The organism is Ruegeria sp. CK1 (assembly GCF_056536545.1).
In genome coordinates, this window is the sequence record NZ_JBQFPX010000001.1 from 1 (window position 1) to 113,811 (window position 113,811).

At 55.5% G+C, this 113,811-nt stretch carries 109 protein-coding genes and 1 tRNA gene (1 of these 110 only partly in view); 59 read left to right on the forward strand and 51 right to left on the reverse strand.

Features of this window, described 5'->3' with window-relative positions; genetic code table 11:
- Window positions 1-224: 224 nt before the first annotated feature.
- Window positions 225-668, reverse strand: coding sequence for an ester cyclase (locus ACR0L3_RS00005; protein WP_480742672.1), 444 nt, complete (start codon window positions 666-668; stop codon window positions 225-227).
- Window positions 669-748: 80 nt separating this feature from the next.
- A complete protein-coding gene (locus ACR0L3_RS00010; protein WP_480742674.1) occupies window positions 749-1,336 on the reverse strand; it encodes an amino acid synthesis family protein in 588 nt (195 codons plus the stop codon).
- 432 nt (window positions 1,337-1,768) lie between these two features.
- Between ACR0L3_RS00010 and ACR0L3_RS00015 the strand changes: the two genes are divergently transcribed.
- Window positions 1,769-2,707 (forward strand): helix-turn-helix domain-containing protein, encoded by a 939-nt coding sequence (locus ACR0L3_RS00015; protein WP_480742676.1) that lies wholly within the window; start codon window positions 1,769-1,771, stop codon window positions 2,705-2,707.
- 139 nt (window positions 2,708-2,846) lie between these two features.
- Here the strand turns inward: ACR0L3_RS00015 and ACR0L3_RS00020 are convergent, their stop codons facing one another.
- The gene (locus tag ACR0L3_RS00020) at window positions 2,847-3,332 is read right to left on the reverse strand and encodes a GNAT family N-acetyltransferase (RefSeq protein ID WP_480742678.1); all 486 of its coding nucleotides are present in this window, start codon (window positions 3,330-3,332) and stop codon (window positions 2,847-2,849) included.
- Window positions 3,333-3,576: 244 nt separating this feature from the next.
- Here ACR0L3_RS00020 and ACR0L3_RS00025 point away from each other — a divergent pair, with 244 nt between their 5' ends.
- Together ACR0L3_RS00025 and ACR0L3_RS00030 are read left to right on the forward strand one after the other, a co-directional pair.
- Window positions 3,577-3,933, forward strand: a complete 357-nt coding sequence (locus ACR0L3_RS00025) for a YybH family protein (protein ID WP_480742679.1) — start codon at window positions 3,577-3,579, stop codon at window positions 3,931-3,933.
- A 249-nt stretch (window positions 3,934-4,182) separates the two neighbouring features.
- Window positions 4,183-5,925, forward strand: coding sequence for an adenylate/guanylate cyclase domain-containing protein (locus ACR0L3_RS00030; protein ID WP_480742680.1), 1,743 nt, complete (start codon window positions 4,183-4,185; stop codon window positions 5,923-5,925).
- Window positions 5,926-6,054: 129 nt separating this feature from the next.
- On the opposite strand, the gene ACR0L3_RS00035 is transcribed toward ACR0L3_RS00030, so the two are convergent.
- From ACR0L3_RS00035 to ACR0L3_RS00050, 4 genes are all read right to left on the reverse strand, one after another.
- Window positions 6,055-7,734 carry an adenylate/guanylate cyclase domain-containing protein gene (locus ACR0L3_RS00035; RefSeq protein WP_480742682.1) on the reverse strand — a complete coding sequence of 560 codons (1,680 nt, stop codon included), beginning with the start codon at window positions 7,732-7,734 and terminating at the stop codon, window positions 6,055-6,057.
- A gap of 272 nt (window positions 7,735-8,006) precedes the next feature.
- Window positions 8,007-8,930 carry an alpha/beta hydrolase gene (locus ACR0L3_RS00040; protein WP_480742683.1) on the reverse strand — a complete coding sequence of 308 codons (924 nt, stop codon included), beginning with the start codon at window positions 8,928-8,930 and terminating at the stop codon, window positions 8,007-8,009.
- Between the two features lie 325 nt (window positions 8,931-9,255).
- A complete protein-coding gene (locus ACR0L3_RS00045) occupies window positions 9,256-10,341 on the reverse strand; it encodes an ABC transporter substrate-binding protein (protein WP_480742684.1) in 1,086 nt (361 codons plus the stop codon).
- Window positions 10,342-10,452: 111 nt separating this feature from the next.
- Window positions 10,453-11,355: a LysR family transcriptional regulator gene (locus ACR0L3_RS00050; RefSeq protein ID WP_480742686.1), complete on the reverse strand. Its 903-nt coding sequence runs from the start codon at window positions 11,353-11,355 to the stop codon at window positions 10,453-10,455.
- Window positions 11,356-11,438: 83 nt separating this feature from the next.
- On the opposite strand from ACR0L3_RS00050, the gene ACR0L3_RS00055 reads away from it, so the two are divergent.
- Window positions 11,439-11,921, forward strand: a complete 483-nt coding sequence (locus ACR0L3_RS00055; protein WP_480742688.1) for a luciferase domain-containing protein — start codon at window positions 11,439-11,441, stop codon at window positions 11,919-11,921.
- Between the two features lie 157 nt (window positions 11,922-12,078).
- On the opposite strand, the gene ACR0L3_RS00060 is transcribed toward ACR0L3_RS00055, so the two are convergent.
- Complete coding sequence (locus ACR0L3_RS00060) at window positions 12,079-12,807, reverse strand: hypothetical protein (protein WP_480742689.1); 729 nt, start codon at window positions 12,805-12,807, stop codon at window positions 12,079-12,081.
- 612 nt (window positions 12,808-13,419) lie between these two features.
- Here ACR0L3_RS00060 and ACR0L3_RS00065 point away from each other — a divergent pair.
- The 4 genes from ACR0L3_RS00065 to ACR0L3_RS00080 all read left to right on the forward strand — a co-directional run bounded on the left by ACR0L3_RS00065 (window position 13,420) and on the right by ACR0L3_RS00080 (window position 15,405).
- On the forward strand, window positions 13,420-14,208 hold the full coding sequence (locus ACR0L3_RS00065; protein ID WP_480742691.1) for a hypothetical protein: 789 nt from the start codon (window positions 13,420-13,422) through the stop codon (window positions 14,206-14,208).
- Window positions 14,209-14,255: 47 nt separating this feature from the next.
- Complete coding sequence (locus tag ACR0L3_RS00070) at window positions 14,256-14,393, forward strand: hypothetical protein (protein WP_170567617.1); 138 nt, start codon at window positions 14,256-14,258, stop codon at window positions 14,391-14,393.
- Window positions 14,393-15,082: a hypothetical protein gene (locus tag ACR0L3_RS00075; RefSeq protein WP_480742693.1), complete on the forward strand. Its 690-nt coding sequence runs from the start codon at window positions 14,393-14,395 to the stop codon at window positions 15,080-15,082. The genes ACR0L3_RS00070 and ACR0L3_RS00075 overlap by 1 nt, the downstream gene beginning before the upstream one ends.
- A 74-nt stretch (window positions 15,083-15,156) precedes the next feature.
- The gene (locus ACR0L3_RS00080; RefSeq protein ID WP_039524390.1) at window positions 15,157-15,405 is read left to right on the forward strand and encodes a ParB N-terminal domain-containing protein; all 249 of its coding nucleotides are present in this window, start codon (window positions 15,157-15,159) and stop codon (window positions 15,403-15,405) included.
- Here the strand turns inward: ACR0L3_RS00080 and ACR0L3_RS00085 are convergent.
- The 3 genes from ACR0L3_RS00085 to ACR0L3_RS00095 all read right to left on the reverse strand — a co-directional run bounded on the left by ACR0L3_RS00085 (window position 15,397) and on the right by ACR0L3_RS00095 (window position 18,253).
- Entirely contained in the window at window positions 15,397-16,368 is a 972-nt protein-coding gene (locus ACR0L3_RS00085) for a fatty acid desaturase (protein ID WP_480742694.1), read from the reverse strand. The genes ACR0L3_RS00080 and ACR0L3_RS00085 overlap by 9 nt on opposite strands.
- Window positions 16,369-16,482: 114 nt before the next feature.
- On the reverse strand, window positions 16,483-16,689 hold the full coding sequence (locus tag ACR0L3_RS00090; protein WP_480742695.1) for a cold-shock protein: 207 nt from the start codon (window positions 16,687-16,689) through the stop codon (window positions 16,483-16,485).
- Window positions 16,690-17,230: 541 nt separating this feature from the next.
- Window positions 17,231-18,253: a helix-turn-helix domain-containing protein gene (locus ACR0L3_RS00095; RefSeq protein WP_170469388.1), complete on the reverse strand. Its 1,023-nt coding sequence runs from the start codon at window positions 18,251-18,253 to the stop codon at window positions 17,231-17,233.
- A gap of 132 nt (window positions 18,254-18,385) precedes the next feature.
- On the opposite strand from ACR0L3_RS00095, the gene ACR0L3_RS00100 reads away from it, so the two are divergent.
- Window positions 18,386-19,861 (forward strand): DUF1214 domain-containing protein, encoded by a 1,476-nt coding sequence (locus ACR0L3_RS00100; RefSeq protein WP_170469594.1) that lies wholly within the window; start codon window positions 18,386-18,388, stop codon window positions 19,859-19,861.
- A gap of 34 nt (window positions 19,862-19,895) precedes the next feature.
- Complete coding sequence (locus tag ACR0L3_RS00105; RefSeq protein ID WP_170380003.1) at window positions 19,896-21,389, forward strand: DUF1254 domain-containing protein; 1,494 nt, start codon at window positions 19,896-19,898, stop codon at window positions 21,387-21,389.
- A gap of 138 nt (window positions 21,390-21,527) precedes the next feature.
- On the opposite strand, the gene ACR0L3_RS00110 is transcribed toward ACR0L3_RS00105, so the two are convergent.
- Genes ACR0L3_RS00110 through ACR0L3_RS00120 form a run of 3 tightly spaced genes read right to left on the reverse strand, consistent with a single transcriptional unit; the run spans window position 21,528 to window position 23,491 of the window.
- Window positions 21,528-21,830, reverse strand: a complete 303-nt coding sequence (locus tag ACR0L3_RS00110; protein WP_480742697.1) for a hypothetical protein — start codon at window positions 21,828-21,830, stop codon at window positions 21,528-21,530.
- A 60-nt stretch (window positions 21,831-21,890) separates the two neighbouring features.
- Window positions 21,891-22,661, reverse strand: coding sequence for a nuclear transport factor 2 family protein (locus ACR0L3_RS00115; RefSeq protein WP_170380001.1), 771 nt, complete (start codon window positions 22,659-22,661; stop codon window positions 21,891-21,893).
- Window positions 22,662-22,696: 35 nt separating this feature from the next.
- Window positions 22,697-23,491, reverse strand: coding sequence for a VOC family protein (locus ACR0L3_RS00120; protein WP_170380000.1), 795 nt, complete (start codon window positions 23,489-23,491; stop codon window positions 22,697-22,699).
- Between the two features lie 104 nt (window positions 23,492-23,595).
- Here ACR0L3_RS00120 and ACR0L3_RS00125 point away from each other — a divergent pair, with 104 nt between their 5' ends.
- Window positions 23,596-24,477 (forward strand): LysR family transcriptional regulator, encoded by an 882-nt coding sequence (locus tag ACR0L3_RS00125; RefSeq protein ID WP_170379999.1) that lies wholly within the window; start codon window positions 23,596-23,598, stop codon window positions 24,475-24,477.
- A 258-nt stretch (window positions 24,478-24,735) separates the two neighbouring features.
- Window positions 24,736-25,611: an aminotransferase class IV gene (locus tag ACR0L3_RS00130; RefSeq protein WP_480742699.1), complete on the forward strand. Its 876-nt coding sequence runs from the start codon at window positions 24,736-24,738 to the stop codon at window positions 25,609-25,611.
- Window positions 25,612-25,835: 224 nt separating this feature from the next.
- Here ACR0L3_RS00130 and ACR0L3_RS00135 read toward each other — a convergent pair whose 3' ends face one another.
- Window positions 25,836-27,047 carry an HlyD family secretion protein gene (locus tag ACR0L3_RS00135; RefSeq protein WP_480742701.1) on the reverse strand — a complete coding sequence of 404 codons (1,212 nt, stop codon included), beginning with the start codon at window positions 27,045-27,047 and terminating at the stop codon, window positions 25,836-25,838.
- Between the two features lie 285 nt (window positions 27,048-27,332).
- Between ACR0L3_RS00135 and ACR0L3_RS00140 the strand changes: the two genes are divergently transcribed.
- From ACR0L3_RS00140 to ACR0L3_RS00150, 3 genes are read left to right on the forward strand one after another with little or no spacing between them, the layout of a single operon-like run.
- The gene (locus tag ACR0L3_RS00140) at window positions 27,333-27,596 is read left to right on the forward strand and encodes a DUF3489 domain-containing protein (protein ID WP_480742703.1); all 264 of its coding nucleotides are present in this window, start codon (window positions 27,333-27,335) and stop codon (window positions 27,594-27,596) included.
- Window positions 27,593-28,006, forward strand: coding sequence for a DUF2924 domain-containing protein (locus ACR0L3_RS00145; protein ID WP_480742705.1), 414 nt, complete (start codon window positions 27,593-27,595; stop codon window positions 28,004-28,006). The genes ACR0L3_RS00140 and ACR0L3_RS00145 overlap by 4 nt, the downstream gene beginning before the upstream one ends.
- Window positions 28,006-29,634 carry a recombinase family protein gene (locus ACR0L3_RS00150; protein WP_480742707.1) on the forward strand — a complete coding sequence of 543 codons (1,629 nt, stop codon included), beginning with the start codon at window positions 28,006-28,008 and terminating at the stop codon, window positions 29,632-29,634. The genes ACR0L3_RS00145 and ACR0L3_RS00150 overlap by 1 nt, the downstream gene beginning before the upstream one ends.
- 182 nt (window positions 29,635-29,816) lie before the next feature.
- On the opposite strand, the gene ACR0L3_RS00155 is transcribed toward ACR0L3_RS00150, so the two are convergent.
- Window positions 29,817-29,891 (reverse strand) — tRNA-Gln (locus ACR0L3_RS00155).
- 341 nt (window positions 29,892-30,232) lie between these two features.
- Complete coding sequence (locus ACR0L3_RS00160; protein ID WP_480744619.1) at window positions 30,233-30,721, reverse strand: SH3 domain-containing protein; 489 nt, start codon at window positions 30,719-30,721, stop codon at window positions 30,233-30,235.
- A gap of 171 nt (window positions 30,722-30,892) precedes the next feature.
- Here ACR0L3_RS00160 and ACR0L3_RS00165 point away from each other — a divergent pair, with 171 nt between their 5' ends.
- From ACR0L3_RS00165 to ACR0L3_RS00185, 5 genes are all read left to right on the forward strand, one after another.
- Window positions 30,893-31,879 carry a 2-hydroxyacid dehydrogenase gene (locus ACR0L3_RS00165; RefSeq protein ID WP_480742709.1) on the forward strand — a complete coding sequence of 329 codons (987 nt, stop codon included), beginning with the start codon at window positions 30,893-30,895 and terminating at the stop codon, window positions 31,877-31,879.
- 38 nt (window positions 31,880-31,917) lie between these two features.
- On the forward strand, window positions 31,918-33,711 hold the full coding sequence (gene ggt, locus ACR0L3_RS00170; RefSeq protein WP_480742710.1) for a gamma-glutamyltransferase: 1,794 nt from the start codon (window positions 31,918-31,920) through the stop codon (window positions 33,709-33,711).
- Between the two features lie 12 nt (window positions 33,712-33,723).
- Entirely contained in the window at window positions 33,724-35,136 is a 1,413-nt protein-coding gene (locus ACR0L3_RS00175) for an FAD-binding oxidoreductase (protein ID WP_480742712.1), read from the forward strand.
- Between the two features lie 93 nt (window positions 35,137-35,229).
- Complete coding sequence (locus ACR0L3_RS00180; RefSeq protein WP_480742714.1) at window positions 35,230-36,507, forward strand: hypothetical protein; 1,278 nt, start codon at window positions 35,230-35,232, stop codon at window positions 36,505-36,507.
- A gap of 136 nt (window positions 36,508-36,643) precedes the next feature.
- Entirely contained in the window at window positions 36,644-39,151 is a 2,508-nt protein-coding gene (locus ACR0L3_RS00185; RefSeq protein ID WP_480742715.1) for a GcvT family protein, read from the forward strand.
- A 38-nt stretch (window positions 39,152-39,189) separates the two neighbouring features.
- On the opposite strand, the gene ACR0L3_RS00190 is transcribed toward ACR0L3_RS00185, so the two are convergent.
- Together ACR0L3_RS00190 and ACR0L3_RS00195 are read right to left on the reverse strand one after the other, a co-directional pair.
- Window positions 39,190-39,843, reverse strand: coding sequence for a DUF938 domain-containing protein (locus tag ACR0L3_RS00190; RefSeq protein WP_480742716.1), 654 nt, complete (start codon window positions 39,841-39,843; stop codon window positions 39,190-39,192).
- On the reverse strand, window positions 39,840-40,907 hold the full coding sequence (locus ACR0L3_RS00195) for an NAD(P)/FAD-dependent oxidoreductase (protein WP_480742718.1): 1,068 nt from the start codon (window positions 40,905-40,907) through the stop codon (window positions 39,840-39,842). The genes ACR0L3_RS00190 and ACR0L3_RS00195 overlap by 4 nt, the downstream gene beginning before the upstream one ends.
- A gap of 126 nt (window positions 40,908-41,033) precedes the next feature.
- Between ACR0L3_RS00195 and ACR0L3_RS00200 the strand changes: the two genes are divergently transcribed.
- On the forward strand, window positions 41,034-41,438 hold the full coding sequence (locus ACR0L3_RS00200) for a hypothetical protein (RefSeq protein ID WP_480742720.1): 405 nt from the start codon (window positions 41,034-41,036) through the stop codon (window positions 41,436-41,438).
- A 3-nt stretch (window positions 41,439-41,441) separates the two neighbouring features.
- On the forward strand, window positions 41,442-42,674 hold the full coding sequence (locus ACR0L3_RS00205; protein WP_480742721.1) for an HlyD family secretion protein: 1,233 nt from the start codon (window positions 41,442-41,444) through the stop codon (window positions 42,672-42,674).
- A 21-nt stretch (window positions 42,675-42,695) separates the two neighbouring features.
- On the opposite strand, the gene ACR0L3_RS00210 is transcribed toward ACR0L3_RS00205, so the two are convergent.
- The 8 genes from ACR0L3_RS00210 to xdhA all read right to left on the reverse strand — a co-directional run bounded on the left by ACR0L3_RS00210 (window position 42,696) and on the right by xdhA (window position 53,559).
- A complete protein-coding gene (locus ACR0L3_RS00210) occupies window positions 42,696-44,063 on the reverse strand; it encodes an MFS transporter (protein WP_480742722.1) in 1,368 nt (455 codons plus the stop codon).
- Between the two features lie 141 nt (window positions 44,064-44,204).
- Entirely contained in the window at window positions 44,205-45,278 is a 1,074-nt protein-coding gene (locus ACR0L3_RS00215; RefSeq protein WP_480742723.1) for a BMP family ABC transporter substrate-binding protein, read from the reverse strand.
- A gap of 31 nt (window positions 45,279-45,309) precedes the next feature.
- Window positions 45,310-46,230: an ABC transporter permease gene (locus tag ACR0L3_RS00220; RefSeq protein ID WP_480742725.1), complete on the reverse strand. Its 921-nt coding sequence runs from the start codon at window positions 46,228-46,230 to the stop codon at window positions 45,310-45,312.
- A 1-nt stretch (window position 46,231) separates the two neighbouring features.
- A complete protein-coding gene (locus ACR0L3_RS00225) occupies window positions 46,232-47,314 on the reverse strand; it encodes an ABC transporter permease (RefSeq protein ID WP_480742727.1) in 1,083 nt (360 codons plus the stop codon).
- Between the two features lie 35 nt (window positions 47,315-47,349).
- Window positions 47,350-48,867 carry an ABC transporter ATP-binding protein gene (locus tag ACR0L3_RS00230; protein WP_480742728.1) on the reverse strand — a complete coding sequence of 506 codons (1,518 nt, stop codon included), beginning with the start codon at window positions 48,865-48,867 and terminating at the stop codon, window positions 47,350-47,352.
- A complete protein-coding gene (xdhC, locus tag ACR0L3_RS00235) occupies window positions 48,864-49,799 on the reverse strand; it encodes a xanthine dehydrogenase accessory protein XdhC (RefSeq protein WP_480742730.1) in 936 nt (311 codons plus the stop codon). The genes ACR0L3_RS00230 and xdhC overlap by 4 nt, the downstream gene beginning before the upstream one ends.
- Window positions 49,799-52,201 (reverse strand): xanthine dehydrogenase molybdopterin binding subunit, encoded by a 2,403-nt coding sequence (gene xdhB, locus ACR0L3_RS00240; protein WP_480742732.1) that lies wholly within the window; start codon window positions 52,199-52,201, stop codon window positions 49,799-49,801. The genes xdhC and xdhB overlap by 1 nt, the downstream gene beginning before the upstream one ends.
- Window positions 52,198-53,559 carry a xanthine dehydrogenase small subunit gene (xdhA, locus tag ACR0L3_RS00245; RefSeq protein WP_480742733.1) on the reverse strand — a complete coding sequence of 454 codons (1,362 nt, stop codon included), beginning with the start codon at window positions 53,557-53,559 and terminating at the stop codon, window positions 52,198-52,200. The genes xdhB and xdhA overlap by 4 nt, the downstream gene beginning before the upstream one ends.
- Before the next feature lie 343 nt (window positions 53,560-53,902).
- Here xdhA and dnaE point away from each other — a divergent pair, with 343 nt between their 5' ends.
- From dnaE to ACR0L3_RS00260, 3 genes are all read left to right on the forward strand, one after another.
- On the forward strand, window positions 53,903-57,403 hold the full coding sequence (gene dnaE, locus ACR0L3_RS00250) for a DNA polymerase III subunit alpha (RefSeq protein WP_480742735.1): 3,501 nt from the start codon (window positions 53,903-53,905) through the stop codon (window positions 57,401-57,403).
- Between the two features lie 85 nt (window positions 57,404-57,488).
- Window positions 57,489-57,707, forward strand: coding sequence for a YMGG-like glycine zipper-containing protein (locus tag ACR0L3_RS00255; RefSeq protein ID WP_480742737.1), 219 nt, complete (start codon window positions 57,489-57,491; stop codon window positions 57,705-57,707).
- Between the two features lie 5 nt (window positions 57,708-57,712).
- Window positions 57,713-58,081: a hypothetical protein gene (locus tag ACR0L3_RS00260; RefSeq protein WP_480744620.1), complete on the forward strand. Its 369-nt coding sequence runs from the start codon at window positions 57,713-57,715 to the stop codon at window positions 58,079-58,081.
- Window positions 58,082-58,131: 50 nt separating this feature from the next.
- Here ACR0L3_RS00260 and ACR0L3_RS00265 read toward each other — a convergent pair whose 3' ends face one another.
- A complete protein-coding gene (locus ACR0L3_RS00265) occupies window positions 58,132-58,890 on the reverse strand; it encodes an SDR family NAD(P)-dependent oxidoreductase (RefSeq protein ID WP_480742739.1) in 759 nt (252 codons plus the stop codon).
- Between the two features lie 114 nt (window positions 58,891-59,004).
- On the reverse strand, window positions 59,005-59,199 hold the full coding sequence (locus tag ACR0L3_RS00270) for a SlyX family protein (protein WP_480744622.1): 195 nt from the start codon (window positions 59,197-59,199) through the stop codon (window positions 59,005-59,007).
- A 127-nt stretch (window positions 59,200-59,326) separates the two neighbouring features.
- Between ACR0L3_RS00270 and hisS the strand changes: the two genes are divergently transcribed.
- The 3 genes from hisS to hisG are packed head-to-tail and all read left to right on the forward strand — an operon-like array spanning window position 59,327 to window position 62,592.
- Window positions 59,327-60,814, forward strand: coding sequence for a histidine--tRNA ligase (gene hisS / locus ACR0L3_RS00275; RefSeq protein WP_480742741.1), 1,488 nt, complete (start codon window positions 59,327-59,329; stop codon window positions 60,812-60,814).
- A 3-nt stretch (window positions 60,815-60,817) separates the two neighbouring features.
- Window positions 60,818-61,906, forward strand: coding sequence for an ATP phosphoribosyltransferase regulatory subunit (locus ACR0L3_RS00280; protein WP_480742743.1), 1,089 nt, complete (start codon window positions 60,818-60,820; stop codon window positions 61,904-61,906).
- The gene (gene hisG, locus ACR0L3_RS00285; RefSeq protein ID WP_480742745.1) at window positions 61,903-62,592 is read left to right on the forward strand and encodes an ATP phosphoribosyltransferase; all 690 of its coding nucleotides are present in this window, start codon (window positions 61,903-61,905) and stop codon (window positions 62,590-62,592) included. The genes ACR0L3_RS00280 and hisG overlap by 4 nt, the downstream gene beginning before the upstream one ends.
- Here hisG and ACR0L3_RS00290 read toward each other — a convergent pair whose 3' ends face one another.
- On the reverse strand, window positions 62,593-63,024 hold the full coding sequence (locus ACR0L3_RS00290; protein ID WP_480742746.1) for a DUF1489 family protein: 432 nt from the start codon (window positions 63,022-63,024) through the stop codon (window positions 62,593-62,595).
- A 128-nt stretch (window positions 63,025-63,152) separates the two neighbouring features.
- Between ACR0L3_RS00290 and ACR0L3_RS00295 the strand changes: the two genes are divergently transcribed.
- Window positions 63,153-65,435 (forward strand): adenosylcobalamin-dependent ribonucleoside-diphosphate reductase, encoded by a 2,283-nt coding sequence (locus tag ACR0L3_RS00295; protein ID WP_480742748.1) that lies wholly within the window; start codon window positions 63,153-63,155, stop codon window positions 65,433-65,435.
- 389 nt (window positions 65,436-65,824) lie between these two features.
- On the opposite strand, the gene ACR0L3_RS00300 is transcribed toward ACR0L3_RS00295, so the two are convergent.
- Complete coding sequence (locus ACR0L3_RS00300; protein ID WP_480742749.1) at window positions 65,825-67,201, reverse strand: aminotransferase-like domain-containing protein; 1,377 nt, start codon at window positions 67,199-67,201, stop codon at window positions 65,825-65,827.
- 153 nt (window positions 67,202-67,354) lie between these two features.
- Between ACR0L3_RS00300 and ACR0L3_RS00305 the strand changes: the two genes are divergently transcribed.
- Complete coding sequence (locus ACR0L3_RS00305; RefSeq protein ID WP_480742750.1) at window positions 67,355-67,744, forward strand: DUF983 domain-containing protein; 390 nt, start codon at window positions 67,355-67,357, stop codon at window positions 67,742-67,744.
- A 133-nt stretch (window positions 67,745-67,877) separates the two neighbouring features.
- On the opposite strand, the gene ACR0L3_RS00310 is transcribed toward ACR0L3_RS00305, so the two are convergent.
- Entirely contained in the window at window positions 67,878-68,627 is a 750-nt protein-coding gene (locus ACR0L3_RS00310) for an SDR family oxidoreductase (RefSeq protein ID WP_480742752.1), read from the reverse strand.
- Window positions 68,628-68,722: 95 nt separating this feature from the next.
- Between ACR0L3_RS00310 and ACR0L3_RS00315 the strand changes: the two genes are divergently transcribed.
- On the forward strand, window positions 68,723-69,637 hold the full coding sequence (locus tag ACR0L3_RS00315; protein ID WP_480742754.1) for an AraC family transcriptional regulator: 915 nt from the start codon (window positions 68,723-68,725) through the stop codon (window positions 69,635-69,637).
- A 32-nt stretch (window positions 69,638-69,669) separates the two neighbouring features.
- On the opposite strand, the gene ACR0L3_RS00320 is transcribed toward ACR0L3_RS00315, so the two are convergent.
- A complete protein-coding gene (locus ACR0L3_RS00320) occupies window positions 69,670-70,407 on the reverse strand; it encodes an SDR family oxidoreductase (RefSeq protein WP_480742756.1) in 738 nt (245 codons plus the stop codon).
- A gap of 92 nt (window positions 70,408-70,499) precedes the next feature.
- Here ACR0L3_RS00320 and ACR0L3_RS00325 point away from each other — a divergent pair, with 92 nt between their 5' ends.
- The 4 genes from ACR0L3_RS00325 to rpsD all read left to right on the forward strand — a co-directional run bounded on the left by ACR0L3_RS00325 (window position 70,500) and on the right by rpsD (window position 73,262).
- Window positions 70,500-71,396, forward strand: coding sequence for a LysR family transcriptional regulator (locus ACR0L3_RS00325; protein ID WP_480742758.1), 897 nt, complete (start codon window positions 70,500-70,502; stop codon window positions 71,394-71,396).
- A gap of 63 nt (window positions 71,397-71,459) precedes the next feature.
- Window positions 71,460-71,786: a hypothetical protein gene (locus tag ACR0L3_RS00330; RefSeq protein WP_480742759.1), complete on the forward strand. Its 327-nt coding sequence runs from the start codon at window positions 71,460-71,462 to the stop codon at window positions 71,784-71,786.
- 148 nt (window positions 71,787-71,934) lie between these two features.
- Window positions 71,935-72,435, forward strand: a complete 501-nt coding sequence (locus tag ACR0L3_RS00335; protein ID WP_480742761.1) for a hypothetical protein — start codon at window positions 71,935-71,937, stop codon at window positions 72,433-72,435.
- Window positions 72,436-72,641: 206 nt separating this feature from the next.
- Window positions 72,642-73,262 (forward strand): 30S ribosomal protein S4, encoded by a 621-nt coding sequence (rpsD, locus tag ACR0L3_RS00340; RefSeq protein WP_480742762.1) that lies wholly within the window; start codon window positions 72,642-72,644, stop codon window positions 73,260-73,262.
- Window positions 73,263-73,345: 83 nt separating this feature from the next.
- Here rpsD and ACR0L3_RS00345 read toward each other — a convergent pair whose 3' ends face one another.
- Together ACR0L3_RS00345 and ACR0L3_RS00350 are read right to left on the reverse strand one after the other, a co-directional pair.
- Window positions 73,346-74,245, reverse strand: coding sequence for a hypothetical protein (locus ACR0L3_RS00345; protein ID WP_480742763.1), 900 nt, complete (start codon window positions 74,243-74,245; stop codon window positions 73,346-73,348).
- A gap of 355 nt (window positions 74,246-74,600) precedes the next feature.
- Window positions 74,601-75,062, reverse strand: coding sequence for an Lrp/AsnC family transcriptional regulator (locus tag ACR0L3_RS00350; protein WP_480742765.1), 462 nt, complete (start codon window positions 75,060-75,062; stop codon window positions 74,601-74,603).
- A 102-nt stretch (window positions 75,063-75,164) separates the two neighbouring features.
- Here ACR0L3_RS00350 and ACR0L3_RS00355 point away from each other — a divergent pair, with 102 nt between their 5' ends.
- From ACR0L3_RS00355 to ACR0L3_RS00370, 4 genes are all read left to right on the forward strand, one after another.
- Window positions 75,165-76,580, forward strand: coding sequence for an aminotransferase class V-fold PLP-dependent enzyme (locus tag ACR0L3_RS00355; RefSeq protein ID WP_480742766.1), 1,416 nt, complete (start codon window positions 75,165-75,167; stop codon window positions 76,578-76,580).
- 65 nt (window positions 76,581-76,645) lie between these two features.
- On the forward strand, window positions 76,646-77,731 hold the full coding sequence (hisC, locus tag ACR0L3_RS00360; protein WP_480742768.1) for a histidinol-phosphate transaminase: 1,086 nt from the start codon (window positions 76,646-76,648) through the stop codon (window positions 77,729-77,731).
- A complete protein-coding gene (locus tag ACR0L3_RS00365) occupies window positions 77,728-78,648 on the forward strand; it encodes a prephenate/arogenate dehydrogenase family protein (RefSeq protein ID WP_480742770.1) in 921 nt (306 codons plus the stop codon). Before hisC ends, ACR0L3_RS00365 begins: the two co-directional genes overlap by 4 nt.
- Complete coding sequence (locus ACR0L3_RS00370) at window positions 78,645-79,475, forward strand: extensin-like domain-containing protein (protein ID WP_480742771.1); 831 nt, start codon at window positions 78,645-78,647, stop codon at window positions 79,473-79,475. Before ACR0L3_RS00365 ends, ACR0L3_RS00370 begins: the two co-directional genes overlap by 4 nt.
- Here ACR0L3_RS00370 and ACR0L3_RS00375 read toward each other — a convergent pair.
- Complete coding sequence (locus tag ACR0L3_RS00375; RefSeq protein WP_480742773.1) at window positions 79,472-80,473, reverse strand: DUF2125 domain-containing protein; 1,002 nt, start codon at window positions 80,471-80,473, stop codon at window positions 79,472-79,474. The two genes, ACR0L3_RS00370 and ACR0L3_RS00375, sit on opposite strands and share 4 nt — an antisense overlap.
- A 67-nt stretch (window positions 80,474-80,540) precedes the next feature.
- Between ACR0L3_RS00375 and ACR0L3_RS00380 the strand changes: the two genes are divergently transcribed.
- The 4 genes from ACR0L3_RS00380 (at window position 80,541) to ACR0L3_RS00395 (ending at window position 84,726) form a co-directional block, all read left to right on the forward strand.
- Window positions 80,541-81,071 carry a gamma-glutamylcyclotransferase gene (locus ACR0L3_RS00380; RefSeq protein WP_480742774.1) on the forward strand — a complete coding sequence of 177 codons (531 nt, stop codon included), beginning with the start codon at window positions 80,541-80,543 and terminating at the stop codon, window positions 81,069-81,071.
- 69 nt (window positions 81,072-81,140) lie between these two features.
- Window positions 81,141-82,319, forward strand: coding sequence for a biopolymer transporter ExbB (locus ACR0L3_RS00385; RefSeq protein WP_480742775.1), 1,179 nt, complete (start codon window positions 81,141-81,143; stop codon window positions 82,317-82,319).
- A 3-nt stretch (window positions 82,320-82,322) separates the two neighbouring features.
- The gene (locus tag ACR0L3_RS00390) at window positions 82,323-83,960 is read left to right on the forward strand and encodes a peptidoglycan -binding protein (protein ID WP_480742777.1); all 1,638 of its coding nucleotides are present in this window, start codon (window positions 82,323-82,325) and stop codon (window positions 83,958-83,960) included.
- Between the two features lie 118 nt (window positions 83,961-84,078).
- On the forward strand, window positions 84,079-84,726 hold the full coding sequence (locus tag ACR0L3_RS00395) for a BUD32 family EKC/KEOPS complex subunit (protein ID WP_480742779.1): 648 nt from the start codon (window positions 84,079-84,081) through the stop codon (window positions 84,724-84,726).
- Window positions 84,727-84,817: 91 nt separating this feature from the next.
- On the opposite strand, the gene clpA is transcribed toward ACR0L3_RS00395, so the two are convergent.
- Together clpA and gloB are read right to left on the reverse strand one after the other, a co-directional pair.
- On the reverse strand, window positions 84,818-87,142 hold the full coding sequence (gene clpA / locus ACR0L3_RS00400; RefSeq protein ID WP_480742780.1) for an ATP-dependent Clp protease ATP-binding subunit ClpA: 2,325 nt from the start codon (window positions 87,140-87,142) through the stop codon (window positions 84,818-84,820).
- A 165-nt stretch (window positions 87,143-87,307) separates the two neighbouring features.
- Complete coding sequence (gene gloB / locus ACR0L3_RS00405) at window positions 87,308-88,075, reverse strand: hydroxyacylglutathione hydrolase (protein ID WP_480742782.1); 768 nt, start codon at window positions 88,073-88,075, stop codon at window positions 87,308-87,310.
- A gap of 61 nt (window positions 88,076-88,136) precedes the next feature.
- Here gloB and ACR0L3_RS00410 point away from each other — a divergent pair, with 61 nt between their 5' ends.
- From ACR0L3_RS00410 to ACR0L3_RS00440, 7 genes are all read left to right on the forward strand, one after another.
- On the forward strand, window positions 88,137-88,871 hold the full coding sequence (locus ACR0L3_RS00410; protein ID WP_480742784.1) for a methyltransferase domain-containing protein: 735 nt from the start codon (window positions 88,137-88,139) through the stop codon (window positions 88,869-88,871).
- A 313-nt stretch (window positions 88,872-89,184) separates the two neighbouring features.
- Window positions 89,185-89,745, forward strand: a complete 561-nt coding sequence (locus ACR0L3_RS00415; RefSeq protein WP_480742785.1) for a F0F1 ATP synthase subunit delta — start codon at window positions 89,185-89,187, stop codon at window positions 89,743-89,745.
- The gene (gene atpA / locus ACR0L3_RS00420) at window positions 89,746-91,284 is read left to right on the forward strand and encodes a F0F1 ATP synthase subunit alpha (RefSeq protein WP_480742787.1); all 1,539 of its coding nucleotides are present in this window, start codon (window positions 89,746-89,748) and stop codon (window positions 91,282-91,284) included.
- A 15-nt stretch (window positions 91,285-91,299) separates the two neighbouring features.
- Complete coding sequence (locus ACR0L3_RS00425; RefSeq protein WP_480742788.1) at window positions 91,300-92,175, forward strand: F0F1 ATP synthase subunit gamma; 876 nt, start codon at window positions 91,300-91,302, stop codon at window positions 92,173-92,175.
- Window positions 92,176-92,195: 20 nt separating this feature from the next.
- Window positions 92,196-93,620, forward strand: coding sequence for a F0F1 ATP synthase subunit beta (gene atpD / locus ACR0L3_RS00430; RefSeq protein WP_480742789.1), 1,425 nt, complete (start codon window positions 92,196-92,198; stop codon window positions 93,618-93,620).
- A gap of 12 nt (window positions 93,621-93,632) precedes the next feature.
- A complete protein-coding gene (locus tag ACR0L3_RS00435) occupies window positions 93,633-94,043 on the forward strand; it encodes a F0F1 ATP synthase subunit epsilon (RefSeq protein WP_480578714.1) in 411 nt (136 codons plus the stop codon).
- A gap of 116 nt (window positions 94,044-94,159) precedes the next feature.
- Complete coding sequence (locus ACR0L3_RS00440; RefSeq protein WP_480742791.1) at window positions 94,160-94,510, forward strand: H-type lectin domain-containing protein; 351 nt, start codon at window positions 94,160-94,162, stop codon at window positions 94,508-94,510.
- A 28-nt stretch (window positions 94,511-94,538) separates the two neighbouring features.
- Here ACR0L3_RS00440 and rpiB read toward each other — a convergent pair whose 3' ends face one another.
- Together rpiB and ACR0L3_RS00450 are read right to left on the reverse strand one after the other, a co-directional pair.
- Window positions 94,539-94,988 (reverse strand): ribose 5-phosphate isomerase B, encoded by a 450-nt coding sequence (gene rpiB, locus ACR0L3_RS00445; RefSeq protein WP_480742793.1) that lies wholly within the window; start codon window positions 94,986-94,988, stop codon window positions 94,539-94,541.
- A 64-nt stretch (window positions 94,989-95,052) separates the two neighbouring features.
- Window positions 95,053-96,072, reverse strand: coding sequence for a ribose-phosphate pyrophosphokinase (locus ACR0L3_RS00450; protein WP_480742794.1), 1,020 nt, complete (start codon window positions 96,070-96,072; stop codon window positions 95,053-95,055).
- A 108-nt stretch (window positions 96,073-96,180) separates the two neighbouring features.
- On the opposite strand from ACR0L3_RS00450, the gene ACR0L3_RS00455 reads away from it, so the two are divergent.
- Window positions 96,181-96,786, forward strand: a complete 606-nt coding sequence (locus tag ACR0L3_RS00455; protein WP_480742795.1) for a DsbA family protein — start codon at window positions 96,181-96,183, stop codon at window positions 96,784-96,786.
- On the opposite strand, the gene ACR0L3_RS00460 is transcribed toward ACR0L3_RS00455, so the two are convergent.
- The 8 genes from ACR0L3_RS00460 to ACR0L3_RS00495 form a co-directional block, all read right to left on the reverse strand.
- Entirely contained in the window at window positions 96,783-97,817 is a 1,035-nt protein-coding gene (locus tag ACR0L3_RS00460; RefSeq protein WP_480742796.1) for a threonine aldolase family protein, read from the reverse strand. The genes ACR0L3_RS00455 and ACR0L3_RS00460 overlap by 4 nt on opposite strands.
- Window positions 97,817-98,290, reverse strand: coding sequence for a YcgN family cysteine cluster protein (locus ACR0L3_RS00465; RefSeq protein ID WP_480742797.1), 474 nt, complete (start codon window positions 98,288-98,290; stop codon window positions 97,817-97,819). The genes ACR0L3_RS00460 and ACR0L3_RS00465 overlap by 1 nt, the downstream gene beginning before the upstream one ends.
- On the reverse strand, window positions 98,287-99,219 hold the full coding sequence (locus ACR0L3_RS00470) for a bifunctional riboflavin kinase/FAD synthetase (RefSeq protein WP_480742799.1): 933 nt from the start codon (window positions 99,217-99,219) through the stop codon (window positions 98,287-98,289). Before ACR0L3_RS00470 ends, ACR0L3_RS00465 begins: the two co-directional genes overlap by 4 nt.
- A gap of 298 nt (window positions 99,220-99,517) precedes the next feature.
- Window positions 99,518-99,961 (reverse strand): MaoC family dehydratase, encoded by a 444-nt coding sequence (locus ACR0L3_RS00475; RefSeq protein ID WP_058275996.1) that lies wholly within the window; start codon window positions 99,959-99,961, stop codon window positions 99,518-99,520.
- Window positions 99,962-100,060: 99 nt separating this feature from the next.
- Window positions 100,061-100,936, reverse strand: a complete 876-nt coding sequence (locus ACR0L3_RS00480) for a TIGR01459 family HAD-type hydrolase (protein WP_480742800.1) — start codon at window positions 100,934-100,936, stop codon at window positions 100,061-100,063.
- Window positions 100,937-101,039: 103 nt separating this feature from the next.
- On the reverse strand, window positions 101,040-102,116 hold the full coding sequence (locus ACR0L3_RS00485) for a DUF389 domain-containing protein (RefSeq protein ID WP_480742802.1): 1,077 nt from the start codon (window positions 102,114-102,116) through the stop codon (window positions 101,040-101,042).
- A 127-nt stretch (window positions 102,117-102,243) separates the two neighbouring features.
- Window positions 102,244-103,164: a manganese-dependent inorganic pyrophosphatase gene (locus tag ACR0L3_RS00490; protein ID WP_480742804.1), complete on the reverse strand. Its 921-nt coding sequence runs from the start codon at window positions 103,162-103,164 to the stop codon at window positions 102,244-102,246.
- 110 nt (window positions 103,165-103,274) lie between these two features.
- The gene (locus ACR0L3_RS00495; RefSeq protein WP_480742805.1) at window positions 103,275-104,255 is read right to left on the reverse strand and encodes a TraB/GumN family protein; all 981 of its coding nucleotides are present in this window, start codon (window positions 104,253-104,255) and stop codon (window positions 103,275-103,277) included.
- Window positions 104,256-104,388: 133 nt separating this feature from the next.
- Here ACR0L3_RS00495 and ACR0L3_RS00500 point away from each other — a divergent pair, with 133 nt between their 5' ends.
- From ACR0L3_RS00500 to ACR0L3_RS00525, 6 genes are all read left to right on the forward strand, one after another.
- Window positions 104,389-105,063 carry a DUF2161 domain-containing phosphodiesterase gene (locus ACR0L3_RS00500; protein WP_480742807.1) on the forward strand — a complete coding sequence of 225 codons (675 nt, stop codon included), beginning with the start codon at window positions 104,389-104,391 and terminating at the stop codon, window positions 105,061-105,063.
- A gap of 152 nt (window positions 105,064-105,215) precedes the next feature.
- Window positions 105,216-105,503 carry a co-chaperone GroES gene (groES, locus tag ACR0L3_RS00505; protein ID WP_170347836.1) on the forward strand — a complete coding sequence of 96 codons (288 nt, stop codon included), beginning with the start codon at window positions 105,216-105,218 and terminating at the stop codon, window positions 105,501-105,503.
- 54 nt (window positions 105,504-105,557) lie between these two features.
- Entirely contained in the window at window positions 105,558-107,201 is a 1,644-nt protein-coding gene (gene groL, locus ACR0L3_RS00510; RefSeq protein ID WP_480742809.1) for a chaperonin GroEL, read from the forward strand.
- Window positions 107,202-107,388: 187 nt separating this feature from the next.
- The gene (locus ACR0L3_RS00515) at window positions 107,389-108,231 is read left to right on the forward strand and encodes a DMT family transporter (RefSeq protein ID WP_480742810.1); all 843 of its coding nucleotides are present in this window, start codon (window positions 107,389-107,391) and stop codon (window positions 108,229-108,231) included.
- A gap of 38 nt (window positions 108,232-108,269) precedes the next feature.
- Window positions 108,270-109,043 (forward strand): alpha/beta fold hydrolase, encoded by a 774-nt coding sequence (locus tag ACR0L3_RS00520; RefSeq protein ID WP_480742812.1) that lies wholly within the window; start codon window positions 108,270-108,272, stop codon window positions 109,041-109,043.
- Window positions 109,040-110,191 (forward strand): alpha-D-ribose 1-methylphosphonate 5-triphosphate diphosphatase, encoded by a 1,152-nt coding sequence (locus ACR0L3_RS00525; protein WP_480742813.1) that lies wholly within the window; start codon window positions 109,040-109,042, stop codon window positions 110,189-110,191. Before ACR0L3_RS00520 ends, ACR0L3_RS00525 begins: the two co-directional genes overlap by 4 nt.
- A gap of 1 nt (window position 110,192) precedes the next feature.
- Here ACR0L3_RS00525 and ACR0L3_RS00530 read toward each other — a convergent pair whose 3' ends face one another.
- Window positions 110,193-111,260 carry a 5-(carboxyamino)imidazole ribonucleotide synthase gene (locus ACR0L3_RS00530; protein ID WP_480742815.1) on the reverse strand — a complete coding sequence of 356 codons (1,068 nt, stop codon included), beginning with the start codon at window positions 111,258-111,260 and terminating at the stop codon, window positions 110,193-110,195.
- Window positions 111,253-111,741, reverse strand: a complete 489-nt coding sequence (gene purE / locus ACR0L3_RS00535; protein WP_480742817.1) for a 5-(carboxyamino)imidazole ribonucleotide mutase — start codon at window positions 111,739-111,741, stop codon at window positions 111,253-111,255. Before purE ends, ACR0L3_RS00530 begins: the two co-directional genes overlap by 8 nt.
- 159 nt (window positions 111,742-111,900) lie before the next feature.
- Between purE and ACR0L3_RS00540 the strand changes: the two genes are divergently transcribed.
- A complete protein-coding gene (locus ACR0L3_RS00540; protein ID WP_480742819.1) occupies window positions 111,901-113,286 on the forward strand; it encodes an FAD-binding oxidoreductase in 1,386 nt (461 codons plus the stop codon).
- 87 nt (window positions 113,287-113,373) lie between these two features.
- On the opposite strand, the gene ACR0L3_RS00545 is transcribed toward ACR0L3_RS00540, so the two are convergent.
- Window positions 113,374-113,598, reverse strand: coding sequence for a YdcH family protein (locus ACR0L3_RS00545; RefSeq protein WP_170325931.1), 225 nt, complete (start codon window positions 113,596-113,598; stop codon window positions 113,374-113,376).
- Between the two features lie 163 nt (window positions 113,599-113,761).
- Between ACR0L3_RS00545 and ACR0L3_RS00550 the strand changes: the two genes are divergently transcribed.
- Window positions 113,762-113,811, forward strand: partial view of an Hsp20 family protein gene (locus tag ACR0L3_RS00550; protein WP_058275530.1) — the start only. The gene runs 364 nt beyond the window's last position; 50 of the gene's 414 nt are visible here — the first part of the coding sequence; its start codon is at window positions 113,762-113,764; its stop codon lies off the right edge, out of view.

Genomic DNA, 113,811 nt, shown 5'->3' on the forward strand with positions numbered 1-113,811 from the left:
ACCGCAATGCGGCGAGTTGGTTTGTGTGTCATAGTCGAAACCTAGTCGAGTACCCGCGCATCGTCTACGGCACTGTTGAAATGCCCGCTTTGATGCCGTCACGACGGCTACAGGGAAACTCGAACCTTAGGCTCAGACGCGCCAAGTTCTGCAACGCGGACGAAGCTGCCATCCGAGAAAAGAGACCTTTGAATTTGGCTTTAACCGAAGCTCGACTTAGCGTCCTATTCGACCAGTCCAAGTTGTCGCACAATGGTGGCGCTGTCATAGTAGTCACGTCCCTCAACCACCTTCCCGTCCTTAACACGCATCACCGAGCAGTAGCGGACTTCGGCCCGCCTTCCAGTTGGTGGGAAATCTCCGAGGTTTGAGCGTAGTGTACCGGTGTGCGTGCCCGTGTTTCGGAACTCGACAGTAGCCCATTCGCCGCATTGGCTGACCACGACATTCTCAACCTTGCACAGCCCATCTGGGAAAGCCTCGCGCCAGCGGCGGTAGTCTGCTTTGTATGCTTCCTTTCCGGGAAGTTTCTCGCCACGCGCGATGTCCTCAAAGTCGCAATCCTCAGCAATTACAGCTGCGCCTCGGTCGGGGTCACGCATATCCCATGACTCGTGAAACTGCCGAACTATTTTCTCCGTGGGGTGCATTGCTTTGATACCTCTCATTTAAGTGTGGGCAGTGTGCACACGCACTTAAACCGACCATTCGAAGACCACTCATGGGAAGAGAATGGCAAAAGAAACTTCTATGTTTTAATGGGTCCACTTCCGCATCTCGGGATGGGACGACCGCGATCAGCATATGCCAAAAACATGACTATTTCTTCGGGACGCGGCCCATCCGGTACACAAAGCGTCATTGTATCGAAATGATCAAAGGACCAGGGGTTGTCCTTGTGGCCAAGCGGCAAATCGATAGAAGTTCCAGCCGTTCCAATTTTTACGTTGGATGGAATTACGGCGTCGCCCCCATTAGCAGCGGCTCGCATAGGAGCGCCGAGTCTGGGATGTATGACTGCGCCACCGTGCTCCATATCTCCAGAAACCCCAACAATCGCGGCCTTCCCATAAGATACCGGCGCTCCTTTAAGCTGCGAAACGGCTTGTTCAGCGAGTTGTTGTCCAAGTTCAGCCCCGATCTCAAAAAGCGATGCTAGGTCAGCTTCGAAACGGCCTGCCATCGGGTTTCGAAAAACTGCGGCAGCCGCAACGCGGCACACTTCCTCACATGGCTCACCGAAAGCATCAGACGTCACATGCTCCCGCACTATGATGGTTTTGCGTGCCTCGACCATGATTTCCCCCATTTCTTCGTCGAGGTATACTGCTGACAAATCGACCGTGCGTCGACTTCGAATTTTGCTCTTTGTACATCGAGTGATAAGTTCCCGAAGTCTGCCTCCGGGGTATTTTGGGGCCGTTCGCTCAACAGCGAAGGATGTCTTTTCTGCGGACAAAGCGGTTCAAAAGAGCATTGCAAGCTGACCGATTTTGTTGAGTCCCGATCTCATGATCGACTTCCATAAAACTCTATTTTCTTGCCACTTTTGCTCGTCGCCCACGACCTTTTCGACCACGCGGTCCCGAAAAACATAGCATTTCAAAGAGCGACGCAAAGGGTATCGTCCAGTAGGGCATGGTCTTTCTCCAAAACAAAGTTCGATAAATCACAAGCTGCCCGAGCCCGTGGCTGAAACCCACTGACCACAATCGTAAAGACCTGTAAGAAACCCGTAAGTAGCTTGGGTAAGGCGTGGAATTTTGGCATGCTGGCGCTGTTGAACCCAACAGTTCCCAAGACCAAAATGAAAAATTGGACGTCTCTTTTTGCTCAGAAACTACGCTCCCATCGAATTGGCAGCGGTCGCCATGGCCGTATGACTCAAGAAGAATTGGCGGTGAAGCTCAACGTAAGTGTTGACGCCATTAGCAAATATGAGCGCTCGCTGTCGTATATCCGTGGTGACCTTGAGTACCAGCTGCAAGAAAAGCTCGGTTGGAGCTTGGAGGATGTGGTCGCTTGCCGAGAGGATTGGGAGGTCGGGCGAGCGCAACATTCAGGGTCTGCCTATCGTTTGTTAAACAATCAGGAAGTAATCGACGAATTCGGTGGCTCCTCATCGGCGGTAACACAAGCCGTGGCATGCATGGAGGTGGATGATGGAGATGGTTTGCCCGGTGGCTTTTCGGCCGCTGACACGGTGTGGCGTGATATACAAAAATCGGGCCTTTTGTCAGGGCCCTATGTAATGCTTGGGTCGAAAATTGTTGGACACGTTGGATTGATTTTTCCAAAGTCTGATCCCGAAAAGAGTTTCTATGAACTTCTGTTTGATGAAGCGGAGCTTACGCCGGATCTTCTAAAACGTCCTTTGCTACCAGGGGACTACTTTGCATATTGTCCAGCGATTTATGTTGCGCGTGGTCATGAGAATGCAACTCGCTTGCTCCTATCAGGTTTTGTTGCAGAGTTGGAAGAGCTTCTCGAAAGGGAGATCTTTGTACGTGAGATTGGGGCAATCTCAGTGAACGGTCTTGGAACTCAATTGTGCGAGGACCTCGGCCTCGAGTTTCTTGGAGCTCATAAGCGATACGCAGGTTTCGGGGTCTGGACTTTAAATTGCTCGGATATCGCCAACTCAATTGTTGGACGTCGAAGTGCAAAACTTCGAGATGCCTATCTAAGTACACTCCCGCAAAGTTGACACTGAAAATTTCCAGTTTCGCTTTGTGATCGGTGCCGCCATTCGCTGCATACGGCGTGAATAACTGCAATGCGGACGAAGCTGCAGTTCGGTGTATGATGGCGGATGCCCGCTAACCGTGGCTCAAACAGCCAACGTTTTAAAGTTTCATGGACATTTCGTGCCAAGTCATTCCACCATGATCAGAGATTGATGGATGAAGATAGTTGTACCCAAATCTCTGATAAAGCGGGACGTGATGCTCTTTGCACATAAGGTAGATCGCGGATTTGCCCATTTTTCTCATGCGGTCGACGAATTCAGTCATCAATACCCGAGATAGGCCTTTCCCCTGATGCGCCGGATCTAGGACGACAGACATAATAACGACATTTGGCGCGTCGGGATCATGCCCCAGAAGCTCTTTGAAATCCTCATCAGACAGTTCGACATCGTACGCACATCCGCAATTCACAAAGCCAACAATTTCGCCTTCGACCTCAAGAACGAGGAAACCATTGGGATAGACCTCAATTCTCTTTGCTATCTTTTCGAAGGTAGCCGCTTCGTCGCCTTCATAGGCATCAGTCTCGATCTCAAAGCATCGAACTGCATCAGAGGGTTGTGCGCTTCGAAATCTACTCATGCAATTACACTATGAACGATGGGGTAGGTTGTATAGCCACCGTTGGTTCTTCTCGCAACAGTGCTCAAACTGGCCTCGATACACACGTTCGCCGAAGTTTTGCGAATGATCGTTATGCGGCTCGTTGTAAAAGGCCATTGGTATGGCAGCCTAACCCTCATTGTGCTGTATTGGCGAGACGGAAAAAGTCCAAAATCATTCGCTTATGTTTTGCAGAAAAGGAACCTCCATGGATATGAGGCAAATGCTCGAAGACTTTGATGAATCCTACAACCAAGCCTTCAATCGAGGTGACGCTGCCGGCTGCGCCGCATTTTTTACGGAAGACGTTATGCTTCTAGCACCAGGCGAACCGATGCTGCGTGGCCGAGAGGCATTCATCAAATCTTATCAATCTCGCATAAAACAAAATACTGGCGGAACGCATACTAATGAACTGATCGATTTTGGCGTCGATGGCGATACGGCGTATCAGGTGGGGTCTTTTGCCATTTCGGATTCCGACCCGCCAGAGAAGGGCAAGTTTGTCAATGTTCTGAAACGTCAAACGGATGGGAATTGGAAAGTCTACATTTCCATCTTCAACAGCGATCAACCCTAATATAGCCGACCAAACCGTAAGGTTCACTTGGCACTAACGCTTAACATTTTCTAGTTTGCGTGATGGCAGCCTGAAGGTGGCCATTAACTCGAGATTTAGCATGTGACGCATAGGGTTCGATATGGGCGGTCGGTGAATTTCGCTCACTGTATGCATCGCGGACAAAGCCAACCTTCGGTCCGATCCTAACTTTTCAGTTTCGGATAGCCCAATCCCTCCACACAAGGTATGCAGAGTAAGGAGGAACTCGTGGAGCGAAAGCTGGCAGCAATTCTGGTGGCTGACATGGTCGGCTACACCAGTCGAATGGAACAAGACGAAGCTGGTACGCTTGCCAAATTGTCTTCCCACATAGATGAAGTCGTTTCGCCTTTGATTAATCGGCACCGAGGGCGGCTTGTCAAACTTATGGGCGATGGCCTGTTGGCCAGTTTCGATAGTGCCGCGGACGCGGTGTCCTTTGCCGTTGACTGGCAACAGAAGCCCTCGGAAGACCCAGTCCCCCTGATTTTTCGCATCGGTATCAATCTCGGTGATATCATCATGCAAGAGGGCGACGTTTTTGGAACAGGTGTTAATCTTGCCTCGCGCCTGCAGCAACTTGCCCCTCCCGGAGGCGTTCTTGTTTCCGATGCCACCTATCGCGTGGTTGGCAACCGTGTTCCGGTCGATTGGGAGGACGCAGGTACGCATTCTATTAAGAATATTGTTGAGCCAGTCCGCGCGTGGCGCATAGCAGGAGTAAACCACGCGATCGCTGAACCTAAGCAACAAGAAGTGCAGCGCAAAGCCACCATTGCAGTTTTACCTTTACACAGCATGAGCGAAGACCCTGAGCAGACTTTCTTCAGCGACGGTATCGCAGAAGACATCATTACCGGTCTGTCCCGCTTTCGCACGCTTCAGGTTGTTTCCAGAAACGCCTCATTCCGTTTTAGAGGTCAGCACACTGATCCGGGGGTAATTGCAACCGCATTGGGCGCCGATTACCTTGTTGAGGGCAGTGTTCGAAAAGCGGGTAGTAGGGTAAGGGTCTCCGTGCAGCTCGCGGATGCTGTTTCAGGCTCGCAGCTGTGGTCGGAACGATATGACCGCGAACTGGAAGATATTCTGTCCGTTCAAGACGAGATAGCCCGCAACATCGTGGCCGTTCTTCCGGGGCGGGTGCAACATGACGTAGTTGACCGATCAGCGCAGAAACCGGCAGACGAAATGAAGGCCTATGAGTTGATGCTTAGAAGTAAAGCTCTGCGGGATGGTCTGAATGCTAGAGACACGGCCAAAGCGCGCGTTTTGTTGGAACGGGCGATCGCCCTCGATCCGTCTATCGCTCGATCTTACATGTACCTTGCCGACACCTATGTTATTGATCTTTGGCTGGGTTTGGCTGAGCCCGACGCAGCTGAACACACCTTACATATTGCCCGAAAGGGCGCTGCGTTGGATAATCGGGACGTCTATATACAAGATCAACTGGGTTTTGCTTATCTTTGCGCAGGGCTTTGGGCAGAAGCCGACGCTCAATTTGAAAAAACACTTTCGCAGATAGAAAATGAAGCTGAATCTATGGCTTGGTGCGGTTATGCTTTTCTTTTGTTGGGGCGGCACGAGAAAGCAAGGGAAGTCGTATCGGAAGCGATGCGATTGGATCCGTTACACCCTCCTGCCATCGATTGGATTATGGGACAAATCGAGTTCTTCTGCGGAAACTTCGAAGCAGCTGTCGGCTTGTTGATGGGAGAGGCGCGGCTCAACTCATTGGCTGCAGCGTTCGTGACAGCATCTTATGCGCATTTGGATCGGCAACTGGAGGCGGCGGCGGCCCTTCAGGAATTTATTGCTGAACGCCGTGATGAATTTGGAAGCCGGGGTATCGAGTTGACGGAGGAAAACATTTCCACTCTGGCACGCGGTTTCAAACACATGTGGCGGCAACCGGGCGATTTTGAAGCTCTGGCCAACGGCCTTCGTAAAGCCGGTTTGTTTGCTTGACACACTCCGCAGACAATTCGTTGCGCTACTCACCAAAACATCGTTGAATACTTTGGGTTGCAAGTGGAGATTCGCCGAACCACGATCGAATGTCCGTGGTAAGGAAAAAATTGAACGGGTACTTCTACGCTAAAACTCCGCCTTTGAGAGCGCCGAGCGCAGTCGCTTCCTGTTTCGCTCACTCTTCAACCCAAAGGATGACACTAATGTGTTGACCGAGAATTTACTGTCCCGTGCCTTTGCGATACTGGCCACTGCTTTTGCCGCTTCAACGGCGCCGCTTTCCACATTGCAGACAGCCAGCAAGGGGCGACCTGCATAGAAATCCGGTTGGCGCGCCACGATGGCTTCTGCTTCTTCGCGGGCGCTAGAAACTTCGCCGGTAAACAGTAAGCTGAGAATTTTAATCATGGAAAACCAACCCGGATAATTCTCGATCTCCGATGTTGCTTTACGAATCTCAGTCAGAGCCTCTTCACTGCGATCCGCCATAAATAACGCATAGGCCACTGTCGCTCGCGTTGCCGGGTTCGACGGTTCACGCGCCAGACCTTCGTTGGCCGCCGCGACTGCGCCGTCGTGATCGTTCCTAGCGATACGGATTGCCCGAAGCAAAGAATACGGTCTGCTATCATCTTCTTCAGAAGCTGCTAGAGCGATAGCGAAATCGTCTTCGGCCGCTGCAATGAGTTGCTCAGCGCGTTCCGGTGACCAGAGTGCAATGCGCGCTCGGCAATAAGACCTCGCGATGCGCGGTGTCGGAAACTCGGGATCACGTTCCAGTGCCTCCGTCCAGATACGAATACATTTTTCCATCGCATCCGGGGAGTATTTTTGGAATTCAGTAAACGCTCTTGCACTAAGGCGCCAAGCTTCGAAATTGTGAGTGCCCTGTTGCCAACGGTTCGTATAGCTGCCAGCGCCAAGGGTTGTATGCACGTCGATAACAATTTTTTGCGCGAGATCATCCTGGAGTTCGAACAAGTCTCTCCCAGATCGATCATAGCGCTGCGCCCAGACCTGCACGCCAGAAAACTGATCGACTAGCATGCATTGGACCCGCACGCGCGCTCCCGCGGAGCGGATACTACCACTCAGCCGATAACGTGGCGGCTCCAAACTGCGGCTCTCGTCAACCACGATAAGCTGTGCAACCGTACCAATTGCTATTGCGATGTCCTCGCCCAGACCGCTGGACAGCTCTTCCATCCCATTCTGGATGGAGCCATGTCGAAACGGAGTGATCGCAATGGTTGGCTTCACCTCCAATGCACGCATATCAACACTGCTATCGCTTCTGGTCCGCCACCGATACACTCTAATAGGCTTTTCTATATTCCTAACCTTGTACGGACCACTATCGGCAAACTCATGTGCTCGCTTCGGACCTAGGCCCTCATAAGCCAGCGCAGAAATGCACAAGCCATCAGGGTCCGCCAGCCCTTCCAGTCGCGCAGCAATATTGACACCCTCTCCATGAACGTCACCATCTTGCACGATAACATCCCCAAGGTTCACACCTACTCGCAGGTGTATACGCTGCGCTTCGGGCAACATCTCTTCCTGTTCCCTGTTCAGACGCAATATGTCTGTCGCAGCCTGAACCGCATTCACCACCGACGGAAACTCGGCCAATGCACCATCGCCAAGGTACTTGACGACACGCCCCTCACGCGCCGCCACGTTGGGAGCGATGATCTTGTCCTGCAACGACATAATTCGCTCATGCATACCTTCTTCATCGGCAGCCGTCAGCTCGGCTGAACCGACAATATCAAGAACGAGCACAGCAGCTAGGCGACGTTTCAAGTGATACCTCCTGATTCTTTCAATGCTAACTTGGAAAATCTGCAATGTCTCATGCGGCATATGTGCGGTACGCACATCTGCTAGCACTGGCAAAACTAAACTTCTGCATTGGGCTCGAAGCAGACCTTCGCTGCAACTTGATTGAACGTCTACTTTGAGGACGAAGCAGACATTCGCGTCTTACAACCCAATGACTGCTGTTGTGCCTTCCTCGCATTTATCTCGAGCTTCGGCTTGAAACGAAGAGCATCAATTCAAGGAAACCGAACGTTCTAGACCTTCTGGCTGGCAACCTGTTTCCTAATGAAAGCACCAATCTCCTCTACAGAGTCGTCTGCCTCGGGGCATCGTCCAACGTTCAAGTGCCAAACGTGGGTTCGTCCTTTGAACTTCGGGACTTCAGTTGTGACGCCTTGATCTCGTAGACGATTGGCAAGGGCCTTCGAGTCGTCAACCAGTATTTCGGTTTCGTCCACATGAAGCAGGCAGGGTGGTGCACCGACGAAGGTGCCAAGCACAGGCGAAACTTCGGGGTCGCTTGGATCGTGTCCGCCAAGATAGGCATCTTTGCCTCGAACAATCCAGCGCTTCGGGACCAAATGGTCGGAGCCCACATTCGTCTTGAGCGATGCATTGGTCAGCCGCAGGTCAGAGATTGGTGCAATTGCGGCAACTGCAACGGGTTTTCGCAATCCGCGGCTACAAATGCGATGCAACAAGGCGAACACCAAGTTGCCACCTGCGCTGTCACCGACAAGGCTGATAGGACCTGCATCGGGAGCAGCGCACAGCGCTTCATAAGCGAAAGTGGCTTGGTCAAGGGCTGTTGGAAAGCGATGTTCTGGGGCGAGCCCATAGTGAAGAAAATGCGCTCTTTGGTTTGCTGCTTTTCCAAGCTCAGAAACCAGATGCCGATAACCGCGTAAGTTGCCGATCATGAAAGCACCGCCGTGTAGATACAGCATACTACCGCCACTCGGTGTCGGGCCAACCTGACAAACTGTTGTGCGAACCGAGTCAGTACCAAGACCCAAATGACTCTCCGTCAGTCTTAAATCGCCGGGTGTCCTCAATGTGATTGCCGCGCTTAAATCAGCAATACGGCGCACCGTTGGCTGATGCGCGATCAAGGCGATTACTGGTTTTTGAACAAACCGTGCGTAGCCGTTCCAGAATTTCTGTTGACTTGAAAGCATAAGTCTTGGTCGCGCTAAAATTTACCGCTGTCAACAATCTCGCTGCTGGCGCTCATTCTGGCAGAAGACACTTGCTAGGTATGCAAATACGTCGAAATGGGCTCAAAGCAGTCTTTCGCTGCTTAGTGCATCAATGACCGCTGTGCGGACAGAGCCGCCATCTACTCAGCACAAGACAATTACCGCTCTCAGCCCGAACCGGACATTCGCAACTGGACTTTGCTATTTACAGAATGTGCAACGAAGCTGCAATTTTGGCTTTACGAAGTATCGAACTGACTGAAGGTGTGGGACCTCGTGATCGGTCCCACGCAATTTGAAATAGTCACTCTGGTTTGATGGTGTAGTCCAAATCAACCGCCTCAGGCCCATGTGCTGGTCCGATCAGCTGGCGCATTTGATCGCGGAACCGCTCGACCATCGGGCGTTTAAGCATCCAGCGGTGGAAGTCGCCTGGTGACGTGTTGTGACGAAGAACCGAACCATATTCACCTGGGGCCTCGACATCCATCCGCACGGGGAATTGCAGCCAGGTGCCCTGGAAGTTTTCTGATAACATCCAGTTCAGATAGAGCTTTGCTGCTGCTTTGTTCTTGGCTTGAACGGGAATGCCTGCGGTTTGGAACCAGGTCAGGAAATAGTCCTCTTCCGGCAGCATGAATTCGGTGTTGAGACCGGGGAAGTTCTCAAACGCCCAAAAGGTTGTGAAGCTTGCCGCATACCAACCATTGTTGACGGCGTGGTAAGGCATCGCGGTGCCGCGCGTCCAAACAGGCTCCTGTGCCACAAGTTTCTCAAGATAGTCCCAGCCATACGCTTCTTTGAGGTTCCAGAACTGATAGAGCACCGCGTCATCGTCATGCGGATAGGTCAGAATGATCTGCCCCTTGAGGCTTGGGTCAAGGTAATCCAGGGCATCCCGCGGCGGATTTTCAGAATCCACCATTTCGAGGTTCACGTAGTTGCTGAAGGTAACCCCATAAAGACCGATCCAGCGACCATGTGGGTCTTTGTGATCGGGATACACCTTGTCCCAATTTGCGGGTTTGTAGGAGTCCAGAAGCCCTCGCTCCATATAGTAATTGAAATCATGCAGGGTTTGGAACTGGATGACATCAGGGATTTTCTCTGCACCGCCAGCAGCGCGTGCATTATCGAAACGAGGCGCATGATTGATGCTGACATCCACGCTATGTGTCACCTTAAGGTCCGGGAACCGCTCCTTGAAGCGATCAAGATAGTAGTCGATTTGATTGGGCTCATCGCCGCCTGCGCGCAAGACGAACTCGCCACCTTCGGCCAACGCTTCTGCATAGAGCTGATCGAGCGTTTTGGTTTCGATATCCAGAGCATGTGCAGAGCTGCCAAACAGGCCGAGACTCAGCACCATTGCTGTCCTTACCATAGACATTGAGGTCCTCCATTTTGAACACTGTCAAAAAGGTGGGTTGCCGTGATGCACAGAAAATTGCCAAAGACTGCAAGTCAGCTTTGCAAAATAGCACAGATGGAAATGCGGCTTCTATGGCTTGCCTAAGATCTCATCGGTGATGTGCTTCGTGGCGAAGTCATAAAACGCATTCACCCGTGCACTTCGCCGCACATCCGGATGGGCCAAAAGCCACAGATGCCAGTTCGCGGTGTCATCGGGGTCGTGTACGCGCACAAGGCTCTCATGTTTTTCGCCGAGGTAGCAAGGCATGGCAGCAATACCGAAGCCAGCGTTCACCATGTCAAACACGCTCATCATCGTATTGAGCACTGTGGCTTTGGCCCGCTCATGCTTGCAGCGCAGGGTGATTTTGCTCATCGGCGATTGGTTAAGATCGTCGCCTAGCATAACCCAGTGATAGGTGTCGGGATCATTGTCTCGAATAATCTGCCAATAATCACGATGTGCATAAGTACCAAAAGACAACGCTGACAACTCCCGTCCAATCCAGTGCTCAGGAGGTGTGTTTGTTGGCCTAAGCGCAATATCTGCATCCCGCTGCATCAAGTCGAGGGCGCGCACATCGGACAACAGACGCAGTTCAACATCCGGGTACACAGACTGGAACTTGGCAAATACAGGGGCAAGGCAGTGCAGCAGCGAGTCCGTCGTTGTGACAGTTAGCGGGCCTTCCAATCGCAAATCCTGGCCGCCCAGTTCACGTTCAATCTCGTCCATGCCCTTGCAAAGTAGGATGGCGCGTTCATAGAAACACTGGCCTGCCGGAGTCATCACGTATCCACGTGGCAAACGTTCAAACAGGCGGACACCTAATCTTGCCTCCACAGCTTCGATGCGCCTGAATACCGTTGAGTGATTGACTCCTAGCATACGCGCAGCACCAGCAAGACTGCCAGCTTCACATACCGATAATAGGTAAGGCATGTCGGCCCATTCTAGTTTCTGATCAGCACGGGATCTCTGTGCATTCATGCAAAGCTCGCTTGCAATTTTACGAATTTTTTTTGCGAGGATACACGCATATCTTTGACCCAAGCAACAGTATGGAGCGGACAATGAATTCTCTTTTAAACCTGCCAATTCGCCCAGGGCCAGCACCGAAGACGCTCGGGCAACTCCCCCATTCGCAGCTAACCCAACATGGACCGGACGAAATCGTTGAGACTTTGCATGCCTGGTGCTTTGCGCTGCCGCACATCAACAACGAAGACAGCGGGATATCTGTCCCCGGATCGCGTGCCCTGATCTTGAGCGATGTAGTGCCGGGGAACCAAGCGGCCTTTATGATTGGGCGCGAGTTTGCGCATATCCACCCGAAACCCGACAATGGCAGCATGCACTTGGTGTTGCCGACCCAAGATGTGGCGGAGGTTAAACGGACGGGCTGGGGAGAAGACCATTATTTGGTGACACAAGGACAATGGCCCTCCGGTCTGGTTATGATCTTCTCGCCTCGCGACCAAAGCGAATTGAAAGCCGTGAAGCAAATCGTCGCTCGGTCCTATGAATTTGCAACCGGCACACAAGTCTCCATTTGAATAGCCGACATTCTTGCGCCATGCAGATTCTGGAACCATGGACTTGTAGTCGCTACTTGCCGCCTTCCGCATCAGTAACTGAAGGCAGCCCGAAGCGGACATTCAATTTTAGACTCGTAGCTTCCTAGATGAGCTAGGAGCGGGCTTTTGCACGAGGCTAAACCTTATACCAGTTTTCGACGTCTCGGGTAGCTTCCTCGGCTGTAAAAGCGGCCTCTACCTCTGCGATTACGCACCTTACTTCGTCCGGACTTGCACTGAGTTCTAAAATGCTCGACTCTAGATCATGGGCCGACCCAGCATTTGAATAAATCGTATCGACCCCAATTCTGATGGCGTTTCGGTGTTGCAGAAGGTGCTCAAAAAACCGCACATAGATCATCTCCTCGTACGGAGAATGACTGTCCGCTTCAGAGATCAAGCCCAATTCTGCGGCCTTGGCACACGTCAAACGCCAAGCCAGTTCCATTGTCGATGGAGGCGCATCTCTGGCCTCATCAGGATGTTTTGGGTTCGCAAACGTAGACCTTCGGACGGCTCCGAGATTGGCACGCAAGCTCTTTGTAGGAACGGGATAGATGAATGTGGTTTCCTCGGATGCTAAGGCTGGTTCAACCTGATCCGGCTGCGCCTGGATGAACTCGGAAAACCTGTTTCCGATGATAGGGACTTCTCCGACAATCAAGTCTGTGGGGTCGGTATTCTCCGCCAGCCATCGCGCAAGGGCTCTCCGACCCCACAGCCCGGCTGCCTTTCGGATCAACGGATGAGTTCCATCGGAAACATCTGGATATCTAGCGAGTAGATCTTCGGTCTGAAACGCCGCGAGACCTGTATCCCAACGCATAATATGCGCGCGACGTCCCAAGGAGACCGAAATGGACATCTGCTGACGCAACAGGAATGACTTTCCTGATGCTGGTAATCCAGTGAAGAAAACCATGCGGCAACGACGTGCAGCGTCGGCCAGGTGTCTTCCAATCTCAGTGTCCGCAAAACTGTCGATAGAAATTGCGAAGCTCCTAGTTCGGTGTCGGCAATGGGCTGGAGCGGCGAGCGTTCACCACCTCCAAGATTGTTGCCCAAGAAATCCGGCGCTTTCACAGATGAATTGTCAACCTAAATTGCCCCAAAGTGAACTTTGCCTCTCAGTTATTCTCTTAACCACCTAATAACTCGCCGGTCTCAAAAATTGACCATTCCGCAGCACACGCTTCTTGACGAGCGTGCGTCCTTGACTCTTCACAGACTAGGAACGACAAGAGTGTATTGGTAAAAAATTACTCGCCGCCGCGATGCTGCCGGTTACGATAATCCAATGGCCTTCAGACTAATTGTAGCATGTGCCTCAGCATAGGAACGGGTTCCGCTGGGGTCTTCGCTATGAGCTCGTTCCTCGCAAACATTCGCAACTGTCACCTGACGTGCTCCAGTCATCGCGTGACCTATGAAAGAAGGCGCCGTATGAACAGCACATGGCTCTTAAATTGCGTGCTTGATGCCCGATAGATCAGGTCTCAGGCTCCGTTTCGACCATTCATTCATCGTGTTTGCTCGCTGCATTCTTTGTTTGATCCCGACACTTTTGGTGTTTCTTGCAGGAACTCAGCTTCCCGCCCAGGTCGCGGGCAATGCCGATGGGTCTGTTTGTGACGAAGGTTTCGAAAACAAGAACGGATCCTGCCAAAGAACAGACTTACCAGAAAACGCATTTTTGACGGGTAGCGCCTATGGCAGCGGCTGGGAATGCAATCACGGTTTCCAGAATGTCGGAGAACTCTGTGAGGAAATAAGAGTTCCTGAAAATGCCTATCTTGCATCAACCGGAGATCAGTGGGAGTGCAATCGGCTGTTCCAGCGTGTTGGAGAAGAATGTGAAGAAGTGATTTCGCCTCAAAATGGGTACGTCGAAACCCGGTTTGGCGTGCAGGAAATACACTGCAACTGGGGATTTCGTATGGAGAACCAGGATTGTGTTGCAATAGAGGTCCCAGAAAACGGTCGTCTGAGCGACGGAGGAAGCTCGGATGGTTGGGTATGCCTCAGAGGGTACAGGGCAGCGGATAGCGGCTGTGAGCCTGTGGCCGTTCCACAGCATGCATACCTTGCGCCTGAAACCTACTCTGGATGGAAATGTGAACGTGGCTTTCGCGCAAACCAGGACAGTTGCGTTGCGATCCTAGTCCCTTCCAACGCTCATTTGAATCGAAGAGGTGATGGTTGGGAATGTAATCGGCCGTTCACAAGACAGAACGATAAGTGCGCCGAAAATATGCCGCGAAAATAGGTTCGCTGGAAATCAATATCGCCTGACAAATCCGGAAGGACCAAGCCGTGAACCATAACTCGATTGACGAAAACCTTGGCAAAATGCTCAAGGCCGAAAGGGCGCATCGCTGGTCCTACAGAGTAAAGATGTTTATCGCGTTATTGGTGTTTGTTGCGACCATAATTGTGGTGGTGTTTCTCTGATGCGCAAAAATGCCCCTCAAGTAACCCTTCACGGTTCAAAGATGTCAGCTCGTGGTCTGGAACAAAGAGCATTTCAGGATCGCAGTGTTCGTGAGTCGCGGAACGCTGACGTAGCAGGAGTGATTGAAGAAGAATTTGGAAAGTACTTGATTAAGGCCGGCATCCTGAGCGGTAACAGCGTTGCGCGCGCATTCCCCAAGCCACCGGCTAAAACGCAGACAATGATTGCTGATGCAGTCGGCGAAACACCAGCATTGGCCATCGAAGCATTAAAAGAAATTCTCGGTGAACGAGACAGGAAACGTAGCGGTCAACGCCGTTTGGAGGGAAACTCCGGCACCCTCGTTCCCAGTGAAAGAGAATATGCCGAGGCATTGCGACAGATTAGGCTCACCCCTGCGCAGGTCACTATGCTCAAAGCACTTACAATCGCAGGCAAGGACGGTCTGACCATTGGTCATTTGTCTCAGGCGGCCGGTTACAAATCGCGCGAGGCCTCCATCAAGGTTTTTAAGAAAATCGGACTATTGATCGCAGAATATCTGGAACTGGACCTACCCGAAGCCGGATCGGTGCAGAATGATGGCGCCGCTCAGGTCCTGGCGTTTTCTCACATCGAAAGTGACGATGAGCCAGCCACTTGGGTTATGCATCAGGAACTGCGCGACGCTGTTCGTTCGGTTCTATGACGCACGTTCCAACCCCCGCTTTTGCAACGAACTCTGAACCGGAACAATTGCACGAAAGGTTGCTCACGTAGCTTATGTTGGAGAAAAGACCATATCCGCTCGACCTGATCTATGTACCTGTGAAACGGGCGAAAACGCTTGATCAACAAAAAGTTCTGACGCTGGCCGAAGATATCCTGAAGAACGGCCAGAAGACCCCGATCCAAATACGCTCGGACAACAAGAGGTTCGTGCTGATTGAAGGCCTTCACCGATTAGAGGCCATTCGCGCCCTGGGCGGTGATACGGTCGAAGCCTATCTGGTACGCGCCAGACTACACTAAATGCCTTTTGGAATTGGCGTTCGACAAAGCCTCGGAAAATGTCAGCAGACGTTGACTTTTTTCATCCCAAAGATGCAATCGTGCACAATGAAAGCTCTCATATAGAGTAATACGCTGGCAATTTTCTAACGCAGAATGGTCACGCAAAACTTCGTTTAGCCGGTAAAACGGTATGCGGCTGGCAAGGTGGTGAACATGGTGTACGCCGATGTTAGCAGAGAACCACCGCAGGATGCCTGGTAGGGCATAGTGAGAACTTCCATAGAATGCGGCGTTCTGAAGGTTCCACCCCTCTTCCCGTTCCCAGGTCGTGTGTTCAAACTGGTGTTGAATATAGAAAAGCCAAATACCAATCGATGATGCGACAATCATGGTTGGTAGGAAAACATACGATAATACCTCAATGCCTCCGGCCCAAAAAACTAGGGCCAATACCCCTGCAATTGCAGCGTTTGTTCCCATCGCACTTGCCCAGTACAGCCAGCCCGAACGCATGAAACCAAGAGGTAAACGGTTTTGAATAAAGAACGTATAGATCGGCGCAACACCGAACAGGAAGACGGGGTTCCGGGTCAGACGATAAGCGGCACGCCCGAACCACTTCCGCTTCAGGTATTCTTCAGTGGTCAATGTAGGGATGTCACCCATACCACGCCGATCAAGGTTACCGGTTGAAGCGTGGTGAATCGCATGGCTTTGCCGCCAAACGTCATAGGGTGTCAGGGCAAGAACACCTAGAACCCGGCCGGTCCAATTGCAAACAGTGCGACTTCTAAAGAAAGATCCATGACCGCAATCATGCATAATGATGAAGATACGGACCAGAAATGCGGCATTCAGGACGGCCAGTAATAATGCGATCCAGACACTAAAAGAAAAAGCCATCCACGCTAGAGCCCATAGCGCGAATAAGGGGACAACGGTGATCGCAATTTCATAAATACTGCGCTTCGCATCGGGCACACGGTATTGCGCGAGCGCCCGCGTCCAGTCTTTTGGTTGCAACTTACTTGTTCTCCAACGGCGTTTAGTAACCCAGTGTGCAAACGGGCACCCAGAAAGGGTGCCCGAAAAAGGTCAGGCGAGTGCCAGATTGGCGGCGCTTTCGCGTCCGTCACGGCCAGCCTCGACGTCAAAAGTAACCTTTTGGCCGTCCTTCAATTCGCTGATGCCGGAACGTTCAACTGCTGAGATATGCACGAACACGTCGCGCTTGCCATCATCAGGCTCGATAAAGCCAAAACCTTTGGTTGAGTTGAACCATTTTACTGTGCCATTTGCCATGGTGGAAGTCTCCTAATTCGTGCCGCCCGCATCATTGCGGCGACTCGGCGTGGTCGGTCTGAATCGAAAGACTGAACGCCGAATTGGGGAGACAGCAGGTCGAAAAAGAAAAACGTAAGCCTCGTGTATATGGACTTCGACTACGCACGATACAAGACTTGATGCTTTGGCAGACAGCAGAGAATTTGAGCCTGTCTGGCTTAGAACTAGGCAAGTTGAGATCAAACCGTTGCTCTTCGATCCAAACTTGAAGGTGGCTTGGGTCAGCGGCACAGAAGACTAACGATCATTTTTGGGAAATTATCGTGCTGCATACGAGACAGCGATAAACGCTCGTTTTGGCGCCTTGGCGAGACTTTGCAAAGTCCGCTTTCTGCGCATTGCTGTAATTGGGGCATCGCGCAGCATCGGTCAATTAGGGCTCGGAGCAGACGTTCGCAGAATTCATTGAATGTCTGCTACGCGGACTTTATTGCCATTGGATCAAAGTCGGCTATGCGGACAAAGCAGACATTGGAAGATTGCTCTCGCGACCCACAAGTCAACTATTGTCGGAGTTCATCTTGCGATAGTCAGAGGGCGTCAGTCCCGTCACCTTCCTAAATGCGCGGCTGAAATTATTTGCGGTTTCATATCCTAGCATGGAGGAGATACTGGAGACTGTCTCGCGCGTATCTGTGAGGAGTTCCTCGGCCCTTGCTACCCTGACATCGTTGACGATTTCGCGAAAACGAACCCCTTCGGTTGCTAACTTCCGTTGTAGTGTGCGAACGCCAAGATCGAGCGAACGCGCGGTGGCATCAATCGACATTTCCTCCCGATGAAGTTGTTGCCAAACCACTTCCTCGACTTGTCCTCTAAGTGTTTGAGGTGGGCCGCCCAATCGTTCGCGAGAAATATCTCCGACGGTTGTCGAGCCGCCGGTAAGTTTTTTGGGCGTGGTTTCGGCTCGCAAAGCCGATGCATCAAAATCAACCCCAAGCCGGGAGGCGTTCCAGATTACAGGACAAGCGTAGGTGTCTTCTGCCTCGACAAATCCAGGAACCTTCGGGAAGTCCAAGAGCACGGCAGATGGCTTCCAGTCGCTTCCTAAATACGCGCGGAATATGCTCAAAAAAACCCCAACGGCCGAGAAGCCGATGTCCGGATACGCGAAATGCGAGCGAAGTCCAAAACGATAACAGTAGCGCGCGCTTGTGCCCGAAGTTTCAAGCCATGCGCGATCCGTAGACGAATGAAATGGCATGACGGCAGAAGCTCGTATTAGCGCTGCCCCCAGCGTTGGAGCAGAAAGAACGTAACTCCCCCAGGCGCCGTAGTCAGCGACAGTGAGATACGGTGACCACAACAATCCGATGTTTTGTTGTCCCGTGGATCGTGCGGCTTCGTGCACAAAGGTCGCCAAGGCATGCTCCGAGATGTAACCGCCTCTTTCCTCAATGAAGTGAACAGGAAGATCGGCAGAGTCAAAAGCACGCAACAAGCGTCTTTCCCCAGCGGCCTCAAGCACAAACTGGGGCATCGCGCCCAAGGCCTTAGCCGAAATCATCGGTGGTAGGTTCAATCCGTCAACCCGCTTGTTCGCCCGCGTGTCGTGAAATGATACGCATCGGCTGAACGGATGTGCAAGCTTTCCCTAAACAGCAGGGAGCATTGCAATATGAAAATACTTCGGCCATTACACGGTGGTTTTTCGATGCATTTTTTGGGAATGGTGCTCGGCGCAGGTATTTCTGCTTCACCAGTTTTCTCCCAGTCCTTCAACGACACGGGCGACATCCTTGCACGATCAGCCGAGGTCGAGGACATCGAGTACAAGATTATGGTGCAGCGTGCCACCCAGACGGCCATCTGGGGAATGCCTGCCGCCGGTATGATCGATTTCCTCAAGGGCATTCGCCGCGACCTCGGTGGCGACTACAATGACATCATTTATCTCAACAAGCCGTTCGACTCCAAACATGGGTTTCTTACGGCCAACGATGTTACGGCCTATGCTTGGGCTTCAATGACCTCCGAACCCGGTCCCCTTGTCATTGAAGTGCCCGCTGCCACCGACAAGGTGAACTACTTCGGTACAATCGTGAATGCTTGGGATGTTCCTATTGTGGACGTAGGTCCCGATGGTTTCGATGAAGGTGCCGGCGGCAAGTACCTCATGCTACCCCCAGGCTACGAAGGGGAAATGTCGCTGGAGGAATTAACTGAAGCGGGATACCTTCCCTTTGAAACAGATACCTACGAATATGGTTTTTCGTTCCGGCCAAAACTGACGAATGGCGGAACGGACACCGATGCGGCCGAGTACGCTCAGACGATCAAAGTGTACTACCTGTCTGAGGCTGACAATCCACCACCCAACAACTATCTCGAAGCGTCAGAAGTGCCGTACGACTCGCTTCCATACTACAACGAGACCTTCTTTCAGGACTTGAATGATTACGTTCAAAACAACCCCGTCAGACAACAAGACAAGGTCATGGTAAATTTCCTGAAGGATCTCGGGATCGAAAAGGGAAAACCTTTCGAACCATCGGAAATTCAGTTGAAAGCAATGAATGAGGGTTTGTTGTTGGCGTATGCCTCTATGCAGAACTACTTTGTTACGCCCGGCAAAGCCATGATACCGCTCTGGGTCGACGATAGCGGCGAGATGAAAAGCCAGTGGCTGATATGGGACTTTGCCGAAGGTCAACCCGAGGCAGGCTTCCCGTATGAGACTGAGACAGAGGTACTTGTGGATGCGCGTGCGGGCGGCAGCTACTTCTGGATCACGTACCTGCCGAAACAACTCGGTGGCGGTACCTTTTATCTGACGGGCCTTCGCGACAGCGACGGCGACATGTACGACCACAATCAGACTTACAGACTTAACGTGCCAGCAGACACACCTGCCGACGATTTCTGGTCCGTGATTGTTTATTCGATGGAGACCAAGAGCTTCATCCGGAACGTTGATCCAGTGGGTCTGTCCGAGCGCGACACAGACTCTATGCAAGCCGATGAAGACGGTTCTTACGACATCTTTTTTGGACCGGAGGCACCGGAAGGCAAGGAAAGCAACTGGATACCAACCACAGAGCCGTACTTCCTTTTGTTCCGTCTATATGGGCCGCAAGACGGATGGTTGGAAAGTGGCTGGATGCTGGGCGATCTAGAAAAAGTAAACTGATCAAAACAAACAAAAATTCCCAATGGAGTGAACAATGAAAACAAAGTCGTTAGCCGTGCTGACCGCCCTGGTACTCGCATCGCAATCTCCAGCCCAAGAGTACAAGGCTGAAGTTCCGGATAGCATAATCGTACCGGATCAGGTGGAGACACGATTTGGAACGTTGGAATATTTTGACGGCTTGCCGACGCCGGATACAGCTAAGCTGTCGTATAACGCATTAAATTTCATGCGTGGCATGCAGGTATTCATGGATGGAATGCCTGCAGCCTCAACATATGCAATGTGTCACGGGCTCGAAGAGGGCGCTGGCGTTGATCCGATGAAGATCGGGATCTTTGAAGACCTGTATAACGCCCGTTCGCTTCTTCTCACGCCGAACACCACGACAATCTACATTCTTAACTGTACGGACCTGTCCGAAGGGCCAGTGGTTTACGACGTGCCGCCGGGCATGCTGGGGTTCGTGAACGATGCCTATATGCGTTATGTCACTGACATCGGGAACGCTGGGCCTGACGCTGGCGAGGGTGGGAAGTTCTTGATCGTTCCGCCCGACTATGAAGGTGAGTTGCCGGACGACGGTTACTATATTGTGAAGCCGCCAAGCTATCGGAACTGGTTTCTGTTGCGTGCGTTTTATGGGGAAGACGGCGTTGGAGCCGCAGTGGATCGTGTGAAGGAAACTCTTCGTGTTTACCGGTGGGAAGACCGCGACGCGCCGCCCGATCAGGAATTTGTGAACCTGACTGATCTTCAGTTCAACACGATACACGCCAATGACTTTTCCTTCTTTGAAGAGATGAAGGCCGTTGTAGACAACGAAGCGGAAGGAGCACTTCCCGATGAATTGATGGGAGCAATGTTCTCGCTGGGTATCCGAAAAGGTGAACCATTTGAACCCGATGACGAACTGAGGCTGCTGCTCACAGAGGCAGTCGCATTGGGCACGGCGGCGGCTAAGTCGTTGAATTTTGCTCCTCGCTCGCGTGCGCCATTCTACTATGACGAAGGGTATTGGAAGACGGCGTTCGTCGGTGGCAATCATGAGTTCCAGGCGGGGGACGTGAAAATCCTCGATGCGCGGACCCTGTTCCACTACTACGCGACTGGCATTACGCCTGCCATGGTTGCACAAAAGGTTGGTGTCGGGTCGCAATATGCGCTGGCAAACCGGGACAGTGACGGGAACTACTTCGATGGGAGCAACACCTATTCCGTCACCATCCCGCCAAATCCGCCCGCGCAGGATTACTGGTCTTTCGTCGTTTACGACACCCAAACCCGTTCACTGCTCGAAACTGATCAGAAACTCGCAGGGGTCGACAGCAACCAAGCTACATTGGAAGCGAATGAAGACGGAAGTTACACTGTCTGGTTCGCGCCTGAAGCGCCTGAAGGCAAAGAGGGCAACTGGATACAGACGATGCCGGGCAAATCTTGGTCGACCGTACTGCGATTGTATGGCCCTCTCGAGCCTTGGTTCGACGGATCGTGGCGCCCGGGCGAGATCGAACTTATGGAGTGATAGACTGTCAATTTAGCGCCCTAACAGTTCGCTATCGAGAACGAGATGTCGTGCCATGTGAGTGCGCATCCCGAACAACGCGACAACAACCAGGGGAGGGCGGCAACTACCTCGTAGTGCCGCCCTTCTGTTTGTCTGCTATCGCGCTAAATTGTAGCGTGTCATCGACATTGTGGTTGCATCGATCATGCTCATGAATCGTTCAGCAGCGGGTGCTGATGTAAAGCTATCCATGGACGCTTGGGCGTCTTCGGCACTTTCCCAGTTAACTACCACTGCCCATTTGCCATCTGTGAATGCAGCTTGGCGCGAGACAAAGCCTGGTTGTTTGCTGACATGCTCATCTTCGATGACTTTATCAACAGGTTCGAACTCTTGCGGTGTAACGCCTTCAGCAAGGTCCATCGTCACAATTTCAATGACGCCGACGTCTTGTGCCATTGCGTTACCTCCTACGAGCATTATCAGGGTGATCAAGAACGCTTTCATGATGGCACCCGATCAAAACTTTCCATTGTCGTGGGCCATCTCGGACGGGATGTCCGCGATTACGTCCCAATGCTCAACGATCTTGCCGTCTTCGACGCGGAACAGGTCATAGAAGGCAGTCGGCTTGTCGGCAAACGTGCCCTCGGAGGCGGTGAAGACAAAGTTGCCCTCGGCCACAACAATGTGGACGTCCGTGTAGATCATCTGGATGCCTTGCTCGGCCATGCCTGCAAGAGCCGCACCCAAACCGTCCAGACCGTCAGCAATGTTGCTGTTGTGCTGTATGTAGGTCTCCGTCGACAGAAATTCGGTTATCCGGTCAACGTCGCCATCCTTCAGGATGGTGTGCACAAAGTCTGTGACCAGCGCCTTGTTCTCAGCGGTCTTATCCAGATCGGTTATCTCAGTTGGACCATCGGTCTGAGTATGACCCGACGGGTTCGGCGGTGTGATTGGTGTCAGGTTGTCCCAGTGTTCTGCAACCTTTCCGTCCTCGACGCGGAAGACATCAAAGCCAACCAAGGTGTCTGCACCAAACGCCTGGGCGTTGTTGTAGGTGGTATGCAGGACGACGATATCGCCCTCCGTGATGACCCGGTGGATGTCCACCTCGATCCCGCTTTCCTTAAGACCGGGGATAAACCCCAGGATTGGAGCGGCACCTGTGGGTACAGCAGGGTTGTGCTGAATGTAGTCATTTGCCAGCAGTTGTTCGGCTGCGGTTGCGTCGAAGTTGACGAAAATGGCGGCTACAGCCTCCAATACGAGCTCTTTAGGTGTCATTGTTGTTGTCCTCTCTTGGTTTGATTTGACGATATTCACGCGGCGCAGGCTTGCGCCGAGTTGATCGTGAATTCAGTGCCCCACGGGTCGACCTTGCGGCCGGGCGTGAGAGTTTTGGGGTCTGCCAACAGCTCAACACTTGTGAGACCAGTGGCCCCAGCAGAGCGCGAGCCTGCTCCCTTGGATTGCCAAGCGTTTGTAGCTAGGTGGTGATGGTAGCCACCGGACCCGAACCAGCGGGCTGAGGGCAGCTCAAAGGTCTGAACCATACTCAGTTCGTCAGTAACGAATTTCGCTGCTTTGCTGACATCACCGACACGTAAATGAACGTGTCCGATGACTGTGCCTTGTGGTGCGCCTTGCCACTGTGTGGCATCTTCTGTGAGTGATTTCAGATCGAGCGGGTGCGTTGTCATGTGGACGGTATCGCCCTCGCGTTTCCACATTTTGCGAGGCAGGTCACGATAGATTTCGATGCCGTTTCCTTCGGGATCGTTCAGATAAAGCGCCTCGCTGACACCGTGGTGGGATGCCCCGTCCAGGCGAACACCGCGCTCATCCGCGTAGATCAGCCATGCGCCGAGGTCTTGTTTGGAAGGCAACAGAAATGCCGTGTGAAACAGCCCCGCCTCTTTAGGAAAGGGTTTGGCGTTTCGGTCCTGGCGCAGCTCGATCAGCGTTCCAGCCTCGGTGCCGAGGTAGGCGCTTTCACCGTCGCGTTCGATCAGGCCGAGGCCAATCACGTCTTCATAGAAGGTGGCGGTCTTATCCAGATCGCGCACCGTCAGGGCGACCTGGCCTATTGAGATGGGGGCGTCTGACGCTGCCATGTTCTTTTCTCCTGCGATTAAGCTTGAGAGGAACTTAGCGATGGTCTTTTCTCCATAAAATGGCGATAAGAGCGAGTGTGTATCGCGCAAATGGAGACAATTCTATGGACCGGATCGACGGGATGCAGAGCTTCGTGGCTGTTGTGGAATCCGGTTCTTTTGCCGCCGCCGGACAACGGCTTGGCATTTCAAACAAGCTGGTCAGCAAGCGTGTCGCACAGCTCGAAAACATGGTTGGGCTGAATCTTCTCCATCGCACCACCAGGTCTATGTCGCTGACCCACGAGGGGGAGCGATATCTGGAAGGAGCGCGACGAGTGCTGGCTGAGATGGAGCAGTTGGAGACTGAGTTTGACGCTTCAGAGGGCTTGAAGGGCATCGTTCGTGTGGCCGCGCCCCTTACCTATGGCGACACGGCGGTGGCTAAAGCAGCAAGCCGCTTCGTAGAGCAACACCCGAACGTCACGGTCGAATTGGACTTGTCGGATCATTATGCCGATCTGGCCAAGGGCGGTTTCGATATCGCAATACGGATCGGCGCGCTCAGTGACTCCAGTTTGGTCGTTCGCAAGCTTGGTGAAACGCATATGAAAGTCGTCGCGACCCCTTCCTACCTTGAAGAACATGGCGCACCTTCACATCCTGCGGAACTCTCGGACCACATTTGCATTCGAGATGCGAACAACCCGGATCCAAACCGCTGGCCCTTCCAGATCGAAGGGCAAACCGTGCAGGTGCCTGTCTCTGGCCCATTTCTCGCAAACAGTCCTCCCGCCTGCCTCGTTCCGACGCGCGCAGGGAGCGGCATCTTCATATGCCCAGATGTGTTTTTGGGGGACGACCTTGAAACCGGACGTCTTGTGCAACTCTTTCCGGAGTTCCATTCCCGCACTTTGCCGATCCAAAGCGTGCAGTTGCCTTCGGCCTTTCGAAAGCCGCGTGTTAAGTCCTTTGTCGAGTTTATGCGTGAAGAGATTCGAGCGTAGGAAGTCCAAAGCAGTCACTCGCGCTATGCGCAGCATTTGGTAGGTATGGGCTCGAGGCAGACGTTCGCAAAATCGCGATGTATGTCCGCTTTGCAGACTTTTCTGCCCTTCACCTGTTTGGGATCAAGGACAGCGGGCAGCCCAAAACGGACATTGCGATTTCAGTCCGCACTCCGATAGCTTCTATTCATGACTGTTTTACCCAATCTCTCCGAGCATTACTCTGACCCTAAAACATATCCTCCTGGCGTGGCTTTCATGGACGGGCAGTATTTGCCGATTTCGGAAGCTAAGATTTCGGTTCTGGACTATGGGCTGCTTCATTCCGACGCGACTTACGATGTCGTCCATGTTTGGAGCGGAGCTTTCTTTCGACTCGAAAGCCACCTTGATCGGTTTTTTGCAGGTTTGGAAAAGCTGCATATGTCGATTGAGTATGACCAAGACCAGGTTACCGAGATACTGCACAATTGCGTCGCACTATCCGGACTAAAGAACTCGTACGTCGAGTTTATTTGTACTCGCGGCATGTCTCCGACATTCAGCCGGGATCCACGTGATGCCATCAATCAGTTCATCGCGTTCGCGATCCCGTTTGGATCGGTGGCCAATCCAGAGCAGATGAAGCATGGACTAAATGCAGCAATTTCATCCTTGGTGCGCATTCCTCCGAATTCAGTCGACCCCACAGTGAAGAACTATCATTGGTTGGATCTGGTGAAAGGCCTCTATGAGGCTTACGACCGCGGTGCAGATACAGCGATACTTGTTGATACAAATGGTAACGTGTCTGAAGGGCCCGGGTTCAATATTTTTGCCGTCATCAACGGAAGAGTTCTAACACCAAGGTTCGGTGTGCTTCTCGGGGTCACTCGTCAGACGGTCTTCGACATTTGCACAGACCTGGAATTTGACTGCTCAGCCGTCGACATACCCCAAGACCAACTCCTGGGTGCAGACGAGGTGTTTATATCTTCAACCGCCGGAGGGATCATGCCAGTGACCAAAGTGAATGGACAAAATATCGGTGCTGGATCTCCCGGCCATATCACAAGTCAGATCACCAAGCGTTATTGGGAAATGCACAACGAGAAGAACAAGAGGCTTGTGATAAAATACTTGGATGAAAAATAGCTGTCAGTCGGTGTCGGGTCTACCCAGTGGTGGAATGTAGTTTTGAGAGCCATGACTTTGCTGGATGCGTCTCACTCAATTTGCTTATCGCAACCAAAAGCAGAAATTTTTGCCCTACGCGTCTAGCCCGAAGCGGACCTTCATCACTGGGCTTAGCAATCTCTGAGATGCGGACGAAGCCGAACATGAAAAAGGGAATGGTTCAGTTGAACTACGTCCAAAGGCTACAAATAATTCAACTGTTTGGTTACCCAGAATAGGATTTCGGCAAGAACCCCGATTGCGCCTGCTTTTTCAGTCATTACCAATGCTGTTCCCGATGTACCAAAAGGAAGATCTTCCAAATCGGAAACCTCAGATAACTCAATCAGCACTGGGTAGCTAGAGATACCGGCCAGCTCTCGTATTGAAGGAAGCCCCGCGCGCAGATCAAGTGTCCCCTCGGCGGATCCCGCCGGTAAAGCAACAATGATGCCAGAGAGCTCTGTGCCAGGCTGTGTCCGCAGTGCCAACCTAATCTCGTCTCCGATGTTTACGTTTTGGCGGCTCGATTGTGGAAGGGAGGCTACAATTGCAAAATCCGACGGATCAATAAATGTTATCGCACCTTGAAACGTAGTGGCGCGGTTTCCAGGCCGTAGTGTAACAGCAGAAACTACGCCATTTCCGGGTGAATGAACCTCTGTCTCTTCAAGGCTCCATCTGGCCTGCTCGAGCGCCATTTCAGCTTCCACAACTGCGGCGTCTCGGCCGTCAATCGTAGCGGAAATTCGACGCTCCAGTCCCTTCTTGCGCGCTTCAGCTGCTCGGATATTCGCGGTCAATTGATCAATCGTAGCAACGGCTTCTTGGAGTTGAAAGGTTGTCGATGCGCCTCGCTCTTCCAATTGGATGATGTCGTCGCGCCTCTGCTGCCCAAAGAGAAGCTGGGTATTCAAAGACTCGATTTCAGCCTCGGCTGCAGCGAGATCAGTCAGTAACTGGTCAGCCGAAGACTTAGCCGTTTCAAGAGAGGCCTCGAGACGTGACACTTCAGCAGCAAAAACCTCAGGATCAATTTTAAAGAGTAGATCACCTTCATTAACGGATTGATTGGCCTGGACAGCCACCTCGACAACAGTTCCGGATACGTTAGGTGCGATGTTTGTCTCAATCCCTTGAACTGAAACTGGACCAGTGGGTGTCGTGTGATTCAGAGCTCCTATTACGACAAGAGCAATCACTGCTGCGCCAGCGTAGACAACCGTTTTCCAAAACCCGTTCCACGGGAGCCATTGGAGTTTAGAAAACACCAACCAAATCAAGCCGAAGTAAAGACTTAAGACGATGAGCATCAACCAACCTCCGAAACCAAGCCAATTCACTATAGCATTAAGGAAGCGACAAAAATCTAGGGATAGGCCGTAGCACGCTCGCAATACTATGCGATTTTCCAATGCCCACAGTCAGCTCGTCGTCCATACGAGTTAAGAATTTTGAATATCCACTTTGGGCTCGATGCTGACATCCGAGCATTTTACTCAGATGACTGCTTAAGATCGGAAAGCAGACACCGAAGCCTGTGCCCTGCGATCTAGTGAGGCGAGAACATTTTTTACAATTGGACTGGACTTCCTGGCGGTTCAGAGCAGTACTGTCTGTGTCGCATTCGCCCGGGATCACCGGGCTCCACTCAGTACGGGACGAGGGATGGACCTTTGCCCGCAGAGTGGAGAAACACGATGACTACACCAAATGCAGTAGCGCAAAGTTCGGCCAGAACCACAAAGTTTGGCAAAAAGCTGACCCGTCATATGCAATTTCACAGAATGCTCACGCGGAAATCCGGCGTCACAATCGCGCAGCTTCAAAAGACCTTCGGCTGGCAACCGCACACGGCACGGGCCGCGATATCCTCGCAACGCAAAGCGGGATTTGTGGTCGACAGACTGAAGACCGACAAGGGATCGGTTTACCGGATTGCTGAAGAGCAGGGCACCCAATGAAAACAAAGCAAACCGAAGAAATATCGATCCTGATATCAGAGATCGAAACTTTCGATCGCGCTGTCTGTCTCGAGTACTGGCGCGAGACCTTCGGACGCTCCCCACCAAAGTATTTGTCACTACAGTTTATGAAGCGGGTGCTGATCTGGGATATGCAAAACAAAGCGCTGGGCAGTGTGTCAGCGAAAACCACCCGACGCCTGAAGCAGATTGCGGCTGGGAAAGTGTTGCCCACTACCGCCAGGCCTGGGTCTCATCTGGTCCGCGAGTGGAACGGACGGACATATCTGGTCGAAGTCGTTGAAGGCGGGTACATCATGGATGGCAAAAGCTGGCGGTCCCTGTCAGCCATTGCAAAGCACATTACCGGGGCGCACTGGTCAGGCCCGCGCTTCTTCGGGGTACAGTGATGCGCCGGATCCGCTGCGCCATCTATACGCGAAAGAGTTCCGAAGACGGGTTGGAGCAGGACTTTAATTCACTCGATGCACAACGAGAGGCCTGCGAAGCCTATGTTGCCAGCCAAATGCATGAGGGCTGGGAATTGTTGCCCGAAAGATATGACGATGGTGGTATCACAGGTGGACATCTGGACCGACCTGCGCTGCAGCTCCTGATGCAGGCGGTGGACGAGAAGCGCGTTGATCAGATCGTAGTCTACAAGATCGACCGGCTGACACGGTCGCTCGCCGACTTTGCGAAGCTGGTGGAGCGGTTGGATCAGGCCGAGGCGTCGTTTGTGTCGGTGACGCAGAGCTTCAACACAGCCACCAGCATGGGGCGGCTCACACTCAATGTGCTACTCAGCTTTGCCCAGTTTGAACGCGAACAGACAGCAGAGCGCATCCGCGACAAGATTGCAGCCTCCAAGCGCAAGGGGCTTTGGATGGGCGGCAACGTGCCGCTCGGCTATGATGCAGATGGCCGGACGCTGAAGATCAATGAGGAGGAGACGCCGACAGTGAAAGCTCTCTATGACCTCTATCTCGAACACGGCCTTATCCGTGTCGTTAAAGGACGCGCTGACGCTATGGGTCTGAGATCGCGGCAACGCATGCGTGGAGCAGGGCGGGTGGCCGGAGGTATCTTTTTTGATCGTGGGCACATCCATCACATACTCAGCAATCCCATTTACGCCGGTCGCATCCGCCATAAGGGACAGGTTTATGAAGGGCAGCATCCTGCCATCATCGAACCGGAGATTTGGGACCAGGTTCAGCAGATGCTGCAAGCTGGGGCCGCAAAGTCTCGAGGCACAAAACAAAAGGCCACAACGTCACTGCTGGCTGGCAAGCTCTTCGATGAAACCGGTGACCGACTGACACCCAGTCACAGCAGGAAGAACGGAAAGCGATTGCGATACTACATCTCCAACCGGCTGGTAAAAGACCGCAGTCGGAAGCACCCGGATGCCTGGCGGTTGCCTGCGGAACAATTGGAGGCGTTGATCGCTGATGTCATCAGAAAAAATCTGAGCCGTACGGATTCTGTTGCTGCACTCATGCCGGACGCATCGGCGGCGGATATCCCAGGCATCTCCACCAGAGTGCAGTCAGCCAAGAGTACGAAACAGTGCCTTGCTATTGTCTCGCGTGTTGATCTCAAGCCGGGCCAGCTCACTGTTGTTCTCGGCCAAAGTAAAGTGGCCGAGCGGTTTGAATGTGACAAAGGTCGGCTAGATGCACTTGCACTGCAATTAGAAGCCCCGTTCCTTATGCGCAGGCGCGGAGTCGAACTGAAGTTGCATCTGGGAGAGGCACCCACAGAGGTCGATCGCACTCTGGTCCAAAACATCGTGAAAGCGCAGCGATGGATGAAGATGATCCTCAATGGCGAGACCTTCGCCGAAATTGCAGAGGCAGAAAGTACGTCAAAGCGTCGCGTTCAAGACGTAGTTGATTTGGCGATGCTTGCGCCAGACATCCTCGACGTCATCGTATCGGGTGAACAGCCGGATGGCCTCACGTCTGATTATCTCATTAAGTCAGGTGTGCCGGCTTCGTGGGCTGAGCAAAGCGAACAGTTCGCAAAGCTCTGAGCGAAGCCAACTAACATTTCACCAAACTCGTACCGCCGAAGTGGCAAACAGAGACTGTCGACCGAAATCGGCTGTATTTGCTCTCGATCTTGTGTCTCTGTCACAAACCGCCCACGCCAAGCCGCGGAAATCACGCGACAATATCGACGAACTCTCTCATTAGCTGAAAACTAGGGAGTGGATGGCTGGGGTGGTAGGATTCGAACCTACGATACACGGTACCAAAAACCGCTGCCTTACCACTTGGCTACACCCCAACGGTGAGGCGCTGTCTACGATTGTTGGTTGGAGGGTTCAAGAGCTTTTCGGCGAAAAAAACATGCTTTGAGTAAATTTTATTTGCCGTCCTAATACAGCTCTCCGAGGTTTTACAGAAATGCGTTTGTTAACGGGTGTATTCGACTGGAAACTGACGATGCGCGGATGAAGTTCGCTCAGCGCACCGACATTCTCGGGGCCTTTCGTGAAGCTAGATCAGGAGGTTTCCTATCTTGGTAACAGGTTAAAACAAAAGGGTAACCAACACGACGTAGGTGTGTGACTGATCTTGGGCTGACGGCCAGTGTCGAAAAAACGCGTGAAAGAATAGTAGAAGCTCCTACTCGCGAATTTCAGACGGATCGACCCCCCAAAGGTTCGATTTCTGAGCCCAACCGCGATACCCACCAGCCGAGATGTGGCACCAATCCACGTTGCAACTGCCCAATCGCGCCACGACTCCGGACTCGAATTGGGCTGCGATTTGCGAATTGGAATCGGGGCTCGTGTAGACCGACAGTAACTCGGATTCGATCAGTACCGTGCGTACGCCCGACAATAGGGCGTAGTGCACCCAGCCTCCGGCACCGTCTCGATCCTGAACTTTGCGCCAGTTGCCATATTCGGCTGTGATTTGCAGCGGCATGCCGCGCCGTTTGAACACCCAGTCGATTCGATGTGTCAGCGATGGGCCGCGGCGAACATTGCCCTCGGCGGCCTTCATCGAAACATAACGTGGTAAGGGAAGGTTAGTAACCGGGCCACGGGCATCCTGTGCGCTGGCGGCTAGACTGCCCAGCACTAGAAAGAATACAGCCGAAACCACCAAAAGGCGGCAATTAACCGTTAGAAAACCACTCACTGACTGCCTGCTCTTATGCCCGTTGATCTGGTTTAGAAAAAAGGTCGTCTCAATGCGCTTGGGGTTCTTGTGCCCCGCCTTATCCTGAGCCACGATGCCATGGCGCGCGAAGGTTTGCAAAGCGATGGGAGGACGAAGGTGCCAAGAGAACGTCTGAGTGTTGTCGTTACGCGACGGTTGCCCGAGGCAGTGGAAACCAGACTGTGCGAATTGTTCGATGTGCAACTGCGTGACGATGATACCCCAATGTTGCGTGAAGAACTGGTCGCAGCAGTGCAAAGCGCGGATGTGCTTGTGCCGACCGTGACCGATATGATTGACGGCGGGTTGCTGGGGCAAGCTGGTGAAAATCTGCGTTTGATCGCCAACTACGGCGCGGGGGTAGACAATATTGATGTCGCCACTGCACGGCAGCGGGGCATTTTGGTGTCAAATACGCCAGGTGTTTTAACCGATGACACAGCAGATATGACGATGGCTTTAATCCTCGCTGTTACGCGGCGCTTTGCGGAAGGCGTAAGCCTGATGCAACAGGGGGATTGGTCTGGCTGGGCGCCAACAGCTTTGCTGGGCGGACGGATCGGCGGTCGGCGCCTTGGTATTTTGGGGATGGGGCGAATCGGCCAGGCCGTTGCGCGCCGCGCCAGCGTCTTTGGAATGCAGGTGCATTACCACAATCGCCGTCGGTTGCGGCCTGAAATTGAACAGGAGTTAGAGGCAACCTATTGGGAGAGCCTTGATCAAATGGTCGCTCGGATGGATGTGATTTCCATCCATTGCCCTTCGACCCCATCAACCTTTCATCTTATGAATGCACGGCGCCTCAAATTACTGAAGCCGTCTGCCGTCGTCATCAACACGTCTCGCGGTGAGGTGATAGACGAAAACGCTCTGACGCGTCTGATCCGTTCCGGTGACATCGCAGGTGCAGGGCTGGATGTCTATGAACATGGCACCCAAGTTAACCCACGTTTGCGGCAGCTGCCCAACGTTGTGCTGCTGCCTCACATGGGATCGGCCACGCTGGAGGGGCGGATCGAGATGGGTGAAAAAGTCATTATCAATATCAAAACCTTTGAAGACGGGCACCGTCCGCCGGATCAGGTTGTGCCATCTATGTTGTAAGGCGTCCGCGCCGCAGGAGCAGTTTTCAGGAGGAAACGATGAAACGAAATCTGATTTCGGGATTGTTTGCGACGGCGTTGACCTTTGGAAGCGCGTCCTTCGCGCAAGAAACCGCGGACGCGGTAGCACCCGAAGGCGCCTCGGACGGCCAGGTTCAAGGCCTGACAGATGAAGTGATCGCCTCGCTTGAGGCGAAATTGGCTGGCCGACCAGTCACCTCCGAGAATTGGATGGTTTCGGCGGCGAACCCCCTGGCCGTTGAAGCCGGAGCCAAAGTACTGCGGGCTGAAGGGTCGGCGGCCGACGCTATGGTCGCGGTGCAAGTTGTGTTGGGGCTGGTTGAACCTCAATCTTCGGGTCTTGGCGGCGGTGCGTTTTTGGTCTGGTACGATGCCGCGACCGGTAAATTGACCACGCTGGACGGGCGCGAAACAGCCCCGCTTGAGGCAAATCACAGGCTGTTCCAAGATGAAAACGGCGAGCCGCTGCAATTCTACGATGCTGTGGTCGGCGGCCTTTCGGTTGGCACACCCGGAACGCCTGCGCTGCTGGAAGAGGCACATCGACGCTGGGGGCGCAGCCCTTGGCCCAGCTTGTTTCAGGATGGGATTGCGCTGGCCGATGAGGGCTTTCTTGTCTCACCGCGGCTAGCCACTTTGGTAGAGGCAGATGCAGAACGGCTGTCTCGCTTTCCTGTGACGGCTGAGTATTTCCTTCCTGGTGGCAAACCCTTGCAACAAGGTCAGCGTCTGACAAACCCAGATTATGCCGAAACGCTACGGGTACTGGCCCGCGAAGGCTCTGCTGGGTTCTACGGAGGCGAAATCGCAGCCGGGATTATCAGTGCCGTACGCAATGCTCCGGGCAATCCGGGTGTCCTGTCCGGGGTGGATTTGGCGCTGTATCAGGTGATTGAACGTGAGCCGGTCTGTGCCACCTACCGAACTTACGAAGTGTGCGGCATGGGGCCTCCTTCGTCTGGGGCGCTGACGGTTGGGCAAATACTGGGTATGCTGGATGGGTACGATCTGGCTGGAATGGGGCACGAGGATCCACATGCGTGGCGTTTGATAGGTGATGCCTCGCGGTTGGCTTTTGCTGATCGCGGTCGCTACATGGCTGATCACGACTATGTCCCAATGCCCACGCAGGGTTTAGTCGATCCCGATTACCTGTCTGAACGCGGCCAGTTGTTGGGTGGTGAGGGCGCACTGATCGAGGTCGCGCCGGGCAACCCGGAATTCGAACATTCTTCGAACTGGGCGGATGATGTCTCGTTAGAGCTGCCCTCGACCTCGCATATCTCGATTGTGGATCAGTATGGCAACGTACTGTCGATGACCACAACGATTGAGAACGGCTTCGGCTCGCGACTGATGACCAACGGTTTTCTGCTGAACAACGAACTGACGGATTTCTCGTTCAAGACACACAGCAACGGCGTGCCGATTGCCAATAGGTTAGAACCCGGCAAACGTCCGCGATCTTCAATGAGTCCGACAATTGTAATTCAAGACGGCGCGCCTGTGTTGGCTATCGGATCGCCCGGCGGCAGCAGAATTATCGGCTACGTCGCCAAATCGATCATTGCCTGGGCGGATTGGGACATGGACGTGCAGCAATCGTTGTCCTTGCCGCATATGGTTAACCGCTTTGGTGTTTACGATGTGGAACAGGGTACTGCGGCTGAAGGGTTCTCGGACCCGCTGATAGAATTTGGATTCGAGGTAAATCCGCGCGACCTGACTTCGGGTCTACATGCGATTGAGATTGGTGATGTTCTGACCGGCGGTGCTGATCCGCGTCGAGAAGGCATAGCGTTGGGCGAATAAGAAGGAAGAAAGATGGTTCAGGTGACTGCGCTACCCCGCAACGAGGCCGGGATCGAAACGGTTGTCGGTATCCTAAAGCAGAAATTTGGCGACCGTTTGCAAACCAGTCAGTCAATCCGCGAACAACACGGTCACACTACCACATGGATCGACAATCAGGCCCCGGACGCGGTGGTATTTCCTCAGTCGACCGAGGAAGTTTCCGAAATTGTCCAAACCTGTGCCCAGTACAAAGTGCCTGTAATAGCCTTTGGTACCGGTACTTCGTTGGAAGGGCATGTGAACGCCCCTGCCGGGGGGATCACTGTCGACTTTACGCAGATGAACAAGGTTCTGGCCGTCCACCCCGGGGATCTGGATTGTGTCGTTCAACCCGGTGTGACGCGCGAAGACTTGAATACTCATCTGCGTGATCAGGGCCTGTTCTTTCCAATAGACCCCGGTGCCAATGCCTCGCTGGGGGGAATGGCGGCCACACGGGCGTCAGGTACCAATGCGGTGCGCTATGGCACGATGAAGGATAACGTTCTGAGCTTGGAGGCGGTGATGCCGGACGGGCAAATCATTCGAACCGGCCACAGGGCGCGGAAATCCTCCGCAGGATATGACCTGACGCGTCTGCTCATAGGGGCAGAAGGCACGCTGGGAATAATCACTGAACTGACCCTGCGCTTGCAAGGCATCCCCGAGGCGATCACCTCAGCCCGCTGTTCCTTTTCGACGGTCGATGCCGCTTGTCAGGCTGTGATGATGACGATCCAATACGGTGTGCCAGTGGCCCGGATCGAATTGTTGGATGAGCTGTCTGTAAAGGCTGCCAATGGTTATTCTGGGCTTAGCCTGCCGGAAACACCATTGCTGTTGCTAGAGTTTCACGGTTCAGAAAACGGCGCAGTCGAGCAGGCCGAAACCTTTGGCCAGATCGCAGAAGAGTTTGGCGGCACAGATTTCGCTGCGACTAAAACGACTGAAGAGCGCAATAAGCTTTGGCAGGCTCGGCATGATATGTATTGGGCCAGTCTACAACTTCGACCTGGCGCGCGTGGGATCTCGACCGATGTCTGTGTCCCGATTTCTCGGCTTGCTGAATGTGTTACGGCGACGCGTTTAAAAGCGGAAGAACTTGGTTTGATGGCGCCTATCGTTGGCCATGTTGGGGACGGGAATTTCCATACTTTGATTCTCATCGACATGGAAAACGCAGACGAGGTCGCCCTGGCGGACGGGTTTGTTGGATGGATGAATGATCTGGCGATCTCGATGGAAGGGACGTGTACGGGGGAACATGGAATCGGGCAGGGCAAGCGGCCATATCTGGTTAAAGAGCTCGGCTCGGCCGTTACCTATATGGATGCGATAAAAAAAGCCTTGGACCCAGACAATATTATGAACCCAGGGAAAATTATGCCGTCTGAAAAGCTGTAAATCTCTAACAGCTTCCAGATGAAAGCCATAAGGCTGCCCAAATTAAACTCTATCTACTGCCGAAACGAGCGGTAATAGAAGTCGAGCATTCGGATGATCGCATTAAGAGTTATTGGTTTGGCATTGGCAGTTGTATTGGCCATTGTTGGCCTTGACTACTATCAGCAGGACAAAAAGTACGATGGTAGATTGTCCGTCAACGCTTACGCGGACACGATCAAGGATCGCTTTGCACGCCAACAAGACGAGCGCGACGCCAAAATCGCTGAGCGCGACCGCAAAAAACGCTGGAAAACCGGGGCAAAATCTTTCCTGCCTGTGACCGAAGACGGATGGTCACGCTATGAGCTGACAGCTACTGACAGTGAGGCCGTAAAAGCCGTGCTTTCAGGATATGATCCTTACCCCTTGGTCAGCTCGATTGCGAACCCGGCAGAGTTGGCGCGTCTTTCGAGCGGTGGCAACGATGCGATACTGCGCAAGCTCGGCGAAACGGGTATGGTCTATGCCAAGGGCGAAGATATCGCATGGTTTGACATTAGCCTGAAATCAGAAGCAGCGCGTAATACCCTCGCCGGCATCGCTTTGTCGCGGCAGCAGAATTTCATGGCGCAGATGTCCTTCAAAGAAGGATTTGCCGTTATCGGCGGTGTTGCCTTCATGGAAATCACTCAAGATACTTTGGACCCCACCGGGGATTTTCAGCACCGCAAAATCATAGGACGGATCGGCATCGACGAAGAAGTGGTGATCCGGATGCATACCAATGCCGAGGATGCTGCGATCCGGGAACTCTTGGGTGCTGTAGATTATGCGGCGCTAAACGCATTGCTGACATTTCCGTCGCCGGTCGTAGGGCGGGGGGCTTCGATTCAGATCGACCGGCAACCTGCGGTCGCAGAGAAGATGAACCGTTTATACTCCGAGATGGTGGCGGTTCAGGAAAAGACGACCAGTGAAAAGCTCAGCAATTTGGATTCTACGGCGGTGATGGTGAATACGATGACGTCCGCCGGGTTTAACAGTGAAGGGGTGATGGATATCACTGGGGGTAAGGTTTTCGAAAATCAGGACGTTTTGCAGATCGCGTTTGGTCGAGCACAGCAGTTGTTACTGGAATCCGATCAACGCCTGGCGACATCAGAGGAAACCAGTGGCGCTGACGATACAAGCGTTGCCAAAAGTTCGGGGTTCTTCTCGGGCCTGATGGACAAGCTACCTGCTATCGGGGCCGTTACAGTTACGGATTCTGGTTCCAAAGACATGAACAATGACACACCTTCGAAACCTGTGCGCGTACACAAGGGTGGGGTGGGGACTTCATGTGCGAAAATCGGTGCCAGCAAACGGTGCTCAATCTCTGGTCAATAAAGTCAATAACTCTGATTTAACTGTCTGTATGCGACGGTGGGTCGTTTTTCTTATATCACTGGTCGGATGAATGTCGCGCCGGGGTCTTCAATTGCGCCATATGGTTGCAACTTAATTCAAGGGGAGACGCCCGGTTATGAAAACCCAAGTCAAAGCACTGGTCGTTGGCGGTGGCGCCGTTGGGACCTCGATAGCCTATCATCTGGCCAAAGCGGGTTGGGATGATGTCATGTTGATCGAACGGGACGAGCTGACCTCTGGCTCGACCTGGCACGCGGCGGGTCTGTTGCCGTTGTTCAACATGTCTTACGCGACGACCCACATCCACAAATACTCGGTAGACTTCTACAAGACGCTTGAGGAAGAGACCGGCCTGAACGCGGGTTTCGCCGTCGTCGGCAACCTACGCATGGCGCAAACGCAAGAGCGTATGGACGAATACATGCTCTATGCGTCCACTGCCGAGACCTGCGACGTTGCCTATGAATGGCTGACCCCCGAGCAGATCAAGGAACGCTGGCCGCTGATCGAAACCGGCGATCTGAAAGGTGCGATCTATCACACCGAGGACGGTTACATTAACCCCGCCGACGTGACTCAGGCGATGGCCAAAGGCGCCCGTCAGCGCGGCGTCGAGATTGTCCGCAAGCTGCAAGCCGATGCGTTCCATTGGAACGGCACCCATTGGGAAGTCACCTGCACCAAGATGGTCGAGAAAGGCGGTAACCTGGTCGAGAGCGACGAGCAGGTTGTGATCACTGCCGAGCATGTCGTGACCGCATCGGGCAACCATGCGCAGCGCACTGCCAAGATGCTGGGCATCAAGATGCCAGCGATCCCAGTCGAGCACACGTTCATTGTCATGGACAAAGACCCCGAACTGGTCAAATGGCGCGAAGCCGGCAACCCGGAACACCCCGTTGTCCGCGATGCTGACAACGAATCCTATGCGCGCGAAGAGCGTGGCGGCTGGATTCTGGGTATCTACGAACACGGCGCACCTGCGCGTTTTGAGCACGGCGTGCCGGACAGCTTCCGCGCGGATCTATTCCCGCTGGATCTGGACCGGATTGCGGATCAGTACATGGCGATGGCGGAGCGAGTGCCGTCCTGTGCCGAATCCGGTTTGAAAGACGACTTCAACGGCCCGATCTGCTACACGCCGGACGGCAACCCGCTGGTTGGTCCGGCTCCGGGTCTGCGCAACATGTGGCTGGCCGAGGGCTTCTCGTTCGGCATCACCGCTGCAGGCGGCACCGGCTATTATCTGGCACAGATGATGGTCGATGGCGAAGCCGAGATCGACATGGCCTCGCTGGACCCCAAACGCTACAGCAACAACTGGATGACCACCGAGTTCGCGGCGCGCAAGAACGAAGAGTGCTATGAGCACGTCTACATTCTGCACCACCCGGATGAAGAGCGTGAAGCTTGCCGGCCGCTTCGTACTGTTCCGGCTTATGACCGTCAGAAAGCGCGTGGCGCACAGTTCGGCTGGGTCAACGGCTGGGAACGCCCGAACTACTTCGGCCCGCTGGACGCGCCGGATAACTTCGACAAGGAAAGCCGTTCGTTCCGCCGTGGTGGCTGGTGGCAATATGCTGTCGAAGAAGCCAAAGCGATCCGTGAAGGCGTTGGCCTGATCGACGCGTCGGCCTTCACCAAGCACGTCGTCAAAGGCCCCGGTGCGACCCAGTTCCTGGATTGGTTTACCTGCAACAAGCTGCCCAAGGTCGGCCGTATCAACCTGACCTACGCGCTGACCTCGCACGGTACCACCCGCACCGAATACACCATCGTCCGCAATGGTGAGAACAACTACTACATCGTCTCTGCCGGTGCCTGGACCGAGTATGACGCCGACTATCTGCGCAAGGCGGCCGAGGACAAGATGGAGGAGTTCGGCTACATCGAAATCCAGGACGTGACCACCCAGTGGGGCGTCTTTGCCATCGCCGGACCCAAGTCGCGTGATGTTCTGAAAGAGGTCATCAAAGACGCCGATCCGGAAACCGCTCTGTCCAACAAGCGTTTCCCATGGCTGTCGGCCCGCCAGATCGAACTGGGCATGTGCCCGGTCAACGCGATCCGCGTGGCCTATACTGGTGAGCTGGGTTGGGAACTGCACCACCCGATCGAGATGCAGAACTATCTGTTCGACCTGCTGGAAAAAGCCGGTGAGAAGCACGGTATGAAGCTGGTTGGTGCGCGCGCCCAAAACTGGCTGCGTCAGGAGAAATCCTATCGCGCCTTCGGTACCGAATTGGGCCGCGACGCGACCCCGCTTGAGGCCGATCTGCCGCGCTTTGTTGATCTGTCCAAGGACTTCTACGGCAAAGGCAAGCTGGAAGAGACCGGCGTGCGCGTCAAATGCTGCACCCTGCTGATCAACGGACCGGACGATGCCGACCCGTGGGGCCGCGAGGCGTTGTACACACCGGAAGGTGAGCGCGTGGGTCGTTTGACCTCAGGCGGTTACTCGGTGGCGTTCGAGAAATCGATCGGCATGGGCTACGTCAAGCCCGAGCTGGCGGTTGAAGGCACCAAGCTGCAGGTCAAAATTCAGGACAAGCTATGGGATGCGGTCGTAACCTGCGACAGTCCCTATGATCCGAAAAACGAAACCATCCGAAAGGACGGCTAACCCAAAGAACAGGCGGCGCGAAAGTGCCGCCTGTTTTGCTATTGGCCCGGTTTTTCCGCGATAAAAGCCAGGTTGTTTGCAGGCATCTCGACAATCTCTACAACCGTCAGGTTCTTGGCGCGCATCAGCGCCGCAATGTCATCGTCATTTTTATACCCGATCTCAGAGTCTTGCTGGACCAGTGCGTCGTGAAAGCGTTGGTCGCCATCGCTCGTCAATTGTCCTGATCTTTTAAACGGTCCGTACAGGATAAACCGCCCCTTGGGGGCCAGCGCCTGTGAGACTTCGGATACAAGCACTTGAGTCTCCGGCCAGCTGATCAGGTGCACCAGATTGATCAAGACAATGAGTTCCTGACCGGCGAACTCGGCGTGCCAGCCTTTCGCTGTGGCGTCTAGCGCGACCGCGTCCGCAACGTTGGGCAGATCGGCAGCATATGCGTTGATGCTGGCGCGTCGTTCGGCCTCGACCTCGGTCGGTTGCCAAGTGAGATCGGGTAGGGACTCGGCAAACATGCTGACGTGCTGGCCGGTACCGCTGGCGATTTCCAGCGCTTGACCTTCGCTTGGTGCCCAACGCAGCAGCAGATCACACAATGCTTCGGAATTACGGGTGGCTGCAGGGGCAATCAAACGCCCATCGTTACTTTCGGTGGCAACGCTCGCGTTTGAGGGGAGTGCTCGTTTGCTCATCTGCGAAACCTTTCCGGGCTTAGGGCGGCAACGACTTCGGCGTCCAGTTCCGGTGGGCTACCCGTCGCTAGGTCCGCAACCAGTTGCGACGCCGCCGGTGAGGTCTGGAACCCGTATCCGCCCTGACCCGCTGACCAGATAAAGGACGGATCGATCGGATCGGGTCCAAGAACCAATGTCCCATCAGGCACAAAGCTGCGCAGCCCGGCCCAGTTCGTTTCTACCCGAGTGACGGGCTCGGTGACCATCTCTTCATACCGGGCCAGCCCTTCAGCCAAGACCATGTCATCGGCATAGGCGTCATGGGGCGGTACCGGGTCGGCTTCGGATGGGGATACGATCAGCTTCCCTGCGTCTGGCTTGGCGTACCACGCCTCTCCCACGCCAAATAGCATTGGCCAGCCGCTGACATCATGACCGCCCGGAGCGGGCAGGCGCGCCATTGACCGACGTTTAGGTGTGATGTTGACCGGCGCAATTCCAGCCATAAGGGCAATCTCATCGACCCAAGCCCCGGCGGCGTTGACCAGATTGCGGGCTTCAAACACGTGTCCCGCGTCGACGATCCAGTGCCTGTCCTTACGGATGCAGGTTACTTTGGCCTTGGTCACGACCTCGCCTCCATTACTGCGAATGGTACGGGCGAAGTCCTGTAACAACCTGTCGGTGTCGATATCGAAAGCGGAAGTGCTGATAGCCGCATAAGCAACCCTATCGGGGTGCAGGATCGGAACGCGGGTCAGCGCTTCGCCCGCAGGAATGACCTGCATATTCAATTCCGCTGCGTCCTGTTCAAATGCAGCCCGCTGATCTTTGTGGCCGACCAATAAAATACCGCGCGGGGTCAGATAACCGCCTTTTTGCAGATAGTCCGCGCTTGCCTTGTTCAAAGCAACAACCGAGGGCGGACCGTAGCTTTCTTCGAACAAAGCAGCTGAACGGCCCGACGTATGGTAGCCCAGAGCATCTTCGGCTTCGAGCAGCGTTACGCGCACGTGATGCGACAGCCGTGCCCCGGCACTAAGGCCAGCAATGCCGCCACCGATGATAAGGAAATCAATCATATGGTCCCTTTTGGTGAGGTGCCTTTTTAGGAACGACGTTATCAAAATACTGTCGGTCACTTTAAGCAGGCTTGAATTTGCGCATCAACCCATCCAAAGAGAGACAAGCATAAACAGGAGGGTAGGGTGAGTACCGCAGATTTGCACCCGATGGCCACAGGGCATATTCCGTCCTATGTGACCCAAGCGGACGGCAGTGATTTTCTTTTGACGTTCATGTTTGTTTTTACGATTCTGGTGATCATTCTGATCGGGGTGGGATATTTTACCCTGCATTCGATTCCCGAGAAAATCGCCCATGAATCCAACCACCCCCAGTTCCAATTGGTCGGTATCCTAGCCTTGTTGGCGTTGTTTACCCACAATGGACTGTTTTGGGTCGCAGCCATACTGGTGGCGGGGTTCCAATTCCCCGATGTTGCCGCGCCGTTAAGGGCCATTGCGGATGCTATCCGATCTCTGGGCGATCCGCGCCAAGAAGATCCCGCACCTGCACAACCTTCTGAACCTACCGCGCAGCAGGAGCAGTAAGATATGCTTGAGACATTGATGTGCGCGCTGGTGACGGTGCTACCCGACTATCTGTTCCGTCGCTATGTCCAAGGCAAGCGGATCGGGCATGAGATCACGCTTTTCACCATGTGGTATGAACTGCGTTGGGGTTTGACGACTTGTGCCATTCTGGCGCTGACCGTGATCACCACACTGTTCTATTTTCACCCAGCCAGTAAAACGGCGGCTTCTTATTTCCGGACCGTGACGATCTTGCCTCAGCTGGGTGGGCGCGTGTCTGAAATCTATGTTCGCAACAACGAACTGGTGACCGCCGGCCAGCCGATTTTTCGGATCGAGGACTTTAGCCAGACCGCCATGGTCGAGGCAGCTAACGCTGACATCGCGCAGGTTCAGGCTTCGCTGAAGGTGGCCGAGACTGATCTGGCCGAAGCTGAGGCCGGAATAGCCGGTGCGCGCGCCGCACTGGATCAGTCGCTGGAAGATCTGGAGCGCAACACCACCCTGCGCGACGAAGGGTCGAGTGCCGTGCGTCTGGCCGAGATTGACCGTTTGGAAAACCTGGTCGCTGAGCGTGAAGCGCAATTGCGGGCCGCCGAGTCCCAACGTGCAGCAGTTGTTCAGCAGATTGAGGAATTGATCCCAGCCCAACTGGCCAGCGCCAGTGCGCAGCTGGACGCGGCGTTGACCGAGCTGGACAAGACCGTGATCAGCGCCGGTGTGACCGGTCGGATCGAACAGTTTGGTCTGCAGGTCGGCGATTATGTCAGCCCTTTACTCCGCCCAGCGGGCATCTTGGTGCCGTCACACACTGGCCACAACCGTTTTCAGGCCGCATTCAATCAGATGTCGGCGCAGGTCATTAAACCCGGAATGATCGGGGAACTGGGCTGCATGACCAAGCCGTTCACTGTAATCCCGATGGTTGTGGTCGAAGTTCAGGACGTTATCCCGTCAGGTCAGATTCGCCCTTCGGATGAGCTGCGGGATGTTCAGGCGAACACCAATCCGGGCTCGATTCTCGTCTATATGGAGCCGCTGTACAAAAACATGGCCGATGACATTCCGCCGGGCAGCAACTGTCTGGCCAATGTCTATACTGACAACCACGAACGGCTAGAGCATGAGGACCTGGGTTTTTGGCATGCAGCAGCCTTGCATGTGATCGATACGATTGGTGTTGTCCATGCCGCCGGTCTACGCCTGCGCCTGATCCTGATGCCTGTGAATACATTGGTTCTTACTGGCCATTGAGCTTTTATTGGTCGCACCACCTTAATCTGTGGTGCAGCCTGGTAATTTCTCTTCGGTAAGCGAGGCATAGGAATAGGCCAAAACGCAAGCCGCGAAACCTGCCGTAAAACAGAAGACCCAAGTATATGAGCTGGTAAGAGTAAAAATAGAACTACCCAAGGCCATGCCGACTGTGCCGCCCAAAAGCTGAAACGTCATTGAAATCCCACTAGCCTGCCCGTGCAGGTACTGTGGCACGGCGGACATTATGGCTCGCCTTGGTGGGACGAACAGGAACGGGACGCAACACCCCCAAACAATAAACCCCGCGTAGATCAGCGCTGTCGTGTTTTGGTGCATACCCAGGGCAACCGAACAGATTGCCGCTGTGCCGATCGCTGTGCCGGTCAGTGATGGGCCGCGCGTGCCAAAGGTATCTGCGACTTTACCTGCCACCGGTGCCACAAATATCTGTGGGAATGCGATAAGTAACAACGCGGCTCCGGCGGTCAGCGGTGAAAAGCCGAGTTTCGCCTGAAAATAGGATGCTCCGAAGACGAACAATACAATCTTGCCGAACTGCGCGGTGAACAAGATCATGTTTGAGGCGGCAAAACCGGGATGGGAAAACAGGGGTATGGCAATCAAGGGCGTTGGTACGCGTCGCTCTAACCAGGCAAAAAGAACCAAAGCTATTAGACCCGCGAACAAAGCCAGCATAACCTCAGGCTGGGTCCAGCCGCGATCCGGGCCTTCCATGATCCCAAACACCAAAGCAGCCAAGCCGGGCACCAGCAAAACAAGCCCCTGCCAGTCAAACCCAAGCTCTGGCTGTCGCGGAGGGTCGCGCCAGAAAATCCAAGCAATCGCCGCAACGGCCATTACGATCGGAGGGTTGACCCAGAAAATCCAACGCCATGAAAGGTATTCCGTCAGCACACCGCCGACCAATGGGCCGAGTGACAGGAAAACTGTCCCGATCCCACCATAGAGACCAAGCGCCAGACCGCGCTCTTTTTCATCGAAGGACTGGACGAGTACGACCATGGACAAAGGGAAAATAAGAGCAGCCCCAATGCCCTGAACAGCACGGGTGACCAAAAGTGCGAACCCGCTATTGGCAAACCCTGCCGCGGCCGAGGACAATCCAAAGATTAACAGGCCTGCCCCCAGTAAGACGCGAATGCCTAGGATATCGCCCAAGCGGCCTGTAGCTCCGGCAAAGCACGCCAGCACAAGCAGGTAGATATTCACGAGCCAATGCGCATCCAACCGCGATAGGTTCAATTCATCCCTGATCGTTGGCAGCGCCACACTTACCACTGTTTCATCTAATAGAATGACGCCAAGAATTGCGCCCATCGCGCCAAGTATCCACCAGCGACTGTGGTCTTGTGTTTTAGTCTGCATGGGTTCTTCATTTTGGGGTTGGTGGGCCATCGATCCTATCAGGTCTGGTGTTGCCCGGTTCGTCAAGGTTGCGTATCTGCCGATCTTCAACAAAAAAGGGCCAGCCAAATGGCCAGCCCCTCAAAGTTTATGCAGTTTGAATTACTGCGGAATTTCGCCTTCCAATCCTTCGACATAGAAGTTCATGCCAGCCAGTGTGCCGTCGTCGGCGATCTCACCTTCAGCCAGCCAGTCGCTGCCGTCCTGCTTTTTGATCGGGCCGGTGAAGGGGTGATATTCATCTGCGGCCATTGCGGCCTTCATCGCCAGCGCTTCTTCTTTTACGTCGGCGGGCACAGCGTCAGAGATCTCGCCGATTTCAACCATACCTTCTTTGATGCCATCCCATGTGTTCACGGTTTCCCACGAACCGTCGATGACGGCTTGGGTGCGCGCAATGTAGTAAGGCGCCCAGTTGTCGATGATCGAGGATACGCGCGGCTTGGGGCCGTATTCACTCATGTCAGATGCCTGACCGAAGGTAATGACGTTGCCCGCCTCTTGCGCGGCGGCCTGCGGCGCGGTCGAGTCGGTGTGTTGCAGGATCACGTCCGCGCCCTGTTCGATCAGAACGGTGGCAGCGTCAGCTTCTTTCGCCGGGTCGAACCAGGTATAGGCCCAGACGATCTTGAACTCGACATCTGGGTTCACCTTCTTGGCGTGGATGTAGGCAGAGTTGATACCGCGGATCACTTCGGGGATCGGGTACGAGCCGATGTAGCCGATGATGTTCGACTCGGTCATTTTACCGGCGATGTGGCCCTGAACAGCGCGGCCTTCATAGAAACGGGCTGAGTAGACCGAGACGTTCGGCGCGGTCTTGTAACCGGTCGCGTGTTCGAACTTCACGTCCGGGAATTTCTTGGCTACGTTGATCGTCGGATCCATGTAACCGAACGAGGTGGTGAAGATCAGATCAGCGCCTTCCAGCGCCATCTGAGTCATCACGCGTTCCGCATCCGGACCTTCAGGAACAGATTCAACAAAGACGGTTTCGACCTTGTCGCCAAAGTGCTCTTCAACAGCCAGACGGCCCTTGTTGTGCTCATAGGTCCAACCGCCGTCGCCGACGGGGCCGACATAGACGAAACCGACTTTGGTCTTGTCTTCGGCCACGGCCCCTGTGGCCAAACCCAGCGCCATGGCAGCGCTTGCCAGAAGTGTGGTGAATTTCATGTGTTACTCCCCAAGTTAGTTTAGTTGGCCCCTAGTGCGAGGCATGGAAGGTCCGGCCCAATGAGGCAGGTGCGCTGCTCTTGTCGGCCGAAAGGATCACAAGCACAAGGATCGTGATGATGTAGGGCGACATTGCCAGATACTCGACGGGAATGGCAACGCCCGCTGCCTGCAAATTAAGCTGCAACACGGTGATGCCGCCGAACAAATAGGCACCCAGCAGGGCTCGCCATGGTTTCCAGCTGGCGAACACCACCAGAGCCAGCGCAATCCAGCCAACACCGGCAGTCATGCCTTCGGTCCACTGAGGCACACGGATCAGGCTGATGTATGCGCCGCCCATACCGGCACAGGCGCCGCCAAACAGGATCGCCATGATGCGGATTTTAATGACCTTGTAGCCCAAGGCGTGCGCCGCATCGTGGTTTTCACCTACTGCACGCAGGATCAAGCCAACGCGAGTGTATTTAAGCGTCGCCCAGACCGCCGCAGTCAGAGCGATCCCGACATAGAGGATCGGATCGTGCTGGAACAGGATCGGACCGATAACCGGAATGTCGCTGATCAGTGGGATGTGGATTTCGCCCATGTCAGGTGGCTTCACACCCACATAGCTTTGCCCCATCAATGCGCTGAATCCCAATCCAAACAGGGTCAACGCAAGCCCGCTGGCCACCTGGTTGGCCAAGGCCACTTGTGTCAGCAACACAAACAACAGAGACAGCGCAGCGCCGCCAATGGCCGCAGCGATAAAGCCCAGCCAGGGCGATCCGGTTTCGACCGAGATCGCAAAGCCGCTGATCGCACCAACGATCATCATGCCCTCGACGCCGAGGTTCAGAACGCCTGCCTTTTCGACAACAAGCTCTCCGATCGCAGCCAGAAGCAGCGGGGTTGCGGCCACCATCAGCGAGGCGACCAGAAGGACGGGGTTAATTTCACCAAGGTCCATATCACGCTACCTCGCTACGGGCCGCACGGATGCGGTAGTTTGTCAAAAGATCGAAAGCCAGCAGGAAGAACAGGAGCATCCCCTGAAACACCTGAATGGCAGCGGCGGGCAGACCCAATTGGGACTGCGCGATTTCACCGCCGATATAGGTCAGCGCCATAAGGCCACCGGCCAGCAGGATACCAACCGGATGCAGTCGCCCAAGGAAGGCCACGATGATCGCGGTGAAGCCGTAGCCCACGTTGAAGTCGATGCTGACTACACCCGAAGGCCCGGAAACCTCGAACATCCCTGCAAGACCCGCAAGGGCACCGGACAAACCCAGGCAAAACAGGATCAGACGGGCGGGGTTCACACCTGCAAATTTTGCCGCGCGGGGCGCTTCGCCGGTCAAGCGAATATGAAAACCCAGCATGTGCCGGTTCAGCAGGACATAGGCAAAAATCACGGCGATCAACGCGGCCACGACGCCCCAGTGCATCCCCGATCCGGCGATCAGTTCGGCATTATACGCGCTCTCATAGGATTGCAGGTTGCGAGAGCCGGGAAAGCCAAAGCCTTCGGGGTTCTTCAGCAGGCCCAACGACACCGAGGCCAGCATCTGCTCGGCCACATAGACCAGCATCAATGACACAAGGATTTCGTTGGTGCCAAAGCGCACCTTCAAAAACGCCGGGATCATCGCCCACAGCCAACCACCGAATGCGCCTGCGATCACCATGATCGGAAAGATGTAGAACGCGTCCAGCGGGTAGAAGGCCAGACCGGCACCTGCGCCGAATATAGCGCCCATGATGTACTGACCCTCGGCGCCGATATTCCAGATACCAGCCTTGAAGCCCAGCGACAGGCCAATGGCGATCAGCACCAATGGCGCGCCTTTCACCAGCAGTTGTGGGCGGTAATAAAAGGCAAACTCACCGAACAGAGGTTCCCAGAAGATGGTGCCAATAGCTTCGATCGGGTTCTTACCCAGAATGGCAAACAGAATGCCGCCGAAAAGCATTGTCGCCAGTACCGCGACAAGAGGGGTGGCATAGGACCACGCCTTGGACGGCTGCGGCCGTTTCTCCAACACAATCATCTGCTCATACCCCCGTTTTCGTTTCTTTTATTGTCTCAGACATGGGCCACCTCCATGCCATGCGCGCCACCCATCATGAGGCCGATCTCATCCACGGTTAGTCCGGTGGTTGGGCGCGGTGCGCTCAGGCGACCTTCGTTTAGCGCGGCAAAGCTGTCTGATATTTCCATTAACTCGTCCAAGTCCTGACTGATGCAGACGACCGCTGTTCCCTTGGCGGCCAGATCCAGAATGGCCTGACGGATTGATGCCGCCGCTGCTGCGTCCACACCCCAGGTTGGCTGGTTCACCACCAGAACGTCCGGGTTCTGCAACACTTCGCGGCCAATGACGAACTTCTGCAGGTTTCCACCCGAAAGCGAACGTGCCGCGTTATCTGGCCCCGGCGTACGCACGTCGAAGGCGCTGATGATCTTTTCGGCGAAGTTTTTGGTGTCAGCCCATTTTAGAAAGCCGTTGTTCTCAAGCCCTTCGCGCACCGACCCGGTCAACAAGGCGTTCTCTGTCAGGCTCATGTCTGGCGCAGCAGCATGGCCCAATCGCTCTTCGGGCGCGGTCAGCACGCCCAGCTTTCGGCGTGCGGTGGGGCCAAGTTTGCCGATCTGTTGTCCGTTAAACTTGATTGCATCAGCGGCTGTTAGGATTTCACCTGAAAGCACACCCAGCAATTCGTCTTGCCCATTCCCTGCCACACCGCCGATGCCCAGAACCTCGCCCTTGCGAACTGTCATATGAACATTTTTCAGGGCTGTGCCGAACTCCGAGGGCGAAGGAACTGACAAACCGCTGACATCCAGCGCAACCTCGCCAAAATCACGCCCCGAGCGTTCGGGGGTTTGCAGGGTCGAACCAACCATCATCTCGGCCATATCCCGCGCCGAGGTTTCGGACGGAACGCATTCACCCACATTTTTACCTAGTCTCAGGATAGTGGCGTGGTCGCACAGCGTCCGGATTTCTTCCAGCTTGTGCGAAATGTAGAGGATAGACGTGCCCTCGGACCGCAGTTTATTCAGCGTTTCGAACAGGATATCGACTTCTTGCGGTGTCAGAACCGACGTTGGTTCGTCCATGATCAACAGCTTGGGGTCTTGTAGCAAACAGCGGATGATTTCGACCCGCTGACGCTCACCCGCCGACAGATCTCCCACCGTGCGGAACGGGTCCAGCGGCAGGCCATAGGTCTCAGATACTTCCCGAATTCGCGAGGCGAGATCGCCCATTGGCGGCGGGTTCTCCATCCCCAAAGCGATGTTCTCGGCGACGTTCAAGGCGTCGAACAGCGAGAAGTGTTGGAACACCATTGCAATCCCGTCCGCGCGTGCAGCGCGGGGTTCGGGCGGCGCAAAGGTCTGGCCGCGAAGCAGCATTGTGCCACTGTCGGGCTTCACCAGACCGTAAATCATCTTGACCAGCGTAGACTTACCAGCGCCGTTTTCACCCAATAGGGCGTGAACCTCGCCCTCACCGATGTCGAAAGACACCTGATCATTGGCCACGACGCCGGGATAGGCTTTGGTCAGCCCTTGCAAGCTTAATAGTGGAGTGGTCACGCTCTCAGGTCCTTCTTCAACTCGTTATGCCGGGCCGGGCGCAATAGCTGCGCGGCGACGCCAATGGCGATCATCTGCGGGTGTTTGCCCAAGCCGGGATCGCCGATCGGACAGGTGATCCGGCTGATCCGTTCGGGTGAGTGCCCAAGGGCCGCCAGCCGCGACCGGAATCGCGCCCATTTCGTAGCCGAGCCGATCAGGCCGGCAAAGCGGAAATCATGCGAAAGCAGCCTGTTGCACAGCTCTAAATCCAGATTGTGTGAATAAGTGAGCACAAGGTGCTCGGCATCGCGTGGTGCGTGGCGCACCAGCTCAGCCGGTTTGGCCGTTGGAATTGTGGTGACCCGGGTGGAAACTTTTTCGGGAAACCGCTCGGGCCCGGTGTCGACCCAAGTGATCGCGAGGTCGGGCAGGGGGTACAGAGCATCCACCAGCGCGCGGCCTACATGGCCAGCGCCCCAGATCCACAGGTTGCGGGTGGGTTTGTGGACTGGTTCTACCATCCAGCCATCGATCAGTTGCGGTTCCGGTGCAATCCCTTGACCGCGCGCCGCCGCCAGCAGGCGTTTGACAGACAGGGGTATGTCGCCGCCTGAAGCAGATCGTGCGATCACGATATCGTCCAGCATGTCGACAGCTTTTTTGTCGTAGACTTCACTTAGCAGTGACACCGCACCGCCACAGCACTGGCCCATATCGGGGCCAAGCGCGTGATGTGTCAGGCGGGACGGGGCGGTTTGAGACCGCGCCGCTTCGGCTGCTTGATACTCCAGCGTGCCACCACCGATGGTTCCGCTCTGCCCGTCCTCCCAAACAAGCATTGCGGCGCCGACCTCTCGCGGGGATGACCCCTTGATCGCGGCTATGACCACTCGGGTGACTTTCCCGTGGGTTTTGACCGCCTCCCTCAAAGCCTCTCGATCAAATCCCATCAGGTTCCTCCCTTTACCCTTTGGATGCCGCGCCAAATTTCCTCGGCTGTTGCGGGTGCATCCAGTGCCGGATAGCTGTCGCCACACGCCGCAACCGCGTTTGAAAGTGCCAGCCACGCGGAGATACCCAGCATGAACGGCGGCTCACCCACCGCCTTCGAGCGATAGATCGTGTCCTCGCGGTTCTCGCCATCCCAAAGTGCTATGTTGAAGATGTCAGGCCGGTCGGAACAGGCGGGGATTTTGTAGGTCGACGGCGCATGGGTGCGCAGGTTGCCCTTACCGTCCCAGACCAGCTCTTCAGTAGTTAACCAGCCCGCGCCTTGGACATAGCCACCCTCGACCTGCCCTATATCCAGCGCAGGGTTCAGAGAGGCCCCCGCGTCGTGCAGAATATCCGTGCGCAGAATGCGGTTTTCACCGGTAAGAGTGTCGACGGCGACCTCGGTGATTGAGGCTCCGTAAGCAAAGTAAAAGAATGGACGGCCGCGCCCGGCGATCCGGTCCCATTCGATTTTGGGCGTTTTATAGAAGCCGGTTGCCGATAGGCTGATGCGGCCTTGATAGGCCAGTGCCGCAGCTTCGGCGAAGGTATAGCGTTCTTCGCCAACCGAAATATGACCGTCCGAGAAAGTAACCGTTGACGGATCGGCCTGGTGACGCTCGGCCAGATAGTCGGCCATTCGGTCACGGATCGTGTCGCAAGCAGCTTTCACGGCCATGCCATTCAGGTCACTGCCCGAAGACGCCGCCGTCGCCGAGGTGTTCGGCACTTTGGCTGTGTCAGTGGCGGTGATCTTGACCATCTCGAGCGGGATGCCAAACCGCGACGCCGCGACCTGAGCCACCTTCTGGAACAGGCCCTGCCCCATCTCGGTGCCGCCGTGGTTCAGGTGAACAGAGCCGTCCTGATAAACATGCACCAGCGCGCCAGCCTGATTGAGGTGGGTCAGCGTAAAGGAAATCCCGAACTTGACTGGTGAAAAGGCGATGCCTTTCTTGATCACACTGTTTTCGGCGTTCCATTTCTGGATGGCAGCCTTGCGCGCGGCAAAATCACTGGTTTCCAGCAATTTGGCAGTCATGCCATGCAGTTCAAAGTCACTGACTTCCATGCCATAAGGCGTCGTGTTGCCGCCTGCGGGCAGGGGACGCACCGGTGCGTTGCCCATTTCGACGGCACCTCGGCTGGTCAGGTCTTCATGTGGGTCAGGGTGGCCCAGTGGTTTCTCAGCGGGTGCAGCCTCGGCAACTTTGTGTGCCGGTTCATAATAGTTGCGACGGCGCAGTTCGACCGGGTCAATGCCCAGTTCATGGGCTGCGTGGTCCATGACCCGCTCGATCCCGACCATGCCCTGAGGGCCGCCAAACCCGCGATAGGCGGTGGCGGATTGAGTGTTTGTCTTGAGCCGATGGCTTTCGATCCGCGCATTGGGCAACAGATAGGCGTTGTCCGAATGCAGCATTGCGCGGTCCGCGACGGGCAAGGACAAATCCTGAGCCCAGCCACAGATCGCGTAGTGGTGGAAGGACACGCCCTGAATGTGCCCGTTCTCATCAAACCCGGCCTTGTACGAGATGCGGAACGCGTGGCGCTTGCCGGTGATGATCATGTCATCATCGCGGTCATAGCGCATCTTGCAGGCCTTGCCGGTCGCGCGCGCGGCCACGGCGCAGGCAACAGCCAGAGCGTTGCCTTGGCTTTCCTTGCCGCCAAAACCTCCACCCATGCGGCGGGTTTCGACCCGGACTGCGTGCATGGGAACGCCTAATGCATCGGCGACTTTGTGCTGGATCTCGGTCGGGTGCTGGGTCGAGCTGTGCACCAGCATATCCGCACCTTCATTCGGCACAGCCAGTGCGGCTTGACCTTCAAGGTAAAAATGCTCCTGCCCACCCAGCTCAAAGGACCCTTCGATCACATGGGGTGAAGTTGCAATTGCGGCGTCCGCGTCACCCTTGGCGTAGATGCGCGGGCCGTCCTCGAACCGGCTGTCAGCGGCCAGAGCGTCTTCGACCGTCAGGATTGGCGTTTCCTCGGCATAGTCGATCTTACCCAACCGGGCCGCCTTGCGTGCAGCCAAGTGGCTGGTGGCAACGACCAGAAACACAGGCTGGCCGATACAGTGAACCGCGCCGTCCGACAGCAGCGGCTCATCATGGATCGAGGGTGAGACATCGTTGGCAAAGGGCAAATCCTCGGCCGTCATCACCATCACGACGCCCTCAGCGGCTTTCACGGCTGACAAATCCATCGAGGTGATCGTGCCCTTGGCAACCGGGCTCAGCCCAAAGGCCAGATGCAAGCTGCCCTTTGGCGTCGGGATGTCATCCACATACCGAGCCGAGCCGGAAACGTGCAGGGGTGCCGCGTCGTGGGGGAGGGGTTTGGTCACGCTCATGCTGACACCTCCAGCACGTTGGTTACTTGGCCCTGATCTTCGAGGAAGTACCGTTCAAGCATCGCCTTGGCGGTTTCCAACCGATAAGTGGCCGAGGCGCGCATGTCCGTGAGTGGTGAATAATCGTCGGCAAAGGCAGGAAGCGCAGCGTCAATCGTCTCGCGCGTCCAAGGTTTGCCGATGAGTGCGGCCTCGACATGGGTTGCCCGTTTAGGGATGCCCGCCATGCCGCCGAACGCGATGCGCACTTGCGTGACACTGCCGCCTGAAACGGTGATATTGAAACACCCGCACACGGCCGAGATGTCCTGATCGAACCGTTTGCTGAGTTTGTAGACTTTCAGGCGGTCTGCCTGACGCGGGAAGCTGACGGCCTCGACAAACTCACCGGGTGTACGGTCTTGCTTGCCGTAGTCGATGAAGAAATCTTCCAAAGGCATGGAACGCCGCGTGTTGCCTTTGCGCAGATGAAGGGTTGCGCCAAGGGCAATGAGGGCAGGCGGGTTGTCTCCTATGGGTGAGCCATTGGCGATGTTGCCGCCGACCGTGGCCGCGTGGCGAACTTGAACACTCGCATAGCGTCTGATCATTTCAGCGTATGAGGGGTGCAGCTCCGTCAGCGCCTCTCCCAATTGGTTCATGTCGACCATTGCGCCAAAGCGGACTTCTTCACCGGTGATGGTGATGTCTTTCAGGTCGTCACAACGGTTGAGGAAGATCACCGGGTCTAGGTTTCGCAATTGCTTGGTGACCCACAGGCCTACATCGGTTGCTCCGGCAACCAGTGTGGCATCGGGGTTCTCGGTGTAGACAGCCGCCAATTCATCGGACGATCCAGGCAGCATGGGCGACGCGGCAGGGCGCGCAACGGGTTTGTCTTTGACCCAGACTGGTACAGGCTGCTCCTCAGCAGCTTTCGCTGCCCGAATAATAGGTGCATAGCCGGTGCAGCGGCACAGGTTACCGGCAAGCTGAGAATCGTGATCCGTCGCGCCATTGGCGTGACCGGCAACCATCGACATGACAAATCCGGGGGTGCAGAATCCGCATTGCGAGCCATGCAGATCTACCATCGCTTGTTGAACCGGGTGCGCTTCACCATTCGGGCCGCTTGCGCCTTCGACGGTGCGCACGGCTTTGCCGTGTAGCTGTGGCAAAAATAGGATGCAGGAGTTCAGCGCCTTTGCACCACCTTCATCTGTCACCATGACCGTGCAGGCCCCGCAATCGCCCTCGTTGCAGCCTTCCTTGGTGCCGGTCAGGCCGCGATCCTCGCGCAGCCAGTCCAGCAGGGTCGCAGTCGGATCGACATCCGCCAACTCCACTGTCTCTCCGTTCAGAAGAAACGTGATATTCATTCGAGAAACCCGTCGCCTTACCCGGTTGCGCCCTGTGGTGCCCCCCTTCGATGCGACGTAGAAAGAGTGCGGGCGGATAGCTTGCCGTCAGATGTTAGAAACACGGTGGCTTCTCTGGCAAGAAAAACTGCCTATATTGTACACCATTGCCCGTGAACTGCGTGAATGTTCAATGGGCTGGAAGCAAATAAGCACTTGAAAGTAAATAATTTTCCTTCTGCTCGACATAACCGCCCCCGAAGCACCTTCTGAAAAATCCGAATAATCCGCGCTGATTTTTTAGGCATGCTATAGCGTCGGTTCCGGCTTTTGCGCCGCCGCTTGCTGAGATAGCGTAGGCCGTATGAGCAGTACTCCTCGATTCATTCACCTCCGCGTTCACACCGAATATTCCCTGTTGGAAGGCGCTGTGCGGCTTAAAAAGCTGCCGGGTCTTTGTGAAAAGATGGAGATGCCCGCTGTTGCTGTCACCGACACCAACAGCATGTTTTCAGCTTTGGAGTTCTCGGTCACGGCCAGCGAGGCTGGGGTGCAACCGATCATGGGCTGTCAAGTTGATCTGACCTATGTTCAAGCGCAACCTGGCGAAAAGCCAAAGCTTCCTGCGCCACTGGTGCTGCTGGCTCAGTCCGAGGTTGGGTATGAGAACCTGATGAAGCTCAGTTCATGTCTTTACGTCGACAAGGGCGGGCAATTGCCACAGGTCACATTGGAGGAGCTGGCTGAACGATCCGACGGCCTTATTTGTCTGACGGGCGGGCCGGACGGACCAGTGGGTATGCTGTTGCAGCAGGGGCAGCGCCCGGCTGCCGAGGCGCTGGTGGATCGCTTGGCGGCAATGTTCCCGGACCGCCTTTATATCGAGTTGCAGCGCCATCCCGGCGAGGCGGGCCAGCCTGAGGCTGAACGTCTGACCGAGCGAGGCCATGTCGAGATGGCCTATGCCAAGAACCTGCCGTTGGTTGCGACCAATGACGTCTACTTCCCAGCCTCTGATATGTACGAGGCGCATGACGCCCTGATCTGTATTTCAGAAGGCGCCTATGTCGATCAGCAGGAAGGTCGCCGTCGCCTGACCGCGCAGCACTATTTCAAGTCGCAGCAGGAAATGGTGACCTTGTTCGCCGACCTGCCCGAGGCCATCGAGAATACGGTTGAGATTGCAAAACGCTGCGCCTTTATGGCCTATCGACGCGATCCGATCCTGCCGAAATTCGCCGATGACGAGGTGGCCGAACTGCGCCGTATCGCCAATGAAGGTCTGCAGAAACGTCTGGCCGTGATCCCGCATGCGGTGACTCCCGAGGAATATCAGGAGCGATTGGACTTCGAACTTGGCATTATCGAGGGAATGGGCTTTCCGGGCTATTTCTTGATCGTTGCGGATTTTATCCAATGGGCCAAGGATCACGACATTCCGGTGGGGCCGGGGCGGGGCTCGGGTGCGGGCTCGCTAGTGGCCTATGCTCTGACGATCACCGACCTTGACCCGCTGCGCTATTCGCTGCTGTTCGAACGGTTCCTGAACCCTGAGCGGGTTTCGATGCCCGACTTCGACATCGACTTCTGCATGGATCGCCGCGAAGAGGTGATCCGATACGTGCAGCAAAAATACGGGCGCGACAAGGTGGGGCAAATCATCACCTTCGGTGCGTTGCTGTCCAAGGCCGCCGTGCGGGATATCGGACGGGTTTTGCAGATGCCGTACGGGCAGGTGGATCGCCTGTCCAAGATGATCCCCGTTGAGGGGGTTAAACCAGTCTCGATTGAGAAAGCGCTGAAGGACGAACCCCGTCTGCGCGAAGAGGCGCGCAATGAAGAGGTGGTGGATCGTCTGCTCACCTACGGCCAGCAGGTCGAAGGGCTGTTGCGAAACGCATCGACCCACGCCGCTGGGGTGGTGATCGGGGACCGACCGCTGGACGCGCTGGTGCCGCTCTATCAAGACCCGCGCTCGGATATGCCAGCGACCCAATTCAATATGAAATGGGTCGAACAGGCTGGGTTGGTTAAGTTCGACTTTCTGGGCCTGAAAACCCTGACCGTGATCCAGAACGCGATGGATATCATTTTCAAGTCGGGACGCCCTTTGCACATCGCAGCAGATGGCACAGAACTCTACGAACCCGCCGAGGGGGCCGAGAACCAGATCAACGCAATTCCGTTGGATGATGAGGCGACATACAAACTTTATTCGGCGGCTAAAACGGTGGCAGTGTTCCAGGTGGAATCCTCGGGCATGATGGATGCGCTCAAGCGTATGAAACCCACCTGTATCGAGGATATTGTGGCCCTTGTGGCGCTTTACCGCCCAGGTCCGATGGAGAACATCCCGACCTATTGCGAGGTCAAGAACGGGTTACGCGAGATCACCTCGGTCCACCCCTTGATCGACCATATCCTTGAGGAAACGCAGGGCATCATCGTTTATCAGGAACAGGTGATGCAGATCGCACAGGTTATGGCCGGATACAGCCTTGGCGGTGCCGACCTGTTGCGCCGCGCAATGGGTAAGAAAATCAAAGAGGCGATGGATGCCGAGCGGCCCAAGTTCGAAAAGGGCGCGGGCGAGAATGGCGTGGATGCCAAGAAAGCTTCTGAAGTTTTCGACCTGCTTGAGAAGTTCGCCAACTACGGCTTCAACAAATCCCACGCGGCGGCCTATGCGGTGGTCAGCTATCAGACTGGCTGGCTGAAGGCGAACCACCCGGTCGAGTTCATGGCAGGGGTCATGAACTGCGATATTCACTTGACCGATAAGCTGGCGGTCTACTTCGAAGAAGTCCGTAAGGGTTTAGAGCTGCCTTATGTTCCCCCCTGCGTGAACCGGTCCTTGGCAACGTTCGATGTAGTGAACGGAGAGCTGGTCTATGCGCTTGGCGCGCTGAAGAACGTTGGCGTCGAGGCAATGAATCTGGTTGTCGAGGGGCGCGGAGACAAGCCGTTCGTCAACCTGTTCGATTTCGCCCGCCGGGTCGATCTTAAAAAGGTGGGTAAACGCCCGCTGGAAATGCTGGCGCGGGCTGGGGCGTTCGATCAACTGGACAAGAACCGCCGCCGCGTGTTCGAAAGCCTTGACCCGCTGGTGCAATACTCGGCGGCCATCCACGACCAGAAGAACTCAAATCAGGTATCTCTGTTTGGCGAGGCCGGTGATGACCTGCCCGAGCCGCGCCTGTCGCCAACGCCCGACTGGTTGCCTGCAGAACGCCTGAGTGAAGAGTTCAAAGCTATTGGTTTCTACCTGTCCGGCCACCCTCTGGACGACTACATGCCTGCGTTGAAACGCAAGAAAGTCATGACTTTGGACGAGGTGACGGAAAAGGCGCGTTCTGGTCCGTTCATTGCCAAGATGGCTGGTGTCGTTTCTGGCCGGCAAGAGCGTAAATCGGCGAAAGGGAACCGCTTTGCCTTTGCACAACTGTCAGATCCTTCTGGCGCCTACGAGGTCACGCTGTTTTCGGAAACGCTTGAGAAATCGCGCGAGTTTCTGGAAACCGGCGCACAAGTGGTTCTGTCCGCCGAGGCAACGATGGAGTCCGATCAGCTTAAATTGCTGGCACGCTCAGTGGGGCCGGCAGATTCGGTCGTGGCCGAGGCAGGCGCGACGGGTTTGAGAATCTTTGTGGATCTGCCCGAGGTATTGCCCACGGTTGCCAAAGTCCTTGAGGACGCTGCCGGTGCAGCCAAAAGGGCGGCGAAAGGACCGATTCACATTTGCCTGCTGGACCCTGGTCTGCCGGGTGATGTTGAGATGGATCTGGGGCAGGATTTCCCGATTAACCCCCAAATCAAGGGTGCGATCAAATCGCTGGACGGCGTGACGCTGGTAGAAGAAATCTAACCCACCCTTTTGTTGCCACACGGTTTTCGCGCGGCTAGGCTGAGATCACGCCCTGTTTGGGGGCGTGTCACAGGAGGGCACCGGTATGGCTATTTTAGCTTTTGGTTTCAGAACGCTTACCTTGGCTGCAGCGGCTTCGCTGGCGATTGCGTCGGTCGGGATGGCAGACAGCAAAGACGACAAAAAGAAAAAAACGATCGAAGGCGCTTTGATCGGCGCAGGTGTAGGGGCCTTGGTTGGGGATGGCAAAGGCGCAGCGATTGGTGGCGTGGCCGGGGCCATTATTGGACATAACTGGAAGTGATCGTGATGCAGTTATTTAAACTCAGAATGTCCGTTTGCGCCGCTATATTGGCAGCTCCGGCGGTGGCGACTGCCGATGAAGCGGCGGACCAGATGGTACAGGACGCTTTGCCTGTGATGCACTATACTTGCGCCTCGATTGCTAAAGAGGCGGATGGTGACGAAGCCTTTGTTGTGGAGGTTGTTGGGAAGATGACGGCCCTGTCGCTCTATAACCGCCAGATCAATATCGAGGATCATGCGACGACTGATGAAGAAAAGACCCAGCTGCGCGAAGCCTTCATCGCCGCGCTGTCGGAAGGCTGCGCTGCAGACAAGGATGCCTTGTTGGGCGGTGTGGTCGACAACGCGGTGAAGACGTCGCTGGGGATGTGATCCGCTGGGTTTAGGTTCGTTGGCGGTGCCGATAATTCGCGGGCGACGGTTCAGTCGGTCGCTCGCAAAGCAGGCAGACCAACACCAGTACTCTCGAAGCCGCCATCGGACGCGATTACCTGACCCGTTACATAGCTGGCCTTGCCCGAGCAGAGAAAATAAATCACCTGAGCAATTTCTTCTTCCGAACCATAGCGGTTCAGTGGAATGGCATCGTGATACGCCTCGATGATTTCGGGGGTGTGAACTGCCATTGCAAGCTTGGTGCGAACCGGCCCCGGGCAAACGCAATTGGCGCGAATACCGTATTCTCCTAATTCAGCGGCTTGCTGCTTGGTCAGGTGGATTACGGCAGCCTTTGATGTTCCGTATGCAACGCGCAGGGTGCTGGCCCGCAACCCCGAGATTGACGCGATATTGACAATAGCGCCTCTGCTTTCGCGAAGGGCAGGTGTTGAAGCCTGCGACACCAGAAACACGCCATCAAGATTGGTCTCCATGACCCTGCGCCACGCTGCAAAGCTGTTTTGCTCGATCGGTCCGAATTCTGCGACACCGGCATTGTTCACCACGGCGTCAATGCGCCCGAATTTCGACAATACAGTTTTGACCATATCATCGACCTGATCTGGGTTCGAAACATCAGCAACAATCGGCATCGCTCCTTCAAGACCGCTGGCCGCTTGCGACAAAGCTTCGGCATCACGATCAATCATCGCCACGTTCCAATCGTCTTGCAGAAACAATTTTGTGGTAGCCAGCCCGATACCGCGTGCTGCACCTGTAACCAGAGCCAGTTTCTTGGCCATGAAATTCCTCCTGTAACTGGGTTGCGACCGTTACAGCGCTGTAACCCCAAACTTGCTGAAGCAGCAAGAAAACTGACTGTTGATTGATGTGGGCAATTAGAGTTTTTGAATGGCTTAATAATGCGGTGGACGTTCGTCTCCGAACACGACCCCACCAGACCCTTCTTGCGCACGTTCCGCTTCGCGCTGCAACAACATCTCGACGCGGCGGGTCAAGCGGTCAATCTCGGCCTGTTGGCGGGTGACGACCGTGTTTAGCTCTTCAACCGTGCGGGTCAGATGGGCGATCTGTTCTTCCAGATGCTGCATGGCGTACTCCTGTGTCGCGCTGGTCATAACGACCCCGGCGGTCCATGGCCAGCGAAAGCGCGCCTTGCCCCGATGCGGACCATGGGATAGACCCCGCGCGAACACTTAACGCCCAAGGACGCCCCACATGGCAAAGCCCAAGAAACAGCCCCGCCCCAAGGCCGTAACGCCGAAAGGGTTCCGTGACTATTTCGGCGAGGAAGTTACGCAGCGCACCGAGATGCTGCGGACGATTGCAGGCGTATATCATCGTTACGGGTTCGATGCCTTAGAGAGCAGCGCGGTTGAGACTGTTGAAGCGCTGGGCAAGTTCCTTCCGGATGTGGACCGCCCGAACGAGGGCGTGTTCGCATGGCAGGAGTTTGACGAAGGCGGCAATGGCGACTGGATGGCTTTGCGCTATGACCTGACCGCGCCTTTGGCCCGCGTCTATGCGCAACACCGCAACGAGCTGCCGACGCCCTACCGTCGCTATGCGATGGGGCCGGTCTGGCGGAACGAAAAGCCAGGTCCGGGGCGGTATCGTCAGTTTTATCAGTGTGATGCAGATACCGTTGGTACGGCCTCGATGGCCGCAGACGCCGAGATCTGCGCGATGCTGTCGGATACGCTGGAAACCGTTGGCATTCCGCGCGGCGACTATCTTGTGCGCGTGAACAACCGCAAGGTTCTAAATGGCGTGCTTGAGGCGATGGGCCTAGGCGAGGACGCTGCCGCGCGCGACAACGTCCTTCGCACAATCGACAAGTTCGATAAGGTGGGCGAAGCCGGAGTGCGCGAGCTACTGACCAAGGGTCGACTGGATGCCTCGGGCGCATTTATCGACGGTGTTGGCCTAAGCGATGATCAGGCCGAACCTGTAATTGCATTCCTGACATCCAAGGCTGCCGACACGGCCGGAACCCTGGCCAACCTTAGGGCCGCCGTTGGAGACAGCAAGATTGGTGCAGATGGGATTGCCGAGCTGGAACAGATCGGCGAACTGCTGGACGCGGGCGGGTACGGCTCGGACCGGATCGAGATTGATCCTTCGGTGGTCCGCGGCCTCGGCTACTATACCGGGCCGGTCTATGAGGCCGAGCTGACCTTTGAGATTTTTGACGAGAAAGGCCGCAAGCGGCAGTTCGGCTCGGTCTCAGGCGGCGGACGTTACGACGATCTGGTCAAACGGTTCACCGGGCAGGAAGTGCCTGCGACCGGTATTTCAATCGGCGTCGACCGCTTGCTGGCTGCTCTGCGTGAAAAAGGCCGGATCGCTGCTCAGGCCACTGGTCCTGTCGTCGTTACCGTCATGGACCGCGACCGCATGGCGGATTATCAGGCCATGGTGGCCGAGCTACGCAATGCCGGTATCCGCGCCGAAGTTTATCTGGGCAATCCCAAGAACTTCGGCAATCAGCTGAAATATGCGGACAAGCGGAACTCGCCCATCGCAGTGATCGAAGGCGGTGACGAAAAAGCCAACGGGATCGTACAGATCAAGGATCTGATCCTGGGTGCCAAAATCGCCGAAAGCGCCACGCTGGAGGAATGGAAAGAACGACCTAGCCAGTTTGAAGTGCCACGTGGTGATCTGGTCGCCAAGGTGCGTGAAATTCTGGACAGTCAGGGCTGACCGATGGCTAATCGTTCACAGATACAAGCCCGCGCCGCGATGATGCGCGTCCGGTTCGAGGCCGCAGGCGCGCAGATTGTGGACCCTCCCTTGCTGCAACCGGCAGAAACGCTGCTTGACCTCTATGGTGAAGATATTCGTGCCCGCGCGTACGTTACTTCGGACGCACTTAGGGGTGAGCAGATGTTGCGCCCTGATTTCACTCTGCCCGTGGTGCAAATGCACATGAGTGAGGGGGCCGAACCTGCACGCTATACCTATGCTGGCGAGGTTTTTCGCCGTCAGGAACACGACCCGGATCGTTCTAACGAATACATTCAGGTCGGCTATGAAGTTTTCGACCGAAATGATCCTGCGGGCGCAGACGCCGAAGTATTCTCGCTGTTCGCGCTGCAACTGCGCGGGCTTCCATTGCGTGCCGCAACAGGTGATATCGGAATCCTGATCGCCGCTGTCGCTGGGTTGAAAACAACAGAGCGGCGCAAGACCGCCCTGATGCGTCACCTCTGGCGTCCGCGTCGGTTCAGGGTCTTGCTGGACCGCTTCGCCGGTCGCAAGCCAGCGCCCGAGGGGCGAGACGCTTTGTTGGACGCCAAAGATCCGCTGGCCACCGATGCACCTATGATTGGCAAACGCCGCGCGGCTGAGATCGAGGCGCGGATCGAGGCGTTGCGTGAAGATCGTGATACCCCCCCAATTTCGGACAATGAACTGGCCGGATTGGAAACGCTGTTGAACGTCCGTGAGACTATGCCGTTTGCGTTGGAGCAATTGCGCGACGTGGCCGTCGACCTGCCGCAGATCACACCGGCCTTGGATCGCCTCGAAGCCCGGATCGCAGCATTGCAAGCGCGTGGGGTTGATGTGGAGCGGATGGACTTCGAAGCCTCGTATGGGCGCACGTCCATGGAGTACTATGACGGGTTCGTTTTCGGGTTTTACGCCGAAGGTCGCCCCGATCTGCCCCCAATTGCGACAGGCGGTCGTTACGATGCGTTGACCCGGCAATTGGGCAACGGTGCCGAAATCCCGGCGGTGGGTGGTGTTCTGCGCCCCGACCTGATGCTGGAAGTCGAGGAGGCCGCACAATGAGCCTGAAACTGGGCGTGCCCTCGAAGGGTCGGTTGATGGAAAAGACCTTTTCGTGGTTCGAAAAGCGCGGGATCACACTGTCGCGCAGTGGATCGGACCGAGAATATGCAGGCAAGGTCGACGGCATCGAAGGCGTCTCTCTTATCCTGTTGTCCGCCGGAGAAATCCCGCGCGAGCTTGCCGCCGGGCGAATCCACTTGGGCGTAACTGGCATCGATCTGGTTCACGAGAAACTGCCGCGCTGGGAGCAGCAAGTTGAAGAGGTCTCTCAACTTGGCTTCGGCAAGGCGGATTTGATAATCGCAACACCTGCATGCTGGGTCGATGTAGATACGCTGGACGACCTAGATGCGGCTGCAGCTGCATTTCGCAAAACCCACGGCCACCGTTTGCGTATTGCCACCAAATATCACCGGCTGGTGCGCGAGTTCCTGACCGATGCGGGCGTGGCGGATTACACTCTGGTTGACAGTCAGGGGGCGACCGAAGGCACGGTGGTGAACGAAACCGCCGAGGCGATTGCGGATATCACCTCAACTGGTGAAACTCTTCGGGCCAATCATCTGAAAATCCTGTCGGATGGCTTGGTGCTTCGTTCCCAGGCAACGCTATGGCGCAGCCGAGTGGCAAGTTGTACTGCCGACGACAAAGCGGTTCTATCCGAACTTCTGGATCGTATAAGCTGATTACAGCACACCGATTTCCGCCAGAGCGCGGTTCAGGTCGTCGGGCAGGGCATCGTCCTGCGCGCGTCCTTTTGGCAGATCTGCTGGTGTATCTTCGGGTTTCAGATATCGCCAACCCTGGAATGGGCGTTTCAACGCGTTCTGAGTACGGTGAACTTCGGGCTCCAATACGATAGCACAGCGCCGGATGCCATCCTCGCCGCGCACCTCGTCCAGACGTAGAATACGTTGGCGGCATTGGATCACGCCCTTGATGACCCAATATATTGATCCGCCATTCAAAATCTCGGCTTCGCGTTTTGGCCACATGCGGGTGACGTGACGTGGGCAGCCGTCCTCATACAGCGGTTTGCGGCTATCCTGCCACGCAATTAGCGTATCGACGCTTTCCGAACCGACGGAAAGTTTGATGAGATTTACGTACTTATCCACAGCTTTCCCACAGAGTCGTCCCAAGGATTGTCTCTATATTGTAGCCTTCTGGAGGCTGCCATCAAGGTGTTGTGGTAAGGGGGTGATTTAGGATACTCTGGGCACTCTTTCGGAACAGGGAATCATCAATGAACCGCTTTGCTGCCCCCATCGCCGAGCAGATTTGGGATATGAAATACCGCTTCAAACAGGCGGATGGCACGCCCATCGACCAGACGGTTGAGGATAGCTGGCGACGGATTGCTCGCGATCTGGCTAGGGTGGAAAAAGACCCAGCGCATTGGGAAGAGAAATTCTATGAGGCGCTGGAGGATTTCAAATATCTGCCCGCCGGTCGCATCACCGCCGGTGCAGGTACCGCGCGTCAGGTGACCCTGTTCAACTGCTTCGTCATGGGCACTGTTCCGGACAGCATGGGCGGTATTTTCGACATGCTTAAAGAGGCTGCGCTAACCATGCAGCAGGGTGGGGGGATCGGCTACGACTTCTCGACCATCCGCCCGCGTGGCGCGGATGTGCATGGTGTGGCTGCGGATGCCTCTGGCCCGCTAAGCTTTATGGACGTGTGGGACGCGATGTGCCGGACCATAATGTCCGCAGGTTCCCGCCGTGGTGCAATGATGGCGACCATGCGCTGTGATCATCCCGACATCGAACAGTTCATCACAGCAAAATCAGACCCTGCCCGCCTGCGTATGTTCAATATGTCTGTTTTGGTCACCGATCCCTTCATGGAGGCTGTCAAGGCCGACGGTCCATGGGAGCTGGTGTTCGGAGAGAAGGTCTATCACACTGTTCAGGCGCGTGATCTGTGGAACAAGATCATGCAAGCCACCTATGATTACGCCGAACCGGGCGTGATCTTCATCGACCGGATCAATCAAGCAAACAACCTCAGCTACGTCGAAACCATTGCGGCAACCAACCCCTGCGGCGAACAACCTTTGCCGCCTTATGGGGCGTGTCTCCTAGGTTCGATCAACCTGGCGCGGTTGGTGGCTGAACCGTTCGAAAGCGCCGCGCATCTGGATGAGGCTGCGCTGCAGGAGCTGGTCGCAACCGCCGTTCGCATGATGGACAACGTGGTCGACGCGTCGAAATTCCCACTGATTGAACAAGAGGCCGAAGCGCAGGACAAGCGCCGTATCGGCTTGGGCGTGACGGGTTTGGCCGATGCGCTGCTGATGCTGGGCCTGCGCTATGGCTCGGACGAGGCGGCGCGTCAGACCGAACGTTGGTTGCACGCGATCGCCCGCGCCGCGTATCTGGCGTCGGTGGACTTGGCAAAGGAAAAAGGTGCCTTTCCCCTGTTCGACGCTGAGAAATATCTGGCCAGCGGTACGATGAAAGAGATGGATGAGGATGTTCGAAACGCGATCCACGAGCATGGCATCCGCAATGCGCTGCTGACGTCAATCGCGCCGACAGGGACGATTTCGCTGTATGCTGGCAACGTGTCCTCGGGGATTGAGCCCGTCTTCGCTTATTCATACACCCGCAAGGTGTTGCAAAAGGATGGCTCTCGTACCGAGGAAGAAGTCGTGGACTATGCAGTGCAGATGTGGCGCGACAAATTCGGCGACAAAGAACTGCCAGACTACTTTGTGAACGCGCAAACACTGTCTCCAGCCGATCACGTCAAGATGCAGGCAGCGGCGCAGAAATGGATCGACAGTTCGATCTCAAAAACGATCAACTGCCCCGAAGACATCAGCTTTGACGCGTTCAAAGATGTCTATATGCAGGCATGGGATCAGGGCTGTAAGGGCTGCACGACCTATCGCCCCAACGACGTGACTGGATCGGTTCTGACCGTGTCGGAAAGCGACGACAAAGCACCCGGAGAAAGCGCGAATGCCCCGCACGAGGTCGATGGTGGTGAGGTCGTTTATATGTCCGAACCGTTAGATCGACCGCAGTCTTTGGAAGGTTCGACCTATAAGCTGAAATGGCCCGATAGCGAACATGCCATCTATCTGACGATCAACGACATCGTCATCGGTGGTCGTCGCCGTCCGTTCGAGGTTTTCATTAACTCGAAGAACATGGAACACTACGCTTGGACGTTGGCGCTGACGCGGATGATTTCTGCCGTATTCCGCCGGGGTGGGGACGTGTCCTTTGTGGTTGAGGAACTGAAAGCCGTGTTCGATCCAAGGGGCGGTGCGTGGGTGCAGGGCAAATATATCCCGTCAATCCTTGCAGCAATTGGGGGCGTGATCGAACAACATCTTATTAATATTGGTTTTCTTGAGGGTGAGGGCATGGGTTTAAAATCCGATCCTCAAGCTCAGGTGGTCAATATGGATGCGCCCCGTGGTAAAGCCTGCCCGTCCTGTGGGCAGTTCGACATGGTGATGATCGAAGGCTGCATGACCTGTCGCAGCTGTGGTCATTCCAAGTGTGGGTAGGTTTTAGGCTCAGGTGTTTGTGGAGCGATACAGAAAGTGAAATTTTAGACGCCGAGTTGCCATATCAGCGTGTCAAACTCGCTGTCGGTATAGTGCCGTTTTTCTTTGAATATGCGAAACGGTCGGTCGGGCTTTCAGATCATTGGTGATAAAGTTCTCAACCAGATCGTTTATTTCGAGTGTAGATATACCCAACAAGTCCAGCTGGTCCAGCATGTCAAACACGGATGCTAAGAGCTTTCCAGATACCCGCATCAAATCGAATTCTTCGGGTTTTTATGCCGGTAGCAGAGGCAAAGTCTTTGGGTTGGCAGACCGGAGTTACATTTTAAGCTCAGCGCAATTTCTTGCATATTGTTTTTGTGTTCAGCACTGTCAGGCGCAGTTATTTACAGAACCCCGTTTTGGTGAGTGATGGCGTAGTTGAGCGCCTCCAAATCTTCGCTCAATTGACTGAATGAGATAGGACCGCCCAAGCAAACCCTCACCGCTTCGGCCGTTGAACCTTTAACGGTAAAGGCGTTGCTGGGCATGATCCCGATTTGGCGGTTGGCCATGTGACTCATGATGTCCGCCCGAGTGGATCCCTGAGGTAGCTCCAGCCATATATTGAAGGCTTCGCTACTGCCGCGAAAGTTTTGGTCCCACATTATCTCCGCCACCAAGTTTTGCCGGCGTTTGGCTTCTTTGCGGACAAAGGCTTGGATTGTCGTTGCTGTACCGTCTTCGATCCACCGGCTCATGAGCGCGGTTGTGATCGGCGATGGCATGACATTTGACGCTTGCATTAACCGAGTGAGGTGGGATCTCGACCGGCCCGAGGGGGGCACAGTTAGCGCTAGTCTTAGTCCAGCGCCCAGGCATTTTGAAAGGCCGGCGATATACCACCCCAACTCGGGTATCTTCTGAGAAATGGGAGGCGGGGCATCAGAAGATACAAACCTGCATGAGTCGTCCTCAATAAGCGGCAAGTCATGCTTGGTCAAAACGGACGCGATTTGTTCACGTCGATCTTGTGGTATTGTTATAGTTAGGGGGTTTTGTAGAGTTGGGTTCAGATAAAGAGCCGATGGTGCATGTTCCCGGATTGCAGCATCCAGCTCATCGGGGAGCATTCCGCTGTCATCGCAATCCACTCCGACAAGTCGGATACCAAGTTGGGCAGAGATTGCACGAATACCCGGATAGGTTATACGACCGCAGAGGACTGTCTCTCCGGGTTTTGAAAGCAGTGTCAGGATCGACAGAATACAGGCATGTGTTCCCGGAGTGATTGCAAGTTGCTCCGCTGTGACGTCTATTCCGTTCATGCTCATCCATCGAGCAGCGGTTTCTCGGTCCTGTAAGCTGCCGACAATGGACTGATAGCGAAGCAACGGTACAAGGTTTGCTGCAACATGTTTAAGACCTTGCTCCATGCGGGCGACCAAAGCCGGATCGTTTGGCTCCGGCGGCATGTTCATATTGGGGTCTTCTTCAAGTGCGCGCCGTGGGTCAGCTTTTTCCGCGGCGTCCTCGGCCTGCCTGACGAACGAGCCTCGACCGACAAATGTGTCGATATACCCTCGCTTTGCTGCCTCTGAATATCCGCGCGACACGGTCGTGAAATCCAGGCCGATTGTTTCGGCAACCCTGCGCTGCGGCGGAAGTCTGTCGCCTGCTACAAGAACGCCTGAATCGACATCTTGTTTGATTGCTTCCGCGATCTGCACATAGAGCGGTTTTCCGTTGTCGCTCAGATTTGGTGCCCATGGTTTCACGGTCATATTCCGGTCATTTCATCTGATTGTTGCAGACATATTGACGCATTTGGGAACTTTGTGCAACAAAAACTACAATTGGTATGATTAATTGATTGCAATTTGATTGCATTTTGCTTGGACGCAGACTATCTGAGGCGCGACAAAAGGAGATCAAAGATGTCCGAACTTGCAATTGACAGTCACGACGAAAGTGAAGAGCGCCCGATCAAACCCGCGATCATGAATGGGATGCGTCTGAAATGTCCCAAATGCGGGGAAGGCAAGCTGCTGCATAGCTATGTCAAGGTAAACGACGAGTGTTCGAATTGCGGTTTGGATTTAAGCTGTCAGCGCGCTGATGATGGACCAGCTTATCTTACGATCCTGATCGTTGGACATATCATGGGGTTTGCGCTGCACATTGCCTGGGTGACATGGCGGCCCGAACCATGGGTATTGGCGATCAGTATGTCCATAATTGCTGTGGCCGGTGCCTTGGTCCTTTTACCTGTCATGAAGGGGCTGATTGTTGGCTACCAATGGGCCAAGCGCATGCACGGGTTTTAAGAATATAGAAGACTATCGAGCTGCACTAACCAGCCTATGAAAATGGCCGACCTTTAGAGGTCGGCCATTTTCTTATTTTCGAGGGGGTCTTTGAGTTCTTCGTGGGGGGGGCTCGCAGTTGTTTGGCGTGTGTTCAGGCTGCCAATGCAACTGAATCCTTGCCAGCAGGCAGCCGCAGCGGGCAGGTGCTGTCGGTGACGGCTCTCCAGATTGCTTGAACGACATCGTCGGCAAAGGTGAATTCTTTCCCTTCAGCGTTCATGAATGCGGCCATGGTCTGCGCTACGAATGGTTTGTAGTCATCAGGTGTGTCATTGGATTCGGACATCATCGCCATAGCGTTCTTGCCGAAGTTGGTTGTCGGAGCCTGACCTGGCAAGACGATATGAGTCCTGATGCCCAGCGGGGCCAATTCCAAGGCCAAGCATTCGGTAAAGGCGTTCACAGCCGCTTTGCTTGCTGTGTAAACCGGTGCAAGTGGCAGCGGCTTTAGAGTGACGCTGGAAGACACGTTTACGATCACGCCATCGCCCTTGGCGCGCATTTGCGGAAGGATTGCGCGGACCATCTCCATTGTTCCGAACGTGTTGGTTTCAAAAATCCTGCGCAGGTTGTCTTCGGATGTGCCCTCAAAAGGGGAAAGCCAGCCGACACCTGCGTTGTTCACCAAGGCGTCAATGGGGCCTGCAGCATCTACGGCCTCTGCAATGCTTTCGCTGTTTGAAATGTCCAGCGGCAAGACTTTTAATCGATCCGATGTTGGAAAAAGTGTTGCGTCAGGTTTGCGCATAGTGGCGATAACCGACCATCCCTGTTCGAAGAAGAACCGAGCCGTTTCAAGCCCAAATCCCGAAGAGCATCCTGTGATCATTACGGTATTCATGATGTTGTCTCCTTGTCGTCGATGTCTTGAAGATAGACAACACGAGCAGCATTTTATATAATCAAAAATCCATCTTTTGTTACTGAAGGTCCGAAATGACAGATCCATTCTCTGAAATCATCTCGCTCCTTCAGCCAAGGGCATTGTATTCGAAACTTGTGCATGCTTCGGGACCATTTCGAGTTCATCGCGACGATGTAAATGAGGCTTTCTACTGCTCTCTACTTACAGGACGCGCTTGCTTTGAAGTCGAAGGAAAAGACCCCTTAGTTTTGACTGCCGGAGACTTTGTTCTGATCCCGGCGGCTAAGTCATTTACCTTCTCCAGCATGGATCCACCTCCACCAGATGATCTGATCAACTATCCTATTGAGGGCGAAGATGGTGTATTCAGACTTGGTTCAACTGAAACTGAACCAGAGGTTCAACAACTCGTTGGACACTGCACTTTTGCCAGTCCGGATGCAGAACTTTTAGTATCGCTATTGCCAGACATGATAATGGTTCGCGGCGAAGGCCGCCTGACTGCATTGACAGGTCTTGTCCGCGATGAAGTACGTGCAAACAGACCGGCGCGAGACGTGATCGTTGAAAACCTGTTGCAAGTTTTGTTGATTGAAGCCTTTCGATCTGGCGCGGACCCAGCCCCGACCACTGGTCTTTTGCGAGGTCTGGCAGATCCAAGAATTGCCCCCAGTTTGCGCGCCATGCACTCTGCCCCCTCATACGGCTGGAACGTTCAAGCGCTGGCATCCAAAGCCGGACTGTCCAGATCTGCGTTTTTCGCGCGTTTTGAAGGGTGTGTGGGGTTGCCCCCGATGAGTTACTTGCAGAATTGGCGAATGACATTGGCCAAGCATATGCTCCGCGCTGGTGATCTAAGTATCGCTGAAATCTCGGCCAAGACAGGATACGGATCGTCGAGTGCCTTCAGTACCGCATTCTCGCGTTCGGTAGGTTTCCCTCCAGCACGTTATTCAAAGGAAAACACGCTGGAAGTTTCTGAGTAACAAGGGTTTCGTTCCAGTTTTGAAGGGGTTGGTCAGACGACGCCGCCATTGGCGCGCAGCGTTTGTCCACTGACCCATCGGCCATCAGGTCCGGCTAGAAAGGATACTGCGGCGGCAATATCTTCGGGTGCCCCAATGCGCCCGAACGGGTTCATTTTCTTGATGTTTTCAACCACCGCGTCTGGTTTGCCCTTAAGGAAAAGATCGGTTCCAACTGGTCCCGGCGCAACTGCATTGACTGTTATACCACGCGACCCGAGCTCTTTGGCTAGTACGTGGGTCATTGCTTCTACCGCGGCTTTCGTCGCAGCATAAATACCGTAGGTTGGCTGGTAGATGCCAACGACACTGGAAGACATATTGATAATTGAACCACCCTCAATTAATCGATTTGCCGCCTCACGCATGCCGCGAAAAACACCGCCAATATTGATGGCAATTTGGGTTTCAAATTCTTCGTCCGTCACCGTACTGACAGGGGTGCATGACATGACGCCGGCATTGTTCACAAGCGTGTCGACGCGCCCAAATTCTTCCTCTGCGGTATCAAAGAGCCGAGGCATACAAGACTGTTCAGCAATGTTGCCCTGGACAGAGATTGCCTTGCCACCGGCATTTCTGATCGAGCTTACGACTTGATCAGCACCGACCGCATCAGTCGCATAGTTCACAACGACTGCGTGACCGTCCTGAGCGAGACGAAGAGCGATAGCTGCGCCAATTCCTTTGCTGGCACCAGTTACAATTGCGGATTTTTGATTGTCGGCCATATCTGCCTCCTTTGCGTTGCAAAAGAGATAGACAGTTTATTCTCTCAGATAATCTGCTTTGAATAGACATCATAATTCGTTAAAAGCGAACAATGATAGACCGGCTTGAAACCATGCGCCTTTTCGTCCGTGTTTTAGAGCGACGGAGCTTTACAAAGGCCGCAGCTGATCTGGGCATTCCACGGTCCACCGCAAGTGAAGCAATCCAGCGGTTGGAGCGCGACTTGGGTAGCCGATTGCTGGACCGAACGACCCGTCACGTCGCGCCAACACCAGACGGACAAGCTTTTTACCAAAGATGCGCATCTATTTTGGCGGACCTGGAGGAGGCGGAAGGTGCGTTGCGCGGCCATGAGCCCTCGGGCCTTTTGCGCATTGACGCTCCCGGTACTTTGACGCGGGTATTTCTGCTTCCGCATCTATCAGACTTTCTTGCGCAATATCCCAAGCTCACGCTTCAACTGGGGCAGACGGAGCGACTGGTGGACCTGGTCCGTGAGGGCGTTGATTGCGTCATACGTGCGGGTATTCCCGACGACAGTGGAATGATCACGCGGCACCTGACAGACCTTCCTGAAATCACCTGTGCAAGCCCTGAATATCTGGCCAGATTTGGCACCCCCAAATCCGTTGCCGATCTGGAGGGTCATCAGATGGTTGGTTTTCTATCTTCCCGAACCGGCGCAACAATGCCTCTTGAGTTCAAGGTTGATGACCGGTTCGAAGAAATAACGTTGCCAGCAATGGTTACCGCCAATGACGCGGACACGGTGCACCATTTGACGCGAGAGGGGTTCGGAATTGCGCAAGCGCCGAAGTATCGGTTTTTAGAGGACTTGAAATGTGGGCAGCTCGTCGAAGTTCTGCCGGATGCACCACCATCGCCCACTCCGTTGGCTGCATTTTACCCGCAAAACCGACAACTCTCACCACGTGTTCGTGTTTTTCTGGACTGGATTGTCGGCGTGTTTGGCGAAGCCGAATTGTGAGAGACACCACATGGTCATCAAGTGGGATTTGGCGTGCCGTCGAAACTTGAAAAGATTCGATAAATGAACCCGCAGCCTGCAAGCTATCGAATGGTTTTGGTGAGCGCTGTCGAATGGAATAAATCAAAGGGGGGAGGTTTGAATTCAATCATGGCAGCCGCGCAGTTCCACAAGGCATCCGACCTTGAAACAGACGAAGATTCAGTTAATGGCCGTTCAATCCAGCAGCTTCCTTGTTCAAAGTGGCTTTGTCGGGTTCAACTTATCGTGATTGTAGGTTTTCGACCCGCCGTGTTTTGGCGCCATCGCCAAGATAGAGTTCACATTCATGCAAAGAATTATTCGGCTTTAGATCCCAATTGGTTAGTGTTTAAACAACGAATGGTTTAGCCTGAAAGGCTGGTTTCTCGTCATGGGCAATAAATGAATCTCTAAAGCAACATTTATGTTAATGCTTTATTAACGTCTCTTTTCCGCCCTATTTTACGTTGATAAGACGGTCCTGTGAGCAGTGGTGGGTTAGAAGGTACGCGGTACAATGAGAGCCGGAAAAAGCGGTCGTGTAGCGATAAAATGGGATCAAACAGAAATTGATGGATTGGAGGCGGCGCCTCAGTCCTTTTTGCGTGTCGGTGCGGCCTGGTCTTGGCGCGGGCAAGCGCGTTTTCTGGCCCAAGAAATGATGGGCACGATCGACGATCGTCCTATTAGCGCAGTGCCGACGTTGGGCCAAAACATGCAAGACCAGATTGCTTTGGATGCCGCAAGCGGCGTCGTCGTTTTGACAAACGGTGCACAATCTTTCACAGCATTCTTGCTCCAAGCCTCGGGCGCTCTCGACCCAGTGCTGGTTTTCGAAGGCGACTTACCGGCACGTGATCAGGATTTTTGGATCAGTGAATATACTGAAGCCGAAGCTCAAAATGGCGACGTGGCGGCGCTGGGTGATACGGTTGTCGCGTTTCCGCCTCGACCTGTGGCGGACTTGGGTGAACACGATCAGCGACGGCTGGTATCCGCCGGGCATGGGGCCGACTGACACATCGGCTGCTTCTCAAGTTTTAGCTTGAAAACGTGCATAGTGCTTTGCGGTGTGTTGACTCTGCTGTTTTCGTGGATATAAGCGCGGCTTCATTGGTGTTGGTGGCCCCCGCGAGGGGATGCCTGTCATGGGGGAAACCTCAAGAGGACAACGCCCTTCATAGTGGCCTGCATGGGCCTCGACCTAAACGAAGGAGATCAGCCGTGACCAAACGCACGTCTGCCAAGTACAAAATCGACCGCCGGATGGGCGAAAACATCTGGGGTCGTCCGAAATCCCCGATCAACCGTCGTGAATACGGCCCCGGCCAGCACGGTCAGCGCCGCAAGGGAAAACTGTCCGACTTCGGTCTGCAGCTGCGCGCCAAGCAGAAGCTGAAAGGCTACTACGGCGACCTGACCGAGAAGCAGTTCCGCCGCATCTATGCTGAAGCTGTTCGTGTAAACGGCGATACCGGTGAAAACCTGATCGGTCTGCTGGAGCGTCGTCTGGACGCTGTTGTCTACCGTGCCAAGTTTGTCGCGACCGTTTTTGCCGCACGCCAGTTCGTGAACCACGGCCACGTGAAAGTGAACGGCAAGCGGGTCAACATCCCGTCGTATCGCGTCAAAGAAGGCGACGTGATCGAAGTGCGCGACAAATCCAAGCAACTGGCTGTTGTTCTGGAAGCTGCTGCTCTGGCCGAGCGTGATGTTCCTGACTACATCGACGCCGACCACTCGAAAATGACTGCGACTTTCGTCCGCGCACCGGGTCTGAGCGATGTGCCTTACCCAGTCGTTATGGAACCGAACCTGGTCGTCGAATTCTACGCGAAGAACTAATCTTCGCCGACAGATTTAACGGAAAAGGCCGCACAGGATGCGGCCTTTTTATTGTTACGTGCTGAGTAACCCAGGTTAAGCGATCATGCGATAAACATGAGGAAGTCACTGGCCGAGACTTCGACATCTGCTTTGTCCGTCGTGCCATCCTCAAAATCATCGTTAAGGTTGAGATCGATGAACTCACCTTCACCGGGGCCGTAATTTCCACCGTTGTTGCCGGCCTTGACCGTCAATCCGAGAATGTCGCAATCACCAAATTCTGTTGTATCTAGGAAAAGCGCCAGATCCGTGACCGAGATTTCGTTGGTCCCGTCTTCGAAATCGTCAATTTTAAACTTGATAACGTCTTCATCACCGCAATCGAGGTATAGGACGATATTGGAAACATCCTTGTCGACGGTGATACACCGAGTGCCGAACTCGAGATCATCGACAGCGCCGCTTTCGTCGAATGTAACGACGAGCTTTGATGCGCCCTCGGTGGCGGTTAGCGGTGAGAGGTCAATCGTGCCTATTTCGCCGTCTGGACCTCCGTCTGGAATTTCGATGACGCCCAGCGAGTTCCCTTCGTCGTCAAAGGCTTCGATTTCACCGCCGCCCTCGAATGCATCAACGACAAGAATGCTGGACAGGGAAACAGGTTCGTCGAAGTCAAATGTCAGCGTACCACCGTTTGCTTCGTCATCCGGATTTTCCGAAACACCATCTTCCGAAACGATTAGAATATTTCCTTGGTCATCCGTCTCCAGGTCGGTGTCACCGCCCGTCGGATTTTCGCTATCGAAAATCATGGCTTCGTTTGCAATTCCGGACGGAGAGTTTGAAACGCCTTCAACTGTAAAACCGGCAAAGACAAATTCATCGCCTGTATCGCCGGCCTCCAAATCTTGGATGGTGTCACTTTCGAAATCTATAGTTTGGGTTTTGTCGACTAACGTGATCGTCGGCTTCGAATTTGCATTAGAATTCTTCCTGGGCATGGCCCCCTCCACATATAACCAAAACAAACCCACACGCTGATACATGTGGGTTTAAAGCTGATGAGCCTTTCAGCCACTTGCGCGCAGGATACGCCCAAGAAGTTCTCGCCTGTGGATTTTGCCTACGGTTGATTGGAAGATCTTTCCACGCGGAAGATCGACAATTCTTAGCTTTTAAAACGCGAACACCATACCTGAGATGTGGAAAACCTCAATATTTTATTTTTAAACAATAGTTTAACCTGTGATTAACTTATAATTAATATTGAACTGGTGCGTGTATTTGAGCGCATACTGCTAGGCGCCACAAGCACTTATCCGGCAAGACTGTGCCAACTTCGACCTTACATTGCGCTTAAATCGGCAGCGGCCGCCCCTCCGCGATCGCTTCCATCGCGAAGTATGAAGTCACGCTGTCCAATTCGACCTTTTCGATCAGGCGTTGATAGACCTTATCGTACGAGGCCATATCCTCGGTCACGACTTTTAACTGGTAATCATAATCGCCGCCGATCCGGTGGAAATCCACAACCTCGGGAACGGTCAGCACATGGCTTCGAAAGGCCTGCAACCACTCGGTTGAGTGATGCCGTGTGCGTAGCATGACAAAAACAACAAGGCTCAGCCCAAGTTTCTCACGCGCGATCCGTGCGGTTGAGCCGGTGATTACGCCATTCTCGTTCAACGCCTTGAGGCGGCGCCAGCAAGCGTTCTGTGACAACCCAACCCGATCCGCCAGTTCGCGTTGGGATAGGGTGGCATCAGTTTGCAGCTCTCGTAAGATGCGCTTGTCAATATGATCTAAGTTTTCGCTCATAATGGATCATATGACACAAAGATTAGGAAATAAACTAAAAGAAAGGTGGAGTTTCCTCACCAAACGTCAATCATATTAGTAGGGCAATACGGAGCCTATACCATGACCCTGTCCAAATTCCGCGCAGACATCCTGTCCACTACTCGCAATTCAAGCTTGCGCGACGGGCTGATCGGAGAGAACGTACTGATCCCGGGCCTGCACGGGGACGTGCCGCTGGTCTATGCGGATTACGTCGCCTCGGGCCGTGCGCTGCGGCAGGTTGAGGATTTTGTCGCCGAACAGGTGCTGCCTTACTATGCCAACAGCCACACCGAGGCCTCCTATTGCGGGTCTTACATGACACGTTTGCGGCGCGAAGCACGCGCAGAGATTGCCCGCATCATTGGTGCGAGGGGAGAAGACGCGGTGATCTTTACCGGGTCTGGCGCCACCGCGGGCCTGAACCGGTTGGTCAGCTTGTTGGGGGTGGATGCTGCTGAACGACCGGTCGTTTTGATCGGGCCGTATGAGCATCATTCGAACATCCTGCCATGGCGCGAAAGTAAGGCTCAAGTTGTTGAGATCCCTGAAGCCGCCGAAGGGGGCGTTGATCTGACCGCATTGGAACGGGCACTGATCGACAATGCCGAATCGGATCTGATCATCGGGTCCTTCTCGGCCGCTTCGAACGTGACCGGCATAATCACTGATCCAGACCCGATCACCCGTTTGCTCAAGAAGCATGGTGCAGTTTCGGTCTGGGACTATGCGGGTGGCGGTCCATACCTACCTATGGACATGGGCCCTGAGGACGCGCGCAAGGACGCAATTGTTGTTTCTCCGCACAAGTTTCCTGGTGGACCGGGGGCGTCAGGTGTTCTGGTGGTCAACCAAAACGCGGTCACGCGCACGCGCCCCAGTTGGCCCGGTGGCGGTACGGTAAGCTTCGTCTCTCCCTGGCGGCACGACTACAGTGAGGATTTGGCAACGCGGGAAGAGGCTGGAACGCCGAACGTGATCGGTGATATCCGTGCAGCCTTGGCTTTCATTGTTAAGGATGCCGTCGGCACCGACGAAATTGCCAGGCGGGAAGCACAATACAATCGCATGGCGCTAAAAGGGTGGGCAGACAATCCAAACCTGACCTTACTGGGCACCGATAACCCGCACCGCCTGCCGATCTATTCGTTCTTGGTTCGGAACAACTCTGGCCAGCCTGTGCATCAGCAACTGTTTACCCGTATGCTCAGCGACATTTACGGCATTCAGGCACGCGGTGGCTGCGCTTGTGCGGGGCCTTACGCGCACCGTTTGCTGGACATCGACCGTGCGACTTCGGATGAGTTGCACGCAGCCTTGTCCGCAGGGGAAGAGATGAAAAAGCCCGGCTGGGTGCGTTTGAATTTCTCATATCTGATGAGCGAAGATACTGTTCAGTTCATCATCGACAGCGTCAACGACCTATCCTGTCGAACCGAGGAATTCACGCCTTTCTATAGTGCTGACCCGGCGACGGCCCGCTTCAAAGCGGCGTGACGGAATTGCCGCTTTTCTCAAAGCGTTGAGACAGGTATGAGAGGCTCCAATTAACGGAGCTTCTTATGAACAAGATCACCCCTCAACCCGGCATTATGGACATCGCGCTTTACCAGGGCGGCCAGTCGCATTTGGCTGGTGTCGAGCGTGTGATCAAGCTCAGCTCGAACGAAAACCCGTTTGGCCCAAGCCCCAAAGCGATTGAGGCGGTGCGCGACAGCGCAGCGACACTGCATCGCTATCCCAGCACCGACCATGCCAGTCTGCGTGCCGCGATTGGCGAACGGCACAAACTGGACCCGGCGCGGATCATTTGCGGCGTCGGCAGTGACGAAGTGCTGCAATTCATCGCTCAGGCTTATGCGGGGCCGGGGGATGAGGTGATCTATACCGAGCACGGATTTTCGATGTACCCGATCATCGCCCGCATGGCCGGTGCGACGCCTGTGATGGTGGCCGAGCGCGATCGCCAGGTTGATGTTGACAACATTCTGGGAGCTGTGACCGGGCAAACGCGGATCGTGTTTGTGACGAACCCGGGCAACCCGACCTCGACCATGATCCGCGAGGAAGAACTGATGCGGCTGGCCGATGCTTTGCCGCAAACCTGCCTGATGGTGATCGACGGGGCCTATGCCGAGTTTGTTGACGGTTTCGATGGCGGTGCTTCGCTGGTTGATTGGTTCGAAAATGTGATCATGACCCGGACGTTTTCAAAAGTGTACGGTCTTGGTGGAATGCGTGTCGGCTGGGGGTATGCCGCGAAGCCGATCATCGACGTGCTGAACCGGGTACGCCAACCGTTCAACCTGTCGCTGACCGCTTTGTCAGCAGCGGAAGCGGCGGTGAATGACCTAGAGTTTCTGTCGTTCTGTCAGGCAGAAAACGCTCGCCTTCGTACTTGGTTGTCCGAGGAATTGGCCAAGATCGGGGTGCCTTCGGATGCGTCCCACACGAACTTTATTTTGGCGCGTTTCGCCAATCAGGCCGAGGCCGAGGCGTGCGACGATCACCTCAAGACTCAAGGTCTGATCGTGCGCCGTGTGGCGGGGTACAACTTGCCTAACGCCCTTCGCATTACCGTGGGCGATGAGGAGGCATGTCATCGGGTCGTTACGGCGATTACCACGTTCAAAGGGGGTGCCGTATGAGCCAGGTTTACGACCGCGTTGCCCTGATCGGTTTGGGCCTGATTGCATCTTCTATGTTCTGGGCCATCAAACGCTCGGGGCTTGCGGGTGAGGTCACCGGCTATGCCCGGTCCGAGGCGACCCGCGAAACGGCGCGCCGTATCGGTCTGTGTGACCGCGTTTGCGACACCCCACGCGAAGCGGTTGAGGGCGCAGATCTTGTGGTCCTGTGCGTACCCGTCGGCGCGATGGAGACCGTGGCTGCAGATATCGCCCTGGTTCTGAAACCCGGCGCGACGGTGACGGATGTGGGCTCGGTCAAGCGGCACGTGATTCAGGCTGTGTCTCCACATATTCCCGAAGGCGTGCACTTCGTTCCCGCACACCCGCTGGCCGGGACCGAACATTCCGGTCCCGAATCTGGTTTCGCCGAGCTTTTTGACAACCGCTGGTGCCTGTTGGTGCCGGTCGAAGGTTCGGACCCTGATGCCGTCGCTAGACTGCGTGCTCTTTGGGAAGGCATGGGGGCTAATGTCGATGAGATGGACGCGGATCACCACGATCTGGTTCTGGCGGTAACATCTCACGCGCCGCATTTAATCGCTTATACAATGGTAGGTGTGGCCGACGACCTGCGTCGGGTCACAGACACCGAAGTTATCAAGTATTCCGCTGCTGGTTTTCGGGATTTCACACGGATCGCCGCCTCGGACCCGACCATGTGGCGCGATGTATTCCTAACCAACAAAGACGCGACGTTAGAAATTCTGGGACGCTTCACAGAAGAGCTTTTTGCCCTGCAACGTGCAATTCGAACAGGTGACGGAGAGCACTTGTTCGACTATTTCACCCGCACGCGCGCGATCAGGCGCGGGATCATCGACGCGGGGCAGGATACGGATGCCCCAAATTTCGGACGGGGGAAAACAAACCAATGAGGCGGGTCTTGAGGGTCTTGGCGATTGGAAGTGTGGCGTTCAGTGCCACGTTGTCCAACGCAGCCCCTTTGGAACAATCGCTTGTGCCAGTCACCAGACCCTCTTCAACGCCCGTTCTGGCATTTGCCACGGCGATGCCAAATGTCAAAATTCGACCGGAACTGCGCCCGGCGTCGCCGCAGCTGATGGCGGTGGCTGCGCGCCCGGCCGACTTGCCATTGCTAGGGCCGGATACTTCGCTGATGCCCTACCTGCGGCCCAAGACGCTGGAACAAGAGGCGTTGTTCAAGAAGCGCAAGCTTCGCAAGGGATCGGTGTGCGGGGAAATTGCCATTCAGGGAAAACCAGTTGGCAGCGTTCCCGGTAAGATCAAAGCGTGTGGCATCAAGGATGCTGTCCAGATTACATCGGTCTCAGGTGTGATACTTAGCCGCCCGTCCACGATGGATTGCGGCACCGCAATCGCGCTGAACGAGTGGGTCGACAAGTCAGTCAAACCTACGTTCAAACGGCGCGGACCAGTGGTCGAATTGCAGGTCGCTGCGCATTACGCCTGCAGAACAAGAAACAACAAAAAAGGCGCGCGTATCTCGGAACATGGCAAAGGCCGGGCTATCGATATCTCGGGCTTCAAAATGGCGGATGGAGAGATGGTGACGGTCCTGAATGGCTGGCGTAAGAACCCATCTCAGAGCCAATTGATCAAAGTTTGGCGCGGGGCCTGCGGCCCGTTCGGTACCGTGTTAGGACCAAATTCAGACCGGTACCACAGAGATCATTTCCATCTGGATACTGCGCGACATCGCCGCGGGCCATTCTGCCGTTAGCGCAGGATCAAGCGTGGGGCAGGTCCAAGTGGCACTGGTCCCAAGGCCACGAAGCCGTCGCGAAAGTTCAGCTGAAGATCCAACGCATTTGGATTGCCACCCAGTCCAGCCATGAAGTTTAGCGCTCGTGTTACCGTATCGACTGCTTGATCGGGCAGGGCACCCGCTGCGTTGGCCATCGCAACCATTTCGCGCCAGTTTTCAGCCTTTATCGCGATTTCACCGGTTGGAATGCCTTGAGGGTCGATAGCCAACTCTCCGGCAGCGAACAAGCGCAATTCCCCCCATTTCATTTCGGCAAGCCGCAGATCAATTCTAACCGGTTGTGGCCTGCTCTGCTCTAGGGCTGATCGGTCCCATACCTTGTCAAAAGTGGTCGTCATGTCCAGTTCAAGCGTGTCGAACGCTTGAGGCAGAGTAGTGGCAGAGCGCATCAGCCCACGCAGATTGTCACCGGGAGTAAAACTGTCCACTTTGGCGCTGATCAAGTAAGCCTCTGGTGTAGTGGTCTGTTCCATGACAATTGCCAACGTATCACCGCCGGCTAGGGCTTCTGCGTCATCCATGACCGACCATGGCCCGGCCGTCAGCGCCATCTTTTCCAATACCAAGGCCACGCCGGGTTGCAGTTGCAGTTCCGCTTGCAGATCACTGGCGGATACGGTTGCGGTTTGGTCGAAATAGGACAGACGCTGAGGTGTGTCAGCGAAACGCAGGATCTGTCGACCGGGCCAGATCGCGGGGCTTTGAAACTCGATCCAATCTGCGCTCCAGGCGGTTCCGTTGACCGGATCGGCAAGGGCTGGGCTGTTCAGTCGGGTGATGTGGTGAAACGGGTAGCCAGCGGTCTCTGCTTCGGAAAACTCGGCCTGCCAGCCTCGGTCCTGCTGGGCGTCGAACCAAGTTGTAATCGCATTGCGCAACCCAAAACCGGCGACGAACCAATAGGCGCTCCAGATCACAACTATGACAATGATTACTCGTATCAGACCGCGCATGGCAGTTCGCCCTTTTTCCCACCTCGGATTTGATGTTTATAGGCCCAAACGGGCAAGGACCAGTGCTATGACGATGTGGGTGTTTGGATATGGATCGTTGCTGTGGAACCCGGGCTTTCCGGTGGCGCGCAGCGAACGTGCCACTTTGCACGGGTACGCGCGGTCATTCTGCATGAGTTCGATCCACCACCGTGGCACGGAAGACCACCCAGGTCTGGTACTGGCGCTGGACGAACAGAACGACGCGCATTGCCAAGGGTTGGCCTTGGCGGTTGAGGTCGGTCACGAAGAACGCACATTACTCGAGCTGCGTGAGCGTGAGCTGGTCTCGTCGGCATATCTAGAGAAAATGTTGGACGTGCATCTGGACGATGGCGAAGTCGTCAATGCCGTGACCTATGTGGTTGATGCTGAACACGTACAGTATTGCGGTGGCATGCCTCTTGAGAAACAGGCTCAGATCATTGCGCATGCCGTTGGCGGGCGAGGGCCCAACACCGAATACCTTTATAATACTGCGGAACATCTGGCCGAGATCGACCTTCGTGACCCTGATCTTGAGTGGTTGGCGCAACGGGTACGGACCATCACCGCATAAACACTTGGCGTCACCGGTGTAATTTCGCTAGATTCGGCTCAGAGCAGGCAAAGATCGGGAACCACGCGCATGGCGCAGGCACATCAGGGCGCGAGACCGCATTTCTCGCAACCCATTCGTCAAATCGTTACGATGCTGATCGCGATTGGCCTGGCGGGGTTGGGCGTTTTTTTGGCACTCCCTTATGTGTTGCCGGTTTTCTATGCCAACCCCTACCTTAATGGCTTTATTCTGCTGGTCTTTGTGATCGGCGTGTTCGCCTGTTTTTACCAAGTAACGCAGTTGATCGGCTCGGTGCGCTGGATTGAGGCCTTTGTTGGCGGCGTTGTCCATGAGGATGCGCGCACTCCGCAATTGCTGGCGCCTTTGGCGTCTTTGCTGCGCGAACGGGGGGCGCGGTCTCAGATAAGCTCGACCTCAACCCGGTCTATTCTGGATTCTGTGGCTGAACGGATCGAGGAAGAGCGTGAGATTACTCGGTACATCACCAACGTATTGATCTATCTGGGCCTTTTGGGGACGTTCTTTGGGCTTGCCACTACGGTCCCGGCAATCGTTGACACCATCCGTAGCCTCAACCCGCAAGAGGGCGAAGAGGGTATGGCCGTGTTCAACCGCCTTATGGTTGGGCTGGAAGCTCAATTGCAAGGCATGGGCGTGGCGTTCGGATCCTCGCTATTGGGTCTGGCCGGGTCGCTGATTGTTGGCTTGCTGGAGGTATTCGCAGGTCATGGTCAAAACAGGTTCTATCGCGAGCTTGAGGAATGGCTGTCCTCGATCACTCGTGTCGGGTTCGCAGCAAGTGACGAAGGCGGCGCTGAGCTGGCCGTTCTTACACCGGTTCTGGATGCCATGTCCGAACAAATGAACGCGCTGCAGGACTTGTTTACCGCGCAAGAGGCGGATCGCGCAGCGGTATCATCCCGTCTAGGTCAGTTGGCGGACTCGATTGGTGAGATGAACCAGCGGCAAGAGAATACCGATGGCGTGACGGCAGCATTGGAACGGGTAGCACTTGGGCAGGACGCCCTTTTGGACCATATGCGCGAACATGGTGCGGGTGAGGGAATTGATGCGGAAAGCCGGATGCGACTGCGTTCCATGGACGTGCAATTGCTGCGCATTCTCGAAGAAATCTCGGCCGGTCGGCAGGAAAGCATGAGCGAGTTGCGCAAGGACATAGAACTGCTCGTCAAAGCCCTGACACTGCCCCGAGGCGCCGTACGCACCGCTCCGGAAGGGGAATAACTTATGGCCCTGTCCCGACGCACTGGTCAGCGTTTTCAAGGGTCGGTCTGGCCCGGCTTCGTGGATGCGATGACTGGGCTGTTGATGGTGCTGACCTTTGTTTTAACCATCTTCATGGTGGTTCAATATGTGCTGAGGGAAACCATTTCCGGGCAAGAGGATGAACTGACAGCTCTTTCTGACGAGGTTGCGGCACTGGCCGGAGCGCTTGGGTTGGAAGAGCGGGAGAACAGCCGGTTGCAGGCAAGGCTGGGTGTTTTGAACTCAACGCTGAATCAGGTCGAAACAGAGTTGGTACAGGCACAAGTACAGCTGAGCGATTTTGAAGCTCAAGTCGCTGCCCTGCTTTTGGAACAGGAGCAGGCTCAAGGTGAAATAGCCGAACTGCAAGATGAACAGAACGCATTGAACTTGGCTCTGGCGCAAAGCCGGGCCGAGATTGACGAACAAACTGAAGCTGCCCGGCTGGCCGCTGCCCAACGTGAGGCTCTGGAGGCTTTGGTCGCTGATCTGGAACAAAGCGATGCAACACAGGCTACTCGGATTTCTGAGCTTGAAGAGCAACTGAGCGCAGAAGAGGCCGCGAAATTGGCCGAGGCCGCCGCAGCAGAAAACCTGCGCAACCGACTTCAGAATGCAGATGCCGAACTGACGGCAATGACTTTGTCGTTGGAAGCGCAACGCAAAGAGGCCGAGGAAACGTTGACTCTTCTCGCGGCTGCACAGGCGGCGAAAGAAGAACTTGAGCGCCAATTCGGAGAGCTTAACGCAGAAGAACTGCGAGCCCAGCTTGAGGCGGCACTTGCAGCGCAGACAGAGGCGCAGGATGAGGCCCAGGAACAACGCACTTTGGCGGAAGAGCGCGCGGCCCTGCTGGCCATCGCCCGTGACACGTTATCGTCTGAACAGGCGATTTCTGAAAAAGCGCAGCGCGAAACCGCCTTGCTCAATCAACAGATGGCCGCATTGCGTGAACAATTGGGCGGGCTTCAGGCTCTTCTGGACGATTACGCAGAGCGTAACGCTGCAGCCGATATCCGTATCCAGACATTGGGCCAGGATCTGAACGCGGCACTGGCCCGTGCAGCTTCAGAGGAGCGTCGTCGGCGCTTGCTGGAAGAAGCGGAACGGGTCCGCCTTGAAGCAGAGGCAGAAGAATTGGCAGCTCAGGCCGAGGATTTGCAGCGATACCGTTCTGAATTCTTTGGCCGGTTGCGCGACGTGCTGGGGGATGAAGAAGGCGTAAGAATCGAGGGCGACCGGTTCGTTTTCTCGTCTGAGGTTTTGTTTGATACGGGTTCAGCAGTTTTGTCACCGATTGGTCGGCAAGAGGTGGCCAAGGTGGCCAATATCTTGCGCAGCGTGGCAGCGGAAATTCCCGAGGGTCTCAATTGGGTGATCAGGGTCGATGGTCACACAGATAATGTACCTCTGGCCGGATCTGGGCGGTATCGTGACAACTGGGAGCTTAGCCAAGGCCGCGCTTTATCGGTCGTGCGCTACATGGTTGATGCGCTCGGTATTCCTCCGAACAGGTTGGCGGCCAACGGCTTTGGTGAGTTCCAACCCGTCAATCCGGCGGACACCCCCGAAGCCCGCGCGCAAAACCGTCGGATCGAATTGAAGCTGACCGAGCGCTAATCGCTTTAGCCAACAATGTCATTTCAGACGCCTTGATCGGCGCGGATTACCGTGGGCAGGGTGATGAAATACGGGCCCAGCCTTCCTATATTTTACAACAAGTTATTCGGGGCTGAACGTGGAAGACAAACAAGCTGAGATACATGCTGCGGTGGAACAGGTTCTGCGTGCACCGTATCAGCGTGTCTCTTTGTGCCAAACCCGAAAGGGAAACAGATTTTGGCTGAAGCGTGTTGAGCGTTTCGCGCCGCATTTGTGGTTGGTGAAGGGATGGCCTGAACAAGCTTTTGATCGTGATCGGCGGGCGCATCGACTGTTGTGGGACTATGGCGCGGCGGTCCCCAGAATCTTGGCTGAAGGAACAGGGTTTGTCGCCGTAGAAGACGCTGGGCAGAGTCTGACCAAACTTTGCAAACACACATCTGTCGCGATGGAAGAGAAACTCAGCGCGTGCAGCGCGGCAGGGCGAGCACTTGCACGGCTGCACGGGGCGGGCCTAGCACATGGGCGTCCGGCATTTCGGGACATGTGTTGGGACGGTCGTCAGATTAGGTTCATCGACTTCGAATACTTCAATGCCGTTACCGCCGGGCGGCTTCACAAGGTCCGTGATGTCGGTGTTGCGATCATGTCTGCCCTGTCTCAGGGCATTCATGGGCCACGCTATGCGTATTGTATCCTGTCTGCCTATCGTTCGTCTCAGACTAAGCAATCAAAGACCTTTTCTGAGCCATGTGCGGTGAGCGATCCTCCTCGCACCAAGTAGCACTGCCCGACCCAGATCATATTGGTGGACCGCGCAACAAAAGAAAAAACCCGCCACGAATGGCGGGTTTTCGGTCTCGAGTATCGCTTGATCAATCCGCTGTCAGCAGCGGTGGCTTGTCACCCGGAATGCGCGGCTGATCCGGTCCGAAAATTTGAAGGTCCAATTCGCCCTTCTTGACTGAGACGCGCACAACGCCGCCTTTGGCAAGCTTGCCGAACAGCAACTCTTCGGCCAGAGGTTTCTTGATGTGCTCCTGGATCACGCGGCCAAGGGGACGCGCGCCCATTTTGTCGTCATAGCCTTTGTCGGCCAACCATTCAGCGGCTTTGGGCGTCAGGTCGATGGTCACGTTGCGATCCAACAGTTGCGCCTCAAGCTGTAGAACGAACTTCTCGACCACCTGTAGGATGACCTCTTTCGGCAGTGGCGCGAACGAGATCACGGCGTCCAGACGGTTGCGGAATTCCGGCGTGAACATGCGTTCGATCGCGGCGGTATCTTCGCCTTCGCGGCGATCACGGGCAAAGCCGATGGCAGCTTTGGCCTGCTCTTGCGCGCCTGCGTTCGACGTCATGATCAGCACCACGTTGCGGAAGTTCACCGTACGGCCGTTGTGATCGGTCAGTTCACCATGGTCCATCACCTGCAACAGGATGTTGAACACGTCGGGGTGGGCTTTCTCAATCTCATCCAGCAGCAACACGCAATGCGGATGCTGGTCGACGCCATCGGTCAGCAGACCGCCTTGGTCAAAACCGACATAGCCCGGAGGCGCACCGATCAGACGGGAAACTGCGTGCTTCTCCATGTATTCGGACATGTCGAACCGCAGCAGTTCCACACCCAACGTATCCGCCAGCTGTTTTGCCACTTCGGTCTTACCCACACCAGTCGGGCCGGCGAACAGGTAGTTGCCAATTGGCTTTTCAGGTTCCCGCAAACCGGCACGGGCCAGTTTGATCGCGCTGGACAGCGCCTCGATGGCCACATCCTGACCGAACACGACCCGTTTCAGCGAGGCTTCGAGGTCTTTCAGAACCTCGGCATCGTCTTTGGTGACGTTTTTAGGTGGAATGCGGGCGATCTTTGCAACAACCGCTTCGATTTCTTTGACACCGATTGTTTTGCGGCGTTTGCTTTCCGCGACCAAATGCTGCGCCGCACCGGCCTCATCAATCACGTCGATGGCTTTGTCCGGCAGTTTGCGGTCATTGATATAGCGCGCCGAAAGTTCCACAGCGGTTTTGATCGCATCTGCAGTGTATTTGATCTCGTGATGCTTTTCGAAATAGGGCTTTAGACCGCGCAGGATTTTCACGCTGTCTTCGACCGAAGGTTCGTTCACGTCGATTTTCTGGAATCGGCGGCTAAGTGCGCGATCCTTTTCAAAATGCTGACGGAACTCTTTGTATGTGGTCGATCCCATGGTGCGCAGCTTACCGCCTTGCAGGGCTGGTTTCAGCAGGTTCGACGCGTCCATCGCGCCACCCGAGGTAGCACCGGCACCGATTACGGTGTGGATTTCATCAATGAACAAAACCGCATCAGGGTGATCTTCCAATTCGGTCACGACTGCTTTCAGCCGTTCCTCGAAGTCACCGCGATAGCGTGTACCCGCCAGCAGTGCGCCCATGTCTAGCGAATAGATCGTCGTTTCGGACAGCACATCGGGCGCTTCTCCGGCAACAATCTTATGCGCCAGCCCCTCGGCAATAGCGGTTTTACCGACGCCGGGATCACCCACCAGCAGCGGGTTGTTCTTACGGCGGCGGCATAGAACTTGAATGCAGCGCTCGACCTCATCTGCGCGACCAATCAGCGGGTCAACGTCGCCTGCGCGCGATTTTGCGTTCAGGTCGATACAGTATTTCCCCAGAGCGCTTTCTTTCTGATCACCTTCGCTTGCGGTCGCCTGAGCTTCTTCTTCGACTTGATCAGCGCCGGAAACCGAGCGGTTTTCGCCGTAAGCGGGATCCTTGGCCACACCATGCGCGATGAAATTCACCGCGTCGTAGCGGGTCATATCCTGTTCTTGCAGGAAGTAGGCTGCGTTGCTTTCACGCTCGGCAAAGATTGCCACTAGGACGTTTGCGCCTGTCACTTCGGTCCGGCCCGAGCTTTGGACGTGGATCGCAGCGCGCTGAATGACGCGCTGGAACGCGGCGGTCGGAACAGCCTCGGAGCCATCAATGTCGGTCACTAAGTTCGACAAGTCTTCGTCGATGAATTCGACCAGAGTGCTGCGGAGTTCGTCTAGATCGACGCTGCAGGCTTTCATGACGCGGATGGCATCAGGTTCCTCAAGCAGCGCCAGCAGTAGATGCTCCAGCGTTGCAAATTCATGGCGCCGTTCATTCGCTGCGGCCAAGGCAGCGTGAATGGCTTGTTCTAATGTGCTCGAGAATGAAGGCACGCGGGTGCTCCTCTGTCTTGGGTCGAAGGGGGCGGGTACGGCCCCTATCCAACCATGTCCTCATACTATTAGAGTTTGGTTGATCGTGGCCCGGCTTCAAGGGTTTTCTTTCACTTGACAGTCACATTTAACGTGACCGTTGCCGTGAAGAACGGGAAATAGGCACTAGAACCGATCTTTTCTAGCCCTGATTTCCGCAAAAACAGCGGCCGGGTTGGCGTTTTCCATGCCCAAATGAGACTGAATTGCTGGATCGGTAGCGCGCAAAAAGGGATTTGTGGCCTTTTCCAGCGCCAAAGTTGACGGCACAGTAGGCCTCCCCGCCGCGCGGGTGGCATCGATGTCACGCATGCGTTTTTGCAGCGCGGCGTTTTCTGGGTCTACTGTAATAGCAAATTTAGCGTTGGATTGTGAATACTCGTGGCCAGAACATACGATTGTTTCGTCGGGCAGGGCCGCCAGTTTGGACAGTGAGGCCCACATCTGTGGCGCGGTCCCCTCGAACAAACGTCCGCAGCCGAGCGCCATCAGGCTGTCAGCGGTGAACACAACACCACTTTCTGGTAGGTAATATGCGACATGGCCGATCGTGTGCCCAGAGACGTCCAGCACCTGCACCGGTTCGCCGCCAACATCAAACGAGTCACCATCGGCCACTTGTTGATCCAGAGGAGGCAGGCGATAGGCGTCGGCGGCAGCACCGATGACTGTAGCGGATTGTTTTTCCAGAATGCCCGCCAGACCATCCACGTGGTCCCAGTGGTGGTGGGTCAGAAGAACATGGCTGAGTGTCCAGTCGCGTGCATCTAATTCGGCCAAAATCGGGCTGGCTTCCGGCGCATCGACCAATGCGGTCTGGCCACTGGCGGCATCATGCGCCAGAAAGGCGTAGTTATCACTGAGACAAGGGATGGTGACGATCTCAAGAGGCATGGTCTTTTGCCCTTTCGTTGCTAGACTGCGCCCAGCTAAGCCGATTGACCAGGTGTCCGCAATGCATCTTGATGTGCAGGATTTGAGGAATTTCTACTACCGAAGCACTCTGGGTCGTGCGGCGCAGGCGGCTATTCGTGGTCGTCTGACGGAATTATGGCCCGAGGCCAAGGGGCAGACCGTCGTGGGTTTCGGTTTTGCCGTGCCTCTGCTGCGACCATATTTGAAGGACGCGCGGCGTGTGATCGGACTGATGCCTGGCCCACAAGGTGTCATGCCTTGGCCTGCAGGAATGTCCAATGTCTCGGTTCTGACCGAAGAGACGATGTGGCCTATCGAAACAGGCCATGTGGACAAACTGGTTGTGATGCACGGGCTCGAAACCTCAATCCGTCCCAGCGAACTGCTTGATGAGTGCTGGCGGGTTCTTGGTCCTGGCGGACGCGCGGTTTTCATCGTGCCGAACAGGGCCGGTTTATGGTCACGTACCGACAAGACGCCTTTCGGGTTTGGGCGCCCGTATTCGGCATCGCAACTTGAGAGCCAACTCAAAGCGCATCACTTCATACCGGAAAGTCACTCTTCCGCTCTGTACATGCCTCCGTCGTTTCGCCGGTTCTGGCTGAAATCGGGCAGCTTGATCGAGAAAACCGGTCAGCGCGTACCGACGGTCATGGCAGGGGGCGTATTAGTGGTCGAAGTCACCAAACACATTCGGCCACCCAGTGGCAGCGTCACCAAGGACGCGGAGCGGCGCCCGATCAAGGCGCTGGATGGGCTGTTGAAACCCGCATAGATGCCAGTCGCGTTTCGAGACATGGAAAACTGCAGAAATTGCGGGAAAAAGGTCACAGGAATCGCAAAAACCTACACTTTGGTAACATTTTTCTCGCGTGCCAACCGGATAAAAGGGTCGCACCTTGTCTAACTATCTGAAAAATAACATTTTGTGGATAAAGTGCTTGCCGTGATAATATATTGCTAGGTTGGTTCGGCTCTGCTACATCCCCGGTGATTTTGATCCCCGCCCTTCATGGACGGGGTTTCCTCACGCCCCAAGGTAGCGGCCGCTACTCAAAATCGGGGCCTCAAATATCGGAAGGGTGGACGTGTCCGAACCAGCTTCGATTTCCACAGGCATCGCTGAGCGCTATGCCACGGCAATCTTTGAGATTGCAAAAGAGAACAACGACCTTGCAGGTCTGGAATCCGGCATCAATGACTTGGCAGCAGCTTTGGCCGAAAGCGCTGAGTTGCGCGACCTGATTGCCTCGCCCTTGGTTTCCCGCGCGGAACAAGAAGGCGCGATTACCGCTGTCGCGGACAAGATGGGTCTGCACACCATCCTGCGCAATACGCTGGGTCTGATGGCCGAAAAGCGCCGCCTGTTTGTTATCCCGCAGCTTGTACAGGTTTTGCGCGACATGCTGGCTGACGAGCGTGGCGAAGTGACCGCAGATGTCGCCTCAGCCAAGGCGCTGACCAAGACTCAAATGGATAAACTGTCCAAAACGCTGTCCGAGCGTGTGGGCAAGACCGTGACAATCAATGCGACCGTTGATGAAAGCCTCATCGGCGGTCTTGTCGTTAAAGTGGGCTCGAAGATGATCGATAGCTCGATCCGTTCGAAGCTCAACTCCCTACAGAATGCAATGAAAGAGGTCGGATAAATGGGAATCCAAGCTGCAGAGATTTCTGCAATCCTGAAGGACCAGATCAAGAATTTTGGTCAGGAAGCCGAAGTGGCCGAGATCGGCCGCGTGCTGAGTGTCGGTGACGGGATTGCCCGTGTATACGGCCTGGACAACGTGCAAGCGGGTGAGATGGTCGAGTTCCCCGGTGGCATCATGGGCATGGCGCTGAACCTGGAAAGCGACAACGTCGGTGTTGTTATCTTCGGTTCTGACCGTGACATCAAAGAAGGTGACACTGTTAAGCGCACGAACTCGATCGTGGACGTTCCGATCGGTGACGAGCTGCTTGGCCGTGTTGTTGACGGTTTGGGCAACCCGCTGGACGGCAAAGGCCCGATCAACGCTACCAAGCGTGGTGTTGCAGACGTTAAAGCGCCGGGCATCATCCCGCGTAAATCGGTGCACGAGCCGATGGCAACCGGCCTGAAATCGGTTGACGCGATGATCCCGATCGGCCGTGGCCAGCGTGAGCTGATCATTGGTGACCGTCAGACCGGTAAAACTGCCGTTGCTCTGGACGCGATCCTGAACCAGAAAGTTTACAACGACGCAGCAGGCGACGACGAGTCGAAGAAACTGTACTGCATCTACGTTGCGATCGGTCAAAAGCGTTCGACCGTTGCGCAGCTGGTTAAGAAACTGGAAGAATCCGGTGCGATTGATTATTCGATCGTTGTGGCCGCAACCGCGTCTGACCCGGCACCGATGCAGTTCCTGGCACCTTATTCGGCGACCGCGATGGCTGAATACTTCCGTGACAATGGCCGCCACGCGCTGATCATCTATGATGACTTGTCGAAGCAGGCTGTTTCGTATCGTCAGATGTCCCTGCTGCTACGTCGTCCGCCCGGACGTGAAGCTTACCCAGGTGACGTTTTCTACCTCCACTCCCGTCTACTGGAACGTTCGGCGAAGCTGAATGAGGACTTCGGTGCGGGCTCGCTGACTGCTCTGCCGGTTATCGAAACTCAGGGTGGTGACGTTTCGGCGTTTATTCCGACCAACGTGATTTCGATCACCGACGGCCAGATCTTCCTTGAGACCGAACTGTTCTACCAAGGTATCCGTCCTGCTGTGAACACCGGTCTGTCGGTTTCGCGTGTGGGCTCTTCGGCTCAGACCAACTCGATGAAGTCGGTTGCCGGTCCAGTTAAACTGGAACTGGCTCAGTACCGCGAAATGGCTGCGTTTGCGCAGTTCGGTTCCGACCTCGACGCCGCGACCCAGCAACTGCTGAACCGTGGTGCACGCCTGACCGAGCTGATGAAACAGCCGCAGTACTCGCCTCTGACCAACGCCGAAATCGTTTGCGTCATCTTCGCGGGTACCAACGGTTACCTCGACAAGATCGACGTAGCGGACGTTGGCCGTTACGAAGCTGGCCTGCTGGCGCACCTGCGTGGCAAGCACGCGGATCTGCTTCAGTGGATCACGGACGAAGATCCCAAGATCAAGGGTGACGCTTCCGACAAGATCAAGGCTGCGCTGGACGAATACGCCGCAACCTTCGCTTAAGGGAGAGGCGGGCATATGCCAAATCTTAAGGACCTTAAAAACAGGATCGAGTCGGTCAAATCGACCCGCAAGATCACCAAGGCCATGCAGATGGTCGCGGCTGCAAAATTGCGCCGCGCCCAGGAATCTGCCGAAGCCTCGCGTCCCTATGCCGAGCGGTTCAATGCCGTGATGGCGGGGCTGGCGGCTTCGGTCGGGGGCAGCGACAGCGCCCCCAAGCTGCTCCGTGGTACGGGCAGTGATGATGTCCATCTGCTGGTTGTCATGACAGCTGAACGCGGCCTCTGCGGCGGCTTCAACTCGAACATCGCCAAGCTGGCCCGTGTCAAAGCGGAAGAGCTGCGCCTGAAAGGCAAGACGGTCAAGGTTTTGACTGTCGGCAAGAAAGGCCGTGACGCGCTGAAGCGTGATTTTGGCGATCTGTTCGTTGGACATATCGACCTGAGCGAGGTCAAGCGTATCGGTTACACCAACGCGCAAGGCATTGCGAAGGACGTCCTGTCCCGCTTTGATGGGGGCGAGTTCGACGTTGCCACGATCTTCTACTCGAAGTTCGTCAACGTTGTGACCCAGATCCCAACGGCGCAGCAAGTCATCCCCGCCTCGTTCGAGGAAACCGAAGGTGACGACAGCGGTGCAGTATTCGATTACGAGCCCAGCGAAGAGGCCATCCTGGCCGACCTGCTGCCCAAGGGGGTTGCGACTGCGATCTTCTCGGCTCTGCTCGAAAACGGAGCGTCTGAACAGGGTGCACGGATGTCCGCGATGGACAACGCGACACGCAACGCGGGTGAAATGATCGACAAGCTGACGATCCAGTTCAACCGCTCGCGTCAGGCCGTGATCACCAACGAGCTGATTGAAATTATTTCCGGCGCCGAAGCGCTGTAGAGACATACCGGAGACGAAACATGGCGAATGCAAAAGGCAAAGTCACACAGATCATCGGGGCCGTCGTCGACGTGCACTTCGAAGATCAGCTGCCTGAAATTCTGAACGCGCTGGAAACCACCAACAACGGCAAGCGCCTGGTGTTGGAAGTTGCTCAGCACCTGGGTGAAAACACCGTCCGTACAATCGCGATGGACGCGACCGAAGGTCTGGTCCGTGGCGAGGCAGTCACCGACACCGGCGCACCGATCTCGGTTCCGGTTGGTAACGCGACCCTGGGCCGTATCTTGAACGTTGTCGGTGAACCCATCGACGAAAAAGGTGAAGTTGCAGCAACCGAAACCCGCGCGATCCACCAGCCCGCACCTGCGTTCGACGAACAGTCGACCGAGTCGGAGATCCTGGTCACTGGCATCAAGGTTGTTGACCTGCTGGCCCCCTACGCCAAAGGCGGTAAGATCGGCCTGTTCGGCGGTGCCGGCGTTGGTAAAACCGTTCTGATCATGGAACTGATCAACAACATCGCAAAAGTACACTCGGGCTTCTCGGTGTTTGCGGGTGTTGGTGAACGGACCCGTGAAGGGAACGACCTGTACCACGAGATGATCGAATCGAACGTTATTAAGCCGGACAACCTGTCGGAATCGCAGGTGGCCCTGGTCTACGGTCAGATGAACGAACCTCCGGGAGCCCGTGCACGTGTTGCTCTGACCGGCCTGACCTTGGCCGAGCAGTTCCGCGACCAGTCCGGTACTGACGTTCTGTTCTTCGTCGACAACATCTTCCGCTTTACGCAGGCGGGCTCCGAGGTTTCGGCTCTGCTGGGTCGTATTCCTTCGGCGGTGGGCTACCAGCCGACGCTGGCCACCGACATGGGCGCGCTGCAGGAACGCATCACCTCGACCAAGTCGGGTTCGATCACCTCGGTTCAGGCGATCTACGTGCCTGCGGACGACCTTACTGACCCTGCGCCGGCAACCTCGTTTGCGCACTTGGACGCGACCACCGTTCTTAACCGTGCGATTTCGGAAAAGGGTATCTACCCGGCCGTTGACCCGCTCGACTCGACCTCGCGTCTGCTCGACCCGGCCATCGTTGGCGACGAGCACTACAAGGTTGCGACCGACGTTCAGCAGATCCTCCAGCGCTACAAGTCGCTGCAGGACATCATCGCCATCCTTGGCATGGACGAACTGTCGGAAGAAGACAAACTGACCGTGGCACGTGCCCGTAAGATTGAACGCTTCCTGTCGCAGCCGTTCGACGTGGCCGAAGTCTTCACCGGCTCGCCGGGCGTTCAGGTTCCTCTGGACGTGACCATCTCGTCGTTCAAAGCCGTTGTGGCTGGCGAATACGATCACCTGCCCGAAGCGGCCTTCCTGATGGTTGGCGGCATCGAAGAAGTGATCGCCAAAGCGGAAAAGATGGCCGCAGAAGCCGCCTAAGGAGTATCCCTGATGGCAAACACGATGCAATTCGACCTCGTCAGCCCCGAGCGGAGCCTTGCTTCGCTCAGCGCGACGGCGGTCCAGATTCCCGGCGCGGACGGGGACATGACGGCAATGCCCGACCATGCCCCCACAATTACCACGCTGCGCCCGGGCATCCTGAAGGTCGAGGCACCCGAGGGGTCCAGCGAATACCTGGTCACCGGTGGGTTTGCTCAGATCAATGGCGATGGCCTGTCGGTTTTGGCCGAAAAGGCCATTCCGGTTGCCGAAGTGACCCGGTCGCATCTGGACGACCTGATCGCCGAGGCCCGGGCCTCGCATGAGGCAGCCAAGGCAGGCGATGATCAAACCATCGTCGACGATGCTGCCAAGTTGCTGGCCGACATGGAAGCCCTTGGGACGCATATGAGCCTGTAAGGCTCGAACAATGCTAAGCAATAGAAACGGCTCCGCCTAAGCGGGGCCGTTTTTTTGTCGTGATTTTGCTGGGGACGCAAGATAAGTGTAAGGGATAAATAGACAAAGATATCCGAATGAAGACATTTCGAACCCACCCAATTGGCATTGACCAAGGCGAGGCAGTGCTATTTTCCGATTTCGCTGATGGCGGTGATATGTGGACTGGCGAAGGGCCGCGAGAACGGCGTACAGCCGTCACTTTCAGCCAACCCTTCCGGTCGGTGCCTGTGGTTCAGATCGGCGTGTCTTTGTGGGATGTAGACACGTCTTCGGCACTTCGCGCCGAAGTGACTGCTGACGACATCACAGCCGAAGGTTTCATAGCAATCTTTCGAACCTGGTCCGACACACGCATTGCTCGGATCCGGGTTAACTGGACAGCCATTGGTGAGATTGCGCACGAGGATGACTGGAACATTTCTTAGCGCGCCTTTCGTGGCGCGTTAAAAAGCGTCAGCCTTCCTGTGGCTCGATCATATCCACGCGCGTCGCGTGGCGGCCGCCTTCGAACTCAGCACTCAGGAATGCATCGACGATATCCAATGCCGTTCCTTCACCCACGACCCGTGCGCCGATGGACAGCATATTGGCGTTGTTGTGCTGACGGATCATCCGAGCTGAGAACGTGTCCGAGCACACACCACAGCGGATGCCAGGCACTTTGTTTGCTGCCATCATGATGCCCTGACCGGTGCCGCACAGAACGATCCCAAGCTCACAATCACCCGAGGTCACAGCCTCTGCCGCGGCTTTGCCATGCAAGGGGTAGTGCGTGCTTTCGGGTGTGGTGGGGCCGATATCGACCACATCCCAACCCTGCGCGGCGACGTGGTTGGCTACGGCCTGACGCAGCTCAATGGCTGCGTGGTCGCTGGAAAGGACAATGCGTTTAGTAGAAGTCACGGAAAGGTCCTGCCTTTGAGTTTGTATACATAACAAGGGCGACCCATTAGGTCGCCCATTGTAGTTAATCCATTTGGTACATGGATTCGTAGATTGGGGTCAGGGTCTTATCCTCGAACAGGGACGACACGCTGGTGCCATTCCAGATATTAAGGATTGCCTGAGTAAAGATCGGAGCGGTTGGCACGATCCGAATGTTCTTGGCTTTATTGATCTCGGGCGTCGGCTGGATCGTGTCTGTCAGTACCAGAGATTTCATCACCGAATTGACCACACGTTCGACCGCAGGCCCGCTCATGACGCCGTGCGTGATGTAAGAGTGGACCTCTTTCGCGCCGTTGTCCATCAGCACCTCAGCCGCTTTGCACAACGTTCCGGCCGTGTCGCACATGTCGTCGACGATCAGGCAGATCTTGTCCTTAACGTCGCCGATCACGGTCATCTCAGCCACTTCACCGGCCTTTTCGCGGCGTTTGTCTACGATCGACAGAGGGGCATTGATCCGCTTGGCCAGCTCACGTGCCCGGGCCACGCCGCCAACGTCGGGTGAGACGACCATAATCTCGTCCAAGCTGCCCTTGAACTGGTTTTTCACATCCAGCGCAAAGATCGGTGAGGCATAGAGGTTGTCCACCGGAATATCGAAAAACCCCTGAATCTGCGCGGCGTGCAGGTCCATGGTTAGAACCCGCTCGATCCCAGCGCCGGTTAACATGTTGGCAACCAGCTTGGCGGAAATCGGCGTGCGGGCCTTGGTGCGGCGGTCCTGACGGGCATAGCCGAAATACGGGATTACTGCTGTGATCCGCTGCGCCGAGGAGCGGCGCAGTGCATCGGCAATGATCAGCAACTCCATCAGGTTGTCATTTGCCGGGTTCGAAGTTGGTTGGACGATGAACATATCCTCGCCGCGAACGTTTTCGAAGACTTCAACAAAAATCTCACCGTCGTTGAAGCGTTCGACGCGTGCATCGACCAGGCCCTGGTCAACGCCTCGGTACAGGCTCATGCGGCGTGAGATGGATTCGGCAAGAGGAAGATTAGCGTTCCCAGCGATTAGCTTGGGTTCGTTGAGTGTCGGCATCGGCTGAGGTCCCCGGGCAGCAATGGCAAATGTGACAGATTCGTGATGTTGACACCGCTTAGCATGGCCTTACCGTGCAGCAAAGGTAACGCAGCGGAGAAAGTGCAGATGGCCACCATTGACTACTTTTTTGCGACAATCTCGCCATACACGTATTTGGCAGGTAACCGGCTTGAGGAGATTGCCGCAAAGCATGGTGCGACTATCAACTACAAGCCGCTGGACATCGTGTCGCTGTTTGGACGCACAGGTGGAACACCGCCGAAGGATCGCCACAAATCGCGGGTTGAATACAGGGCGCAGGAACTGCTGCGCCAGTCGAAGAAACTTGGTAAGGCGTTCAATTTGCAACCGGCGCATTGGCCGACTAATGCTGCTCCGTCCTCATACGCAGTGATCGCCGCAATGAAGGATGATTCAGGGAACGTCGGCGAGTTGGTGCAATCTCTGCTGCGCGCTTGCTGGGCCGAGGAAAAGGACGTTGCGCAGGACGATGTGATCCGCGATTGCTTGTCGCAAGCCGGGTTTGATCCGAACCTGGCCGATAGTGGCTTGCTGGTCGGGGCCGAGACATATGCCGCAAATCTGGAAGAGGCCGTCGACCGTGGCGTTTTCGGCGCGCCCTTCTATATAACCGAAGACGATCAGAGGTTCTGGGGGCAGGATCGTCTGGATGACCTGGACCAACACCTTACCGATATGAAAAGTCTTTAGAGTAGGGCTAGGAACCGGTCGATATCTTCCGCGCTGATCGACCAGTCGCAGACAAGGCGGCAGGCGAGGGGTTCTTCGTCATTTGCTCCCTCCAATTCAGCGCCCCAAAGGTGGTAGACAGCACCGGCCTCATGCAGTTGCTTGTGCCTGGCGCGGGAAATCTGGGCAAAGATCATATTGGCTTGGGGTTCGTGCAGGAACGATGCACCATTGGCCCGCAATCCGTCGGCCAGCCGCGCGCAGTTTGCGTTGGCCTTTCGGGCCAATTTCAGCCACAGGTCGTCCTTCAAATAGGCCGCCATCTGAGCTGACAGATAGCGGTGTTTCGAAAACAGATGCGCGCCGCGTTTACGCCGCAGCTCAAATTCCCAGGCCTTGGACTCGTCGAAGAACACAACCGCCTCGACGCCCATCAGCCCATTCTTGGTGCCGCCAAAGCTGACGGCATCCACACCCGATTTCCATGTCATCTCAGCCGGCGAGCAATTCAACGCGACCAGAGCATTGGTAAACCGCGCGCCGTCCAGATGCACCGGCAGCCCGTATTCTTTGGCGACACCACACAGTGCTTGTAGTTCTGCCAATGAATATACAGATCCGCGCTCGGTTACTTGGGTGATCGATACCGGTCCGCGCTGAGGGCCATGCACGCCGCGCGTTTCCTCGGCCAAAATTGAGCGGCGCAAGGCCTCTGGCTCCATTTTGTCGCTGCCGGGTACCAAAGTCAGCTTGGCACCGCTGTAGAATTCCGGCGAGTTGCACTCATCCTCGTGGATATGGGCTGTGGGTGAGCAGAACACTGTATCCCACGGGTTCGCGAGCGTCGCCAGTGCCAGCACGTTAGCCGCTGTACCTGTCGCAACCAGATACACCGCCGCGCCCGGAGCTTCGAAGATGCCGCGAATGCGATCCCGCACCTCGTTCATCACGGTGTCGGCCCCATAAGCCATCTGATAACCTTGATTGGCTTCGTTCAACGCGGCCATGACGTCAGGGTGTACCGGACCGGAATTGTCAGAAGCGAAGTACATCAGTTGGGCTCCTCAATAATATAGTCTTCCCACTCTTCCATGGGGGTTTCAAACTCGGACACTGTGCGCCCTTTTACGGAAACACCGGCGGCGTGCACGCTGTCCGGCGTACCAGATATCAAAGGGTGCCAGTCGTAAAGAGGTTTCCCTTCCCACAGCAGCCGATATGCGCAGGTCTGCGGCATCCAATAGGCGTGATCGTCGATGTTGTCGGGCGTCATTACGATACATTCCGGAACGAACTGATGGCGGATGTCGTATTGCGTACAGCGGCAGCTTTCATCGTCCAACAAGCGGCAGGCGACGCAGGTGAGGGCGACTTCGCCCGTGTCTTCGTCCTCTAGCTTATTCAGGCAGCATTTGCCGCAACCGTCGCACAGTGCCTCCCACTCTCGCTGGTTCATCTTGGTCAGCAGTTTCCGCTCCCAGAACCGAGGGGCAAGGCCGTTGCGATCTATGGGATCAGAGGTCATAGCGCGGCCAGCAGGGTGCGGGCCTTATCGCAATCGGCGTCCATCTGCGCGATCAGGCCATCCAGCCCGTCAAAAGTCATTTCCGGGCGCAGATACTCAACCAGCCCGACTGAAAGGGTCGCGCCATAAAGATCGCCGGAGAAATCGAAAAGGAAGGTTTCGATATTAGGTACTTCTCCGCTGAACATCGGCCGTACACCAACCGAGGCCGCACCGTGATAGCTGCCTTGATACGGCCCGTCCAATACATCGACCAGGACTGCGTACACGCCAAATTTCGGAGGATGCAGGCCTTCGATTGACATATTTGCAGTGGGAAAACCCAGCTCGCGACCACGCTGCTCGCCGCCAATCACTTCACCTTCGATCCGGTGCCAATGACCCAGCATCGCTGCTGCATCTCGGGGGCGGCCTTCGGTCAACGCCGTTCGGATCGCAGTTGACGAGACTACATGCTCGGACCGTTCCATCAGCGGCGCGATGGTAACGTCAAAGCCCATTTCCTGCCCGAAGCGGACCATGTCATCCGCAGTGCCAATGCGGCCTTTTCCGAAACAGAAATCAGCGCCAACCACCACGTGCGATAAATTTAGTCCGTCGCAGATGACGTTGCGCGCGAATTCTTCGGGTGTAAGCCCAGCAAGGGCAGCATTGAACGGCAGTTCGTAAAGCTTCTGAACACCAAGCTTCTGTAGCCGGTGCGCGCGCGCATTGCCACGCATCAGGCGAAAGGGTGGGGCATCTGGGGCGAAATACTCACGCGGGTGCGGTTCGAAGGTTAGAACCCCCAAGGGCGCTTCCGGATCGGCACGACGTGCGAGTTCGATCACCGATTGGTGGCCGACGTGAACGCCGTCAAAATTCCCGATCGCCACACTGGCGCCGCGGTCTTCAGGCTCGGTGAATTGAAAATCTCGGATGATGCGCATAGCGACTGCCTAGCGGCACTAGAGAGCAGGTTCAAGCATCTGATTGCTGGGAAAGGTCATCCACAAAACACGAGGCTCTAGCCAAGTTGGTAGTGTCTAACAATTTGCTCGCGGAAAGGTGAGCCAATAGGGTCTTTTGCGCCTTGGGTTCGCAGTGGGTTAAGAAAATTGATTAGGACCCGGTCGTCGTCAGCGGTTTCGACGGGGGAAGCGTTGGGTGGGGTGCGCGCAGAACCTCGCACCCCTGCCATTAAAGTAAAGGGCGTCAGCGCAACGCCCTTTGTCCTAATGCTTGAAATCAGTCGAACTTGCGCGACGGGGCCAGAACCATCGCCTCGCCGACCAGTACCTTCTTACCATCCACGGCGCAGTGGCAATCCAGTTTGACGCGGCGCTTGGCAAAGTCGATGTCGATCACTTTGACCTCGGCATAGACCATGTCGCCGGGGCGTACAGGGGCCAGGAACTTCAAGGACTGGCCCATGTAAACGGTACCGTGACCTGGCAGCTGTTCGCCAATCACGGCCGAGATCAGACCCGCGGTCAGCATCCCATGCGCAATACGGCCTTCAAAGATCGTGTCACGAGCATAGTCATCATCCAGGTGGACTGGATTCCGGTCAGTCGAAACCTGCGCGAACATTTCGATGTCTTCGTCCGTCACCACTTTGCGCAGATGACGGGTCATGCCCATTTCAATGTCCTCAATACAGATCGTGCCGCGCGGAAGATTGTCCAACATGTCGCCCTCACAGATTTCTGTGGGCAACAAAACAATCAATGTTGCCCGTGTTCGGCAACTTTATTACTTCGCAGTCGCAGAAAATCAAGTCTTTTCTGCTTACCTTAAACGGCCGATCGTAAAGGTTGGGTTTATATTTTCCCTTGCAATATAATCGGTTAGAGATTCGTGGTGTGGGTGGTGCTCAGTTTTTGTCTCGGCTGCGGCTAATCCGCCCGATATAAACAGAGAATCAATCCCCTCTCCCATGCCACCCAAAATGTCGGTATGCGGGCCGTCGCCGATCACCAGAATGTCGCCATCTGGTATGTCTTGGCCCAACTCTTGCAGCCTACGGCGCGCAAGATCGTAGATTGGCGGATGTGGTTTCCCGAAATAAAGGCTCTCACCTCCCATCTCGGTATAAAGCTTCGCCAGTGCCCCCGCGCACCATTCCCGAACCTCGCCACGGTCAACAACGATATCTGGATTCGCGCAGAGCAGCTTCATGCCCTTCTGTTTGGCATAGAGGAACTCCGGGCGGTTAACCGACGGGTCCGCCATCGGATCAAACGGGCCGCAGCAGACGATGCCTTCGGCTTCGTCCAAGGGTACACGTTCAATATGGATGGGGTGGTGCAGTATTTTTAGAGGTTCAAAGAAACCCGCGTCGCGTTGCCATTCGCCCATGAAATACACTTTGTGCCCGACAGCACCCCGGAACATTGCAGACCGTGCTGAATCTCCGCTTGTGGCGATGGTGTCATAGGCATCAGCGGGCACGTTGAATTGCTCCAACTGCACGGCCACGCCTGCGCGGGGTTTAGGAGAGTTCGTAACCAGCACCACAATCCCGCCTTTTGCGCGGTATTCCTGCAGGGCAGCGACGGCTTCGGGGAAGGCGGTGATGCCGTTGTGGACGCAACCCCAAAGGTCAACAAACAGAGCCTTGTATCGGTCAGAGACTTCGGAAAGGGCGTGGATGATCTGGGTCATTGAATGCCTCGGGCATAAATAATCTGAAGGTGCGCCAGCTATCGCAAAGCTGGAGCATTTTGACCATCCCGCAATTCGGATAGCCGTTGCAATTCGCCGCTTGTCAGTCCTCTTCAGTGATCTTGTCCACGTCCGGCGCTTGTTGGACAGCCTCGGTGCCCAGAATAACTTGTGCGCCGATCCGGTTCTGGAAACGAACGACGACCAAGTAACCCGGTCCCAACTCGTCTTGCAGAACGTCGACCAAGGGTGTTTCACTTAAGCTATCCGGCAACAGACCCGCGATTGACGACACTTTATAAGCTGCTTCAATCGGAAGATCGACAATCAGCCAAATATCGGCGTGTTTCCGTTTGGCATTGACGTCGACGCGGATGATCTCGACCGAGACGGGATCTGCCCACTCACGTATAGTTTGGGCAAGCTGTGCTTCGGTTCTTGTTTCCAGATATCGGTTATAGGTGGACTTGCCCAATTGAAGAACAACAAGGGCCAGAAAAGCCAACGTCACGACCACACTGGCTGTGAAATTCAATTTCCGGCGTCCTTTGCTGAACACCACCGAGCGAGCCGCGTACACAATGTAGACAGCACAGGCAGATAAGATAATTGCGCCCAGGTTTGTGGCGAACAGCAGCCCCGCCTCATAGGCTTCGGCCGGTTCACCAAAATAAAGCAGGACCCCTGAGGCTGACAAAGGAGGAACCAGCGACACGCCGATGGCCGCACCGGGCAACAGGCTGGCTTCGGAGCGGTTGATCTGCACATATGCCCCAGCCACACCCGCAGCTAAGGCCACGATCAGGTCCTCGGTTCCGGGATCGGTTCTGGCTAAGATCTGATCGGGGATTAGAATGCCGCGCGGAACGTCAGCCACGTATACAAGGCACCAAGCGAGCAGAACGCATAAAACTGCCGATCCGCAGACAATCAAGGCGAGTTTGAACGCACGACCCAACCAACCCATGACCATCGAGGCCGCTACACCCAAAATGGGCGTCATCAGCGGGGCCACCAGCATTGCGGCGATAACCACTGCTCCGGAGTTGCGCAACATTCCCATAGTGGCAATCACCACGGACAAAGTCAGCAACATGGCAAAGCGACGCCAATAGGCTGCTTTGTCGTTGCCTTCGAACCGCAGGATGCTGCGTGTAGTGCTTAACTTGCGCGTACTCATACGTTGGATTTGATCCGGCACCTCTTGTTCAAGCCAGAGTAGCAACGGAAACGGTTCCCGCAAATCCCCACCAACAATGAAAAAAGGCGCCCATTATGGACGCCTTTTCATTGGGGTGTTCCGAAAGTCAGACTTTGAGGTTCGGAATGATCTGCTTTTTGCGGCTCATGATGCCTGGCAGGACCACGGCGTCGCCGTCAACCAATGCGCCAAAGCTTTTCTCTGCTACGCCTTTGACCAGATCGTTGGGCACCAGCAGGGTGGCTTCTTCGTTCAGGATGTCGACCACGAACAGCAGAACCTGATCAACACCGTCTTCCTTGGCGACGTCGACCATGGAACCCGCCAAGCTGGCCTTGCGGTCCAGCACCACGCCCGGCGCGGTGGTTTCCAAAACCGAAACACGGAACTTGGTGCCGTCGACTTCGTATTCTTTGCTGTCCATGCGGATCAACTCTGCGTCCGAGAAGGACGAGACGTCCGATTTCGCCGCGAACATGTCGGCGGCGTATGCTGAGACGTCCAAACCCAAATCGGCGGCCAGTTTCTCAGCCACTGCGCGGTCATGCGCGGTGGTGGTGGGCGAGCGGAATTCCAGCGTGTCTGACAGGATGCAGGTCAGCGCCGCGCCTTTGATGGCTTCGGGCATTTTGGCCGCGTCATCACCCATCAGGTCGACCATGATCGTCGCGGTGCAGGCCAGCGGGCGCACTGTGATGTCGATCGGGCCTTTGGTTTCCAGACCGCCAACCAGCTTGTGGTGGTCGATGATGGCGCGGATGTCGGCGCTGTTGACGCTGGCAGGCAGCTCGGCCGGGTTGTTGGTGTCTACGATGACAACCGGTGCGTCGGCTTCGACGTCGTCAATGATGCGCGGTTTGGGCAGGTCCCAGCGCTGCAACATGAAGGCGGCTTCTGTGTTAGGCTCGCCCAGCAGTACAGGCTCAGCCTGTTCGCCTTTGACTTCGTTCAGGTACCAGGACCACAAGATCGGAGAGCCTGTGGAGTCGGTGTCGGGGGATTTGTGACCAAATACAAGGGTTGTCATGTCAGCGTCCTGAGGAATGGAAATTTGCGCGCCTTATAGGGCGCTCTGTCGGGGTTGTCACCCGGCAGTGGTCAAGCTGCGACGGTTGGTCTGATATTATGTGTGCGTGGTCAGAAGGGGGCGCGGGTCAGAGTGTACCCGGCCTGTTGCAATTGGTTCAAAAGCCCATGCTCTCCTCCCAAGTGTCCGGCACCTACCGCGATGACCGCGGTCTGGTCTTGGATGCCCAGAATGTGCTCCATCCAATTGTTATTCCGGCCAACAAGAAGCTGCTGTTCGAACCCGCTCCATTCCTCATCGAAAACCTCTGGCGAAAGACCTGAGGCGTCGCGCCCTTGTATGCGAGCCAGTTGAATGACTTCGCCATGCTGTTCTTCGATATAGGCGTTGGTTAGTGTTGCAAGCTGATCTTCGTTGCCACCAAGAGCATCGGCCATTCGCACAAGGGACTGCACTTGTTTATCGATTGGGTGGCTGTCGAACATGGCCATCAGATCTTCAATCTCTTCAAGCGAGTATTGCGGAATGCCGTGTTCTTCGGCCAGATCGGTCAAGCGGGCGTCCATCCCATGTTTGGCGGTGGGGTCTTGCATCATGCAAGGTGGAACACCCAGTGTCATACTAAGGAACCACGGGCGCATTTTGGCGGCCATCCAACTAGGAATCCCGCGCTCGGCCAGCCCGGCGGAAAGTGCAGTCCAGTCTTCTTCTGACATCATGTCTATTAACGTTGGCCCAGAGGTGATCAGAATGGGGCTGGGGTCGCTGGCCAATCTCTTTTCAAAGTCAGTTAACTTTTCTTCGGTGACTTCGAAGAAAAATGCATCAGCTTGGCTGAGTGTCGGCGTTAGGCGTTCGACCACAGCATCCATGCGCATGTCGTTACTGTGAAGGGTTCCGATTAGGTGCAGAACGGTGTCACCCTTGGCGGCGATCCAGTGATTGCCTTCGGGAAATGGGGTTTCTGCCAAGGCCTCTTTGATTTCGGCCTGTATATCGGCGGTTAATTCCTGCCTCAGATCGCGCCCTTCGCAGGCCGCGTAGGCGCCAATTGGCAGCAACAAGGTAATGAAAAGCGACAACAAACGCATTGGGGCCATCCAGAGCTCGGTAATGATGATTTATCTGACCTTGCCGTGGTCAAAGACTTGGTTCAAGCGACTTGCCGCTTCGTTTGGTTTTTCTGTGTCTGGCATTCCACAGCAAATCGCCTAGCATGCGGTCATGGAGCGAGAACAAGATCTTTATCCCCCCATCAAAACGCTGCTAGAGCGTCAAGGTTACACCGTAAAAGGCGAAGTTGGCGCGGCCGATGTCGTCGGCGTTCGCGACGGAGACGAGCCGGTGATCGTTGAGCTAAAGCTGAGGTTCTCGCTGGCTTTGTTCCATCAGGCAGTCACGCGGCTTAGGGTGACGGATCAAGTTTATATCGGAGTGTGCAAGCCCAAAGGTCGAACGGCACGACGGGCACTGAAGGATAATCTCGCCTTGTGCAGGCGTCTGGGCCTGGGGTTGATCACCGTGCGTGCAGATGGCGTGGTTGAGGTTCAGTGCGATCCCGGTCCCTATGCTCCCCGCAAGAACAAAATCAAAGCCGCGCGTTTGCTGCGTGAGTTTGAGCGACTGGAGGGTGACCCGAACGCGGGCGGCGCCACGCGACATGGAATCGTCACTGCGTACCGTCAGGACGCTTTGAGGTGCGCGGCGCATTTGGCTGAGCATGGTGCGACCAAAGGATCGGAGGTGGCGAAGGCCGCTGGTGTTCCGACAGCCACGCGTTTGATGCGCGAAAATCACTATGGTTGGTTCAACAAGGTTGAAAAGGGCGTATACGCCCTGACAAAGGCCGGGCAGGAGGGCCTTAAACACTGGGCTTATAGTTGGGAAACGGCCAGCTGAAGTTTGTTGCTAAAAAAACCATCACAACTTGTTGACTCGGGGTTTCAGACTCCCTAGCTATTCGTCGTTGTCACTCGCAAGGGTCGAGTGCTAACGCCCCGCCAGTCGGCGAGGGGAGGATAAACAAACTTTGAGCCCAAGGAGCTGCAAAGATGGCATTGAAACCGCTTCATGACCGCGTGCTGGTTCGCCGTACCGAAAGCGAAGAGAAGACCGCAGGCGGCCTGATCATTCCTGATAGCGCAAAAGAAAAGCCCAGCGAAGGCGAAGTCGTTGCAACAGGCGAAGGCGCTCGCAAGGACAGCGGCGAACTGATCGCAATGGCTGTTAAATCTGGTGACAAGATCCTGTTCGGCAAGTGGTCGGGCACCGAGGTTCAGGTCAACGGCGAAGAGCTGCTGATGATGAAAGAAAGCGACATCATGGGGATCATCGAATAAGCCCGCGCGCTTCTCTGATCTTCATCTCAATATATTTTCTCGAGGAGAAACGACATGGCTGCAAAGGACGTCAAGTTTGACACCGATGCCCGTAACCGCATGCTGGCTGGCGTAAATGTTCTGGCCGATGCTGTTAAAGTGACCCTGGGCCCCAAAGGCCGCAACGTGGTTCTGGACAAATCCTTCGGCGCGCCGCGCATCACCAAAGACGGTGTATCGGTTGCCAAGGAAATCGAACTGGAAGACAAGTTCGAAAACATGGGCGCGCAGATGGTGAAAGAAGTCGCCAGCCGCACCAACGACGAAGCCGGTGACGGCACCACCACCGCAACTGTTCTGGCTCAAGCGATCGTTCGCGAAGGTCTGAAACAGGTTGCAGCGGGCCTGAACCCGATGGACCTGAAGCGCGGCATCGACCTAGCAACTGCCAAGGTTGTTGAAGGCATCAAGTCCGCTTCGCGCGAAGTCAAAGACTCGGCCGAAGTTGCTCAGGTTGGCACCATCTCGGCCAACGGCGAAGCTGAAATCGGCCAGCAGATCGCAGACGCGATGCAGAAGGTTGGCAACGAAGGCGTCATCACCGTCGAAGAAAACAAAGGTCTGGAAACCGAGACCGATGTTGTCGAAGGTATGCAGTTCGACCGTGGCTACCTGTCGCCTTACTTCGTCACCAACGCAGACAAGATGATTGCAGAGCTCGACGACTGCATGATCCTGCTGCACGAAAAGAAACTGTCCTCGCTGCAGCCGATGGTTCCGCTGCTGGAACAAGTGATCCAGTCGCAGAAGCCTCTGCTGATCATTGCCGAGGATGTTGAAGGCGAAGCGCTGGCGACCCTCGTGGTCAACAAACTGCGCGGCGGCCTGAAAATTGCTGCTGTCAAAGCACCTGGCTTCGGCGATCGCCGCAAAGCCATGCTGCAGGACATCGCAATCCTGACCGGTGGTCAGGTCATCTCCGAAGATCTGGGCATGAAGCTCGAGTCTGTCACCATGGACATGCTGGGCACCGCCAAGAAAATCGAAATCACCAAAGACGAAACCACCATCGTCGACGGTGCTGGCGAGAAAGCCGAGATCGAAGCACGTGTTGCTCAGATCCGTACCCAGATCGAAGAAACCTCGTCGGACTACGACCGTGAGAAGCTGCAAGAGCGCGTTGCCAAACTGGCAGGCGGTGTTGCTGTTATCCGCGTCGGCGGCATGACCGAAGTTGAAGTGAAAGAGCGTAAGGACCGTGTGGACGATGCTCTGAACGCAACACGCGCTGCTGTTCAGGAAGGCGTTGTTGTGGGCGGTGGTGTTGCTCTGGTTCAGGCCGGTAAAGCACTGGAATCGCTGGAAGGTGCAAACGCTGACCAGAACGCCGGTATCAACATTGTTCGCAAAGCCATCGAAGCGCCGCTGCGCCAGATCGCTGAGAACGCGGGTGTTGACGGTGCAGTTGTTGCTGGCAAAGTCCGTGAATCCGCTGACGCAGCATTTGGCTTCAACGCGCAGACCGAAGAATATGGCGACATGTTCTCGTTCGGTGTCATCGACCCGGCCAAAGTTGTCCGTACCGCTCTGGAAGATGCGGCATCGGTTGCTGGTCTGCTGGTCACCACCGAAGCGATGGTTGCAGATCGTCCGGCCAAAGAAGGCGCGGCACCTGCAGGCGGCATGCCCGACATGGGCGGCATGGGCGGCATGATGTAAGCAAGTCGAATTCGCGCTGCGAATTCTGACGACCCCGACAGGCGCTTGGCCGAAAGGCTAAGCTGCCGAGAGGGACCGCCAAGTAGCTTAGGAACGGGGTCGCCTTCGGGCGGCCCCGTTTCGTTATGCTGACAGCCAAGCAGGAAAGTGAGTGTGCAAACGTCCTCAATGTCGCTATGCGGTTGATATGCGTTTGTTTCTTCTCAGCTCGTTGACGATGTGCGCATTTGCGGCGAATTCGATCCTGAATCGTTTGGCCATCGACAGCGGCGCCAGCGATCCTGCGGGTTTTGCGGTTGTTCGTGTTCTGACTGGGGCTGCGGTGCTGACCGGTTTGGTCTGGTTAAGGGCCGGGCATTTGCCACTGCGCAACCGGCGCAGGGTTGCCGGAGCAGGAGCGCTTGCGCTTTACATGATCGGCTTTTCGGTTGCTTATCTGACGTTGGATGCTGGATTGGGCGCTCTGATCCTGTTTGGGGTGGTGCAGGTTACGATGTTTGCAGTGACTTCGGTGACAGGCAACAAGCCAACCGTTCGTCAGTTGGCCGGTGCTGCGATTGCGCTGGCAGGGTTGGGCTATGTGCTATGGCCTTCGGGCGCAGTGCAGGTCGACCTGACCGGCGCGGTTTTCATGGCCGCTGCCGGGATTGGTTGGGGGATTTATTCATTGGTGGGACGATCTGAGCCTGACGCGCTGGCCGGAACTGCCGCCAATTTCGTCGTCGCGCTGCCGGTAACCACGCTGGTTCTTCTGGCGACCGGAGCGGATTGGCAAATGACGGGGATCGGCTACATGCTAGCTGCGATTTCCGGTGGCATAACGTCCGGCATGGGGTATGCACTCTGGTATCGAGTGCTGCTGCAACTTGCCTCCACAACTGCGGCTGTGGTGCAACTGAGCGTGCCGATTATTGCTATCCTTGGTGGTGTTTTGCTGTTGGGTGAGACTGCCAACATGCGCCTGATCCTCGGGACGTTTCTGGTGTTGGGCGGAATCGCACTGGCTGTCCTGCGCCTGAAGTCGCGCTAGGGGTTTTATCGCGCTCGGTTAGGCCTTATCTGGCGATCATGAGATATCTGCTAGCCCTCTTTTTGTTCGTTGTTCCCGCAGTGGTCCATGCAAAATGCGTGGTGCTATTGCATGGGCTGGCACGGACAGAGGCGTCCTTTGCAGTTATGGAACAGTTATTCCAAGCACATGGGTACACAGTGGTGCGACCGGGATATCCGTCGACTGACCTGCCGATCCCAGAACTGGCCAATCAGACGCTTCCGGATGCTTTTGCGGAATGTGGCGATGACACGGTGAACGTGGTGGCGCATTCGATGGGCGGTATTTTGTTGCGCTATTGGTTGCAGGATCATCACCCGGAAAATCTGGGCCGTGTCGTCATGCTCGGGCCCCCAAACCAGGGCAGTCAACTCGTGGATGAACTTGGTGCTTATGAGGTTTTTGGTATGTTGCACGGACCGGCTGGTCTTGCGCTGGGCACCGGTCCCGAGGGCATACCGCGAAAATTGCCCCCCGTAGATTTCCAATTGGGTGTGATCGCAGGTGAGAACTCTTTGAACCCATTGTTTTCGTCAATGATTGACGGCCGGGATGATGGCAAGGTGTCAGTCGAGACCACAAAGGTCGAGGGTATGGCGGACCACATCGTTCTGCCAGTGACCCACACTTTCATGATGAACAATCCTCGGGTGATGGCGCAGGCCTTGCATTTCATCGAATTTGGACAATTCGATCCGAAAATCACTTGGGTGGATGGGGTGATGGATATCATCGACGAAATCTGTATTGGGCAGGATTGCTCGGAACCAGCGTCGGAGCCATCACAGTGACCGCATTGAATTTGACCTTGACCGGTGCAGAGGTGCTGTTGCCGGATCAAGGGATGACATCCGCCGAATTGCATCTGGCTGATGGCGTCATTCAACCGGATCAAACTGGACGATCGGTGGACTTGTCTGGCTATCTCGTTCTGCCTGGTATCATTGATCTGCATGGCGATGGGTTCGAACGACACATCGCGCCACGCCGTGGCGCTATGAAGCAGATGGAGGAGGGCATCCTCTCGGTCGAAGCCGAACTTGCTGCGAATGGTATCACCACTGCCGTGCTTGCCCAGTTCCACAGCTGGGAGGGCGGCGTCCGAGGGCCGGAATTTGCAGGGCAGGTATTTGACGCCATCGCCTCGGTCAAAGATCGTGTTGTCACTGATCTGATGCCTCAATTGCGGTTCGAAACGCATATGCTGGACGACTACGCGGACCTGCCACAGCGGATTGCCGAATGGCAGGTGCCCTATATCGTGTTCAACGACCACTTGCCGCACGACCGATTGGCAGAAGGGCGTAAGCCACCGCGTTTAACAGGTCAGGCTTTGAAGGCTGGGCGGAACCCGGACGTACATTTTGAGATGCTTCAGTCTATGCACGCGCGCAGCGCCGAAGTTCCGGCCGCATTGGATAACCTTTGCGCAGTGTTGGCAGAGCAGGGTGTTCGAATGGGCAGCCACGACGACGCCACCGCCCAGACACGCGCTGATTGGCGCGCGCGGGGGGCCCAGATAGCTGAATTTCCAGAAACACTCGAAGCCGCTGAGGCCGCCCGCGCAGCCGGAGATCACGTTATTCTGGGGTCACCCAACGTGGTGCGCGGTGGATCGCATAAGGGCAATGCCAGCGCGCTGGATCTCATCGCGATGGGGTATTGTGATGCGCTGGCTTCGGATTACCACTATCCCAGCCCGCGACGGGCCGCGCTGATGTTGGCCAAGTCTGGTTTGGTCGACATGGCTGGGGCGTGGGCCTTGGTGTCATCTGGCCCGGCCCGCGTCCTTGGCCTGCACGATCGCGGCACGCTGGCCTCTGGTCTACGTGCCGATCTGGTTATTCTTGACGCTGAAACGCATCGTGTTGCCGCCACGCTGGCTGGCGGGCGCGTCAGCTACATGGCCGGCGAAATCGCAGCGCGGTTCTTCTGCTGACTTAGCGGGAAACCCGGTTGAAGTGCCCCATTTTCCGGCCAGCTTTGACCTCGGCCTTGCCGTATAGGTGCAGGGCCACGTCGCGTTCCTGCGCCAGTTCAGGGACGCGGTCCATATCGGCACCGATGAGGTTCTCCATCACTACATCCGAATGGCGCTGTCCATCGCCCAAAGGCCATCCCGCCACGGCACGGATATGCTGTTCAAATTGATCAACCGCGCAGCCATTCTGCGTCCAATGGCCCGAGTTGTGCACTCTTGGTGCTATTTCGTTCACGATTAGACCGTTTGGTGTTACGAACAGCTCGACCCCCATGACCCCGACATAGTCCAGCGCGTTTAAGATGTTTGCCGCCAAGAGAACCGCATCGGTGCGCTGTGCCGGACGCAGGCGGGCCGGAACAGTGGTTGTGTGTAGGATGCCGTCACGATGAACATTCTCGCCAGGATCGAAACAGGCGACCTGGCCATCTACACCACGGGCTGCGATGATTGAGACCTCATGGGTGAACTCGACGAACCCTTCCAGGATCGCGGGCGCACCAGCCATGTCGGCCAGCGCGGTTTCGGCATCCTCGGGAGTGCGCAGCCGCGCTTGCCCCTTGCCGTCATAGCCAAAGCGACGTGTTTTCAAGATGGCTGGTGTGCCTATCTGTTGAATTGCGTCTTTCAGGCTGTCCAAATCGGTGATGTCGGCAAAAGGAGCCGTGTTCAGACCCAGACCCTGCAAAAAGTTCTTTTCTGTCAGACGATCCTGACTGACGCGCAACGCCTCGCGACCCGGGCGGATCGGGCGATGAGCCTCAAGAATGTCCAGTGCTTCGGTTGGGATATTCTCAAACTCATAAGTTATGACATCGACCGACTCGGCGAAGGCTTTCAACGCATCGGTATCGTCGTAAGCCGCAGTAGTCACACGATCAGCTACCTGCCCTGCAGGCGGGTTGGCACCGGGCTCGTAGATATGGGTTATGAACCCCAGACGGGCAGCAGCAACAGATAGCATTCGACCCAACTGGCCACCGCCCAGAATTCCGATTTTAGCGCCGGGTTGCAGTGCATCACTCATCGACAGGCTCCTCGGGGATCGAAGCTGACAGAGCATCACGCCATGCGTCTAGCCGCTGGGCCAGAGCGTCGTCCTGCAAGGCTAAAATACCGGCGGCCATCAGACCCGCGTTGGCGCCACCGGCTGATCCAATAGCCATGGTCGCCACAGGGAAACCCTTGGGCATCTGTACGATAGAATACAGCGAGTCGACGCCCGACAGCGCACGCGTCTGCACAGGCACGCCGATCACCGGCACCCGCGTTTTTGAAGCCATCATACCGGGCAGGTGTGCGGCCCCTCCAGCCCCAGCAATAATCACATTCAGTCCACGAGAGGCGGCGGTCTTGCCGTAGTCCCACAAGCGGTCGGGGGTGCGGTGCGCCGAGACAATGCGTTTTTCATACGCAATGCCCAGTTCGTCCAGAATGTTTGCGGCTTCTTTCATCGTAGGCCAGTCCGATTGGCTGCCCATGATGATCCCCACTTTCACGTCGCTCATCCGCTTGTGTCCCTGCCTTTCGAAAGAGCGCGCACTATAGCCAAATCGGGTCCGGAGGCAATGTAGTTTGCAGACTAAGCGGCCATTTGGCGGTGTGATGAAAATATATTCAAATTCGTGTATGATTGCAGAGGGCCATAAGTCCCCGAGGAGGTACCCATGACAGCCACAGTATTGAAAGATCGGGACGGTAATTCCGTGCCGCAAGACAGTATTGAAGACTTCAGAACGCAACTTCGCGGCACGCTGATTTTGCCCGGTGACGCCGAATATGACAGTGCGCGCAGCATTTGGAACGCCTTGATCGATAAATATCCCGGCGCCATTTTGCGGTGCCACGGTACGGCAGATGTTGCTGCAGCCGCCAAATTCGCATTTGCAAATAACATTTTGGTTTCGATCCGAGGGGGCGGCCACAATGTCGGTGGGCGAGCGGTTTGTGATGACGGGCTTGTAATTGATCTGTCAAATATGCGCGCTGTGCATGTCGACCCAGACGCCCAGACCGTACGCGCGCAGGGCGGGGCACTATTGGGTGACGTAGATCGTGAAACCCACCTGCATGGCCTTGCCGTACCTTTGGGGGTCGTTTCGCAAACTGGAATTGGCGGCCTGACAACCGGAGGCGGGTTCGGTTGGCTGGCGCGCAAATATGGTCCGGCCTGCGACAACGTTATCGAAGCCGAAGTCGTCACTGCGGATGGTTCAATTAGAACAGCCAACCCAAACACAAACCCGGATCTTTTTTGGGGTATCTGTGGTGGCAGTGGAAATTTCGGAGTGGTGACGTCTTTTCTGTACAAGGCATACCCACTTTCCACCGTGCTAGGAGGCATGATTGCGTATCCGCGCGCGGCGGCTGCCGAAGTTCTTCGTGGTTACCGAGATGTCATGTCACGAGCACCGGATGAGCTAACGGCGTATGCGGGGCTGCTTTGGGGGCCGGACGGAACGCCGTTGATTGCGTTGGTGCCGTGTTGGATCGGTGACGACAAAGAAGCTGGACACCAAGCCATCAAGCCGCTGACCGAAATCGGTGAACCATTGGTTGCAGACGTGCAGGAAATGCCTTTCCCAGCCAAGCAATCCATGTTGGATGGAGCCTATGGCCCTGGCAGTCGGAACTATTGGAAGTCAGCTTATCTCAGCGCGCTGACGGATGATGCGATCGACACGATTGTTGCTCAGTCCGAAGGCATGACCATACCGGGTTCTGGTATTCTGATTGAGCATTGCGCTGGGGCAGCGAAATCCAAATCCAATGGTGACAACGCATTTGCACAACGAGGTCATGACTACTTGATCGCAATTTTACCGCTTTGGACCGACCCTGCCGATGATGCAGATCAGATCGCGTGGGCGCGTGAGATGCACGAAGCGTTGGAACCGTTTTCAACGGGTGGAACCTACCTGAATTACCTGGGGGCAGATGAGGACAGCGCTGTTGAAACGGTCTTTGGTGATAGCCTGGGCCAGTTGAAAGAGGTCAAACGGAAATACGATCCGACGAATTTCTTCAGCGCTAACGTGAACATCTCACCCTGACGTGGTTTGTGTGCTCACATCTGTTCATCCGCTTTCATCAGAGCGGGTGAACAGGAAGACCGGATTGTGAAACCGTCTGCCTAGGCGCTATGCAATGATATCCGGCGTCAGGCGATCTTCGATCAGCCGAATGATATCCTTCAACCGCAGTTTCTGCTTCTTGAGCCGTTTGATCGTCAGCTGGTCGGCCGTGCCGGTGGCTTGCAGCGCCTCGATCGCTTCGTCCAGATCACGGTGCTGTCGGCGGAAAACCTCCAGCTCGACCCGCAAAACTTCGTCTGTTTTCATCGAAAGATCGGTGGGCGCGTTCATGGGCGACTCAGTGGTTGTTGTGGTGCTTACCACACAAGATAGTGTCTCAGGGTTTATCCGGCCAGACCTTGTGGACATCCCTGTATATTCCCATATTCTATCTTACGCGGTTGCCGCTACGGGGCCGTAAAACACGTCGCTTTGGCAAAAAGGACGACAATACGTGTCAAAACTTACTCTTGGCTCATACCCGCATCTTTTGGGGTTCGAGCA

Coding starts and splice junctions, on each gene's coding strand:
- ACR0L3_RS00005 (WP_480742672.1), bottom strand. CDS start 668: ATGAGAGGTATCAAAGCAATGCACCCCACGGAGAAAATAGTTCGGCAG.
- ACR0L3_RS00015 (WP_480742676.1), top strand. CDS start 1,769: ATGCTGGCGCTGTTGAACCCAACAGTTCCCAAGACCAAAATGAAAAAT.
- ACR0L3_RS00020 (WP_480742678.1), bottom strand. CDS start 3,332: ATGAGTAGATTTCGAAGCGCACAACCCTCTGATGCAGTTCGATGCTTT.
- ACR0L3_RS00025 (WP_480742679.1), top strand. CDS start 3,577: ATGCTCGAAGACTTTGATGAATCCTACAACCAAGCCTTCAATCGAGGT.
- ACR0L3_RS00040 (WP_480742683.1), bottom strand. CDS start 8,930: ATGCTTTCAAGTCAACAGAAATTCTGGAACGGCTACGCACGGTTTGTT.
- ACR0L3_RS00045 (WP_480742684.1), bottom strand. CDS start 10,341: ATGTCTATGGTAAGGACAGCAATGGTGCTGAGTCTCGGCCTGTTTGGC.
- ACR0L3_RS00050 (WP_480742686.1), bottom strand. CDS start 11,355: ATGAATGCACAGAGATCCCGTGCTGATCAGAAACTAGAATGGGCCGAC.
- ACR0L3_RS00055 (WP_480742688.1), top strand. CDS start 11,439: ATGAATTCTCTTTTAAACCTGCCAATTCGCCCAGGGCCAGCACCGAAG.
- ACR0L3_RS00060 (WP_480742689.1), bottom strand. CDS start 12,807: ATGTCCATTTCGGTCTCCTTGGGACGTCGCGCGCATATTATGCGTTGG.
- ACR0L3_RS00065 (WP_480742691.1), top strand. CDS start 13,420: ATGCCCGATAGATCAGGTCTCAGGCTCCGTTTCGACCATTCATTCATC.
- ACR0L3_RS00075 (WP_480742693.1), top strand. CDS start 14,393: ATGCGCAAAAATGCCCCTCAAGTAACCCTTCACGGTTCAAAGATGTCA.
- ACR0L3_RS00080 (WP_039524390.1), top strand. CDS start 15,157: ATGTTGGAGAAAAGACCATATCCGCTCGACCTGATCTATGTACCTGTG.
- ACR0L3_RS00090 (WP_480742695.1), bottom strand. CDS start 16,689: ATGGCAAATGGCACAGTAAAATGGTTCAACTCAACCAAAGGTTTTGGC.
- ACR0L3_RS00100 (WP_170469594.1), top strand. CDS start 18,386: ATGCATTTTTTGGGAATGGTGCTCGGCGCAGGTATTTCTGCTTCACCA.
- ACR0L3_RS00105 (WP_170380003.1), top strand. CDS start 19,896: ATGAAAACAAAGTCGTTAGCCGTGCTGACCGCCCTGGTACTCGCATCG.
- ACR0L3_RS00110 (WP_480742697.1), bottom strand. CDS start 21,830: ATGGCACAAGACGTCGGCGTCATTGAAATTGTGACGATGGACCTTGCT.
- ACR0L3_RS00115 (WP_170380001.1), bottom strand. CDS start 22,661: ATGACACCTAAAGAGCTCGTATTGGAGGCTGTAGCCGCCATTTTCGTC.
- ACR0L3_RS00120 (WP_170380000.1), bottom strand. CDS start 23,491: ATGGCAGCGTCAGACGCCCCCATCTCAATAGGCCAGGTCGCCCTGACG.
- ACR0L3_RS00125 (WP_170379999.1), top strand. CDS start 23,596: ATGGACCGGATCGACGGGATGCAGAGCTTCGTGGCTGTTGTGGAATCC.
- ACR0L3_RS00130 (WP_480742699.1), top strand. CDS start 24,736: ATGGACGGGCAGTATTTGCCGATTTCGGAAGCTAAGATTTCGGTTCTG.
- ACR0L3_RS00140 (WP_480742703.1), top strand. CDS start 27,333: ATGACTACACCAAATGCAGTAGCGCAAAGTTCGGCCAGAACCACAAAG.
- ACR0L3_RS00145 (WP_480742705.1), top strand. CDS start 27,593: ATGAAAACAAAGCAAACCGAAGAAATATCGATCCTGATATCAGAGATC.
- ACR0L3_RS00150 (WP_480742707.1), top strand. CDS start 28,006: ATGCGCCGGATCCGCTGCGCCATCTATACGCGAAAGAGTTCCGAAGAC.
- ggt (WP_480742710.1), top strand. CDS start 31,918: ATGAAACGAAATCTGATTTCGGGATTGTTTGCGACGGCGTTGACCTTT.
- ACR0L3_RS00175 (WP_480742712.1), top strand. CDS start 33,724: ATGGTTCAGGTGACTGCGCTACCCCGCAACGAGGCCGGGATCGAAACG.
- ACR0L3_RS00180 (WP_480742714.1), top strand. CDS start 35,230: ATGATCGCATTAAGAGTTATTGGTTTGGCATTGGCAGTTGTATTGGCC.
- ACR0L3_RS00185 (WP_480742715.1), top strand. CDS start 36,644: ATGAAAACCCAAGTCAAAGCACTGGTCGTTGGCGGTGGCGCCGTTGGG.
- ACR0L3_RS00190 (WP_480742716.1), bottom strand. CDS start 39,843: ATGAGCAAACGAGCACTCCCCTCAAACGCGAGCGTTGCCACCGAAAGT.
- ACR0L3_RS00195 (WP_480742718.1), bottom strand. CDS start 40,907: ATGATTGATTTCCTTATCATCGGTGGCGGCATTGCTGGCCTTAGTGCC.
- ACR0L3_RS00205 (WP_480742721.1), top strand. CDS start 41,442: ATGCTTGAGACATTGATGTGCGCGCTGGTGACGGTGCTACCCGACTAT.
- ACR0L3_RS00210 (WP_480742722.1), bottom strand. CDS start 44,063: ATGCAGACTAAAACACAAGACCACAGTCGCTGGTGGATACTTGGCGCG.
- ACR0L3_RS00215 (WP_480742723.1), bottom strand. CDS start 45,278: ATGAAATTCACCACACTTCTGGCAAGCGCTGCCATGGCGCTGGGTTTG.
- ACR0L3_RS00220 (WP_480742725.1), bottom strand. CDS start 46,230: ATGGACCTTGGTGAAATTAACCCCGTCCTTCTGGTCGCCTCGCTGATG.
- ACR0L3_RS00225 (WP_480742727.1), bottom strand. CDS start 47,314: ATGATTGTGTTGGAGAAACGGCCGCAGCCGTCCAAGGCGTGGTCCTAT.
- xdhC (WP_480742730.1), bottom strand. CDS start 49,799: ATGGGATTTGATCGAGAGGCTTTGAGGGAGGCGGTCAAAACCCACGGG.
- xdhB (WP_480742732.1), bottom strand. CDS start 52,201: ATGAGCGTGACCAAACCCCTCCCCCACGACGCGGCACCCCTGCACGTT.
- xdhA (WP_480742733.1), bottom strand. CDS start 53,559: ATGAATATCACGTTTCTTCTGAACGGAGAGACAGTGGAGTTGGCGGAT.
- dnaE (WP_480742735.1), top strand. CDS start 53,903: ATGAGCAGTACTCCTCGATTCATTCACCTCCGCGTTCACACCGAATAT.
- ACR0L3_RS00255 (WP_480742737.1), top strand. CDS start 57,489: ATGGCTATTTTAGCTTTTGGTTTCAGAACGCTTACCTTGGCTGCAGCG.
- ACR0L3_RS00260 (WP_480744620.1), top strand. CDS start 57,713: ATGCAGTTATTTAAACTCAGAATGTCCGTTTGCGCCGCTATATTGGCA.
- ACR0L3_RS00265 (WP_480742739.1), bottom strand. CDS start 58,890: ATGGCCAAGAAACTGGCTCTGGTTACAGGTGCAGCACGCGGTATCGGG.
- ACR0L3_RS00270 (WP_480744622.1), bottom strand. CDS start 59,199: ATGCAGCATCTGGAAGAACAGATCGCCCATCTGACCCGCACGGTTGAA.
- hisS (WP_480742741.1), top strand. CDS start 59,327: ATGGCAAAGCCCAAGAAACAGCCCCGCCCCAAGGCCGTAACGCCGAAA.
- ACR0L3_RS00280 (WP_480742743.1), top strand. CDS start 60,818: ATGGCTAATCGTTCACAGATACAAGCCCGCGCCGCGATGATGCGCGTC.
- hisG (WP_480742745.1), top strand. CDS start 61,903: ATGAGCCTGAAACTGGGCGTGCCCTCGAAGGGTCGGTTGATGGAAAAG.
- ACR0L3_RS00295 (WP_480742748.1), top strand. CDS start 63,153: ATGAACCGCTTTGCTGCCCCCATCGCCGAGCAGATTTGGGATATGAAA.
- ACR0L3_RS00300 (WP_480742749.1), bottom strand. CDS start 67,201: ATGACCGTGAAACCATGGGCACCAAATCTGAGCGACAACGGAAAACCG.
- ACR0L3_RS00305 (WP_480742750.1), top strand. CDS start 67,355: ATGTCCGAACTTGCAATTGACAGTCACGACGAAAGTGAAGAGCGCCCG.
- ACR0L3_RS00310 (WP_480742752.1), bottom strand. CDS start 68,627: ATGAATACCGTAATGATCACAGGATGCTCTTCGGGATTTGGGCTTGAA.
- ACR0L3_RS00315 (WP_480742754.1), top strand. CDS start 68,723: ATGACAGATCCATTCTCTGAAATCATCTCGCTCCTTCAGCCAAGGGCA.
- ACR0L3_RS00320 (WP_480742756.1), bottom strand. CDS start 70,407: ATGGCCGACAATCAAAAATCCGCAATTGTAACTGGTGCCAGCAAAGGA.
- ACR0L3_RS00325 (WP_480742758.1), top strand. CDS start 70,500: ATGATAGACCGGCTTGAAACCATGCGCCTTTTCGTCCGTGTTTTAGAG.
- ACR0L3_RS00330 (WP_480742759.1), top strand. CDS start 71,460: ATGAACCCGCAGCCTGCAAGCTATCGAATGGTTTTGGTGAGCGCTGTC.
- ACR0L3_RS00335 (WP_480742761.1), top strand. CDS start 71,935: ATGAGAGCCGGAAAAAGCGGTCGTGTAGCGATAAAATGGGATCAAACA.
- ACR0L3_RS00345 (WP_480742763.1), bottom strand. CDS start 74,245: ATGCCCAGGAAGAATTCTAATGCAAATTCGAAGCCGACGATCACGTTA.
- ACR0L3_RS00350 (WP_480742765.1), bottom strand. CDS start 75,062: ATGAGCGAAAACTTAGATCATATTGACAAGCGCATCTTACGAGAGCTG.
- ACR0L3_RS00355 (WP_480742766.1), top strand. CDS start 75,165: ATGACCCTGTCCAAATTCCGCGCAGACATCCTGTCCACTACTCGCAAT.
- hisC (WP_480742768.1), top strand. CDS start 76,646: ATGAACAAGATCACCCCTCAACCCGGCATTATGGACATCGCGCTTTAC.
- ACR0L3_RS00365 (WP_480742770.1), top strand. CDS start 77,728: ATGAGCCAGGTTTACGACCGCGTTGCCCTGATCGGTTTGGGCCTGATT.
- ACR0L3_RS00370 (WP_480742771.1), top strand. CDS start 78,645: ATGAGGCGGGTCTTGAGGGTCTTGGCGATTGGAAGTGTGGCGTTCAGT.
- ACR0L3_RS00375 (WP_480742773.1), bottom strand. CDS start 80,473: ATGCGCGGTCTGATACGAGTAATCATTGTCATAGTTGTGATCTGGAGC.
- ACR0L3_RS00380 (WP_480742774.1), top strand. CDS start 80,541: ATGACGATGTGGGTGTTTGGATATGGATCGTTGCTGTGGAACCCGGGC.
- ACR0L3_RS00385 (WP_480742775.1), top strand. CDS start 81,141: ATGGCGCAGGCACATCAGGGCGCGAGACCGCATTTCTCGCAACCCATT.
- ACR0L3_RS00390 (WP_480742777.1), top strand. CDS start 82,323: ATGGCCCTGTCCCGACGCACTGGTCAGCGTTTTCAAGGGTCGGTCTGG.
- gloB (WP_480742782.1), bottom strand. CDS start 88,075: ATGCCTCTTGAGATCGTCACCATCCCTTGTCTCAGTGATAACTACGCC.
- ACR0L3_RS00410 (WP_480742784.1), top strand. CDS start 88,137: ATGCATCTTGATGTGCAGGATTTGAGGAATTTCTACTACCGAAGCACT.
- atpA (WP_480742787.1), top strand. CDS start 89,746: ATGGGAATCCAAGCTGCAGAGATTTCTGCAATCCTGAAGGACCAGATC.
- ACR0L3_RS00425 (WP_480742788.1), top strand. CDS start 91,300: ATGCCAAATCTTAAGGACCTTAAAAACAGGATCGAGTCGGTCAAATCG.
- atpD (WP_480742789.1), top strand. CDS start 92,196: ATGGCGAATGCAAAAGGCAAAGTCACACAGATCATCGGGGCCGTCGTC.
- ACR0L3_RS00435 (WP_480578714.1), top strand. CDS start 93,633: ATGGCAAACACGATGCAATTCGACCTCGTCAGCCCCGAGCGGAGCCTT.
- ACR0L3_RS00440 (WP_480742791.1), top strand. CDS start 94,160: ATGAAGACATTTCGAACCCACCCAATTGGCATTGACCAAGGCGAGGCA.
- ACR0L3_RS00450 (WP_480742794.1), bottom strand. CDS start 96,072: ATGCCGACACTCAACGAACCCAAGCTAATCGCTGGGAACGCTAATCTT.
- ACR0L3_RS00455 (WP_480742795.1), top strand. CDS start 96,181: ATGGCCACCATTGACTACTTTTTTGCGACAATCTCGCCATACACGTAT.
- ACR0L3_RS00460 (WP_480742796.1), bottom strand. CDS start 97,817: ATGTACTTCGCTTCTGACAATTCCGGTCCGGTACACCCTGACGTCATG.
- ACR0L3_RS00465 (WP_480742797.1), bottom strand. CDS start 98,290: ATGACCTCTGATCCCATAGATCGCAACGGCCTTGCCCCTCGGTTCTGG.
- ACR0L3_RS00470 (WP_480742799.1), bottom strand. CDS start 99,219: ATGCGCATCATCCGAGATTTTCAATTCACCGAGCCTGAAGACCGCGGC.
- ACR0L3_RS00475 (WP_058275996.1), bottom strand. CDS start 99,961: ATGTTGGACAATCTTCCGCGCGGCACGATCTGTATTGAGGACATTGAA.
- ACR0L3_RS00480 (WP_480742800.1), bottom strand. CDS start 100,936: ATGACCCAGATCATCCACGCCCTTTCCGAAGTCTCTGACCGATACAAG.
- ACR0L3_RS00485 (WP_480742802.1), bottom strand. CDS start 102,116: ATGAGTACGCGCAAGTTAAGCACTACACGCAGCATCCTGCGGTTCGAA.
- ACR0L3_RS00490 (WP_480742804.1), bottom strand. CDS start 103,164: ATGACAACCCTTGTATTTGGTCACAAATCCCCCGACACCGACTCCACA.
- ACR0L3_RS00495 (WP_480742805.1), bottom strand. CDS start 104,255: ATGCGTTTGTTGTCGCTTTTCATTACCTTGTTGCTGCCAATTGGCGCC.
- ACR0L3_RS00500 (WP_480742807.1), top strand. CDS start 104,389: ATGGAGCGAGAACAAGATCTTTATCCCCCCATCAAAACGCTGCTAGAG.
- groES (WP_170347836.1), top strand. CDS start 105,216: ATGGCATTGAAACCGCTTCATGACCGCGTGCTGGTTCGCCGTACCGAA.
- groL (WP_480742809.1), top strand. CDS start 105,558: ATGGCTGCAAAGGACGTCAAGTTTGACACCGATGCCCGTAACCGCATG.
- ACR0L3_RS00515 (WP_480742810.1), top strand. CDS start 107,389: ATGCGTTTGTTTCTTCTCAGCTCGTTGACGATGTGCGCATTTGCGGCG.
- ACR0L3_RS00520 (WP_480742812.1), top strand. CDS start 108,270: ATGAGATATCTGCTAGCCCTCTTTTTGTTCGTTGTTCCCGCAGTGGTC.
- ACR0L3_RS00530 (WP_480742815.1), bottom strand. CDS start 111,260: ATGAGTGATGCACTGCAACCCGGCGCTAAAATCGGAATTCTGGGCGGT.
- purE (WP_480742817.1), bottom strand. CDS start 111,741: ATGAGCGACGTGAAAGTGGGGATCATCATGGGCAGCCAATCGGACTGG.
- ACR0L3_RS00540 (WP_480742819.1), top strand. CDS start 111,901: ATGACAGCCACAGTATTGAAAGATCGGGACGGTAATTCCGTGCCGCAA.
- ACR0L3_RS00545 (WP_170325931.1), bottom strand. CDS start 113,598: ATGAACGCGCCCACCGATCTTTCGATGAAAACAGACGAAGTTTTGCGG.